This window comes from Streptomyces sp. NPDC046465 (assembly GCF_040646035.1).
In the GTDB taxonomy this organism is placed as follows: Bacteria; Actinomycetota; Actinomycetes; order Streptomycetales; family Streptomycetaceae; genus Streptomyces.
On sequence record NZ_JBEYZK010000002.1, the window covers coordinates 167,652 to 278,725 of the forward strand.

Below are 111,074 nucleotides of genomic sequence, written 5' to 3' on the forward strand. Positions count from 1 at the left end.
CGCGGTCGCCCGTGGTGTCGTGGTCCGGCGCGTGCGCATCGTCTCCGAGCCGATCAGCGACTACGTGCGGTACGAGTACGACGGCACCTTCGCCAACATCGCGGTGGGTGAGGCGGTCCGCTGGCTGCCGAGGCGGAGGGCGACCGATCTCGCCCTGCCCGGTACGGACTTCTGGCTGTTCGACGACGCGCTGGCCCTCTTCCACCATTTCACCGGGGACGGACAGTTGGACGAGGACGGACGGGAGTACGCGGGCGACGCGGTGCGCGTGAAGCTCTGCGCCGACGCGTTCGCGGCTGCGTGGCGCCGCGCGGTCCCCCACGAGGACTACCGACCACGCGTTACCCTGGACCCGATGCCGACATAACCCCGTGACCAGCGGCTTTTCAGGATGAAACGGTCGGGCTCAGATACAGGTCCCCAGATACAGATACAGAAAGTGCGAGTCGTGGACTACCAGGCCGTTCTCGAAGAAGTCGCCGCCTTCGCCCGGCCGCTCGTGGGGCGCGGTCAGGTCGCCGGGTACATTCCGGCGCTCGCGGACGTCGACGCCGAGCGGTTCGGCATCGCTGTCGCCGACGTCAGTGGTGAGGTGCACGGCATCGGGGACTGGGAGATGCCGTTCTCCGTGCAGTCCATCTCCAAAGCCTTCAGTCTCGCGCTCGTCCTCGCCGAGGGCGGGGAGCGGATCTGGGACCGGGTGGGGACGGAGCCGTCCGGCAATCCCTTCAACTCGCTGGTCCAGCTCGAGTACGAGAACGGGATTCCGCGTAATCCGTTCATCAATGCCGGTGCCCTCGTCGTCACCGACCGGCTCCAGAGTCTCACCGGTGACGCGGGCACGACGATGCTGGAGTTCCTGCGCGCGGAGAGCGGCAATCCTGATGTCGCCTTCGACCCCGTCGTGGCCGCCTCCGAGGCCGAGAACGGTGACCGCAACGCCGCCCTCGCGCACTTCATGGCCAGCTACGGCAACCTCGACAACCCCGTCGCCACCGTCCTGGAGCACTATTTCCGGCAGTGCGCGGTCAGCATGAGCTGCCGCGATCTCGCCCTCGCGGGGGCCTTCCTGGCCCGGCACGGGCTGCGGAACGACGGGACGCGTCTGCTGCCTCAGCGGGCCGCCAAGCAGGTCAACGCGATCATGCTCACCTGCGGGACGTACGACGCGGCGGGCAGCTTCGCCTACCGCGTCGGGCTGCCGGGCAAGAGCGGCGTCGGCGGCGGCATCGTCGCGGTGATCCCGGGGCGCTGCACCCTGTGCGTCTGGAGCCCGGGTCTGGACTCGTACGGCAACTCCGTGGCGGGTGTCGCGGCGCTCGACCACTTCACCAGCGTGACGGGCTGGTCGGTGTTCTAGGGTCTGGCATGAGCCAAGACAGCAGCTCGTTCAGCAACTCATCGACCTGGCAGCCCGACGACCCCGGCGTGCTCCGGCTGCCCTCCGGGCGGCTCGTGCGGGGTCGAGGGCTCCGGCGGCCTCTCCCCGAGGGGGGTACCACCCCCCATCTCGGCCTCTACCTCCTTGGCAAGCCGCCGCCCGAAGTCCCGTGGGACGCCCGATGGTTGCGCTGGCCCGACTTCCGTTTGCCCAGCGACCGGGACGCGGCACGGACGCTGCTGCGCGAGGCGTGGCAGCGGGCCGCCGACGAGCGCGTCGAGGTCGCCTGTGGGGGCGGGCGCGGCAGGACCGGGACCGCCCTCGCCTGCGTCGCCGTACTGGATGGAGTGCCTGCGGCGGAGGCCGTCGCCTTTGTGCGGGCGCATTACGACCGGCATGCGGTGGAGACTCCGTGGCAGCGACGTTACGTCCAGCGCTTCACTCCGTAACAGCCCTGTTCTGCTTCGGGGTACGCCTCGCGTGTGGCGTACCCGGCCAGCGCCCGGTAGCTGCTGGGCTCCGACAGTCGATTGTTGATCTTGCTCGCGCAAAGGACCGTTTATGCGAGATCAGACTGTCCGCGAACGGCCTGGAACGTCCCCGCCGCAGTGAACGCGTTGGTGATCGGCGCGATGAGCGAGGTGAAGCGGCGGGCACCCGCGGTGCCGATCGGCGCCCATAGCGCGGCGCAGTGCTCGTCCGTTTCCACTTCGATCCGCTCGCGTGCCGCGCTGCCGACGTCGGTGACAACGCCGTGGGAGTCGAGCCAGCCGCGCGCGACGAGGCGTGCCGTCGCCGCTCTCCACTCCTCGTCGTCCCACTGACGGGTCGCTCGCGCGAGAGCTGTCGGGAGGCGGCCGGTCGCGGTGTGCAGAACGAGGCAGTCGCATGGCCCGAGGCCGTTGTCGGCGAGTACGACGAGATGGGCGTCGCCGCGCCACTCGCGCGCCACCGTGATCTGCTGCCACAGTGCGACAAGAGGATCGGATGGAAGCGCGACCGAGGCGTTCGCGGCGGCGAGCACCTTGCCGGCGTAGTCGGCACCGGCGATGACCGGATCGATCAGCGAGCGCGCCTCGGCGAGGTGGCCGTCCGTGAGATGTACGTTGACACGCCGCATCGCCCGTCCGGCGGCCAGAAAGCGGGCGGCCTGCCACCGCTCTGGCGGCGCGGCGTCCCACACGCCCGCCATGGCCCGCACCGCCCGCGGGTTGAAGTTGTAGAAGGCCGCGAGCGTGACGTGCCACGGGACCGCGCCCATCGCGGCCGACCGGAAGGCCAGGTATGCCGGCCCGCGGTCGGTCACGCCGAGCCCGGCCGCCTCCTCGTCGGTCTCGGGGACGAGATGTATGAACAGGTGAGCGGCGCTGATGGCGCGGCTGACGTCACGGACGGCGTTCAGGTCCATCGGTCCTTCGCCGGTGCGGGCGGAGTCGGGAAGGGCGTCGAGGTGCATGACGGTGGTGCCTTTCGGGAGTCGGGCGGCGCTGTCAGGCGGGTGTTTCGGCGGTGGCGATCAACACGGCGCGTCCGAGGGTGTGACCGGCCATGGTGAAGCCGAGGACGGCCGGTGTGGCGTCGGCCGGAACGCCTGTGGCGGGGATGTCGAGGGCGTGCACGACGATGAAGTAACGGTGCGGGCCGTGTCCGGCCGGCGGGCAGGCACAGCGGTAGTCCTTTCCGGACGAGAAGGTCTTCATCGGCTACTGAATCGACCGTAACACGGATAATCGATTATCTCGGGGATCATCTAGGATGAGCGCATGACTCAGATGGCGCACTCCTCGACCCCGCCGGGGAAGCAGATGCTTTCCGAGCAGGTCTACGCACATTTGCGGGACGCGATCATGCGCGGGGACCACCCCCCTGGTGCCCCTCTCAAGCCGCAGGATCTCGCCAAGGAGCAGGGTGTGAGCCTGGCCGTGGTGCGCGAGGCGCTCGTGCGGGTGGTCGGCGAGGGGCTCGCCGACCGGCTGCCCAACCGCGGTTTCGCGGTCCCGTCCTTCTCCGACCGCCGCTGGCAGGAGGTCGCGGAGGCCCGCCGGACCGTCGAACCGGTCGTACTGCGCATGTCCATCGAGCGCGGCGACGTCGACTGGGAGGCCCGTGTGCGAGCCGCCCACCACCGTCTGGTGCGCACTCCGGCGTATGTGCCGGAGGCGGGCGAGTACTACACGGCCGCCTGGGCCGAGGCGCACCGGGTCTTCCACCGGACGCTGCTGGAGGGCTGCGGCAACCCCGTGCTGCTGGACACCTTCGACCGGATGTGGACCGCGAGCGAACTGGCGCGCCGCTGGTCGGCGCACCGTAATCCGGGCCGGGACGGCGTCGAGGAGCACCGCCGGCTGGAGGAGGCGGTGCTGGCCCGCGACGCCGACACCGCAGCCGCGGTCCTGGTCCAGCACCTCACCTTGACCGCGGCTGCTCTGACCGGCGATTCAGGTCAGGCCACCTAGGCTGTCGATCTCACGCCGCAGCTCCGCGTCGGCGAGATAGTCGCAGATGAACGCCGTACGCACCGCACGCACCGCGCGGCCCAGTTCCTCGATCGCCCGGTACGCCGGATGCTTGGGCCCGCCGCGGGTGAAGCGCCGCAGGACCTGCTCTGCTGGGCCTCGAAGAACTCCAGCAGCAGCGCGACCCACAAACGTAACCGCTCCCCCGCTACGCCGGCGCCACGTGCCGTACCGACGTCAACCGGTGGACGTCCCGCGCCGTGCCCGTCACGCCCGACAGGAAGCCCTGGGCGCGCGGGGACGCCGTCTCCGTGAGCCAGGACGGGTCGATGTCGCAGACCGCCACCTTCACGTCCGTGCCCGCCAGGGCGAGCGGCAGGGTGTGGACGACGGTCGAGGGGAAGCTGAGGATCGTGCGGCCGATGGGGCCTCGGCGGGCGATGAGTTCCAGGGGGAGGTCCGGGCGGACCACCTGGAGGCCCGTCTCGACCGCGAGGCGGTGCAGTTTCTCGGAGCTCTCGCGGCGGTGGGCGAAGTAGCGGGTGGCGCCGTGCGCGCGGGAGAGGGCGCGGACCGCCTCGACGTAGCGGTCCGGGTCGACCACGCCCGTCTCCACCAGCGACGTGCCGACCAGGTCGGAGCCGCGCGTGATCTTGGGCGGGCCGAAGCGTTCCCTGGTCCAGGCGAAGGCGTTGGGTGTCACCCTTACGCCGTCCGGGGCGCTGTCGATCGGCATGGAGGAGAAGACCTCCACGGTGCGCGTCCCACCGGGGGTCAGGCGGCGCCGCGCCGAGGCCGAGACGGGGGCGAAGAGGAGGTCGCGGGGGCCCGGTCTGCCGCCCTTGCGGTGCCAGCGTTGCAGGCGTTCGCCGCGGGCCAGTTGGGAGATGAACTCCATCGTGGCCGTGCCGTCGTCGACCACGACCAGGGAGCGGGCCCGGGTGATGGTGAGCAGGAGCTGTACGTAGCGGGAGAACGGGTCTCCTATGACGACCCGGTCGGCCCTGCGCAGGGCGCCCGAGAGGCCCCCGACGGTGTGGAACGGTGCTGTCGCGCCGCCGCGCGCCTCCTCCCAGCGGACCTCGAAGCCCTCGTCGCGGGCCAGCTGCGCCATACGGCGCAGCTGGCCGCGCGTCATGGGGTCGTTCGGGGAGAGGACGACGACGGTGAGGCCCCCGGCCTGGCCTGCCGCGGCCGCGGCGTGCGCCCACTCCAGGACGTTGAGGAGCTGGACCGGGCTCTCCACGAAGGCGAGCGTGGAGTCCGCACCGGCCGGGGCGGCTGTGGTGTCGGCGGCTCGGCCGACTCGGGGGCTCATCGTTGTGTGTCCGTCTCCCGTGGGTGTCCGTCTCCCGTTAACGCGGTCCGCGCGTTCAGACCGCGACCGGCTCGGCCTCGGCGGACTCCGCCTCGGCGACGACACCGGCCACGCGGCGCAGCTTCTTCATCGGGCCGAGCTCCGACTCGTAGACCTTCTTGACGCCGTCACCGAGGGAGGCCTCGATGGTGCGGATGTCCCGCACCAACCTCGTCAGACCCTGGGGCTCCACCGACGCGGCCTGGTCCGAGCCCCACATGGCGCGGTCGAGGGTGATGTGGCGCTCGACGAAGGTGGCGCCGAGGGCGACGGCGGCGAGCGTGGTCTGCAGGCCGGTCTCGTGGCCGGAGTAGCCGATCGGCACGTTCGGGTACTCGGCCTGGAGGGTGTTGATCACGCGGAGGTTGAGCTCCTCGGCCTGCGCCGGGTACGTCGACGTGGCGTGGCACATCAGGATGTTGTCGGAGCCGAGGACCTCCACCGCGTGGCGGATCTGCTTCGGGGTCGACATGCCCGTGGACAGGATGACCGTGCGGCCGGTGGCGCGCAGGGCGCGGAGCAGCTCGTCGTCCGTGAGCGAGGCGGAGGCGACCTTGTGGGCGGGCAGGTCGAACTTCTCCAGGAAGGCGACGGCCTCGGTGTCCCACGGGGAGGCGAACCAGTCGATGCCGCGCTTGGCGCAGTGCTCGCTGATGGCCTGGTACTCGGACTCGCCGAACTCCACGCGGTGGCGGTAGTCGATGTACGTCATACGGCCCCAGGGGGTGTCGCGCTCGATGTCCCACTGGTCGCGCGGGGTGCAGATCTCCGGGGTGCGCTTCTGGAACTTGACCGCGTCGCAGCCGGCGTCGGCGGCCACGTCGATGAGCGCGAACGCGTTCTCCAGGTCGCCGTTGTGGTTGATGCCGATCTCGCCGGTGATGTACACGGGCTGGCCGGGACCGGCCGTCTTCGAACCGAACTGGCGGAGGCGGGAGTTGGCGCCGGTGGAGGTGATGGGGGTGACAGAGCTCATGGCAGAACTTTCCTTAGCTGTGGAGGGAGTCGAGAGACGGGCCGAGGATCCAGGTGGCGATCTCTCGGATCGCGCCCTCACCACCGGGGACGGTGGTGACCGCGCGTGCGGCGCCGCGTACGACGTCGTGGGCGCTCGCGACCGCCACGGGCCAGCCCACGAGGGCGAAGCACGGGAGGTCATTGACGTCGTTGCCGACGTAGAGCACGCGCTCGGGCGCGATGCCCTGTTCCTCGCACCACTGCTTCAGTGCGAGGTCTTTCCGGTCGATGCCGTGCAGGACGGGAAGCTTGAGCTTGCCCGCGCGCGCGGCGACGACCGGGTTCTGTTCCGTGGACAGGATCAGCATGTTCAGGCCGCTCCTGCGGAGGGCCGCGATGCCGAGTCCGTCGCCGCGGTGCACGGAGACGAACTCCCGTCCCTCGGAGTCGACCAGCACCCTGTCGTCGGTCTGGGTGCCGTCGAAGTCGAGGACGACCGCGTCGATGTCTGCTGCGGTCGGGAGAGCGGTGGCGCCGTCCGCGCGGTCCGCGTCGAAGAGCGGGGCGAGCGCGCGGGCGCGGGCGAGATCGTGCGGGTCGTCGATCTCCAGGACGCGGGCGGGGTCGGTGCGGACCGGCTCGGTGCGGCCGAAGAAGCGGTGCTTCTCGGTGCGGAAGCCGACCGCGTCCATCGCGTAGGCGGCGCCGGTCTCCAGGAGGTCCTGGGGGCGGTCCTGGCGGCGCGGGCGGAACGACTTGTCGTGGTTGACGCCGTACCCGCCGTGCGTACGGGTGGAGTTGGCGAGCGTCGCCGTGCCGCCCAGCGCGTCGGTGCGCTGCGCGGGGACCCCGGCGGAGCCGTCCACGGCTTCGTCCGCCGCGTCGCGCCAGACGAAGCCGTGGAAGGGCGCCACCGTGACGGCCGTGTCCGCGCCGTGCTCGGCGACGGCCGAGGCCACCTTGTCGACGTCATCGCAGGTGAGGAAGGGGCTGGTGCACTGCACGAGCAGGACGACGTCGACGGTCCTGCCGTGCAGGGTCTCGTGGGCGTCCATGGCGTGCAGGACGGCGGCCTCGCTGGTCGCGGTGTCACCGGCGATGGCGGCGGGGCGCAGGACCACCTCGGCGCCCGCGGCGCGGGCGGCCTCGGCGATCACGTGGTCGTCCGTGGAGACGGCGACGTCCGTGACGAGCCGGGCGGCCAGGCACGCGCGGATGGCGCGGACCACGAGCGGCACGCCGCCGACCGGGGCGAGGTTCTTGGCGGGCACGCCCTTGGAGCCGCCGCGGGCGGGGATGACGGCGAGCACGCGGCGGGCCGGGGTGCTCGCGGGGGCGGGGTGGGGCATGGGGGCTCCTTGGAAGGGACGGGGGTCTCCTTGGCGGGGACGGGGGTCTCCTTGGCAGGGACGGGGGCTCACAGCTCGCCCATCCGCCGGATGACGGGGGCCACGCGCTGCACTCCGTGGCGGTAGGCGCCGCGGGCCGCGCGGCGCACGATCTGCCGTACGGGTCCGGGGTCCCTGTCGGCGGCGGGGGCGCCCGGCAGCGGTGCGCCGTCGGGGCCGAGGTGGTGGCGGGCGAGGATGCCGGGCAGATAGCCGCGGGCGGTGCCAAGGCTGTAGTAGGGCGCGAGGGGCGCGAGGCCGCCCGCGGCCGCCAGGCCGAGCAGGTCCTCGACGCGTTCGCGTGCCGCGTCGAAGGCCTTCTCGTACGCTCCGTCGGCGGCGACGCCCTGCCGTGCCAGCCACCGCTCGTCGGGCTCGGGCAGGTGGCCCGCGTCCAGCTGGTCCCAGGAGGCGAGGCATCCGGAGCCGGTGAAGTGGTGGTTTCCGAGCGCCTCGCGCACCCCGAGGTCGGTGAGGACGGCGGTGGGGATGCGGCGGTGCAGGGATTCGAGCGCGGCCGTGGAGCTGACGGTGACCAGGAGGTCGGTGCGGTCGAGGACCTCGCCCATGTGCCCGTATACGAGGCGGCAGTTGTCGGGCAGTCCGCCGTCGACGCGCTGCGCCAGCTTCTGGTAGGGCAGTTCCTCGATGTGCGTGGTGTGCTCGCCGGGCTTGCTGCGCAGCTTGAGCAGGACCTCGCGGTCGGGGTGGCGGCGGGCGTGCTCGGCGAGCCTGCGCAGCAGGTAGGTGCGGTGTGCGGCGGTCTCGGGCACGGAGGGCTGGGCGGCGAAGACGACGGTGTAGGGGTGGCTCCCCGCGTCCTTCTCGTACGGTGCGCCGCCCAGGAACGGCAGCGCGGCCTCGGTCACCGCCGACGCGTCGGCGCCCACCCCCTCGTACACCGCGCGGAATCGCTCGGCGTCCTGCCGGGAGTTGGCGAGGACGACGTCCGCGCCGTGGCGCAGGAGGAGGCCGTCGGCGAGCTTCTCGTAGACGACGCCGACGTAGCCGGTGACGACGATCGGGCGGCGTGCCCGGCCGCCGGTGAGGCGGGCGTCCGTGAGGCGGGCGTCCTGGGTGATGCGGGCGAGTCCGTGCAGCACCGCCTGGACCGCCCCGCCCACCAGGGCGAGGACGATCACGTCAGGCGCTTCCCGCTCCGTCTCGCGCAGGAACTCGACGGCGGTGACCTCGCGCAGGGAGTCCGCGCGCACGCCCACTTCGTCGAGCTGCCGGGGCGTGGGGGTGGCCCGGCCGCGGAGCAGGTACCCACTGAGCCGGTGACCTCCGGGGTCACGGTCGTCGGTCCGAGCGCCCGATACGATGCGGTTCGCGGTGAGAGCGCCCCATTTCCATCGCGTATCGGAGTCGGCGAGTACGGCGACCCGCAGCGGGTTCTGGTTGCTTGCTGGCACGTCCCAGACGCTAGGAATACATTTCGATTCGCGGCCCAACTCAGGTGCAACAAAGGGTTAACAGCATGCCGACGAATGGCGAATCAGCCCGGGAACGGCTTTTCCGGCGGCCCGGTTAACCATTCCGCCATGCGTCGTTCACCTGCCATCCCACTGCGGGTCGACCCGAATGACGGGCTGACACCTAACGTCACCCACGTGGTTAAGCTCTCCGTCATCGTGCCGTTCTACAACGTGCAGCAATACGCTCCCGACACCCTGCGGAGTCTGCGTGCGAACGCACGTGACGACTTCGAATTCATTCTCGTCGACGACTGCTCGCGCGACGAGACTCCGGACATCCTGGAGCGCGCGGCGCGCGAGCTTCCCGGCGCCGTCCACCTCCGACACGAGACCAACGGCGGCCTCGCGACCGCCCGCAACACGGGCCTCGACGCGGCGCGCGGCGAGTACCTCACCTTCCTGGACGGTGACGACTGGCTCGCGCCCGGCTACTTCTCCCAACTGCTCGCTTCCATTGAGGAGTTGGGCTGCGATTTCGTACGTACCGATCATGTGCAGTGCACCGCGCGGGCCCGTTCCGTGCACCGCGTCCCGCACGGCAGGCGCGGCGTCGTGATGAACCCGCGCGACGTGATCCTGCCCGCCGACCGCTCGACCTCCGTCGACTACGCGTACGCCTGGGCGGGCATCTACCACCGTCGCCTCGCCGACCGGGGCCTGCTGCACTTCACCGACGGTCTGCGCACCGCGGAGGACCGGCCCTGGATCTGGCGGCTGCACCGCGAGGCCGAATCGTTCGCCGCGGTGAGCCTCCTCGGGGTGTTCTACCGGCGCGGTGTCGCCTCGTCATTGACGCAGATCGGCGACGTGCGCCAGCTCGATTTCATCAAAGCATTCGACCAGGTGGTACGAGAAACGGCGGCGGACCGCGACGCGGACGAACTCCTGCCGAAGGCCGTACGCACTTACTGCGCGATCATCTCCCACCATTTGGGATCCATCGAAAGGTTCGAGCCATCCGTGGCGCGGAAATTGAAGTCAATGAGTGCGGCCGCGCTGAAGCGGATGCCGCAGGGCGTGCTCGACGACGCGCTCGACTCCATGGACGTCCAGCGGGCGACCCGGCTGCGCAGGCTGCGGCGGCGCCCGGTGCCGTCGGAGGTGGCCGCGTGATGCCGCCCTCCTCTGCGACGGCCCGTACGGAGACGACGTCCCGTACGACGTCCCGTACGACGCCCCGCACTACACCTCGTACGACGCAGATCTTCCTGGCGTCCACGCTGTACGGCGTCGCGACGCTGGCCGCCGCCCTGGACGCGGGCCGGTTCGACCCCGCCGACCGGCGCATCCTCCTGGTCAGCAACAACGCGGCGACGCCCGAGACGACGCCGCCCCTGGACGAGATGCCGGGGTTCGCGCGGCTGCGCGGGCGGTTCGACGAGGTGCGGTCCTGGAACGAGACCATCGCCCCCTTCCATCCCGGCGGCTGGGCCCCGCGCGGCGACGATGTCGTGCTGTGGGAGCGCTACATCCGGCTGCTCTGGGACCTCGGTGACGACGACGTCGAACTGGCCGTCGAGTCCATCCAGGTCAACCCCGCCCTCGCCCTCGCGCAGATCTTCACCGGCGTCCCCGTGGACGTCTACGCCGACGGCCTGATGAGCTACGGCCCCACCCGCAACAAGATCGACCCGCTGGTCGGCACCCGCGTGCGGCGCCTGCTCCACCTGGACCTCGTGCCGGGCCTCACCCCGCTGCTCCTCACCGAGTTCGGGGTCGCCCCGGAGATCGTGCCGACCGACGCGTTCGTACGGGTTCTTGCCGAACTCGCGGACGACGAGGCGGAGTCGGCGGACCTGCTCCCCGGCTCCGAAGGCCCCGACTTCAAAGGCCCCGGCCTCGAAGGCCCCGCGCTCGTCCTCGGCCAGTACCTCTCCGCGCTCTCCATCCTCACCGCCGAGGAAGAGGAGGAGCTGCACATCCGCATGGTGCGCGGCGCCGCCGAACTCGGCCACACCCAGGTGGTGTTCAAGCCCCATCCCACGGCGCCGGCCCGCTGGTCGCGCGCCCTGGAGAAGGAGGCGCAGAAGATCGGCGTCGAGCTGACGGTGCTCGAAACCCCCGTACTCGCCGAGGTCCTCTACCAGCGGATGCGGCCCGCGCTCGTCGTCGGCTGCTTCTCCACGGCGCTACTCACGGCGACCGCGCTGTACGACCTGCCGGCCGCCCGCACCGGCACGGACCTCCTCCTTGAGCGCCTCGCGCCCTACCAGAACAGCAACCGCGTCCCGGTCACCATCGTCGACGCGCTGCTGCCCGAGCTCACCGACCGCGCGGCGGTCCGGGCGCGGGAAGCGGGCCTGGGCACCGGCGAGTTGACGCACCTCCTCAAGGCCGTCGGCTTCGCGATGCAGCCGCAGATATACCCCCGGCTCCGCCCCGAGGCCGAGCGCTACCTCGCGCGGAACCTCACCACCGCGACCTGGCGCTACTTCAAGCGGCGCCGCCTCACCGCGCTCGCGCTGCCCGGCGCCGTCCCCTCGCAGCTCGCCTTCATCCCGCGCAACGCGGCCGTCCGCCGCGTGGCCCGCCGCGCGCGCTCGGTGCAGCGCTCGCTCAAGCGGACCGCGCTCGGATGACGCCGCCCGCCACCACAGGCACGGCCGAGCCCCCGATATCCGCCGCGGTGTCCGCTCCCGCCGCCGGTCCCGCCGGTCCTACCGGCCTCGCCGCCCAACCCGCCCAACCCACCCGGCCCGCCCGCGGGAAGCCGCGGCTGCGCGCCCTCGACGGGCTGCGCCTGGTCGCCGCGCTCATGGTCGCCGCCTACCACTACGGCGGCCGTGACGGCGAGATCGCCCAGGCCTGGGGCAGCTCGCCGAGGGAGCAGTTCCCGACGGCCAGTGAATGGCTGGCGTACGGCTGCCTCGGCGTGCAGATCTTCTTCGTGATCAGCGGCTTCGTGATCTGCATGAGCGGCTGGGGCAGGCCCCTGCGCTCGTTCTTCGCGTCCCGGGCGTCCCGGCTGCTGCCCGCCTACTGGGTGGCGATCGTCCTGGTGACGGCCGTGTTCGCGCTGCCCGCCGTCGCGTACAAGGCGGTCTCGCCCAGTGACACGCTGGTCAACCTCACCATGCTGCAGCAGCCGCTCGGCGCGGACCGGGTGCTCGGCGTGTGCTGGACGCTCTGGGCGGAGCTGCGCTTCTACGCGCTGTTCGCGCTGTGCGTGGTCCTGCCGGGCGCGACCCGTGCCCGGGTGCTGCTGTTCTGCGCGGTGTGGACGCTGGCGGCGGCCGTCACCGAGGCCGCCGACGAGCCGCTGCTCGAAGTGATCCTGATGCCGGAGTACGCGCCGTTCTTCATCGGCGGCATCGGCATCTACCTGATCCACCGGGACCGCCGCGACCTCACGGCGTGGGGCATCACGGGCGTGAGCTGGCTGATCGGCCAGCACTACGCGGTCGAGCAGCTGTGGCACGCGCCGAACCCGGACTTCTTCTCCTACCGCTCCGCGTCCGTGATCGTCGCGGTGGTGACGGCCGGTTTCGCGGCGGTCCTCGTGATCGCGCTCGGTTATCTGGACCGGGTGAACTGGCGCTGGCTGACCGTGGCCGGGGCGCTGACGTACCCGTTCTACCTGGTGCACGAGCACCTGGGCTGGGTGACGGTGGAGGTGCTGCACCGGCGCCTGGGCCTGCCGTCGTACGCGACGTTCGGTCTGACGATCGCCGCGATGCTGGTCCTCGCGTGGCTCCTGAACCGGTACGTGGAGGAGCGGCTGACCCCGCTGATCCGCTCGGGCCTCACCCGGGACCCCGCTCCTCAGGAGCTCGCTACCCGGGAACTCACTCCCCGGCGGTGACCAGAGTCGCCCCGATCCCCGCCACGACCGCGGCGAGCCCCGCCTCGAAGCCGCGGCCGTGCGCGCCGAATATCTCCTCGCCCGCCGCCGCGATCAGCGGGTACGCGGCGAGGCGCTCGGCACGCTCGGCCAGGTCGTAGCCGCCCTCGCCGCGGGCCGGGTCGGGGGACGTGAACTGCTCCTCGATGACGTAGCCGATCGTGTAGTTGTACATGGTGAACCAGGCGCGTGCGGCCGGGCCCGGCGCGAACCCCGCCTCGACGAGCACCCGCAGCATGGCCTCCATGGGTGCCGCGTACGACAGGTCCGTGAAGCGCGTGCCGCTGAACACCTTGGCGCCGTCGCGGTAGCGCAGCAGATGCTCCCGCAGGCCCCGCATCGCTTCGGTGAGCGCCACGCGCCAGTCGGGGTCGTGCGCGCTCAGGAACTCCTCGCCCATCCGCCGCATCATCTCGGTGGCCATCTCGTCGAGCAGCGCCTGCTTGTCCTTGAAGTGCCAGTACAGGGCGGGTGCCTTGACGTCGAGGCGCTGCGCGATGGCGCGCAGGGTGAGGCCTTCGAGTCCGGTCTCGTTCAGCAGGTCGAGCGCGGTGCGCGCCACGCGGGTGCGGTCCAGCTTCGTCGTAGCCACCTTGACAACTTAACACCGTTAAGCGCATCCTCCCGGACATGGAACTTAACAACGTTAAGGAAACGGCCGAGGTCACGGGATCCGGCTCGGTCACGAGCACCGACGTGCTCGTCGTGGGCGCCGGTCCCACCGGTCTCGCCCTCGCCTGCGACCTCGCCCGGCGCGGCGTGCGCACCCTCGTCGCCGAGCAGACACCGGCCCTCTTCCGCGGCTCGCGCGGCAAGGGTCTCCAGCCCCGCACCATGGAGGTCCTCGACGACCTCGGCGTGGTCGGCGCGGTCCTCGCGGCGGGCAGTCCGCCGCCGGTCGGGATGGTGTGGCGGGACGGCGCGCGGCAGGGCGAGCACCGGATGTTCGACCCGCAGGAGCCGACGGAGTCCGCCCCGTACAGCGAACTGTGCCTGCTCCCCCAGTGGCGCACCCAGGAGATCCTGCTCGCACGCCTGCGGGAGCTCGGCGGTGACGTCGTGTTCGACGCGGCGGTGACGGAGCTGACGCAGGGGCCGGACGAGGTCGTCGCGCACCTCTCGACGGGCGTGGCGGTGCGCGCGGCGTACGCGGTGGCGGCGGACGGCGGCCGTTCGACCCTGCGCCGGGCCCTCGGCATCACGATGGCGGGCGAGACCGTCGACCCGAACCCGATCCTGGTGGCCGACGTCCGCGTCCCCGCGCTCGACCGCGACAACTGGCACATGTTCCCGGCCGCCGACGACAGCGGCCTGTACACGGCGATCTGCCCGCTGCCCGGGACCGCGGACTTCCAGCTGACCGCCCAGTTCCCCGCCGGGACCGCCCCCGACCTCTCCCTCCAGGGCGTACGGGAACTCGTCGCCGCCCGCACGCACCTGGGCGCCGACGACGTGACCGAGCTCCGCTGGGCCTCCGACTTCCGGCCGCGCGCGGCACTGGCGGACCGCTTCCGCGAGGGCCGCGTCTTCCTGGCCGGAGACGCGGCGCACGTCCACTCGCCCGCGGGCGGCCAGGGTCTGAACACCAGCGTCCAGGACGCGTACAACCTGGGCTGGAAGCTGGGCGCGGTGCTGCGGCACGGGGCGCCCGAGGCGCTGCTCGACACGTACGAGGAGGAGCGGCTGCCCAACGCCGCGCACATGCTGGGCCTCTCCACCCGCATCCACCGCGGTGAGGCGCGGCGCGGGGCGGCCACCCGGCAGCTCGGCATCGGCTACCGCGAGTCGTCACTGGCGGTGGAGACCCGCGCGGCGGTGGGCGAGGAGGAGCTGCGGGCGGGCGACCGGGCGCCGGACGGGCCGTACGGCACCGGCACGCTGTTCGACGTGTTCCGGGGCCCGCACTTCACGCTTCTCGCGGTCGGTACGGACGGTGAGCTGCCGCCGCTGGACGAGGGGTCGGTGCACGTGCACCGCGTCCCCGCGTACGAGCCTTACGGGAAAGGTCTGTTCCTCGTCCGACCGGACGGCTATGTGGGGTGGGCCGGGACGGACGCGCGGGACGGGCTCGTGGAGTACCTGGCGCGGTGCGGGGCTGCGGGGGCGCTGCGGGGGTTGACCTCAAGCGTGCTTGAGCTTCTAGATTCCGGTGCATGACCAGTTTCACGTACTCGCACAGCGACACGGACCTCGCGGGCCAGCCCGTCGGCTACTGGAGTTCGGCGGCGGGCGCCGCCGTCGTCCACCACATCCGCACCAACCTCGCAGAGCTGGGCCTCACCCAGCCGCAGTGGTGGGCCCTCAACCAGTTCCCGCAGGCCCCGGACGGCCGCCACCGCGACGAGGTCGTGGCGGTCCTGAAGGGCTACCTCGAAGTCGGCGAGGGCGCCCTGCACCACGACATCGGGGCCCTGCACGACCGCGGCCTGATCACTGAGGACGCCGTGGGCCGCATCGCCCTCACCGACGAGGGCCGCACGCTCCGGGACCGCGTGGCCGAGCGCCAGAAGGAGTTGCGCGCGCAGATCCACGAGGGCATCACGGACGAGGACTACGTCCGTACGCTGAAGGTCCTCCAGCGCATGATCCACAACGTCGGCGGTACGGCCTGGCACCACTGAGCGGCGCGGCTCGCACCGTCTGGAGCCGGATCAGACGCTGCTGATCGACAGCTTCACCGCGAACCCGAGGAACAGCGCACCCGCCGCCGAAGACGCGCCCGCGGAGAGGCGCTTGCGGCGGCGGAAGGCGTCCGCGAGGCGGGTGCCGCTGAAGATCAGGGCCGTCAGATAGAGGACGCTCGCGACCTGCGCGAAGGCGCCGAGGACGACGAAGGAGAGCGCCGGGTAGGCGTATCCGGGGTCGACGAACTGGACGAAGAACGCGATGAAGAACAGGATCGCCTTCGGGTTGAGCAGGCTGATCACCAGAGCCCTGCGGAACGGCCGCTCGGCGGCACCTCCGGCCGCCCCGCCGCCCTCGCCCGCCGCGTCGGCAGCCTTCTCGTGCCGCGAGCGCCACAGAGCGACGGCGCCCCGCAGCATCCCGACCGCGAGCCACGCCAGATACCCGGCGCCCGCGTACTTCACGATCCCGAAGAGCACCGCGTTGGCCTGCAACAACGAGGCCACCCCGGCCGCGGACAGCGTCATCAGGACGGTATCCCCGCACCAGACGCCCGCGGCCGCGGTATAGCCGGTGCGTACGCCCCGGCGGGCCGCCACGGAGAGCACGTACAGCGAGTTCGGCCCCGGCAACAGAATGATCAGCGCGAGGCCCGCGAGATAGGTCGGAAGATCGGTGACACCCAGCATGGCCGGAGTCTCGCACGCACGTACGGAATGACTCGAACGGTGTCCGGACTACGGACAGACAACAGACACCGAAAAAATCCCCTGCGGCGGCCGTCAGTCGCCGTCCAGGAGGGTGTCGACAGGGAGGTCGAGGCTGATGCCGACATGGGGAGGCAGCGAGAAGGTCTGGCCGCGCTGGTAGCAGGAGCGGACTCCGTATCCGTCCCCCACAGGCCCCGAGTGCACCAGCACCTCGCCGTGTTTGCGATCCACGATGACGTAGACGGGGACGCCTGCCCTGGCGTACGTCTCGACCTTCGTCACCAGGTCGTTGCCCCAGTTGGACGACGTCACTTCAAGGACCAGTTGGAACACGTGGGGGGCGTAGCAGTTCTTCTCGACGACCGCGTTCTTGTAGTCGTCGTCGACGACTGACAGATCAGGCACCGCGTAGTCGTCGGGGCCCGTAGGCAGCCAGAGGCCGATGCCCTGCAGGTAGCGGAGACCCGCCTTCCGCGCTCCCGCGTCATGGAGTGCGTCGGTGAGCCAGGACAAGGTCTCCTGATGCGAGCCATCCGGCGGCGGTGTCACAACAATGCTCCCGTTGAGGATCTCCACCCGGTGTCCGGGCAGCTCTTCCCAGAGGCGGTCGGCAGCATCGGCGAGCGACGACTCATGCACTATCACGGCCACGGCAGCCTCCTTTCGGGAGCACTCTTCATGAGCGTAACCACCCCTGCGGTCATTCCGCTCCGGATCACCCGTTCGAGGGCCCTCTCCGAAGCCATCGTCAGAAGACATCGGACGGCACATACGCCCCCCACACCTCCCGCAACGCATCGCACACCTCGCCCACCGTGGCGCGGGCGCGGAGGGCGTCCTTCATGGGGTAGAGGACATTGGCGTCGCCCCTCGCCGCCTGCTGGAGCGCGGCGAGCGCGGTGCGCACCGCCGGGGTGTCGCGGTCCGCGCGGAGGCGGGTGAGGCGGGCGGCCTGCTGGGCCTCGATGGCGGGGTCGACGCGCAGGGGCTCGTACGGCTCCTCCTCGTCGAGCCGGAAGCGGTTGACGCCGACCACCACGCGCTCGCCGCTGTCCGTCTCCTGCGCGATGCGGTAGGCGTTGCGCTCGATCTCGCCCTTCTGGAAGCCCTGTTCGATGGCGTGCACCGCGCCGCCCATGTCCTCGACCCTGCGCATCAGGTCGAGGGCCGCGCCCTCCGCGTCGTCCGTCATGCGCTCCACGGCGTACGACCCGGCGAAGGGGTCCACCGTCGACGTCACGTCCGTCTCGTACGCGAGGACCTGCTGGGTGCGCAGGGCGAGGCGGGCCGATGTGGCGGTGGGCAGCGCGATGGCCTCGTCGAAGGAGTTGGTGTGCAGCGACTGGGTGCCGCCGAGCACCGCGCCGAGGCCCTGGACGGCGACCCGGACGAGGTTCACCTCGGGCTGCTGCGCGGTGAGCTGGACACCCGCCGTCTGCGTGTGGAAGCGCAGCATCAGGGACTTCGGGTTCCGCGCGCCGAACTCCTCCCGCATCACACGGGCCCAGATCCGCCTGGCCGCACGGAACTTGGCGACCTCCTCCAGAATCGTCGTACGCGCCACGAAGAAGAAGGACAGGCGCGGCGCGAAGTCGTCCACGTCCATGCCCGCCGCGACGGCCGTACGCACGTACTCGATGCCGTCGGCCAGCGTGAAGGCGATCTCCTGCGCGGGCGAGGCACCCGCCTCCGCCATGTGGTAGCCGGAGATCGAGATGGTGTTCCACTTCGGGATCTCGGCCCCGCAGTACCGGAAGATGTCCGCGGTCAGACGCAGGGAGGGGCCCGGCGGGAAGATGTACGTGCCGCGCGCGATGTACTCCTTGAGCACGTCGTTCTGGATCGTGCCGGTGAGTCGGGCGGGGTCGACTCCCTGTTCCTCGGCGACCAGTTGGTAGAGGAGGAGCAGCAGCGCGGCGGGGGCGTTGATCGTCATCGACGTGGAGACCTTGTCCAGCGGGATGCCGTCGAACAGGACCCGCATGTCCTCCACGGAGTCGACCGCGACGCCCACCTTGCCGACCTCGCCGCTCGCGATCGGCGCGTCGGAGTCGTGGCCCATCTGGGTCGGCAGGTCGAAGGCGACGGACAGGCCGGTCGTGCCGTGCTCGATGAGCTGCCGGTAGCGGGCGTTGGACTCGGTGGCGGTGCCGAAACCGGCGTACTGCCGCATCGTCCAGGGGCGGCCGGTGTACATCGTCGGGTAGACGCCGCGCGTGAAGGGGTACGCGCCGGGGGCGCCGAGCCGCTCCGCCGGGTCCCAGCCCGCCAGATCCTCGGGGCCGTACACGGGTTCGATGGGCAGTCCTGATTCCGACTCGTGTGTCATGCGTCCAGCTTGCGCCCGCACCCGGGACGCGTCACTCGCGGCAAACCGGGAAACACTAGGGGAAGTGTTGTCCAGGAGCACCGATTCAGAAGCACCGATCCACGAACACCGATCCAGGAGCACCGGGGGCGTGATGGGCAGGGGCGCGATATCGGCAGGGGCCGTGGCGGTGCTGATCCTTGCTGCGGGGTGCAAAGCGGTCGCGGTCGACACGGACGGAGGGCCGTCCGGGGACGCCAAGCGGGGGACGACCGCCACCAGGCCACCGACGCGGACCCCGACACCGCCCCCGACCTCGCCCCCGACCCGCACCCCCACCTCGCCCACCTCGCCCGCCACTCCCCCGCCCGCCGCGACGGCCTCCCCGCCACAACCCCGCCCCATGACGCTCATGCGCGAGGGCGACCACGGCGGCCAGGTGCGGGAGCTACAGGCCAGGCTGCGCCAGGTCGCCTGGTTCTTCGGCAGCCCCACGGGGACGTACGGCGCCGTCACCGCCAGAGCCGTCGAGGGCTTTCAGGCCAAACGCGGCCTGCCCCGCACCGGCGACACGGACACCGTCACCCTGCGCAAGCTGGTCGACATGACGCGCGAGCCGACGCGGTACGAGCTGTACGCGGGCGGCGGCATGCCCGCCGCCGCGCCGGACAAGCGCTGCCTGACCGGCCGGGTCCTGTGCATCGCCAAGAGCAGCCGCACGCTGACCTGGATGGTCGACGGCAGGGCGGTCTCGACGATGGACGTGCGGTTCGGCTCGCAGTACACCCCGACCCGCGAGGGCACCTTCACCGTCTACTGGAAGTCCCGGCACCACGTCTCGACGCTCTACGACACCGCCATGCCGTACGCCATGTTCTTCAGCGGCGGCCAGGCCGTGCACTACTCGTCGGACTTCGCGGCGCGCGGCTACTCCGGCGCGTCGCACGGCTGCGTGAACGTGCGGGACGAGAAGAAGATCGCGAGCCTGTTCGCCCAGGTGCGTGGCGGCGACCGCGTCGTCATCTACAAGTGACCCGGGACGGGCCCGGTCAGTGACCCGGAGAAAAGCGGCGTGGGCGGGATCGGGGGAACGTATCCCGCCCACGCCGAGGGCACGGAGCCGAAGGTACGGGGGGAACCCCCGGCTCGTGCGCGGGCCGATGACCAGTCGGCTCACTTCTTACTGCGCCACCGCCGCTGAAAACGTCACACCCCGGCCGGAGGCCCGTTACGGCAGGTGCGGCAGTGGGCTGTACGAGCCCGTGGGAGTCGTCTGCGGCACGGAAGGGGAGGAGATGGGAGGGCCGGGGTCGCCGCCGCCGTCACCGCCCGAGCTGCCGCCGTCGTCGCCGGAGCCGTTCTCCCCGTCGCCGCTCTCTCCGTGGTCACCGTCGCCGTGGTCACCGCCGCCGTGACCGCCGCCGTGGCCGCCGCCGCCCTGGTGACCGCCGCCGCCCTGGTGACCGCCGCCCGGACGGCCGCCGAGGACCCGGCCGCAGAACTCCTCCACGCGGGCCGGGCCCTTGGCCGCCTCCTCCAGACGGCGTCGCTTGTTGCCCTGCAGCTCACCGCTGCGATAGGCGCGGCAGGCGTTCACCACCTTGCGGTACCAGCCCCCGGCCTCGTCCCGGTGGGCCGGGCCGCCGCTGTCCTGCTGCCGCGGGGTGCCGGTGGGGTCGTCGTCCGCCTCGGCCTCCGGCGGCGTACTGTCCTCCGGCTTCCGCGTCGGCTCGTCGTCGGGCGCCGTGGTCTCGTCCGGGGACAGGTCATCGGACGGCTCGCGCGCGTCGTCCGACGGGGTGGCCGACGGCTCCTCCTCCGCGGTGGCGGCGGCCGAGGCGGAGACGGCGGGACCGGGGTCGGCGTGCGTGCCGAACGGCGAGGGCAGCACGCCCGTCCCCGCGGCCACGGCGACCCCGCCGATCATGCAGGCGGCGAGGGCGGCGGCGATCCCGAAGCGGACCGGGCGGCCCCAGCGGCTGAGCCCGGGGCGGGTCCCGGAGCGCCCGAGCCGTACGGTCTCGCCCGCCGCCTCGCGGTGGGCGGCCGTCGCGTACGGAGCGGTCCTCGCACGGCTTCCGACGTCCTGCGGGGGCTCCGCGCGGGCGGCCCGGAAGGCGGCCAACGCGGCGGCCTCGCCCGGGAGTTCACCGGGAAGCCGGTCGGGCCGGTCGAGCCTGTCGGGCCGGTCGGGTCTCTGACCGATGACTGCGGGGCCGCTCTCGACTACGACCTCGGTGTCTGCGTCCGTGTCCGGGTCCGTCGCTGCGTCCGCGGCTGCGTCTGCGGCTGCCTCAGTGGAGGGCGCGGCCAGCGCGGCCAGTGCCTGGGCGAGCCGGTCGGCCTGCGCGCGTGCGGAGGCGTCGATGCCTTCGAGGGGCTCGCCGCGCAGCAAACGTTCCGCCGCGTCGCGGTCCAGCCACCTGTGCTGCTCGTCGGCCATCACATGTCCTTCTGCGTCGGCGTACGCGTTTGCGTCACACCGCCGGACGTCACCGCGCACCCACGCGGCTCTCTCTGCGGGGGTACGGCGCCGAGCGCCTCCCTGGGGTCCGCGCCCTCCGAGCCGAGCAGTTCGGCGAGCCGTTTCAGGCCGCGGTGGGCCGCGGTGCGGACGGCTCCGGGGCGCTTGCCGAGGGTCTGAGCGGCGCTCTTCGCGTCGAGCCCGACGACGACGCGGAGCACGACGGCCTCCGCCTGGTCCTGCGGCAGTCTGGCTATCAGGGCGAGGGCCTCACCGGTGGCGAGGGACTCCATCGCCTCTCCCGCGGTGTCGGCGTCGCCCGGCTTCCCGGTCAGCTCCGTCTCATCGCCGCCCACGGCGGGGCGCCGGCCGCGCATGCGCAGGTGGTCGAGGGCGCGGTTGCGCGCGACGCGCGCCGCCCAGCCCCTGAACCGGTCCGCGTCGCCGCTGAACCGCTCCAGATCGCGCGCTATCTGCAGCCACGCCTCGGAGGCCACGTCCTCGGCATCCGGATCGCCGACGAGCGTGCGTACGTATCCCAGCAGCCGTGGGTGCACAGAGCGGTACACAGTCCGGAAAGCAGCTTCGTCCCCGTCCTGCGCCGCAAGCACCGCGGCGGTCAGCTCCGCGTCGTCCCCCAGCACTCTCTCAATCCTGCCACTCGGAGATCTGCGCCCGGCCCCGGCGCGAAGCAGCACGCTACGGCCTTGCGCGGGCCTACGTCCATGTTTGTACAACGTGCAACTAGCGGGTGACGGAACGCGGTGTGACACAAAACGCACGCGCGGCGCTGAAGGGAGTACGGACCGCACGCGGTTCGTACCGTGTGCCGGCCGGGGCCTCTCCTGTGGGGGGTGGCGGCCCCGGCCGCGCACACCACCCGCTCACCACCCGCTCACGCGCCGTCGCGCCCCATCCGTTCGCCCAGTCTCCTCAGGCCCCGGTGCGCGGCCGTCCGTACCGCGCCCGGACGTTTGCCCAGGACGCGGGCCGCGGAGGGGCCGTCCAGGCCGACGATCACTCTCAGCAGGACCGCCTCCGCCTGGTCGCGGGGCAGGGTGGCGACCAGGCGGAGGATCCGTTCGGTCGAGAGGGTCTCCAGGGCCGACGCCGATGTGCTGTGCGGGCCCGGGAGTTCGAGGAGGTCCTGGTCGAGCGGGCTGGTCCGGGGGCGGGACTTCTGGCGGCGCAGGTGGTCCAGGGCGCGGTGCCGGGCGATCGTCGCGGTCCAGGCGCGGAAGCCCGCCCCGTCGCCGCGGAACCTGCCGAGGTCCCTGGCGATCTCCAGCCAGGCCTCGGCGGCGACGTCCTCGGCCACCTCGCCGTCCGTGCCGACGAGGCCGCGCAGATAGCCGACGAGCCCCGGCTGGACCAGGCGGTACGCGACCGCGAAGGCGGCCTCGTCCCCCTCCTGGGCCGCCGCGACGGCCCTGCCGAGCTCCTCGTCGTACGACGGCGTGCGACGGGGTCCCCCTCCCTGGCCCAACCTGCTCCCATCCGGCCGATCCGGCCGACCCGGGCGCAGTCCACGGCGGCTGCGCCTCCACGGTCGACTGCGCCGAAGGGAGCGGAAATGTCACGCTCACACTTCGAAGAGCGAGCCGCCGCCTCCGCCTTCGGGGGCGAACCGCGTGAGGTCGAGGGTGCGTTCCGCGGGCGGGGCCACCGCGCCGACCGGCTCGTCGTAGGCGGAGAGCCGCATCGTCATGGTCTCGCCGTGCTCCACCTGGCGGACGGCGACGACGTACGGCTTGCCGGTCGTGGCCACGTACATCGTCATCCTCTGGCCGTCCTGCTCCCCGACCACCGGGACGACGTCCTGGCCATAACGCCTGGTCTCGGCAAGGGCCTTGAAGGTCTCGTCCGCCTTCGGCTCGGTCGGCATCGAGCTGGTGAGCGTCTCGAGGTCGCAGCTCTTCATCGGGTTGGCGGCGCCGGAGGTGCCCGCGGCGGCCGGGAGCTTCAGGTACTTGCCGCGCGCGAGGTCCGTCCGCTGCTTGATGCCCGCCGCGGCGGCGGGGCCCCGGCGCGCGCCCATCGCGGCCAGCGCGTCGAGCGACTCGTCCGTGTACCGGGCGTAGGCCGCGCCGTCGGCGACGACGATGAGGTCGCCGCGCTCCGCCGGGCCCAAGTCGTAGGTGCCCTTGCAGTTGCCGTCGCGGTCCATGTGCACGACGGCGTTCCGCGCCTTCGCCCCGTCGCCCGCGTGGACGGCGAGGCGCACCGAGTCCGCGCCCTTGAGCAGCCGCATGCCCTCGACGGCGAGATCGTGGCCGCGCTTCTCGTCCTCGGGCGTGAGCTCTTCGAGGGTGCCGCCGGAGTACGTGACCCGGCCGCCCGTGGCGCAGGAGGCGAGCGCGCCCACCGCGAGACAGAGCGCGGCGGCCCGTATCCAGCCTCTGTACGTACCCATCCGCGTCCCCACCCGAATCCCCACCGGTAGCCCGGCTCTCGCTACAACCGCACAACTGTCACATGACTCAGCGCACCGGCCCGCCCGTACGTCACGCCGGATGGGTGCGGGATACATCACTCGACAAATCGCCCGTCCCGCTACAACCGTTTGCCACTTCGGTCAGTCGTACGAACTCGCTGAGTTCACCTGAAATTCGCTGAGGGGTGGGGTAATTGAGGCCGCGCAAACCGCGTGAAAAGGCGCGTACCACGCATGCGTATCGACCGCTGAGTCTGCGGCGCAGGGCGTGGCTGACGATCGGGGCCGTCGTCCTTGGCGGCGCGGGGGCGGTGACGTATGCCATGGCCGACCCCGCCGACGGGGAGGGACCCGGCGTCGACCCGCGCGCGAAGCGGCCCGCGAGCGTGCACGATCTGGCGCTGGAGAGCCTGGAGGGCGACGGCGCGACGAAGCGCGGGCTCTCGCGCACGTCGACCGAGCAGTTCTCGCTCCTCGGCGTCTCCTGGCGCGGCGCCACCGCCGAGCTCGACGGCACCGCGCAGGTCCGCACGCGCGCCCTCGGCTCCGGCACCTGGACCGGCTGGCGCTCCCTGGACCTGGAGACGCGCCCCGCGAAGAAGGCGGAGGCGGGCCCGCGGGCCGCCTCCGATCCGCTCTGGGTCGGCCCGTCGGACGGCGTGGAGGTCCGGGTCGCCGCAGCGGACGGTACGGGCGGTACGTCAAGTGCCGCGCTGCCCGGCGGACTTGAGGTCAACCTCGTGGACCCGGGCGTGACGTCCGCGGAGGCGGGGAACCCGGCGCTCGACCGACGCACCGGCATGTCTCCCGCAGCCTTCGCCGCCGACAAAGCCCCGGCCCCCAGCCCCACCAGGCCGACGCCACCGACCTCCACCGTCACCCAGCCACCCGTGATCGACCGCGCGGCCTGGGGCGCCGACGAGTCCCTCGTCAAGGACCCGCCGGAGTACATCGACAAGGTCAAGGCGGTCTTCGTCCACCACACGGCCGGCACGAACGACTACAGCTGCGCCCAGTCGGCGGCGCTGGTCCGCGGCCTCCTGACGTACCACGTGCGGACGGAGGGCTGGAACGACCTCGGCTACAACTTCCTCGTCGACAAGTGCGGCCAGATATTCGAGGGCCGCGGCGGCGGCACCGACCTGCCCGTGCGCGGCGCGCACACCTTCGGCTTCGACGAGGACTCGACGGGCATCGCCGTCCTCGGCGACTTCGAGGGCGACCCGGCGACCGACACGCCCGCGGGCAAGCCCACCCGTGCCGCCCTGGAGTCGGTGGCGCGCGTGGCGGCCTGGAAGCTCGGCCAGTACGGCGGTGACCCGACCGGCAAGGTCACGCTGACCGCCACCGACGACACGGGCGTGTGGAAGAAGGGCGAGCAGGCCTCCCTGCGGACCGTCTCAGGGCACCGCGACGGCTTCGCCACCCCCTGCCCCGGCAAGAACCTCTACGCCAAGCTCGGCGAGATCCGCCGCTACGCGGGCACCGTCGGCAAGAACTCCGCGATCCCGACGGCGGACTACAACCGCGACGGCATCACGGACCTGATCGCGGGCACCCCGAAGGCGTCGTCGAGCCGCGGCCGTGTCACGGTCGTGCCCGGCGGCCTCGACGGGCCGGTCGGCGCGTCCCGCATCTCCCTCACCCAGGCCAGCACCGGCGTCCCCGGCAACTCGGAGACGGGCGACAACTGGGGCGCGGCCACGGCGTGGGGCGACCTGAACGCCGACGGTCACGCCGACCTCGTCATCGGCGCGCCCGGCGAGGACGACACCTCGGGCCACGCCGACCGCGGCGCGGTCACGATGCTGTACGGCCCGAAGTTCACGTCCGGCACGGACATGCAGCTCTCGCCCGACTTCCACTACCCCGGCGCCAAGTTCGGCTCCGCGGTCGCCTCCGGTGACTTCAACGCCGACGGCAAGGCGGACGTCTTCGCCGTGGCGACGGGCACGGGTGGCTCGTGGGCCGCGCGGCTCGACGCGGAGCACGAGTCGGGCGGCAGCCTCACCTCTGGCGACACCGCCATCGCGTATCCCGACGCCGCCTCCGGCGACTTCAACCGGGACGGCTACGCGGACGTGGCGCTGACCTACCGCGACCAGGCGGGCAAGGGCAAGGTCGCCTGGTTCCGCGGCGGCCGCTCCGGGCTCAGCCGGGTCGGCGTCCTGTCCGTCCCCGGCGGCCGGTCCGTGGCCGTGGGCGACGTCAACGGCAACGGCTACGACGACCTGGTCATCGGCCAGCCGTACACCGCCGAGTCGGGCGCCCACGCGGGCGGCCAGGTCACGGTGGTCCCGGGCACGTCGACGGGGTTCACGACGACCGGCATGAAGACGGTCCACCAGGCGACGTCGGGTGTTCCCGGTGCCGCCGAGGCGGGCGACGCCATGGGCTGGTCGGTCGCGGCGGGCGACTACGACCTCGACGGCTACGCGGACGTTCTGACGGGCGCCCCGGCCGAGGACATCACCCGCGCCGACAAGAACCGCGAGGACGCGGGCACCTCGCTGCTCCTGAAGGGCTCTTCGGCCGGTCTCACCGGCTCGGGCGCGAAGGCCTTCTCGCAGGACGAGCCCGACGTCCCCGGCTCCACGGAGTCCGGCGACCGCCTCGGCTCGTCGGTGACCCTGGCCGATCTGTCCGGCTCCGGCCGCGCGGACCTGGCCATCGGTGTCGAGGGCGAGGACGCGGGCGACGGCACGATCCTCCAGCTGGACAGCGGAAGTTCGGGCGTGCCGGGGGCGAGCGGCGTCTACTACGGGCGCACGCTCCTGGGCACTCCGGCGGGCGCCCACCTGGGTCAGGCCCTGACGCCGTAACGTCGTACGCGCCGCCTCCCCCCCCCTGCTTTGGGGGAGGCGGCGCGTCCTGCGTCCGGTTCATCCGGTGTCGCTGGGCACCCTGCATTCGCCGGGCTGCGGCTTGCCCTCGGGCCAGCCGATGCCGACGAACTCCAACTTCTCGCCGCGCGGGTCCAGTTCGACGACGGCGACCGGTTTGTCGTAGGCGTTGCCCGCGTTGGTCAGACAGATCCAGCCGCTGGTCCCGCGCACGCGGTTGACCGCTTCGATGCGCTGCCACATGTCGCAGACCCGCACCATGCTCCTGTACGACGGCACGCGGACCACAGCCAAGGCGGGAGTCGTCCAGGCCGGTCGGGCCGATGTCCCCGGCGCGCAGCCGGTGCAGACGGCGCGTCAGCAGGCGGCGCAGGCCGAGGTCGCCGATGAAGTGCCGGGGGCAGCGGGGCCAGCCGGTGTCCTCCAGGAGTTCGGCGACGCGGTAGGCGTTCAGCTGCTCGGTGCGGCCTTCCTGCACCGCGCGCATCAGGGTCTGGGCGCACTCGACGTCGTGCGCGGCCGAGAGGTGCGTGAGCAGGTCGAGCCAGTGGCCGCGGTGTTCGGGCGGGAGCTCTTCGGGGCGCTGGCGGACGGCGAGTTCGTCGACGAGTACGTCGGCCACCGGGCGGTCGGCGACGGGGCGGCCCAGGTCGTCCTCGCCCGCGGGCACCCGGGCGTCCAGGATCGCCCAGTCGGTGCACTCCTCGGGGCTCGGGAACACGGCGGTGGCGGTCGCCTGCCCGAGCCGGGTCACGAACAGCGGGCGGGCCGTCGGCCCAGGGTGTTGTCCGCGTGGTCGAGGAGCAGGGCGGGCCTGCCCACCCGTGACATGCGCCCGCGTACGGACTGGTAGGCGGCGTCGACGTCCTGCCGCGGCGCCCGGAAGAGGAAGCCCTCGGCGATCCGCCGCACCTCCCCGCCCTGCTGGAAGTCCTCGCCGAGCGCGCGCAGTCCGGACAGGGGGTGGCCGCCGGCGCCGGGGTACTCGCCGTAGCAGTCGGTGAGGGCGGCGCACCTCGTCGACGAGGGGTGCGGGCCCGGCAAGGCGGTCGCTCGCCGCCACGGCCGCGGGCCCGGCGTACAGCCGCGGCACGGCGATCCCGCCGCCGTCGCCGCCCCAGTCGCCGTACTGCGCCGCGACCTTGCGGAGCACCTCGGTCACTTCCGAGCGGCTGCCCGGGACGCGCGGCCCGAACTGCCGCCGTACGCACCGCAGGAGGCGTCCTTTGCCGGTGCCGGGTCCGCCGACGAGCAGCACCACGGGGAGGTCGGGCCCGTAGAGCAGGTCCCGTCTGCGCCCGGCCGCGGCCCTGCCGAGCAGCCGGGCGATCAAACCGCCGTCGTCCAGCAGCTCGTCGAATCCGAGTTCATCTGGCACGGGCCCTCCGGGGGCGTGGCGGCAGGGGTGGCCGGATGACGGCTCGTCAGGTTAACGAGGGGGCGCCCGTTTGGCGAGAGTGCGCCCCGCGGCGTCGGGGCAGGGGCAGGCGGGGGCGGCGGGCGGGGGCGGAGGAGGCGGCCAATACCGTGGCTCCGCGCGGCAGTTGCCGGGCGAGGCGGCGCAGTCCGCGGTACGTGGCCGACCGCACCGCCGCGGGCCGCTTGCCGAGGACCCGCGCGACGGCGTGGGCGTCGAGGCCGAGGATCACCCGCAGCAGCACCGCCTCGCCCTGGTCGGGCGGCAGCGCGGCGACCATGGTCAGCACGTGCTCCGTCGAGAGTGCCTCCAGGGCGCGGACCGCCGTGTCGTCGACGGCCGGGATGTCGAGCACGTCCTGGTCGGTCAGCGTGGCCCGGGGCCTGCTCCCCAGGCGCCGCAGGTGGTCGATGGCGCGGTGGCGCGCGACGGTCGCGGCCCAGCGGCGGAAGTCGGCGCCGTTCCCACGGAAGCGGTCCAGGTCCCTGACGATCTGCAGCCAGGCCTCGGAGGCGACGTCTTCCGCGTCGTCGCGGACGAGTCCGCGCAGGAATCGGAGAATGCCGGGGTGCACGCACCGGTAGACGGCGGCGAAAGCTCCCTCGTCCCCCTCCCGCGCGTCTTTCAGAGCCCGCGCCAGCTCGTCGTCACACGCTGCCGTACGGCGATGTTCCCCACCTTGCGCCACGCTCTCCTCTTTACCCCCGCTGACACTGCCCACCGTGCCCGTGCCCGCTCAACAACCGGCCGAAGCCCGATTCACGCCGCGTGCCGTACCCGGCCGGGCAGTGTGAGGTAAAAGGTCTGAAGTGAGGCTTCGGAGCCGTTCATTCCGCCTCGCTCCAGGCAATTGACGACTTTGCCGAGGGGATTCCACACCCGGCCGTCCGGCATTCGGACACCGACGGTCTGCCCGAAGAATTCCCGCTGTTCGGCGTCGAAATCGATCCAGACGGCACCGGCGCGGCGCACGAGGACTTCCCCGACGTAGGCCCCGAGGCCGGACAGCGTTCCCGCGATGTCACCGCGTGCACGGCCTCCCTTGCGGAGGCCGTCGATGAGGAAGTCGACGACGCGCAGACTGGCGACGGAGAAATCGAGAGGGAGACGGTTCCGGGCGGTCGCCTGCGCGACGAATCCCCGCGCCTGCTCCCGCATCTCCCCCGCACTCGCCGCCTGTCTGCCCTCACCGTCCATGACTTCCACCCCTTCGCCTCGGCAGTAGGGAGGGAGCAGACCGCTCCCTCCCTCTACCAAGCGGAAGGCACAGCCCTCCTGTGACGGGGTCCCGTCATGCTGCTTCTCACACGACCTGTTCCCCTGGCACGTACAACCATGGGACGCGGTCATGCGTCAGGGGCGGCAGCCTCAGTCCTCCCACGGGTCGATGTCCTGCGCCCACAGCCGGTCCTCTTCCGCCTTGGAAAGGAACCGTGCGGTCTGGGCGCCGGAGAGCGTTTCGGCCCCCGGGGGGCACGGCTCGGCGAGCCCTTCGATCAGGTCGCCCAGGAACCGGACCATGCCGCATTCGAACCTGGTCCAGCGTCCGTCGTCGTTGTTCCAGACGACGACCGGCCATTCCTCCGGGGCCCCCGACGCCGCGTCCCAGCACAGGACGTCCGCGCTGTCGGTGACTCCCCAGGCGACGAGCCGGGGAGCGGCCGACGGGGTGAAAAGCCGTTTCGGCTCCCTTTCCCAGGTGAGACGGGCCGTTCTCGATTCCGAGGACATGCCGTCACCCGGCTTGTCGTTGCGGACCTCGGGGCCCAGAACGACGAGGCAGTCCTCGATCGCGCCGGGTCCGTAGAGGTCCATGAAGGCGACGTAGTCGGCGGGAAAGCGGCTGCCCCAGGACTCCTCGGTCCCCGCCCACGACACGTTCGTCGGCTCACCGGGCGGCGGCAGCAGGGAGGTGAGCCTTTTCAGCTCCGTCAGCATCCGTTCTCCTCAAGTCGGCAGCGTGCGTCTGCGCCGAGGAACTTATGGGGCGGTATCCGGCGCGTCAACGCATGCCCCCCGTCGGGACGGGGCCACCGGTTTCCGGAGACCGGAATCCCCCCAGATTTCTGCCGTTCGTCAGGTCGTTGTCGATGAAGACGCTGAACCGAATTCCCCCGCTTCCGTCGGCGTACGTTCCGACAGCGGTCATGCGGAATCCCGTGGCCACCGTGCGGTTCCCCTTGTAGCGCGGAGTGACCCGGTAGTACACCGACTGCCCTCCGCTCACGGCGTTGCTGACCTTCGCCTCGTACTTCCGCATGTTCTTGTCGCCCTGGGTGGAGCCGTCCTGATAGGTGTTCGCGCCCCGGGAACACGTGGAGATGTTCCTCTGGTCGAGGCCGTCTCCGCCCAGTTCCTTCGCGAGCAGGTGGCAGGCGTTGATGTTCGACCTCGAATCCAATCCGAAGTAGCGCGCCGCCCGGCCTGCCCACCGGTAACCCGGCGGGGCCACCTTCTTGGTCTGCGTCGACGTTCCCTCGTGACTGCCCACGTACTCCTGTGTCAGGCACGCTTCCATGCCCACGGCCCGGCCACCGTTCGCGGAGTCGGTGTCGTCGAAGTTGTCCCAGCCCGCGCCCGCTCCGCAGCCGCCGGAGCCTCTGCGGGTCTTCGAGGACCCCTTCTTCCCGCCTCCCGTGGCCGCTTCGATGGCCTTGTCGATCGCCTTGTCGATGGGGTTGTCGAATCCGAAGAGCCAGCTGGCTCCCTGGATGGCGCTGCCCACCGGATTCCGCTTCGAGACGGTCTTCGCGCCGCCCGTCAGCACGCCCTTCATGTGCTTCTGGATGCCGCCGAGGAAATTGTCGACGCCGGGAATCGCGATGTGGCCGTCCAACTCGACGTTCCCGATGGGGTTTCCGCCGCCGAACGCGTACCGGTTCCCCGTCATCGGGTCGCTGCCGAGCCCCATGTCCGCGAGAGCCCCGTTGTACATGTCCCGCGTGGTGAACCGGTTGAGCCCGGGGCTGTAGTCACGGAATCCCATGTCGTACGTTCCCGAAGCCGCGTCCCAGCGCTTGGAGTTGTAGCGGTACGGGTTGTACGCGTCCTTCGCGGGGTCGCCCGCGTCCGGCTTGTCGATGCCCGTGAAGTCGGACTTGTCGTCGGAGCCGTACGCCGAATACCCGTACGTCGCCTTCGCGTTGCCGTCCTTGTCCGTGAGGGTCTCGACGTCCGTGTGGCCGTTGTAGCCGTAGTACGTCGACTCACCGGCCGCGCCGTCGGCCCCGTGCTTCACCTGGGAGAGGCGCTCACCCCACGGGCCGTACTGGTACGACTTCGCGAGCTTGCCCGCGACCTCCTCGCCGAGGACCTCGCCGGACATGCCGAGGTAGGTGTAGTCCGTGGACTTGCCCCCGGCGTCCGTGCGCGTGGACGTGCGGTCCAGCGGGTCGTACGCGTACTTCGTCGCCTTCAGGGCGCCCGTCGACGTGTCCGCCCGCTCGTGCTGCCTGACCCGGTCGAAGCCGTCGTAGGCGTTGCGCTCGACGACCTTGCCGCCCGCCGTCACCGTGTCCTGGCGGCCGAAGGCGTCGTACGTGTGCGTCGCCGAGGCGCCGTCCACCGTCGTCTTCAGGAGTCGGTTGCGGTCGTAGCCGAACGTCGTCGTCTTGCCCTTGACCGTCTGCGACACGACGTTCGCGTTGTCGTCGTGGACATAGGTCTCCGTGCCCGCTCCGGAGCCGGTGCGCACCGACTTCGCGAGGCGGTCCGCCGGGTCGTAGGTGTAGTCCGTCGTCGACGACAGGTACTTCGCGTGGTCGTCGGCGTTCATCTTCTTCGCCGTGTCCTGCGCCTTGTTGCCGTTGGCGTCGTAGGTGTAGGCGTGGGAGGCGACCAGCGTGGTGCCGTCCGGCTTCTTCTCCGTCTGCGACTTGAGGGCGCCGTCCAGGAAGTAGTCGTAGGCGACCGTGTTCTTGTTGGCCTTGGTCTCGGTCTTGCGCTCGCCGCGCCAGGTGTAGTCGTAGGACGTGACCTTCGGTGAGGCGTCGGTGGCCGACTTGCCCACGGAGACCGTCTTGACCAGCTCGCGCAGGTCGTACGTGTACTTCGCGTACTGGTCGGGGTGCTTGAGCGTCTCGGGCTGGCCGTTCGCGTCGTAGGTGTACGACGTGGCCTTCTTCTCCTGGCCCGCGAGGGCCTCCACGACCTTGTCGACCTGGTTCAGGCCGGTGTACGTCATCGTGTACGCGTCGACCTTCGTGCCGGTCGACGTGTCGTCGATGGACGTCAGGTTGCCGTTGACGTCGTAGGCGTACGCGAAGCGCTTGCGTTCGGTGTCCGCGTCCGCCGAGTGGTCGCGGACCAGCTTCACCGTGTCGGCGGCCGCCTTCAGGTCGGCGTTCTCCCCCTTCTTGTAGGTGTCGGTGCCGAGTTTGGTCCACCGGGCGTCCGCGCCGTCCTTCGCGTACGCCGTGTACGTGCCCGCCTTCGACACGTTCAGCGTCCAGGCGTGCGGCGACGCCTTCGTGCCCTTGCCCGTCCGGGCCTGCGCCTCGGAAGCGACCAGTTCGTTGGCGCCGACCGGAATGCCGTCGTCGTCACGGGACTTGAGCTTGCCGTCGGGGTAGTGGCCCCAGCGCATGGTCCGGCTCGTCGAGCCGCCCGCCGACGTGAGCTGGCGCGCGTTCTGCTGGCCGAGGTCGTTGTAGTCGTAGGTGGTGCGGATGTCCCACACGTCCTGCGTCGACTTCACCCAGCCGTTGTCGTAGTAGGCGTACGTCGTGTCGTTGCGGGTCGTCTCGCCCGACGACGGGGGCATCGACACCTTCTCGACCCGCCCGACGGCGTCGTACGACGTCTCCGTCCAGACCTTCCTGTTGTAGCGCGGGTCCTTCGGGTCGTACGGCTGGATCTGCCGCGAGGGCCGGTTCAGGGCGTCGTACGTCGTCTCCGCCACGAAGTCGTCAGGCTCGGACCCGGTGGCCACACCGCGCGGCGTGAACACCTTGATCTGGTTGCCCGCCTCGTCGTAGCCGAACTTCGCCGTGCGGAGCGTGCCGGCCGCGTGCGGGGACTCCACCACCGCGAGCTTGCCGCGCTCGTCGTAGTGGTTGAGGGTGGTGTTGTCCTCCTGGTCCGTCGTCGAGACGACGAGGGAGTCCTTGTCGTAGGACTGCTTGACGGTCCGCCCGGTCGCGTCCGCGACCGCCACGACCCGGTGGTTCATGTCGTAGTCGGTCTTGGTCGTGTAGTCGTCCGGGTCGGAGGTCGCGCTCTTCTTGGGGTCGATGACGCGGACCGTGTTGCCGGCCCCGTCGTAGACGTAACCGACCTTCTCCTTCTTGGCGTTGACGACCGAGGTGAGCTGGTAGACCTCGTCGTAGTTGTTGGTCGTGACGTAGTCGTCGGGGTCCGCCGGGGTCGCCGTGCCCTTCGGTTCCGTCGTCGTCTTGAGGTTGCCGACCGCGTCGTACGTGTAGGCCGTCTTCCGCTCGCCGGAGGTCGCCGTGTCCTTCGGCTCGGTGGCCGATATGACCTGGTCCGCGTCGTCGTACGTCGCCTTGGAGACCGCGCCGTTCGGCGCCGTCGCGACGGTGACGTTGTCGTTGGTGTCGTATTCGGGCGCGGGCACCGTGATGAAGACGCCCGCCGCCTGGTCCTTCGGCTCCTTCGACACCAGCGGGCGGCCGAACGCGTCGTACGTCTGGGTCGTCTTCTTGCCCAGCGCGTCGGTGACCTCGGTCACCTGGCCGCGGACGTCGTACTCCGTGGTCGTGACCTTCGCCAGGGCGTCCGTCGTGGTGCGCGGGTAGCCCGTCGCGACGAAGTCCTTGTAGGCGGTCGCGTTGCCGTTGGCGTCCGTCGCCCGGGTCAGCTGGCCGTAGGCGTCGTACTCGTATGCCGTCGTGTAGTCGCCGTCCTCGGCGGACGCGACGCCCTTCGGGTCCGTGACCGTCTTCAGGTTGCCCTTGGCGTCATGGCCGAAGCGCCAGACGCGGTCCTCCGCCGAGGTCTTGCCGACCAGATCGACCGCGTAGCCGTCCGCACGGGTCTTGTACTCGTAGCGGACCGAGTGGGGCGGAAACTTCCCCGGTGCGCAGTCCGCCGCGGCGGGGATGCCCTCCTTGTTCTCCTCCGCCGAGCGCTCCCAGAGCGGATAGCCGGTCTTCTCGTCGTAGCAGAACGCCGTCTTCGCCGTCTTCGGGCCGTTGTCCTCCTCCAGGAGCGTGACGTTGTGGTCGCCGTCCCACGTCATGCGCGTCTGCTCGGACTTGGCATTGGTGATCTTGACAGGCCGGTCCTGGCTGTCCGTCTCGTACGTCGCCGTGTTCTTCTCGGCGTCGGTGACCTTGGCCACCGTGCCGCCGCCCGTCGCCGACGCGTAGGTGAAGCCCGTCGCGGCGCGCTTCCTGTCCGTGATCGTCTTGGTCGACCAGCTCGACTCGGGACCGTCGCCGTACTCGATGTCGGTGGCGTGCCCGCGCGGGTCGGTGACCTTGGTGAGCTTGGTGTTCTTGTTGCCCTGCGCCGTGTCGTACGAGAAGGAGAAGACCTTCGGCTGCGCCGCGCCCTCCCCGTCCGTGAGGCGGCCGAGCAGCCCCTTGGCCGTGTAGTGGAAGGAGACCTTGCGCCCCGAGACGTCCGTCATGGACTTCACGTGGTCGTAGATCTTCGGGTTCCACAGGTCCTTGCCCGCGACCTTGTCGCCCTTGTCGTCGATGTAGTCGTACGTCGCGTCGCCCGCCCGGTAATAGGCGACCTTCAGCGAGGTGCGGGCGGCCGGGTCCTTGATCTCCGTGAGGAACTTGACGCGCCGGTTGCCCGCGTCGCGCAGCTCGTACACGTACGTCTGGGTGTTGCCGTTCTTGTCGACGACCGACGTGAGGTAGCCGTCGCAGCCGATGACGAACCGGGTGCCGTCGGGCCGGGTCAGCGTCCAGGCGTCCGGGACCTCGGGGCTGCTCCCCGTCCGGCACACCGACGTGACGCCCGGCTTGGCGGTGAGCCGGTAGTGGTAACCCGCCGAGGGCTTCCAGCTGCCGTCGCCCTGCTTGCGGAAGAGGTGCTGCGTGCCGTCACCGTCGATGACGTACGCCTCGCCGGGGTCCGCGTCCGGGTGGAAGTCGAGCATGGCGCCGAGCCGCAGCGGCCCCGCCGCCTGCCCCGACCAGCCGTGCCCGAGCAGGCTGTCCGACGTGTCCTGCGCGTTGTAGGTGAGCCGCGTGAAGGTGTTGATGCCGCGGCCCGGGTTGCTGAAGGCGTTGTACGACCAGACCGCGTTGCCGGAGCCGACGTTGTTCATCAGGGTCGAGCCCGCGCCGGTGTTCTTGCCGGTGTACGCCTGCTGCTTCTCCAGGCCGACGCGGTCCGCGGTCGGGTCCTCGACGGCGGTGGTCTGCGCCAGGCCGCCGATGCCGGGCTTCTGCGAAAGCCAGCTGTTGTCCGTCTTGTTGAGGACGTCCCAGGTGAGCGTGTAGCCGGAACGCCGGTTGCCGTCGGCCGTGTAGGGCGACTTGACCGTGGCCCGCACGGCCGCTGACACGCCGGGGGCGAGCGCCGGGATGTCGGCCTTCAGCTGGTTGTCGGCGGTCGTGGCGTCGGTGCCGTCCGGCAGGGACCACTTGTAGGACAGCGCGCGCTCGCCCGCGGGCCAGGCCTCGGTCGTGGTGTTGGTGACCGTGACGTCCACCGGATAGGTGTTGTTCTCGGACATGCGTGCGGGCGTGTCCGGCGCGTAGTACGTGTCCCAGGGGGTGGGCTCGGCGGTGATGACGCGGAGTCGGGGGCGCCGCGTCTCGTCGGCCGCCTCGCTCGACGCGAAGCGGACGGTTCCGGTCCCCTTGGCGGCTGAGAGCAGAACGCCGTTGTTGGCGCTCGGGTGCTTCAGCCAGGTGCGGGTGAGCGAAGTGACGTCCCAGGCGTACGTGCCGTTCCGCCCAGTGGTGTCGGAGACGGCCGCCGCCGCGTCGCCGCCGCCCGAGCGCCACGGGGTCCCGGCGCCGGAACGCCGCCAGCTCGCGGACTTCTCGGTGAACCCCCGTTTCAGCGGGCTCAGTTCCACGAGACGGCTGTCACCCTTGGCGGCGGTCCGCAGATTCAGGTCGGCCTGGAGGACGGTCGCCTTCTTCGGGATGCCGCGCACCGGGAACTTCAGGGCCGCGCGGGTGGTGCCGTAGGCGCGGTCGCCCGCGCCGACGCTCAGCCACTTCCCGTCCAGGTTCGCACCCGGTTCGGCGGAGGAGAGCGTGGTGTCGGAGCTCTTGCCCCGCAGGATCCGTACCGTGTGCCCGGCCTTCGGTACGCCCACGCGGCGCACCGGAGAAGCGAGCAGACGGCCGTCCCTGGTCTCGGCCAGGACGCGGTAGGAGTAGCGGCGGGCCGTCTCCTGCGCGCTGCCCTGCCGGGTCGGCTCCGCGGTGGTGTCCGTGTAGGACGTCACGCCCTTGCCGAGGGGGGCCACGAGGGTGGCGCGGGTCGCCTTGAAGTCGGGGCGTGTGGAGCGGTGCAACTGGTATCCGACCAGGTCGTCGCCCTTGCCGGGGCCGGAGGTGAACGTCCGCCAGGACAGCTCGGCGCCGGTGCCGTGGACCACGGTGGGGGCGTCGATCACCGTGCCGCCCGCGCCGTAGGTGACCTTGGGTTCGGCGGAGTTGGCGGGGTATTTCCTGGGTGGGGTTCTCGGGATCTTCGGGCGGTCCGGCGGTCTCCCGGCCTCGCCCGCCTCCGCCCGCGTCTGCGCGGAGGGTCTCTTTTCCGCCGTGCTCGCGACGGCGGCCTGGGGCAGGACGGCACCCACCACCGCCGACGCCACCAGGCCGGCACACAGCCGTCTATATCCTGTTCTCACCGTGCGAACCACCCTTTCGAAACCCTCTTCCATTTGTTCGCGCAGCCTGTGGCGCCGAACTGGAAAAGGGCAGGACCGAGCACTGCTCAAGGAATTCAGGAGCAGTGCGGAAAACGCGGATCAATCAGCAGGCGTGAGTTCTACGCAGCCGGTGCGTGTCATGTCAACCACATTGGCATTACGGACAATCGGTGAACCATCACCAGACAACAGCGCAACCCGGCGGGCGTTTTGATCCGGTTTCTTCTCGCCCTGGTGAACGGAGTCCGAGGTGTTGTATAACCGGCCGGATTTGAAGATCGCCTGATGCGCTGAACTGCGCACATGGGGTGGGGGAGATGAAGAACGAAAGAACGAAGGACGACGGGGAGAACGCGGGCTCGGGGGAAGGCTCGGGGGAAGCGGAGAACGCGGGCCTGGGGGAAGCCGTCGTTCCCGAGGACCCCGACGATCCGGCGGTGGTCGGCGAGATCCCGGACCGGCGCGTGGTGGCCATCGGCACGGCGCTGCTCGGCATCTGCGCCGCCTTCGCCGCGTACGGCTTCCTCGGCGACGACGACCCGGAGCGGCGCTCCGTGCCCACCGCCTCCGTGACGTACCGCGTCACCGGCACGGGCACCGCGGCCGTCTCGTATCTGGCGAGGAGCGAGGCAGGCGGCGCCACCGTCGAGAAGGGCGTCGACCTTCCGTGGCACAGGACGGTGCGCGTGCCGCTCGGCAAGGACCCGGCCGTCAGCATCCAGCTCGGCAAGCGGGGCGGCGAGGCGAGCTGCACGCTCTCGATCCGCGGCGAGCACCAGCGCCGCGCCACCGCGTCGGGCTCCTACGGACGGGCCACATGTACGGCAGAACTACCGGCGGAACGACCGAACGAACGACCGGCCGAACGGGGCTGATTTTCTCCACCAGAATTCAAGGGATCGTATGTCGGCGCGACGCTACCGTTCACTTCTCGCCACGCCGCTCTCGGCATTGGCGGAAATCCTGCCCCGCAGAGAACCAGCAGAGAACCGCAGAGAACCCGCAGAGAAATGGAAAACCCATGCTCAGATCCACGTTCAGCCGCATAGCCGTCGTCGGTGCCGCCGCCGCCACCCTGTTCGCCGTCTCGTCGGGCCCGGCCCTGGCCGACGCCCAGACCAGCGACAAGACCATCACGCTTCCCAATGGCCGCGGCTACATGAAGTTCCACGACGACGGGGACGTCTTCGAGATCTGTGACACGAAGGCCGACGGAAACGGCGTCACCGGCACGCTCAAGAAGCAGTACGTGGCCGGAAACATCGCCACGATGTGGACCGACGGTGACGGCGGCGACAACGGCTGCGACAAGCACCCCTACAACGTCGGCAACGACGGCTGGTACCAGATGACGCTGAAGTGGAACGGCGGCGGCGCCACCGTCACCTCCGAGTGGTTCAACGAGTAGGACCGACCGGCCACCGTCAGCCGCGCCCGCTCCGTCAGCCCCGCCCCCGCGCCCGGCGCGACACCACAGCCCGCAGCACCCGCCGCCCCTCCATGGAGACGTCGAGGGCCTGCCGCAGGCCGCCCGCCGGGCCCGCGCCCTTGTTGGAGAGGAGCTCCAGGATCCGTACCTGGCGGCGGAGTTCGGCGGCGACCAGCGGCGTCATGCCGTCCGTGCGGCCCTCGCGGCGCGCCGCCACCGAGCGGCCGCCGCCGACGGGCGCGGTGTCCAGGAGCCGGTGCACCTGGAGCGCGGCGACGGAGCAGCCGTCCGCCCACTCCCGCACCTCGGCGCCCCCGTACGCGCCCGGGACCGCGTCGAGCATCCGCCGGGCGAGCGCCGCCGCCTCGCCGGACACCGCACCGCCCCGGCCGGGCTTCCCCGCGGCGCCGTCGAGCGCCGAGCGCGCGTCGGCCAGCGGCCCGCCCCAGTCGCCGCCCTCCGCCAGCCTCGCCCAGAGCGGGCGCAGCAGGTCGTCGTCGCCGCCGAGTACCGGGACGCACCGGTCGAGGCAGGCGAGCCCGCTCGCCGCCAGGCCTCTCTCGTCGGCCTGCGCGATCAGCTCCACCAGGCTCATGCTCTATGTCTCCCGTCCCGGACCCTGCACTGCCCCTTACTGCGTGCACCGACCCGGGAACGTCACTGCGGGACCACTCCGAGGCGGTCGAGGAGCCGGAAGAAGAGCTCTTCCGCGGACGGCTGCGCGTCCGCGTTCAACACGTCGAGCAGCGGCTTCGCGGACACCGTACGGCCCGACTCGGCCGCCCAGGCCACCGCGCGCTGCGCGGCGTCGCGCGGCTCCAGGAAGTAGTCCTCGACGGTCAGTTCGGTGTCGCCGAGGTACTCGGCCATCGCGGCGCGCGCCAGGCAGGTGGTCCATGCCCCGCTCCTGGGGGCCGCCGCCTCGACGACCACGCAGTCGCTGTCCATCACATAGCCGAAGAGTGCGGGCGCGCCCGTCTCGCGGGCGAGCGTGTTCATGTTCCCGACGTCGCGCGTGCCGTCACCGCCGGGCACCTCCCACACCTGCCAGCCGTCGGGCCGCCGGTCCAGGAGGCTCAGTTCGTCCCGTACGGCCGCCACCGCCGCGAGCTCGGCGAGCGGCTGCTCGCTCCTGCCGACGACGTAGTACCCCCAGTAGCCCATGCCCCGCTCCCCGTTGTGCTCCTGCCGCGCTCCCAGGCCGAATACACCACATACATCGGTGGGTTCGCCACCAAGAGGCCGAATTCACGGGGCCGCGAGCGGCCCCGACCTGGCCTTGTGGTCCTGAAGGCGCGTGAGGCGGTGCACGAAGACGAGGGCGAGGACGGCCGAGGCGATGTCGAGCACGTCGGAGAACATGAGGTTCCCGACGGCCGCCTTGATCTCGTCGGGCTCCTCCGCCCGCCAGTACGACTGCGTGGACCAGCGCCCGGCGAGGAGGTTCGCCACCCACAGCGTCCACCAGGTGTTGAGGAGCCGGTGCGAGGTGCTCCCCGCCGACGCCGGGTCGCCGCTCGCGTCCCGGATGCTCGCGTCCCGGATGCTCGCGTCCCAGATGTCGAGGGCGATCCGCCGCGGGAACCAGAGGTTCACGACGGGCACGAACCAGGCCCCCACGGTCCAGCCGCGCGCCTTGCGGTGCTGGTGCGGCGCGAACACCTCGGCGTTGACCCGCACCCGGTGGAACCAGACGAGGAAGCCGACGCAGGTCGCGATCAGCGCCCCTGTCTGCAGGAAGCCGGATGCCGCGTACAGCGAGTCGGCCCGCTCGGCGTCCTGCTGGACACCGGCCCCGTAGCTTCCCGCGAGCAGGTCCGCCATCACCTCCCGCATGACGGTGCCCACCCACAGCGAGTACAGGTCGGCGGCGATGACGACACCGAGCAGTGCCATGACCGCCCGGCTGAGACCGACGGGTGAGCGCAGCCAGGCGGGCGGCCCGGCCGGGACGAGGTGATGCGGTGGCAGTTCCTGGGACAGCATGGTCGGGCGACCCCCCACGGGCGATTCACGAGCGTATGGAGCCGCCCGCGTCCCTCCCCCAGGGCGGCGTCGGCGGCTACCGGAAGGTATCAGCGAGTTTCACGAAGTCGTGCCAGGCCAGGGAGGGCTTCCTGGGGTCCCAGAGCTTCTGGGCGGTGGCCCGCAGCGGCAGCCGGATGCCCGCGGCCACCTGCTGCTGGCTCTGCGCCCCCGCGAGATCGCCCCAGACCGCGAACGTGCCGCCGAGGATCTGGTCGTCGTACCGCTCGCTCACCGGCTCGGTGCCGCGGACGACCAGCGGGGTCCAGCTCTCGTAGATCCGCCGGCCGGTCGGATAGCGGAAGTCGTTGGGCTGGCCGAGGACGTAGTAGAGGTACTCGTCGTTGTAGTTGGTGAGCTTGCGGCCGGCCTTCAGATATTCGACGGGGTCGCGGGCGCCGATCTCCTTGCCCGTCCAGTAGGCGACCTCCAGATCGTCGGCCGCATCGGCGCTGCCGCCCCGGAAGAACCCGTCGTTCCAGGCCTTCAGCTTCTTGTCGGCACGGCGCACGGTGGCGGCCCGGTCGTTGAGCCAGCCCGTCGCCAGGTCCTGGACGCGGGCGTCGGCGCCGTAGCGCTCGCGGGCGGCGGCGGCCAGCTGCGGGAAGGAGGACTCGGGGTCCTTGACGGTGAGGGCCTGGTATTCGTCGGCGCCGAGGTGCCAGAAGCCGCCGGGGAACAGCTCGGCGTACTCCTTGAGCAGGTCGTCGACGATCCGGGCCGCCTCGGGCTTCGCTATGTCGACGGCGCCCTGCGTGGCGACGCCGCGCGTGTCGCGGAGCTGGAGGGCGGGGTGCTGCTTGATGACCGCGCCGAGGTGCCCCGGCGAGTCGATCTCGGGCACGACGGTGATGTGCCTGCTCTCCGCCAGCTTCAGGAGGGAGCGGACCTGGTCCTTGGTGAGGTGGTCGGAGGAGACGATCTCGGGGTGCGAGTCCGACGCGATGCGGAAGGCCTGGTCGTCGGAGAAGTGCAAGCCGAGCTGGTTGTACTTGAGGTCGCCGAGGTCGCGTATGCGGTCCTCGATCCATTGCGCGTCGAAGTGCTTGCGGGCTATGTCGATCATGAATCCGCGCTGCGGCTTCGCCGGGCGGTCCCGCACCTCGCCCTCGGGAGCGGTCCTGCCGCCGCTCACCTCCTGCTTGAGGGTGCGGGTCCCGTAGAAGACGCCCGCCTGGGCGGGTGCGGCTATGCGGACCTGCTCGCCCTTCACCCTCAGGCTGTACGACTCCGCGCCGCCGTCCTTCTCGTCCTTCTCGTCCTTCTCGTCCTTCTCGTCCTTCTCGTCCTTCTCGTCCGTGAGCGCCAGCTCCACGTCGCCCTTGCGGGGACGCGCGTCTCCCCCGTACTTCAGCTTCAGCTCACCGGCGAGCAGCCGCGCCTCGTCCGCCAGGCCGTCGTCGCGGACGACGACACGCCCCTTTCCCTCGGCGGGGCGCCATCCCGGGCCGCGGGCGGCGGTGTGCTCGCGCACGGCGGGGATGGTGGCGGGGGCCTTGGAGAGCGCGTAGCTCTTGGTGGGGCTCGCCGTGGGCGGTGCGGATCGCGCGGACGGGGGCGTCGCCTTCGCGGAGCCGTCGCCGTCGCCGCCGGGCCAGAGCCCCACGGCAAGGACCGCGGCCCCCACGACGGCGACGCCGCCCGCGGCGGCCACGGGGCCGCGCTTCACCGCTCGTCCCGTATCGCGGGGCGAGCCGCGTCTGACATCGAATCCGGAGCCAGAATCAGAGCCATGCCGCCACGCTACGACGCGTTCTCGCGGGCGGCTCGTCCACAGAACGCGGCCAAACTCTCCCATTCGAGTGAAATTCGCTCAGCCGTCGCCCGGCTTCCGGCCCGCTCTCGATAGCGTTGCGCCACCCCCACACCGCTGTGCCCCGCCCTTACCGCCCCCTGCCAGGAGCGCACGCTGTCCCCGCACCGTTCCCCTCGTCCCGCCGGTCGCGCCACGCCCGTGCCGCACCGGCTGAACGCCGCCACGCCGGACGCGGCCGAAGCCGCCCTGCTCACCTGCTGCGGCAGCCGACGCTGGGCCCGCCGCGTCGCCGCCCACCGGCCCTATCCCGACCTCGACGCGCTGCTCGCGGCGTCCGACGAGGCGGCGTACGACCTGTCGCCCGGCGATCTGATCGAGGCGCTGGCCTGCGAACCCCTTGATCCCTTCGTGCCGCGGCAGAGCGCCTCGCACGCCACCCGCACCGCCGCCCAGACGGCCCTGCGCGCCGCCCACGCCGCGTACGAGAGCCGCTTCGGCCACACCTTCGTGATCTGCCTCGACGACGTCGCGCCGGACGAGGCCCTCGACCAGCTGCTCTCCGGCATCCGGTCACGCCTCGGCAACGATCCCGAGGACGAGCGCGCCCTCTCGGCCGAGGAACTGCGCCGACTCGCCCGGGGCCGCCTCGCCAGGCTCACCCTGTGTCAGGCCGCGGAAGACGCCGGAGACGCGGCGGGACACGCCGCAGGGGAGAGTCGACCGCAATCGCGCCCCGATAGCCCGTACGTGCCTGTTTGATTGCCTGTTTGATCACACCTGCGGACCCGGGGCAGGGACACCGACAACTCGTCGATACGATGACGAGCGGCCGGTGGACCGTACCCGGCCGGGCCCGTCCGACCACCCAAGCCGGCTGGCCCCAATCCCCGCTCCCGGAGGGTTCTGCCGTGCCGGCTGGAACGCTGTACCGCGGCCGGGAAGGAATGTGGTCCTGGGTGGCTCACCGAGTCACCGGCGTCCTCATCTTCTTCTTCCTGTTCGTGCATGTGCTGGACACCGCTCTCGTCCGCGTCTCCCCGGAGGCGTACGACGATGTCGTCAGCACCTACAAGACACCCCTCGTCGGACTCCTCGAGTACGGCCTGGTCGCCGCCATCCTCTTCCACGCGCTGAACGGCCTGCGCGTCATCGCCGTCGACTTCTGGTCGAAGGGTCCCCGCTACCAGAAGCAGATGCTCTGGACCGTCGTCGGCATCTGGGTCGTCCTGATGGTCGGGGCGCTCTACCCCGTTCTCGGCCACGCCGTCCGCGAAGTCTTCGGGAGCTGACGCCAGACATGACTGCTGACACCACGCTTGAGAAGTCCGGTACGCCGGGAGTCGGTCCCGTCGAGGGCGCGTCCCTCTACGACTCCGACAACCCGGCCCCGGTCATCGAGGCGCCGCGCAAGCGCACCTCCAAGACCCCGCGCTCGACCCGCGGCAACTTCGAGATGGCCGCATGGCTCTTCATGCGCCTGTCCGGTGTCGTCCTCGTCGTCCTCGTCCTCGGCCACCTGCTGATCCAGCTGGTGCTCGACGGCGGTGTCTCGAAGATCGGCTTCGCGTTCGTCGCCGGTCGCTGGGCCTCGCCGTTCTGGCAGGTCTGGGACCTGCTGATGCTGTGGCTCGCGATGCTGCACGGCGCCAACGGCCTGCGCACGGTCATCAACGACTACGCGGAGCGCCCCAACACGCGTCTGTGGCTCAAGGGCCTGCTGTACACCGCCACGGTGTTCACCATCCTTCTGGGCACGCTGGTGATCTTCACCTTCGACCCGAACATCCGCTAAAGCCGAGGCGACTTCCGTGAAGATTCACAAGTACGACACCGTCATCGTCGGTGCGGGCGGCGCCGGCATGCGCGCCGCCATCGAGGCGACGAAGCGCAGCCGCACCGCCGTGCTCACCAAGCTCTACCCCACGCGTTCCCACACGGGCGCCGCGCAGGGCGGCATGGCCGCCGCGCTCGCCAACGTGGAGGAGGACAACTGGGAGTGGCACACCTTCGACACGATCAAGGGCGGTGACTACCTGGTCGACCAGGATGCCGCCGAGATCCTCGCGAAGGAGGCCATCGACGCGGTCCTCGACCTGGAGAAGATGGGCCTGCCGTTCAACCGCACCCCGGACGGCACCATCGACCAGCGTCGCTTCGGCGGCCACACCCGTAACCACGGCGAGGCCGCCGTGCGCCGGTCCTGCTACGCCGCGGACCGCACCGGCCACATGATCCTCCAGACCCTCTACCAGAACTGCGTCAAGGAGGGTGTGGAGTTCTTCAACGAGTTCTACGTCCTCGACCAGCTCATCGTCGAGGTGGACGGGGTCAAGCGGAGCGCGGGCGTCGTCGCGTACGAGCTGGCGACCGGCGAGATCCACATCTTCCAGGCGAAGTCCGTGATCTACGCGTCCGGCGGCACCGGCAAGTTCTTCAAGGTGACCTCGAACGCACACACGCTCACCGGTGACGGCCAGGCGGCCTGCTACCGGCGCGGCCTGCCGCTGGAGGACATGGAGTTCTTCCAGTTCCACCCGACCGGCATCTGGCGCATGGGCATCCTTCTCACGGAGGGCGCCCGCGGTGAGGGCGGCATCCTCCGCAACAAGGACGGCGAGCGCTTCATGGAGAAGTACGCGCCGGTCATGAAGGACCTCGCGTCCCGTGACGTCGTCTCGCGCTCCATCTACACGGAGATCCGTGAGGGCCGCGGCTGCGGTCCCGAGGGCGACCACGTCTACCTCGACCTCACGCACCTCCCGCCGGAGCAGCTGGACGCCAAGCTGCCCGACATCACCGAGTTCGCGCGTACGTACCTCGGCATCGAGCCCTACACGGACCCGATCCCGATCCAGCCGACCGCGCACTACGCCATGGGCGGCATCCCGACGAACGTCGAGGGCGAGGTCCTCGCGGACAACTCGACCGTCGTCCCGGGCCTGTACGCAGCCGGCGAGGTCGCCTGCGTCTCCGTGCACGGCGCCAACCGCCTCGGCACCAACTCGCTCCTGGACATCAACGTCTTCGGGCGCCGCGCGGGCATCGCCGCCGCCGAGTACGCCGAGAAGAACGACTTCGTCGAGCTTCCGGAGAACCCGGAGGAGCTGGTCGTCTCCCTCGTGGAGCAGCTGCGCGACGCCAAGGGCAACGAGCGGGTCGCCGTGCTCCGCAACGAGCTGCAGGAGACCATGGACGCCAACGTCATGGTGTTCCGCACGGAGCAGACGATCAAGACGGCCGTGGAGAAGATCGCCGAACTCCGCGTCCGCTACAAGAACGTCTCGATCCAGGACAAGGGCAGGCGCTTCAACACCGACCTCCTGGAGGCCATCGAGCTGGGCAACCTGCTCGACCTGGCCGAGGTCATGGCGCAGTCCGCGCTCGCCCGCAAGGAGTCCCGCGGCGGTCACTACCGCGAGGACTTCCCCACCCGCGACGACGTCAACTTCATGCGCCACACCATGGCGTACCGCGAGGTCGGCGACGACGGCACGGAGACGATCCGTCTCGACTACAAGCCGGTCGTCCAGACCCGCTACCAGCCGATGGAGCGTAAGTACTGATGGCTACCCCGACCCTCGACAAGGAAGACGCCAAGCCCGAGGCGGGCTTCGCCGACTCCCCTTACATCACGATCACCCTGCGGATCCGCCGCTTCAACCCCGAGGTCTCCGCGGACGCCACGTGGGAAGACTTCGAGCTGGAGATCGACCCGAAGGAGCGTGTCCTCGACGCCCTCCACAAGGTCAAGTGGGAGCTCGACGGCACGCTGACGTTCCGTCGCTCCTGCGCGCACGGCATCTGCGGCTCGGACGCCATGCGGATCAACGGCAAGAACCGTCTCGCCTGCAAGACCCTGATCAAGGACATCAACCCGGCCAAGCCGATCTCGGTCGAGCCGATCAAGGGTCTGACGGTCCTGAAGGACCTGGTCGTCGACATGGACCCGTTCTTCCAGGCGTACCGCGACGTCATGCCGTTCCTGGTCACCAAGGGCAATGAGCCGACGCGCGAGCGTCTGCAGAGCGCCGAGGACCGCGAGCGCTTCGACGACACGACCAAGTGCATCCTGTGCGCCGCGTGCACGTCGTCGTGCCCGGTGTTCTGGAACGACGGCCAGTACTTCGGCCCGGCCGCGATCGTGAACGCGCACCGCTTCATCTTCGACAGCCGTGACGAGGCGGGCGAGCAGCGCCTGGAGATCCTCAACGACAAGGACGGCGTGTGGCGTTGCCGCACGACGTTCAACTGCACGGACGCGTGCCCGCGTGGCATCGAGGTCACGAAGGCGATCCAGGAGGTCAAGCGCGCGCTGATCACGCGTCGCTTCTGATCCCGCGTCGCTTCTGATCACGCCGTACGTACGAGTCCACGGGCCCCGCTCCTTTCGAGGAGCGGGGCCCGTCGGCGTCAGGGGAGGTATGCGGCCCGGCGCGCCTGCGCCCGCGCCGCGGCCACCGGCCTACCCTGACGGAATGTCAGACAACCAGTCGGTCGGCCTGTCCGCTGACCAGTCCACCGCACTGCTCGACGACCCGTCCGAGGCGCTGCTCGGCTTCGACAACGTGCTGTTCCCCGTCGGCGACCTCGGCGAGGCCGTCGGGTTCTACGAACGGGCGGGCTTCCCGGTCGCGTTCCGGCTCGACGAGATCGGCCTCGCCATCCTGAAGGTGGGCGAGGAGACGCCGGGCCTGCTCCTTCGCGTGGAGGACGGCATCGTGCCGCGTACGCCGCCGTGGCCATCGCCGCGCATCTGGCTGGAGGTCCGCGACGCCCGCGCGAAGGGGCGGGCCCTGGCTGCCGCGGGGGTCCCGCTCCTCGCCGAGCCGTTCTCCGTGGCCACCGGGTGGACCGTGGAGATCGCCGACGCCTGGGGGAACGTCGTCGGTTTCACGGACTACCTCAAGCGGCCGGAGCTGGCGCGGAAGTCCTGAGAGAAGGGCCCCGGGCCCGGTCGGTACGGCGGCTCCGCGCGTTCATCCCCGTACCAGCGCCCACACCGTCTTGCCGTACCGGCCGCGGCGCCATACACCCCACGCCTCCGCGACGGTGTCGAGGAGCCGCAGGCCGCGGCCGCTCTCGTCGTCCCAGGTGCCGGACGTGCGCGGTACGGGCTCCGCCGGGCTGTCGTCGGAGACCTCGATGAAGCAGGAGCCGTCGGCGAGCACCGTCACCGCGACCTCGAACTCCCGCTCGACGACGACTCCGTGCAGGACCGCGTTGGTCGCAAGCTCCGACACGAGCAGCACGGTGTCGTCGAACGCGCCCCGGTCCGCCGTGTGCCCCCAGGCGGCCAGATGTTCCCGCACTCGCGTCCTGGCAAGCGACACCGACGCGGGGTGCGGCGGCAGCCTGAAGGCATCGCGTCTCGACAACCCTGCTCCCCCTCCGGTTCGTGACGCGTGACACTCCATGCTGCACAGAGGAATTACACGGTGTCACTGCGGCACCTCGGAGCCCGCCCTTATCTGGCGATATCTGGCTGGTTCCCTCCGGCTCAGCGGCGGATGAGGCCGAGTCCGGTGGCGGCGGCCACGGCGGCGGTGCGGGAGTCGACGTCGAGCTTGGCGTAGATGCGGGCCAGATGGGACTTGACGGTGCCCTCGGTGAGGTGGAGCCGGTGGCCGACGGTCTGGTTCGAAAGGCCCTCGGCGACCAGGGCGAGGACTTCGGTCTCGCGCCGGGTCAGGGCGGTGGCAGGGGTGCGGAGCCGGTGCATGAGGCGGTCCGCGACGGTGGGCGCCAGAGTGGTGCGGCCTGCCGCGGCGGTACGTACGGCGGCGGCCAGGTCCTCGGGCGGGGCGTCCTTGAGGAGGTAGCCGGTGGCGCCCGCCTCGATGGCGGGCAGGGTGTCGGCGTCGGAGTCGTACGTGGTGACGATCAGTACGCGCGGCGCGCCCGGCCGGGCCGTGATCCGCGCGGTGGCCTCGGCGCCGCCCATCCCCTTGCCGAACCGCAGGTCCATCAGGACGACGTCGATGTCCCCCAGGGCGGCCCGGGTGATCGCCTCCTCGGCGGTGGCGGCCTCGGCCACCACCGTGAGGCCGGGCTCGGTCTCCAGCACCGCCCGCAGCCCGGCCCGCACCACCGGATGGTCGTCGGCCAGGAGCAGTCGGACAGGGCTTTCGCTCACCGGTGGGCCTCGGATTCGCTGTCGGCGGGCGGGGGCGGGGGCAGGAGCGGGGGCAGGGGGAGTCGGGCGGTCAGGGTGGTGCCCTTGCCGGGCGCGGATTCGACGGTGAGGGTGCCGCCGAGCGCGTGGGTGCGGGCGCGCATCGCGGCCAGGCCGAAGCCGCCGCTCCCGGGGTCGGGCGCGGGCAGCCGGTCGGGGTCGAAGCCGGTGCCGTCGTCGACGACGTCGAGGGTGACGTGGCCGCCGAGGTGGCTGAGGCTGATCTCGACGGTCCCGGCGTCGGCGTGCCGGACGGTGTTGGCGACCGCGGACTGGGCGATGCGCAGCAGGGCGACCTCGTACGCGGTGGGCAGCGGTGCCGGGTCGCCGGTGGCGTGGAAGCGGGCGGTGATCCTGTGCCGGGCCGACGTGGTGGCGCAGAGCCGCTCAAGGGCTCCGGCCAGGGTGGCGCCCTCCAGGTCGGGCGGGGTGAGGGCCGCGACGAACCGGCGGGCCTCGGCCAGGTTGTCCACGGCCGCCTGACGGGCCTGGCCGACGTGGTGGGCCGCGGTCTCCGGCGCGTTGGGCAGGGCCCGTTCGGCGGCGCGCAGCAGCAACTGGATGCTGGAGAGCCCCTGCGCGAGGGTGTCGTGGATCTCGTGGGCCAGCCGCTCGCGCTCGGCGAGCACCCCGGCGGTGTGCTCGGCGCGGGCCAGGTCGGCGCGGGTGGCGGTGAGTTCGTCGATGAGTCTGCGGCGCTGTTCGCTCTCCCGGTACAGGGCCTGGTAGCCCCACACCACCGCGACGGCCACCGCGGCGCCAAGGGCAGGGCCGATGGCCATGGCGACGCTGAAGGAGCCCGCGTGGGCGGCGTACGCGGTGATCGCGGCGAGGGCGGTCGCGGCCACGGCGGCGAGGCCCGCGCGGCGCGTCAGGAGGTGGAGCTGGAGGAAGTACAGCGGGAAGGCGACCCAGACCCCGTCACCGGTCAGGACCAGCAGTCCCAGCCAGCAGACGCCGAGAGCGGCCAGCCACCAAGCGGCGGCGGGTCGGGAGCTGCGGACGCGCGGCAGGAGCGGCCCCGCCGCGTACACCGCGGCGCACACCGCCGCCGCGGCGGCGGTCAGCGGGGCGTGCGGCCTTCCGTCGAGCACGGCACGGACCGCGGCAAGGGCGAGCAGGCCGCCGGTCAGCAGGTGCAGGCACCAGGCCAGGGGCCGGGTGGTCGGGGTCAGGGCGGGAGCGGGGGAGTTCACAGTCCTCCCAGCCTAGGGACCGAGAACCCCGTCGGCCTCCATCGAAAGTTACAACCCGCGCGCCGCCTTTCGACCCGCGAAGTGCCGTCCCAGGCCAGATGCCGGGAGAGGGGGACGGCGGCGACGGTGGGGACGTACTGCTTCCCCTACGGGAAATCCCCCTACGGGAAAGGGGAGTACCGCTTCCCTACCGGAAAGGCCTGACTCAGCCGTGTTCATCGCCTGGAGAGATCTGAAGTTCGCCAAGGGCCGCTTCGCCCTGATGGGCGCCGTCATCGTGCTGATCACCCTGCTGGTCGGCCTCCTGTCCGGCCTGACCGCGGGCCTCGGCCGGCAGAACGTCTCCGCCGTCACCGGCCTGCCCGCGGACAGGATCGCCTTCCGTGCGCCCGGCGACGGACAGGACCTGTCGTACGCCGACTCCACCGTCACCCGGCAGCAGTGGCAGCGATGGGCCGCGGCTCCCGGCGTCACCCGCGCCGAGCCCCTGGGGATCACGACCACCAAGGCCACCGCGGACGGCAGGAGCGCCGGAGTCTCCGCCTTCGGGGTGGCGCCCGGCTCCCGCCTCGCCCCGGAGAGCGGGAAGATCGACGACCGGTCGGCGGTGCTTTCCGCCCCGGCCGCCGAAGCGCTCGGCCTCGCCCCCGGCGACCGCTTCGCCCTGGCGGGACGGCAGCTGACGGTGGCCGCCGTCCGGGGCGACGCCTCGTACAGCCACACCCCGGTGATCTGGACCTCGCTGGCCACCTGGCAGAAGGCCGCGCCTCCGGCGACCGCCAGTGACGGACCGACCGCGACGGTGATCGCCCTGACCACCACAGCGGACGCCGACGTGGCGGCCACCGACCGGGCCGCGGGCACCAGGACCGTCGCCAAGGACGACTCCCTGTCCGCGATCGGCTCCTATGCCTCCGAGAACGGCTCCCTGCAACTGATGCGCGGCTTCCTGTTCGCCATCTCCGCCCTGGTCATCGGCGCCTTCTTCACCGTGTGGACCATTCAGCGCAGCGCGGACGTCGCCGTCCTCAAGGCCCTCGGCGCCTCCACCGCGGGCCTCCTCAAGGACGCCCTCGGCCAGGCGGTCGTCCTCCTCGTCGGCGGCACGCTGACCGGCACCGGCATCGCCGCCGCCGTCGGCGCCCTGGTCACCGGCTCCGACGTCCCCTTCCTCCTCACCCCCGCCACCGTCCTGACCCCGGCCGCCGTGCTGGTCGTCCTCGGTGCGCTCGGGGCCGCCCTGTCCATCCGCCGGATCACTTCCGTCGAGCCGCTGACTGCCCTGGGGAGCGCCCGATGAGCCTCAACCTGACCGACGTCACCCTCACTTACCCCGACGGCGACGACGCCCGCCTGACCGCACTGGACCGGGTCACCCTGGACGTGCCCCGGGGCAGCGTCACCGCCGTGGTCGGCCCCTCCGGCTCGGGCAAGTCCAGCCTCCTGGCGGTCGCCGCCACCCTCATCGCCCCGGATTCCGGCACGGTCACCGTCGACGGCACCGACACCACCGGCATGAGCCGCGGCGACCGCACCGAACTGCGCCGTCACAGGATCGGCATCGTCTTCCAGCAGCCCAACCTGCTGCCCTCCCTCACCGCCGCCGAACAGCTCCAGGTCATGGCCCACATCGACGGCCGCAGCCCCGCGCGGGCCCGCACCCGCGCCCTCGAACTCCTCGACGCGGTCGGCCTGGCCGACGTGGCCCGCCGCCGCCCCCACCAGCTCTCCGGCGGCCAGCGCCAGCGCGTCAACATCGCGCGCGCCCTGATGAACGACCCCACCGTCCTCCTGGTCGACGAGCCCACCAGCGCCCTGGACCACGAACGCGGCGCCGCCGTCATCGACCTGCTCACCCGCCTCACCCACCAGCGGTCCACCGCCACCGTCCTGGTCACGCACGACCGCGCCCATCTCACCGCCGTGGACCGGACGGCCGAGGTCCACGACGGGCGGCTCCGGCTGCCCGACGTCAGTCGTTGTTGACGCCGTTGACGCCGTTGACGCCGTTGACGTTCCCCTTGGCCTGGGGGGCGAGCAGCGCGCACGGCTGGGGCTGCGGCGCGGACGGGACGTCCTGGGGGCCGATCTTCACGATGCTGGTGACGTTCGCGACACCTTGGACGTTCGACATGGCGGTCAGGCCGAGGCAGAGCTTGTTCAGCGAGTCCATGAGGAGCGAGAGCTGCGGCGCAAGGCCCCCTTCCGCCTTCGTGGTCCCGAAGACGTCACTCGACACGGGCGGTACGGGATCGATGCCGTCGTCCGCCGTCGCGGGCGCGATGGCCCCCAGGATTCCGGCGGCGGTCAGGCCGAGGACGGTGAGGGTGGTACGGACGCGCATGGGTCTCCTTGGGTCGGTCCTGTTCCCCCCTGCGCCTTCATTCACCCGGCTCGCCTCCGTGACCGCACGCGCTCGACGGCATTTGGCGGTGCGGTGGGCCCAGAGCCGGTCCAGGGCGTGGCGGTGCGGGCTCAGGCCTGCCGCGACGCCAGCTCCACGACCGTGATGTCCGACGGCGCCCCGACCCGTACCGGCGGCCCCCACGCGCCCGCGCCCCGCGTCACGTAGAGCTGCGTGTCGCCGTACCGCTCCAGGCCCGCGAGGGTCGGGTTGGCGAGGTCCGCGACGAGGTTGCCGGGCCAGAGCTGGCCGCCGTGCGTGTGGCCGGACAGCTGCAGGTCCACGCCGTGCTCGACGGCGTCGTGGATGACGACCGGCTGGTGCGCGAGGAGCACGGAGGCCCGCGCGCGGTCCCGGTCGCCCAGCGCCTTGGCGAAGTCGGGTCCCTTTCCCTCGCTCTCGCCCGCCACGTCGTCGACGCCCGCCAGGTCGAACGCGGGGAGTTCGGTGCGCGCGTTCCGCAGCGGGTGCAGCCCGAGTTCGCGTACGTGGTCGACCCACTGCTCGGCCCCGGAGAAGTACTCGTGGTTGCCGGTGACGAAGTACGCGCCGTGCCGCGCCCGCAGTCCGGCGAGCGGCGCGGCGGCCGGACCGAGGTGCTCGACGGTGCCGTCCACCAGGTCGCCCACCACGGCGATCAGGTCGGGCTGCGTGGAGTTGACGGTATCGACCACGCGCCGCGTGAAACCGCGCCCGAGGATCGGACCGAGGTGGATGTCGCTGACCACCGTGATCCGGAACCCGTGTGCCGCGCGCGGCAGTTTGGCCAGCGGCACGGTGACCCGCTTCACCTTGGGGCCGCGCAGCACGCCGTACGTGCCGTACCCGACCGTTCCTGCGGCGACGGCCGCGGCGGTCCCGCCGACGACGCGGGAGACGAAGAGGCGGCGGGAGGGAACAGGAGAAAGGGCAGTCGTGGGCGCAAGAGCGGGGGCGGGGGAAAGGGCAGTCGTGGGGGACGGGGCGGCGGTCGCGGGGGCAGACTCTGTGGTCTCTCCGGCCCCGGTGAAGGAGGGCTCGGCGATGCCTTCCGCCTCCGCGGGCGCGGTCCCGCGGTCGGCCCACCGCCGCACCGACTTCCGCACCAACGGCCGTACCAACTCCCCCGCGAGCAGCGCGAGCAGCAGGTAGAGCGAGACCGCCATCCACATGAACCCCGGCCAGGCCAGCACCCGCTGGAGCAGGAAGGGAGCCCCGGTGCGCTCGGCGGCGAGGGCCGCGAACATCAGCAGGGGCCCCGCGACGAAGACCGCCGTCCCGGCGCGCCGGGCGGGACCGGGCCCTGCCGTGGTGTCCCGGACCAGCCGGCGCCAGGCGTACCAGTGGAGGCCCGCGAAGGCCGCGAGGACGGCGAGGCCCGCCAGGACCACGAGGACGATCACGGCGTCGGCGTTCTGCGCAGAGCGCGGACTCCACGGAACCCGATGGTCCCTACCACCGTCCCCAAGACAAAGGAGACAACGGCAAGCGTCAGGTGCACCCAGAAGTACCCGGTCGGGTTGTCCGCGTCGTCGAAGGCCAGCCCACTGCCGTCCTTCCACAGGTTCTTGACGAAAGTGATCCAGATGAACCAGCTCCACACCCCGAAGGCGAGCAGGAACCAGGAGACAGGGCGGCTGAGCTTCATACGTTCAGTATCGCGAGCTCCCGTCCCGGGCCGCCGCCGGGGTGGGGACGACGGGACACAGCCCACCTCGGCGACGACCCGCACAGCCCGGCCCTGTACGTTCTCGTCCGTGCCTGCCGTAAAAAAGACCGCCATGTTGGTCGCTTCCGCCGCATTGCTGACCATGTCGACCGCAGCGCCCGCACTGGCGGACGGGAAGCCGGGAGACGACAACGACCAGCCGAAACCGCCCTCCCAGATGTCCACCGTCGGTGGCGCCCAGCTCGGCGTGGCGGGCACCCAGGTGAAGCTCAAGCCGGGTGCCCCGGTGCTGCCGAAGGAGCTGACGGGGCGTTCCTGGATCGTCTCGGACGCCGAGTCCGGTGAGGTCCTGGCCTCGCACAACGCGCACTGGCGGCTGCCCCCGGCGAGCACCCTGAAGATGCTCTTCGCGGACACGGTCCTGCCGAAGTTCCCCAAGACGCAGCAGCGCAAGGTCGCGCTCTCCGACCTGGCGGGCATCGGCGCGGGCAGCAGCCTGGTCGGCATCAAGGAGAACGAGTCGTACAGCGTCCACGACCTGTGGCTCGGCGTCTTCCTGAAGTCGGGCAACGACGCGGTGCACGTCCTGTCCGCGATGAACGGCGGCGTCCCGCAGACCGTCAAGGACATGCAGAAGCACGCCGAGGATTTGCAGGCCCTCGACACGAGCGTGGTCTCCCCGGACGGCTACGACGCCAAGGGGCAGGTCTCCTCCGCGTACGACCTCTCGCTGTTCGCCCGCTCCGGGCTGCAGAAGAAGGACTTCCGCGAGTACTGCTCGACGGCGACGGCCAAGTTCCCCGGTGAGACCAAGGAGATCAAGAAGGGCAAGGACAAGGGCGAGACGAAGCGCGAGTCCTTCGAGATCCAGAACACCAACAAGCTGCTCACCGGCGCCGAGGGCGTCACGCCCTACAAGGGCATCGCGGGCGTCAAGAACGGCTACACCTCGAACGCGGGAAACACGTTCACCGGTGTTGCCGAGCGCGACGGCAAGGTCCTCCTCGTCACCGTCATGAACCCCTCCTCCGCCGAGAGCCACGCGGTCTACAAGGAGACGGCGCGCCTCTTCGACTGGGGCTTCGCGGCCGCGGGCAAGGTCGACCCGGTGGGTGAGCTGGTCGCCCCGAAGGGCGCTGCCACGGGCGGCGCGGGCAAGGGCGCGCCGGGCAGCGGCGGCGGGGGCACGGACGCGGAGAACGCGGCGCACTCCTCCGACGGCGGGGGCAACGGCATGGGCATCGCGCTCGGGATCACGGGCGGCGTGCTCGCGCTGCTCGCCGCGGGTGCCTTCGTGATCCGGCGCAAGCTGCCGCTGCCGGGCCAGGCGGGCCGACGGGACCGCCAGAGCTGACGCGGACGACGTCAGGCAGACGATGTGTGGGCAGAGGCAGTCTCTCCGGAGGCTGCCTCTTCGCCGTCCGGGGCCTCTGGGTCCGGGGCCTCTGGGTCCGCGCCCTCCGCATCCGGGACCTCCGCATCCAGGACCTCCGCGTCCGACGCCTTGCGCGTCGCGGTCCAGGCCGCGCAGAACAGCATCAGCTTTGCCGTGAAACTGATCCACAGGAGCAGCGCGACGGGCACTCCGAAGGCGCCGTACATGCTCTTCGACGCGACGCCCTTCATATAGCCGCCGAGCAGCAGCTTGAGCAGCTCGAACCCGGCCGCGCCGATCAGCCCGGCGGTGATGAGGTCGCGTCGGCGCGGCTGGACCCCGGGCAACAGCGTCAGTACGTAGAGCAGCAGTACGAAGTCCGCGGCGACCGCGATGGCGAAGGCGATGATCTGGAGCAGGACGGTGCCCCAGCCCTTCTCGTCGATGCCGATGAGATCGGCGGCCCAGCCGACGGCGGTCGAGGCGAGCGCGGACGCGGCGAACGACGCGAGACCCACACCGCCGAGCCCGATGAGCACCCCGGCGTCCTTGACCTTGCGCAGGACGGGGTTCTCCTCCTCGTCCTCCAGTTCCCAGACGGCCCGCAGGCATTCCCTTATCGAGCCGACCCAGCCGATGCCGGTGAAGAGCAGCAGGGCGCCCGCGACGAGGCCGACGGTGCCCGCGTTGGCGACCAGCGCGTCCAGGTTCAGCTGGTCGGAGATGCCGGGCACCTGCTCGGAGATCTTGCCTTCAAGCGTGCTCTGCTGCTTCTTCGAGAGCGTCGCGGCGGCGATCGCGGCCGCGACGGTGAGCAGCGGGAAGAGCGCCAGGAAGCTGATGAACGTCATGGCGGCCGCGAGGCGCGACCAGTGCACCTGGTCGAGCCGTTCATAGGCCTGCCACGCGTGCGTGCGCATGCCTTTCTCGACGAGCGGCCCGATGCCGGGCAGTTTCTTCAGCCAGTCCATGACGCCTCCGTACCTGCTGTCCTGCCCGATGTCCTGTCTGCTGTCCTGTCTGCTGTCCTGCCCGCTGTGCGGAAGACCAAGGTCCGAGTACCCCAGAACCGCAGGACAGTGGCGAGTGCCATACCGATTCCGGCGCCCGATACGGTGTCCGCGCGCTGCGAGGTGTAGCCGAGCCCGTAGTGCGACACGGCGATGCACAGCAGTTGGACGAGGGCGCCCGCGATGTTGACGGCGAAGAACACCGCGTACTGGCGAAGGCGCGAGACCCCGGCGCTCCTGCTCCGGTAGGTGCCGAGCGCGTTGCCCGCGTACGCGACCGAGCAGCCCGCCACGAAGGAGAGCGCTTTGGCGGTCAGCGGGTCGAGGCCCACGGGGCCGCGCAGCCAGATGAAGAGGCCGAGGTCGGCGGCGTACGCGCAGATTCCGGCGACGGCGAAGCCGAGCAGTTCGCGCGGGGAAGGCCGACTCACCAGTCCACGACCGCGAGCCCGTACATCGCGAGCCACACCAGGCCGATCACGGCGAGTGCCCGGTCCCGCAGGACGACGTCCTCGGGTTCACCCGCGGTGCCCCGGTCGGCGAAGACGGCGTAGCGCAGGATCGCGAGGATGAAGGCCGTCATGGACAGCTGGCGCCAGGGCAGCAGGCCGCTGGCCGTGCCGCCCTCCTCCATGGCCCACAGGCAGTACGCGAGAACGGCGACGCCCGCGGCCAGTTGCCACACGAAGCGCAGATAGCCGGTGGTGTACTCGGTGAGCAACGCGCGCGTGGCGCCCAGCGTCTCCGTGCTCCCGGACATCTGGACGGCCTCCGAGTAGCGCTTGGCGGAGACCATGAAGAGCGCGCCGAAGCCCGTGGTGATCAGGAACCAGCGGGAGAGCGGGATGTCGAGGGCGAGGCCGCCGATCATGGCGCGCATCAGGAAGCCGGTCGTGACGATGGTGAGGTCGACGACGAGGACGTGCTTGAGGCTGATGCAGTAGGCGAGTTGCATGCCGACGTACGCGGCCAGGAGCGCGGCGGTGAGCGGCGTGCACAGGACGGCGGCGGTCGCGGGCGCGAGGACGGCGAGGAGCCCTCCGACGGCGTACGCGACGGGCACGGGCACCTGTCCTGCGGCGACCGGCCTGCGGCACTTGGTGGGGTGCGCGCGGTCGGCGTCCGCGTCACGGGCGTCGTTGATCAGGTAGACGGCGGACGCGGCGGCCGTGAACAGCGCGAAGACGATGGCGACTTGCACGAGGGCGTGCCGCGAGAAGAGCTCGCCCGCGGCCGCGGGGGCGGCGACGACCAGGACGTTCTTCACCCACTGGCGGGGGCGTGCGGTCTTCAGCAGGCCCAGCGGCAGGCTGACGGGTCCCGGCCGTGAACTCTCGGGCGGGCGGGGTCGCTCCAGGACGGTGGCGACGGGTGTGGCGACGGGTGTGGCGACGGGTTCAGTCATCAGCTGTGGCCTCCGTTCATCCAGGCGGCGCCCACGCGCGCGGTGAGCGCGCCGAGCGCCGCGCCCGCGGCGATGTCCGAGGGGTAGTGGACGCCGACGACCATCCGGGAGACGCACATCGCGGCGGCCAGCGGCGGGACGAGGTGGGCGCCCACGGGGCGCAGCGCGCCGTACGCGACGGTGGCGGCCGCGGCCGACGTGGCGTGCGAGCTGGGGAAGGAGTGGCGGCCCACGGTGCGCACGAGGGGTTCGATGCCCTCGGGGCTGCCGGGGCGGGGGCGGCGGACGATCCGCTTGACGCCCATGCTGGCCAGGTGCGCGGCGGCGGTGAGCGCCGTCCCTCGCAGCCAGGCGCTCCGGCGCTCGCGGTCGACGGCGGCGCCCGCCAGGCCCGCGGCGATCCACAGAAGGCCGTGCTCACCGGTCCGGGAGAGGGCGCGGGCGGCGGACGCCACGCGCGGGTCGGTGCCGCAGTCGCGCAGGGCCGACAGCAACCTGTGGTCCATGTCGTGCATGTCGCCTCTTTTTCGAAGACATCCGAGGGCTGGGCATCTCGACTCTTCTAGGCAATCTCGTAATAATTACGTCAATCTAGGGTGACACTCGCTTAATCACCCATTTCGGTGAGAGCAAGGACGTTTTATAGCGAACCGCCCACTTGTGGGCGATACCGTCGCCTTCATGCCTGCCGACTCCCCTGCCGACGCCCTCGCCCCCGCCCCGGTCCCGGTCCCGACCTCGCACTCCGTCTCCGTGTCCGGCTGGGGCCGCACCGCACCGACCACCGCCCGGCTGGTGAGACCCCGTACGCAGGAGGAGGCCGCGGCCGCGGTGCGCGACTGCGGGGAGCGCGGCGGCATCGCCCGCGGTCTGGGCCGGGCCTACGGAGACGCCGCGCAGAACGCGGGCGGCGACGTCTTCGACATGACGGGCCTCGACCGGATCCGCGTCATCGACGCCACGCGCACGTCGGCCACCGGCGAACCCGCGGCCACGGTCGTCTGCGACGCGGGCGTATCGCTGCACCACCTGATGGAAGTCCTGCTGCCGCTCGGCTGGTTCGTGCCGGTGACGCCCGGGACGCGGTACGTGACGGTCGGCGGGGCGATCGGCGCCGACATCCACGGCAAGAACCACCACGTGTCCGGCTCCTTCGCCCGCCACGTCCTCTCGATGGACCTCCTGACCGCCGACGGCACGGTCCGCACCGTCGAGCCCGGCACCGCCCTCTTCGACGCGACAGCGGGCGGCATGGGCCTGACCGGCGTGATCCTGGCGGCCACCGTGCAACTCCTGCCGGTCGAGACATCACTGATGGCCGTCGACACGGAACGGGCCACCGACCTCGACGACTTGATGGCCCGCCTCACCGCCACCGACCACCGCTACCGCTACTCGGTCGCCTGGATCGACCTCCTCGCCCGCGGCGCCACCATGGGCCGCTCGGTCCTGACCCGCGGCGACCACGCCCCCCTCGACGCCCTGCCGGAGCGGGCACGCGCGCGTAGAGCCCCTCTGGCGTTCCGTCCCGGACAGTTCCCCGCGGCCCCCTCCTTCGTACCGGAGGGCCTGCTCGGCAAGGCCTCGGTGGGCCTCTTCAACGAGCTCTGGTACCGCAAAGCGCCCCGCTCCCGCACCGGTGAGCTCCAGAAGATCTCCACCTTCTTCCACCCCCTGGACGGCGTCCCGCACTGGAACCGCATCTACGGACGCGGCGGTTTCGTGCAGTACCAATTCGTCGTCGGGTACGGGAAGGAGGAGGCCCTGCGCCGCATCGTGCAGCGCATCTCGGAGCGCGGCTGCCCCTCCTTCCTCGCCGTACTGAAGCGCTTCGGAGAGGGCGATCCCGGCTGGCTCTCCTTCCCGATGCCCGGCTGGACGCTCGCCCTCGACATCCCCGCGAACCTCCCCGGACTCGGCACCTTCCTCGACGACCTCGACGAGGAGGTGGCCGCCGCCGACGGGCGCGTCTACCTGGCCAAGGACGCACGCCTGCGACCCGAGATGCTCACCGCGATGTACCCACGGCTCGCCGACTTCCGCGCCCTGCGGGCCGATCTGGACCCGCGCGGCGTGTTCCGCTCGGACCTCTCCCGCCGCCTCGCCCTCTGAGCCCTCTGAGCCCTCTGAGCCCCCTAGGAGACCGGTACTCATGAAAGACGCCTTCGGCACCCCTCAGTCCCTGCTCGTCCTCGGCGGCACCTCGGAGATCGGCCTCGCCACCGCGCGGCGCCTCGTCGCCCGCCGCACCCGCACGGTGTGGCTGGCCGGGCGGCCCTCACCGGATCTGGAGAAGGCCGCGGCCGGCCTGCGCGACATGGGCGCGGAGGTGCACACCGTCGCCTTCGACGCCCTCGACTCCGAGTGTCACGAGGAGTCCCTCGGCAAGATCTTCACCGAGGGCGACATCGACATGGTGCTTCTCGCCTTCGGCATCCTCGGCGACCAGGCACGCGACGAGGACGAGCCGCTCGCCGCGGTGCGCGTCGCCCAGACCAACTACACGGGCGCGGTCTCGGCGGGCCTCGTCTGCGCGCGGGCGCTGCAGTCCCAGGGGCACGGCTCCCTGGTGGTGCTCTCCTCGGTGGCGGGCGAGCGCGCGCGCCGCTCGAACTTCATCTACGGCTCCAGCAAGGCGGGCCTCGACGCGTTCGCGCAGGGCCTCGGCGACGCGCTGCACGGGACCGGAGTGCACGTGATGGTCGTGCGCCCCGGCTTCGTGCGCTCGAAGATGACGGCGGGCCTTGAGGAGGCCCCCATGGCGACCACTCCGGAAGCGGTGGCGGAGGCCATCGAGACCGGCCTGCGGCGGCGGTCGGAGACGGTGTGGGTGCCGGGGGCGCTGCGCCTGGTCATGTCGGCGCTGCGGCACGTGCCGAGGCCGGTGTTCCGGCGCCTGCCCGTCTGAGACCGGTCAGCGGGCGGGCTGAGGCCGGTCAGCGGGCGGGCTGCGTGCCCCGGGCCGACGGGGCCGAGGCCTGCGGGGGCACCACGGAGCCGCCGAAGGCGAAGTTCCGCAGCTTGCGCCAGACGCCGTCGGCGCCCTGCTCGTAGAGGGCGAAGCCGGTGCAGGGCCACTCGGCCTCGTACTCCGAGAGCTCCTCGTACGCCCGGTCCATGGCCTCTTCGGCGATGCCGTGCGCCACCGTCACGTGCGGGTGGTACGGGAACTGCAGTTCCCGCGCCATCGGCCCCGACGCGTCCCGCACCCGCTCCTGCAGCCAGGAGCAGGCCGATCCGCCCTCCACGACCTGCACGAAGACCACAGGAGACAGCGGGCGGAAGGTGCCCGTCCCGGAGAGGCGCATCGGGAAGGGCCGCCCCGCCGCCGCGACCGAGACGAGATGCGACTCAACCGCGGGCAGCGCCGACGCGTCCACCTCGGTGGGCGGCAACAGGGTCACATGGGTGGGGATGCCGTGCGCCGCGGGGTCCCCGAAGCCCGCGCGCCGCTCCTGGAGCAGGCTGCCGTGTGGCTCCGGGACCGCGATCGAGACGCCGATCGTTACGGTCCCCACGTCGTACTCCTGTCGTCGCGTCAATGGGCGGGGGACGCTGCCGTCGGGCAGCGCGGTGCTGTTGTGGCGGTGCTGCTGTGGCGGTGCTGTTCTGTCCGGTTCGCGGGCTCAGTGCTTGGCGGGCAGGAAGCCCACCTTGTCGTATGCCTGCGCGAGGGTCTCGGCGGCAACGGCACGAGCCTTCTCCGCGCCCTTGGCCAGGATCGAGTCGAGCGTCTCCGGGTCGTCCAGGTACTGCTGGGTGCGGTCCCGGAAGGGAGTCACGAACTCGACCATGACCTCGGCGAGGTCGGTCTTCAGCGCACCGTAGCCCTTGCCGGTGTACTTCTGCTCCAGTTCGGCGATACCGGTACCGGTGAGCGTGGAGTAGATGCTGAGGAGGTTGCTGACGCCCGGCTTCTCCGCCACGTCGTAGCGGATCACCGTGTCGGTGTCGGTGACGGCGCTCTTGACCTTCTTGGCGGTCGCCTTGGGCTCGTCGAGAAGGTTGATCAGGCCCTTCGGCGTCGACGCCGACTTGCTCATCTTGATCGACGGGTCCTGAAGGTCGTAGATCTTCGCCGTCTCCTTGAGGATGTACGCCGACGGCACGGTGAACGTCTCCCCGAAGCGGCCGTTGAAACGCTCGGCGAGGTCACGGGTGAGCTCGATGTGCTGACGCTGGTCCTCGCCGACCGGGACCTCGTTGGCCTGGTACAGCAGGATGTCGGCGACCTGAAGGACCGGGTACGTGAAGAGGCCGACGGACGCGCGGTCGGCGCCCTGCTTGGCGGACTTGTCCTTGAACTGCGTCATGCGGGACGCCTCGCCGAAGCCGGTGAGGCAGTTCATGACCCAGGCGAGTTGGGCGTGCTCGGGGACATGGCTCTGGACGAAGAGCGTGCAGCGCTCCGGGTCGAGGCCCGCGGCGAGCAGCTGGGCGGCGGCGAGCCGGGTGTTGGCGCGCAGCTCGGCGGGGTCCTGCGGGATCGTGATCGCGTGCAGGTCCACCACCATGTAGAAGGCGTCGTGGGACTCCTGCAGCGCCACCCACTGGCGGACCGCGCCGAGGTAATTGCCGAGGTGGAACGAGCCGGCGGTGGGCTGGATCCCGGAGAGCACACGAGGTCGTTCAGAGGCCATGTCGCCCATTCTCTCAGGTGACTCTCATAGCTCGGAAACAGGTGTGTGACGGGCGGGCACCGATCGGCGTCGAACGTGCCGGGTCATGGCGGGTCGGGGTCAGGCGGTCGGCAGGCCCGGGGCCGGATGGGCGGCCATGAGGTCGGCGACCTCCGACCTGATCTTGGCCAGGGCGTCCTCGTCCCCGGCGCGCGCGGCGATGACTCCGCGGTCGATCCATTCGGCGACGGCCGCCATGTGCTCCGTACCGAGGCCGCGGGAGGTCAGGGAGGGCGTCCCGATGCGGATGCCAGAGGGGTCGAAGGGCTTCCTCGGGTCGAAGGGGACGGTGTTGTGGTTGACGACGATCCCGGCCCGGTCGAGGGCCTTCGCGGCGATCTTGCCCGGGACGTCCTTGGGGGTGAGGTCCATCAGGATCAGGTGGTTGTCGGTGCCGCCGGAGACCAGGTCGAAGCCGCGGGCGAGCAGGGCTTCGGCGAGGGCCTTGGCGTTGGCGACGACCGCGTGGGCGTAGTCCCGGAAGGAGGACCTGGACGCCTCGTGGAGGGCGACGGCGATGGCCGCGGTGGTCTGGTTGTGGGGGCCGCCCTGCAGGCCGGGGAAGACCGCCTTGTCGATGGCCTTGGCGTGCTCCTCGCGGGACATGAGCATCGCGCCGCGCGGGCCGCGCAGGGTCTTGTGCGTGGTCGTGGAGATCACGTCGGCGTGCGGCACCGGTGAGGGGTGGGCGCCGCCCGCGATCAGCCCGGCGATGTGCGCGATGTCGGCCACCAGGACGGCACCGGCCTCGCGGGCGATCTCGGCGAAGGCGGCGAAGTCGATGGTGCGAGGGAGAGCGGTACCGCCGCAGAAGATCAGCTTGGGGCGCTCCTTCAGGGCGAGGTCGCGCACCTCGTCGAGGTCGATGCGGCCGTTCGTCTCCGGGTCGGCGGTCCGGCGCACTCCGTACTGCACGCCGCGGAACCACTTGCCGGTGGCGGAGACGCCCCAGCCGTGGGTGAGGTGGCCGCCCATCGGCAGGGCCATGCCCATCACGGTGTCGCCGGGCTCGGCGAAGGCGAGGTAGACGGCGAGGTTGGCCGGGGAACCGGAGTAGGGCTGGACGTTGGCGTGCTCGACGCCGAAGACGGCCTTGGCGCGGGCGATGGCCAGGCGCTCGACGGGGTCGATGTTCTGCTGGCCCTCGTAGTAGCGGCGGCCGGGATAGCCCTCGCTGTACTTGTTCTGCAGAACGGTGCCGGAGGCTTCGAGGACCGCGGTGGAGACGTAGTTCTCGCTGGGGATCAGCCGCAGGGTCTCGGCCTGGAGCTGCTCCTCGGCGCCGACGAGGGCGGCGAGCTCGGGGTCCTCGGCGGCGAGGGCGGGGTGGTTCGAAGAGGATGAGGAAGAAGAAGGGAGAGTCATGGCGTCCTCCGGGGCGAGCGGTCAGTTCCGGTCGTGGTCCCGGGGTGCCCAGGCGGGCGGCACCTCGTAGGTTGTGCCTCGCACGGCTTCATCGGGGTCTCTTCCCCGTGCGCCAGTCACCGTGCTGTCGGAGCCAGCCTAGCCCGCACACCGGTTCGGCAGGTTTCTTCGTCCGCGATGCGAGCGACGATAGAAAATGGGCGCCACACCCGCCCCACGCCGCAGGACGAACGGAGACCCCGTGTCGACTACGTCATCTCCCTCCACCGGAACGACGAGCGAGCAGTTCATCGCCTCGGCCGAGGCACACAGCGCGCACAACTACCATCCGCTGCCCATCGTGGTCACCTCGGCCGAAGGTGCCTGGATGACGGATGTCGAGGGGCGCCGCTATCTCGACATGCTCGCCGGGTACTCCGCGCTCAACTTCGGGCACGGCAACCGCCGTCTGATCGATGCCGCCAAGGCCCAGTTGGACCGGGTGACGCTGACCTCGCGGGCCTTTCACCACGACCGGTTCGCCGAGTTCTGTACGCGCCTGGCCGCGCTCTGCGGCAAGGAGATGGTGCTGCCGATGAACACCGGCGCGGAGGCCGTCGAGACAGCCGTAAAGACCGCGCGGAAGTGGGGCTACCAGGTCAAGGGCGTGCCGGACGGGCGGGCGAAGATCGTCGTCGCGGCGGACAACTTCCACGGCCGGACCACGACCATCATCAGCTTCTCCACGGACGACGAGGCGCGGGCGGACTTCGGGCCGTACACGCCGGGCTTCGAGATCGTTCCGTACGGCGATCTGGAGGCGCTGCGGGCCGCGGTCACCGACGACACCGTGGCCGTGCTCATCGAACCGATCCAGGGCGAGGCCGGGGTCCTGGTGCCGCCGCCCGGCTATCTGCCGGGGGTCAGGGAGCTGACGCGGGAGCGCCGGGTCCTCTTCATCGCGGACGAGATCCAGTCGGGGCTCGGCAGGACGGGACGCACGTTCGCGTGTGAGCACGAGGGCGTGGTCCCGGACGTGTACCTGCTGGGCAAGGCGCTCGGCGGAGGCGTCGTGCCGGTGTCGGCGGTGGTCGCCGACGCCGATGTGCTCGGGGTGTTCAAGCCGGGTGAGCACGGGTCGACGTTCGGCGGCAACCCGCTCGCCTGCGCGGTGGGCCTTGAGGTGGTCGACATGCTGTCGACGGGCGAGTTCCAGCAGCGGGCCACGGAGCTGGGCGAGCATCTGCACGCGGAACTGGGCCTGTTGACCGGTACGGGCAAGGTGACGCAGGTGCGGGGGCGCGGGCTGTGGGCGGGCGTCGACATCGCGCCGTCGTACGGCACGGGCCGGGAGATCTCCGAGAAGTTGATGGAGAAGGGGGTCCTGGTCAAGGACACGCACGGGGCGACGATCCGCATCGCTCCCCCGCTGGTGATCAGCAAGGAGGATCTGGACTGGGGGCTCGGGCAGTTGAGGGCGGTGCTGAGCTAGGGGCGGGCTTCCTCGTCGGCTTCGGCTTCGGCGTCGGCGTCGGCTTTTGCGTCGGCTTCGGCTCCCTGGGCGTAGGCCGCTTCGAAGGCGGGCGCGCCCAGGGCCATGCGGCTGCGGTCCGTGGCGCGCGCGACGTCGGTGCGTTCCGCGGGCGGCAGGGGCGCGTGCTCCGCCTCGCGGATACGGGCGGCCGTACCGAGGAGACCGGCTGCGTGAAGGTGGTCGCCGGCCAGGGAACGGGCGCCCGCGAGGCCTTCCAGGGCCAGGGCCACGGCGCGCTCGTCCCCCGTCGAGCGGGCCACGGCCAGCCCCTCCCGGTGGAGTTCCTCGGCGCGTACGGCGTCACCGCGCTGTTCGGCGACGTACCCGAGGTGGGCCAGGATCAGGGCCGCACCGGAGTCGACGCCGAAGCGGCGGTTGAAGTCCAGCCACGGCAGCAGGAGATGCTCGGCGGCGTCGAGGTCGCCGCGGTGGCGGGCGCCGATGGCGAGGCCCGTTTCGGCGAACTGCTGGGCGGGGCGGTGGGACTGCTCGGCGGCGAGGCGGGCGGCGCGTTCGTGGAAGGCGGTGGCGGCCGGGTCGTCGCCGGTCAGGAGGGCGATGCGGCCGAGACGAGAGAGGCGGAAGGAGAGGTCGGTCCAGAGTTGGAGTTCCTCGGCGCTCCGTGCGCCGTCGCGCTGGAGCCGGGCGGCCTCGTCGTAGTCGGCGGCTATCTCGGCGAGCACGCCGAGCTGCTCGGACGCCTGCAACTGGCCCCAGCGGTCGCCGAGTTCGGCGAAGAGGGCGGCGCTGCGGGTGGCGTCGCGGCGCAGGGCGGGGAGGTCGCCCCGGTAGAGGGCGCGGGTGGCCCGGGTGGAGAGCGTGGCGGCCTCGCCCCAGCGGTCGCCGGTCGCCCGGAACTCCGCGAGCAGCGCGTCGACGCGAGCGGCCTCGCGGGGCGTGTGGTCGAACCCACAGCGGGCGAAGGCGAGCAGCCAGCGGGAGTGGGCGTCGGCCGGGGTGGTGGTCTCACGCTCGCACGTACTGCCGTGGGCGCAGGCGGGCTCGCCGGTAAGGAGGGCGAAGGCGGCGTGGGCCGTGGCGGCGGCGGTTCGGGCGGGGTCCGTCGAGGGCAGGTTCAGGGCGCGGTCCAGGGAGCGCATGGCTTCGCGGAGGCGGCCGCGCAGGAACCAGTACCAGGTCAGGGCGTTGACCAGGCGTAGGGCCGTAGAGGCGTCGGAGTCGGTGAGCGACCAGTCCAGGGCGGCGCGGAGGTTCGCCGTGTCGCGGTCCAGGCGACGCAGCCAGGTCTGTTGTTCGGGGCCGCGCAGAGCGGTGGCCGCGCGTTCGGCGAAGGCGGCGAAGTGGTGGGCGTGACGGCGGCGGGTGGCGGTGGTCTCGGCCGCGTCGTCGAGGCGTTCGAGGCTGTAGGCGGTGACGGATTCGAGCATGCGGTAGCGCGGCGGCTCGGGGGTATCGGTCATGCCGGTCATGCCGGTCGCGTTCGGTACGAGGAGGGAACGGTCCACGAGGCGTGTCACCAGGTCGAGCGTGTCGAAGATGCCGAGAGTGCCGAGAGTGCCGAGGGCGTCGTCCTCGGGAGCGGAGAGCACCGCCTCCGCGCTCTCCAGCGTGAAGCCGCCGCCGAAGACCGCGAGGCGGCGCAGGGCCCGCTGCTCCGGTGCCGTCAGGAGTTCCCAGCTCCAGTCGATCATCGCGCGCAGGGTGCGTTGGCGTGCCGGGGCGTCGCGGCGGACCTGGTTCAGGAGGCGGAAGCGGTCGTGCAGGCGGTCGGCGAGGGCGTGTACGCCGAGGACGCGTACGCGGGTGGCAGCGAGCTCGACGGCCAGCGGTATGCCGTCCAGGCGGCGGCAGATGAGGGCGACGGCCTCGCGGTTCGCGTCGTCCAGGGCGAAGCCGGGCGCGGCGGCTGCGGCGCGGGCGGCGAAGAGTCGTAGCGCGTCCTCCTCGCCGAGCGGGGCGACGGCCTCCAGCGTCTCGCCGGTCAGGGCGAGGGGTTCCTGGCTGGTGGCGAGGATGTGCAGGTGCGGGGCGGTGCGGAGGAGGTGGGCGGTCAGGTCGGCGGCGGGGCCGAGGACGTGTTCGCAGTTGTCGAGGACGAGGAGGAGGCGGCGCCCGGCGAGGGCCCGGCCGAGCCGGTCGGCTGCCGCCTGGTCCGAAGGGTTGCCGTCGTCGCCGCCGCCATTGCCGCCGCCCTCCGCCGGTTCCGGCTCCCCCGGCTCCCCCGGCGCGTCGTCGCGGATGCCGAGCGCCGCCGCCACCGTGGCCGCCACCTCGCCCCGGCTTCCGGCGAGTTCGGCCAGTCGTACGCCGTCGGGGAAGTCCGCTGTCAGGCCCGCCGCCGCTGCCAGGGCGAGGCGCGTCTTGCCCACGCCGCCGGGGCCCGTGAGGGTGACCAGGCGTCCGGCGCCGACGAGGTCGCGTACGCGGGTGACTGCTTGGTCGCGGCCGATGAGGTCGGTGAGCTGGGCGGGGAGGTTGGTGAGAGGGTGAGGCCGGATCGCCGGGTCGGGCGCTGCCACCGCATTCCCGTTCACTCCCAGGTCCACCTCCTGGCGCAGCATCGCCTCGTGCAGCGAGGTCAGTTCGGGGCTCGGGTCGATGCCCAGTTCTTCGGCGAGGTGCAGACGCAGCTCGCGGTACGAGTCCAGGGCCTCGGCCACCCGGCCGGAGCCGTAGAGGGCGCGGAGGTGGGCGGCCCGGAGGCGTTCACGGAGGGGTTCGCGTGCGATCAGGGGCCCCAACTCATCTGCTAGCGCCGCGTGTTCGCCGCGCGCGAGGCGGAGCTCGGTCAGTGCCTCCTGGGCGGTGAGGCGTTGCTCCTCCAAATGTGAGACCGCCGCGCGCGTGAAGTCGACGTCGCGGAAGTCTGCGTACGCGGGCCCGCGCCAGAGGTCCAGCGCCTCGGTCAGGAGGGACGCCTTCGTCTGCGGGTCCTTGTCGGTCGCGTACGCGCGGGTGGTCAGCGTCTCGAAGTGGGTGGCGTCCACGTGCTCGGGCGGTGTGCGGAGCTCGTACCCGGCGGGGCCGTATGCCACGAGGGCGCGTCCGCCGGGTTCGGCCGCCTCCAGGGCGCGGCGCAGCTGGGAGACCTTCGTCTGGAGGGAGTTGAGAGGTGAGGACGGCGGGCGCCCGCCCCACAGGTCGTCGACCAGGGTGTCCGCCGGGACGGGGCGGCCCGCCCGTACGAGGAGCGCGGCGAGCAGAGCCCGCACCTTCGGCTCCGGGGCAGGCACGGCCGCCCCGTCCTGCGCGCGCACGGTGATCGGGCCCAGCACCTCGAATCGCATCTGGTCACAGTAATTCGCGGCCTCACCAGCACCGACGGCGGTCCGTGCGTGGACCGTCGGCGTTCCGTGCGCGCCCCCCTGCACGGTGTACTCGTGATCGCGACCCGGCCGGTCACGGGAACCAGCAGCACCGCCCCCGACAAGGAGTCACCATGACCCTCTCCCGCGAAATCCATCTCGCCGCCCGCCCCGAGGGCGAGCCCACCACCACGCATTTCGAGCTGGCGACCGTCGAGATCCCCGAGCGGCTCGGCGAGGGGCAGATAGTCGTCCGCAACACCTGGATGTCGGTCGACCCGTACATGCGCGGTCGCATGGACGACGCGCCGTCCTACATCCCCCCGTTCCAGCTCGGCGCCCCGCTGGAGGGCAGCGCGGTCGGCGAGGTCGTCGCGTCGAACGCCCCCGAGGTGCCGGTCGGCGCCACCGTCACGCACTTCCTGGGGTGGCGGGAGTACGCGGTCCTGGACGCGGCGGCCGCGACCGTCGTCGACACGACGCTCGCCCCGGCCGCCGCCTATCTCGGGCCGCTCGGCGCGACGGGCCTGACGGCGTACGCCGCGCTGACCCGTACCGCCCCGGTCCGCGAGGGCGACGTCGTCTTCGTGTCGGCGGCGGCCGGGGCGGTCGGCAGCGTCGCCGGACAGATCGCGCGTGAGCTCGGCGCCTCGCGGGTGATCGGGTCGGCGGGCGGCCCGACGAAGACCAAGAAGCTGCTCGACACGTTCGGATACGACGCCGCCATCGACTACCGCGAGGGGGGCCTGTCCGAGCAGCTCGCGCTGGCCGCGCCCGACGGCGTGGACGTCTACCTCGACTCGGTCGGCGGCGACCACCTCCAGGCCGCCATCGGCGCCATCCGTCCGGGCGGGCGCATCGCCCTTGTCGGCGCCATCAGCACGTACAACTCGACCACGCCGCCGCCCGGCCCCGACAACCTCTTCCAGGCCGCCAAGCAGGAGGCGACCCTGCGCGGCATGCTCGTCACCAGCCACCTCGACCTGTTCCCGGAGTGGATCGGCCGGGCGGCCCCGCTGCTCGCCGACGGCACCCTGCGCACCGAGCAGACCGTGGTCGAGGGCATCGAGAAGGCTCCGGAGGCGTTCCTCGGAGTCCTGCGCGGCAGCAACATCGGCAAGATGCTGGTCAGGATCACGGACGAGGGCGCGTGACAGGGCGGCGGGCCGCCGCCGCGTGACGGGGCGGCGGCCCGCCGTCAGCCGGGAGGTCCATCTCCTCCTCCTTGGGGTTCGCAGGTCTCGCTGATGTGGGCCTTGTAACCGGTCGGGGCCGCGCGTACTGCATCTTGATCCGGTCCGTGTGTACGTACGCGTGCGCAGCCGACACGTCTGAACGGCTGGATGCCTCATGCGAGTGCTGTGCGCCCGTCAGGCCTCGAAGCGACGGCGGGCGGCCTCGATGTGACCGAGGTACTGGTGGGTCCAGCCGCACATTCCATCGACCGTGGCTCGCAGGGCCAGGCCCGGCTCGGTGAGGGTGTACTCCACCCGCGGCGGCACGGTGGGGTGCACCTTCCGCTCGACCAGGCCGTAGCGCTCCAGCATGCGCAGGTTCTGGGTGAGCATCTTGTGGCTGACGCCCTCGACCTCGTCGCGCAACTCGCTGAAGCGCAGGGTGCGCTCTCCGAGAGCCTCGATGATCAGGAAGGCCCACTTGTTGGCGACGTCCGAGAAGATCTCTCGCGCCAGAGAGTCCGCGCGCCTCAGGTCCGCGTCTTCGGGCGAGCCCGTGAACTGCTTGGTCACCATGAGGTTCCCCAGTCACTGAAAAGTGCGTTCTTCCAGGTCAACGGCCACTCTCTTACAGTTTCCGAGTAACCACAAGAGAGCACGCGCGTCTTGGTTCCGCGGAAGCGAACCCGCGGGCTCTATGGCAAGGAGGCAGGCAGCATGACCACCATCGACCTCTTCAACCACAACGTGCCGGCCGAGAGCGACTTCGGATACTCGCAGGCGATCAAGTCCGACGACCTGGTCCACGTCTCCGGACAGCTCTCGCTCGACGAGGCGGGCGACTTCCTCCATGCGGACGACTTCGCCGCCCAGCTCAAGCAGACTTACGCCAACTTCGACAAGGTCCTGAACCACTACGGCGCCACCCGCAACCAAATCATCTCGCAGACCCTGTATGTGGTGAACCTGCGCCGGAACGCCCGGGCGACGTCGGAAGGCAACCTCACGTACTTCGGCGACCACCGCCCGGTCAGCACAGTCCTCGGCGTCACTGAACTGACCTTCCCCGGCCAGGTCATCGAGATCAGCTTCATCATCGACACCAAGCTGACCGCCTGAGCCCGATCAGGTCCGGCAGGCGGTGATCATCGGGCGCCTGCCCCCTCTGGCCATTCGGACTCCCCCAGACGAGCGCCCAGCCCCATATGGCCCAAGCCGTAACGATCCTTCACCCGCCGCACAGGTGAACCGGACAAGCCCTCCAGTCGTACCGGCGCGAGGTCGCGTCATGCTCCGAGAGCCCTAGTCCTCGGCAGCAATTGGAGCCTCCCCCATGCGTCTTCGACACACCGTCGGCGCCGCCCTCTGCGCACTCGCCCTCGCCGTGGCCATCCCTACCTCGGCCGGCGCGACCCCCGGCAACTTCTTCTACAAGTACGGCGACCCGAACCACCCGAGCCTCGGCAGCATCGAAGAGCCGAAGACCAATCAGTGCATCAACATCCCCGAGATCAAGGGCAAGCCCGAGACCGCCTTCGCGCCCGACAACGCGACCCCGGAGGCTTACGCCATCGTCTACACCAAGGAGTTCTGCGGAGGCACGAAGACCAAGGTCCCCGCCAGTACGAAGCTCGGGCCCGAGGTCAAGTTCAGGTCGGTGCAGCTGGAATCGGACTTCTCCACGGGCTGAGCCCTACCGGAGATAGGTCTGCTGCCACTCCAGCGAAGGCATGTTCAAGGCCGCCTCGGCCAGTTCCTTGGCCGAGGCGGTCTTGAGGCTGGCCAGGCTGGTGTCGATCCAGTTCTGCACGTTCCGGTGGCCCTGTTCCCGGTACTCCACGGCCTGGATGAGACATTCGAGCTTGTCGGCGTCGTGGGCCACGACGACTTCGGGGCTGTCGCCGGTCTCGTACTCCTCGACGATGCGCTGCACGCCGGCGGTGACAGCCGGGTGGGCGCCCGAGACCTGGTCGGCGGTGACGGCCTCGTTGGTGGCGGCCTTAAGGTAGCGGCGGCCGATGCGGGGGATGTCGCTTACGCGGGTCTCCTGGGTGTCGTGGAAGACGCACATCAGGGCGACCTTTGCGGGGTCGGCGCCCTCCATCATGGCCAGCACGCTTCCGATGATCGCCGTACGGAAGCTGTGCTCAGCGATGGTCTCGGGGTCCTTGACGCCCACGATCCACCAGCCGGACCGCTTGGCCCTCTTGAGCATCCCCATCTCGAACAGGAACCCTGCGGTGCCGCGGCTCTGGTCGTCTGCCATGTGTGGCCCTCCATTGCTCATGTGCGATTGCTCAGCTGGTGCTGCACGGCGCAGAGGTCGCGCCGGGACCTGGGGGGAGATCACGCCGGTGTCGAGGATCTTCCCGACTCTCTCACCGAGTGCGTCGGCCACGGAAGGGGCGGCCCGCGGAAGCCACGGGTGCGCGTGCACCAGCGCCCAGATCGAGTGGGCGTACAACTCCACGTAAGTCGGGGCCTCCTGGAGACCTCGGGTCAGGAGGCGCAGGAGCGTTATGGGGTCCCAGTCGGTGAGTTCGCGATCTCGCATGAACAGGTCGCTGGGCTGTGGCCGGGAGGCGGCGCCGAGCCAGTACGCCCAGTAGTTCAGGTTCGCTGCCTCGCCTGCGTCGTCGTCGACCAGGGCGCGCTCGATGAAGTCGCGCAACGGCTGTGGATCTCCCTGGCGGGCCAGGGCCGTCGCGGTCGAGCGGGCTTCGGGCCAGAGGGACGACCAGCCGTGAATGGACAGGGCGCCCCGGCCCTTGTGCAGCACGTGAGCCGTCCATGCGGAGGTATCGGGGCTGTCGTCGTACGAGGTGAGGTACGCCGCCTGGCGGCGCAGCAGGACCCCGGCCCCGCTCATGCTGGACGCACCTTCCGCGATGTCCCTGAGATGAGTGAAGAGTTCAAGTCGCTGTGGGGCGGGGATGATCGGGGCCGCCGGTACGGCTCCACGACGACGCGGAGCAGGCCGGTTCGCCAGCATCGGAGGCGGCGTCCCGTTGACCGCCCAGGCGAACATGTGGGCAGTCGCACGAGTGTGGACCCACTCTGCCAGCGGGTGTTGCTCCAGCCGGAGCGGAGGGCTGAGCGCGCCGCTGAGGATGCGGTCCGCGTCCATCGCCGCGTCCAGGAGTTGCACGAGTTCGGCATCTGCGCCGAGCGCGGGTAATCGGCGGCGCAGATCGAGCAGAGCACCGGCCTTCACGTTGGCGAGCGGGCGACGGCCCGACTCCCAGCCCTGGAGGGTCGCGAGGTCGACCTGCAGATCCTCGGACAGGCCGGCCTGGGTGCGGGGGATGCTCTCGCGGGCAAGGCGCAGCACGTAGCCGGACACGATCCCGCTGACGTCGATCTTGCGCGGCTGCGGTGTGTGGCCCATGACGCCCTCCCGTCCTGGCGTGGTGCTCCGCATAACACGTACCCGGGGTCAGTCCTATCGCATACCCCACGCTCATACGGTCGTAGTGACCGATCGGGTGGCCCGTCGAGGGCCGCTTCCTGATCCTCGTCGTACTGATCATCGCCTTCACGGTCGTCATCGCCGCGGAGAACGGGCTGGCCGTGGTCTGCACTTCACCGATGCGTACGCATCGACCCACCCCGCCGCCCCTGCACATGCCATCCGCCCACTCGTCCGGAGGACGCCGTGAGCACTACCGAAGCCCTGGCCGCCCCCGAGGTGGTCGACTGGACCGCCCTGCGGAACTTCGCTGCCCTGCGCGGCCAGTTCCGGATCTCCCTGACACCCCGGTGCAACCTCGGCTGCTTCTTCTGCCACAACGAGGACGACGTTCCACCACCCCTGACGCTGCGCGACCGCACCAAACAGCCACGCCCCCGCGCTGTGACCGCTGAGGACTTCCTCACCTTCATCCGGGCGATGATCAAAGCGGGGTTGCGGCGCGGCTACTTCAGCGGCGGGGAGCCGCTGGTGTCGCCGTTGGCCCGTGAGGTGCTGGCGAACCTGCCGGAGATCGGCGTGCACGGCTCGTACACGCTGATCACGAACGGCACCCGCATCCGCCAAAACCAGCGATGGCTGGCCCAGACCCGGCTCGACAAGGTCAAGGTCTCACTCCACTACTTCTCCGACGCCTCGCTCCTCGACATCGCCGGGGTCCGTACGGGCATCGCGCCGATCCTCGACGGGATCGAGGCCGCCTGCGAGACCTTCGAACGGGTTGAGCTGAACTGCCTTTTGCTGCGCCAGAACCAGCACGAAGTCCGGGCCATCCTCGACCACGCCCTCGCGCGCAGGCTGCCGGTGCAGTTCATCGAGCTGGTGCCGACCGACTTCAACGAAGGCGACGCCGACAACGCCATCCCGGCCGAGCAGATCGTCCAGCACCTCCGGACCCTCACGGCCAAGGAGCACGTTGAGGTCACCGGGGTCGGTCAGGGCCGACGGGTCTTCCGCGTCGACGGGGTGGAGATCGACGTCATCGAACGCGGTCTCGGCCGCCACCACGTCGGCCAGTGCGGCACCTGTCCCGTGCGCGCAAACTGCGTCGAAGGCTTCTGGGCCCTGCGCGCCGACCACGCCGCCGGCCTCCAGCCCTGCCTGTTGCGCGGGGACCTGCGCCTGGACATCAAAGACGCGCTGAGCGACCCGGGCCGGCTCGCCGAGGCCGTCGCCCGCCACGTCACCGCCTTTACCGAGGGGACCCTGTGAACCTTCCATCCGCGTACGCGCCGATCCCGTACGACGACCTTCCCCGCGGCTTCTTCGGCGTACTGGAAGGGGTCTCCGGCGTCGGCAAGTCCACCCTCGCCCGGCTCCTGGCCAAGCGGCTCGGCGCGACCGCTCTGCACACGCTGACGCTGCCGCACGAGGAATGGGCAGAGGCAGCACGGTTACGGCTACAAGCCCTCCCGCAGTTCGGCTTCTACCTTTCCGGCCTACTCCACACCTCGGACCGGACACGAGAGGCACTCACAGCCGGACCGGTCATCGCCGACCGGTACAGATCGTCCGTCATCGCCTGCCACGCAGCAGCCCACGGCATCCCAGCGGAGGACGTAACTCGTCTGCTCGACCCGTTCCACGACTACCTGGCCACCCCGGACCGCACCTTCTATCTCCGCTGTTCCGAGCAGGCATTGCGGGAGCGGATGCGCAGCAAGCCGGACCTGAAGCAGGACGACGCAGACCTCTTCGAGGTCCCTCACCGGCTCAAGCAGCTGCTCGCGAACTTCGAGACGGTCGCCGTCGGCGACCCGACCGCCGTGGTCCTGGACACCGACGGCCGAACCCCCGACCAGCTCGCCGACGAGATCCTCACGTACGTGGAGAGCGGCCGTGCTTAATCCCGTCAACGCCGAGGCGGTGATCCGGGACGGTGGCGCCCACGGCTGCTTCCCTGACGAGATCCATGAGGCGGTGGGCTGGTGGCTCGGCGCCTGCCTCGTCACCACCCTCAAGGCCCACCGCATCGCCGTCGCTCACGACGGCCGTGGCGTCAGCCTCCTAATCCACCAGCGACTGTGCCGGGGCGCGATCAATGCCCAGCACTACGCCTGCACGGTGCTCACCCTCCGTGTCGCGGATGAGGAGACATTGCTGCGGGCGATGTCCGAGCTGGGCGGCGTACCGGGCGCCCGCGTCTCCTCTACTAAGGCGGGAGGCGAGGAGACCGTCTCCATCGTCCTGTACGGAACTGACGGCAAGCCGCTCGACGAGGACACCGGCCTGGCGAGCATCCGGCACCTGATCGCCACCGACCGTGTCCCCATCCCCGTCAACGTGACGGCGAAGGGCCGCATCGAGCACTACCCGCACCCTGCCGAGCAAGAGGGAGGAGGAGCCGAGCGATGATCAACGCGGCCGACATCATCGGCAATCGGGACCCGATCCTGTTCATCACCCTGGACTCGTTGCGCTACGACACCGCCCGCACCGCGCTGGACGAGGGTATGACCCCACACCTCGCCGGGCTGCTGCCCGATGGAGGCTGGGAGCGGCGGCAGACCCCCGGCACCTTCACCCTCCCCGCCCACATCGCCTTCTTCTCCGGCTTCCTGCCCAAACTCCCGCAACCCGAGCAACCAACCCGGCTGTGGGAATGTCGGCCACCCGCGTTCAAGGCGGTCCCGCCCGAGACGTTCGTCTTCGACGCCCCGAACCTGCTCGCCGGGCTGGGTCAACACGGCTACCGCACCGTCTGCGTCGGCGGCGTCACCTACTTCTCGCGGGAGACCCCTCTCGGCTCCGTGCTGCCGGACATGTTCGACGAAGACCACTGGCGCCCCGACTTCTGCTCCCCGGACCCCGACTCGACCCGCCATCAGGTCGACCGAGCCCTGGAGATCGCAGACCGCTTCGACAAGCGCGCTCTTTTCCTGTTCGTGAACGTCTCCGCCACTCACGTCCCCCACGGCCACTACCTCGGCGACAGCCAAGACACCGCAGCCTCCCAGCGCGCCGCCCTGGCCTACGCATCCCAGCACCTGAGCCACCTCATCACCACGCTCACGACCCGCCGCCGCTGGCTGATCATCCTGTGCGCGGATCACGGCGACGCCTTTGGCGAGGACGGCTTCCACGGCCGGGGCATCGCCCACCCCGTCGTAATGAACGTGCCCTACGCAGCCATGGTGCGTGGATGAACTCCACTACGCTCGCGGGGCATGAGTGACGAACGCACAGGCCCAGCCCGCGACGCCTCCGTGGTCGTGGCCCGGGACGAGGAAGGTCAAGTGGCCATCCTGACGGCGGACTTCCCGCGTCACGGCGGCGAGTACCTGTTCCTGCCAGGCGGGCGCCGGGAAGAAGGCGAGAGCCCCGAGGAGTGCGCCCGACGCGAACTGCGCGAGGAGGCCGGAATCACCGCTGACCGCTGGCGCCCTCTCGGGTCGTACGCAATCACCCTGGACTCGGCAGCCCGCGTCCATCTCTACGCAGCCCACGGGTTGACTCTGGGCCCTCAGCAGCTCACGCCGACAGAAGAAGACTTCAAGCTGTCGTGGTGGCCCATGCCCGATGCCATCCGAGCTGCTGGGGAGAGCCGCTTCCTTCTCCCCGCCGGTCCGCTCGCCCTCCTCTTGGCGGAGCGGGCTATCTATTGATCAGTGCCAGTTCCGCCCACACCGTCTTCAGCGGCTCCGGCCCCCTCTCCACGCCCCACCGGTCCGCCAGCGCCGCGACGATCACGAGCCCCCGGCCCGACTCGTCCTCGCCGTCCGGCTCCCGTACGACGGGCAGCCGGTCACCGCGCGTATCCGCGACCTCGATCCGCAGCGTGCCGTCCGCCTGCTCGGCGAGAGTGAGCCGGAAGTTCCTAGCGGGTACGCGCCCGTGCTCGACGGCGTTGGCCGCCAACTCGGCGACGACCTGGGCAGCGTCCCCGGATTCGCGGCCCCATGTGCGGAGTTGCTGCGTCACCAGCAGACGCGCTCTGTGCGCTCCCTGCCAGGTGGCGGGCAACTGGACGCGGAAGCGCCGCTTGGACTGAGCGGAACGCACGGTTCGGGTGATTTCTGAGTTCACGTGACTCAGCGTGGTCGCTGGCGCTTAGCCTGAACAGTGATGGCGCCTGTACGTACGGTGACTGTACTGGGCTGTCCCGACGAGTACCGGTCGTACCCGTGACCTGGGGAGGTTCGCTGTGAGCGAGGACGATGTCGGCTGGGAGGTGGACTCGGATGACGAGGCCACCGCGATTGCCGAACTCATCGGACGACAGATCAAGTTCTGGCGGGAGGGGGCGGGGCTGCGGGCCGTGGAGTTCGGGGAACGGATGGGGTACGGGGATAACCTGATCCACAAAGTGGAGCGGGGGGCGCGGATTCCCCGGCCGGAGTTCTTGGACCGGGCCGATGAGGTGCTGGGCGCAAAGGGGCACCTGCGGGCCCTGAAGCCCGACGTCGAGAAGCTCCGGTATCCGAAGCGGGTACGGGACCTGGCGAAACTGGAGGCCCAGTCGGTCGAAGTGTGCGCCTACAACAACTCCGTCGTCGAAGGTCTCCTGCAGACCCCCGACTACGCGGCTGCGGTGTTCGGCTGCCGACGTCCGCCCTTCCGACGGGATCAGTTGGACCAGCGCCTGGGTGCCCGCATGGCCCGTAGAGCGATCATCGACGCTTCAACACCGACGCCGGTATTCAGCTTTGTTCAGTGTGAGTCGACACTGTGCCGCCCGCTCGGGGGCACACTGGTCATGCGGGAGCAGCTCGAACACTTGCTGGAGGTAGGGCGGTTGCCCAACGTAGACCTGCAAGTCCTGCCCCTCGACGCCGAGGAGAACGCCGGGATCGGCGGACCATTCAGGCTGCTGAAGCTCAAGGACGGCAGCACGATCGCACACAACGAAGTCCAGCTCACCAGCCGGGTGATCACCAATCGGCAGGAGATCCAGACCCTCGACATGCGCTATGGAAGCATCCGGGCACAGGCGCTCACGCCACGTGAGACATTGGCCTTCATCGAGAAAGCGCGGAGAACGGCATGACGCTGGAGTGGTTCAAAAGCAGCTACAGCACGGATGACGGCCCGGCCTGCGTCGAGGTCGCCTGGCGGAAGAGCAGTCACAGCACCGCCGACGGACCCGAGTGCATTGAGGTTGCCTGGCGCAAGAGCAGTCACAGCACCGCCGACGAGCCGTCGTGCGTCGAAGTGGCCCCGGCCCCTCCCACCGTCCACGTCCGTGACTCGAAGAACCCCGACGGCCCCCAGCTCGCCGTCACCCCCGCCGCCTGGGTGGAGTTCATAGGCCGTCACGTGAAGTGATCGTACGAACACGCGAGTTGATGTACGGTGGCCGCAACTAAGCGGCCCCCGCGCTGGTTGCAGCCAGCAGCGAGGGCCTTCACGCCGAGTGCCATAGGAGGGCACCCGAAATGCTGCGTCATGTTATCGCGCCTGCCCGTTTCTTCTCTCAGGTGCCTCACGAAATTCTCCGCCATCCCAGACTCTGTTCGGACTCCGTCCGGCTTCTGACCTGGCAGCTCTCCCTCCCCGAGGGAGTCGAGGAATCCCTCTCCGCCACCGCGAGCAGCGCGGGTATCGGGCGTGCCGGATTCAACCGTGCCAAGCGGGAGTTGAAGGCCGAGGGCTACTTCCACGAGTGGCGTGAGCAGCGTGCACGGGGCCGGTGGTCCACCCGCCAGCTCGTCTCCAGCGTGCCGCTCACGCCCGAGCAGGCCGTCGCCCTGCGAGACAGCGCCCCGCGCAACAGCGGCAGCGGCAGCGGGTCCGCACCGTATGACGGGACGCCGACCGTCGGAGAACCGGCGGGCCAGCCCATCGGCGGTCATCCAGATGCAACACCCCCGGAGAACACCTTCCAACCATCCCCGCCGGATGGCGACTCGGCCGACTCGTCGGACTCCGCCGACCCGGCCGAACCGACCGAACCGACCGCTCGGCGCCTCATCGAGGACCTGCCCCTCCTCGACCCCCGGCTACGCGTCCCTCGCGGGATACTGCAACAGCTGGCCGCCCTCGTCGATGAATGGCTGAACCTCGGCCACAGCACCGGAGACGTACTCGCCGAGATCCGCCGGGGTCTGCCCGAGGTGATCCACCGGCCGGGCGGCCTGGTCCGGTACCTGCTCCGGGACCCCGTACCGCCCCGCCCGAGTCGCCCGTCCCCCTCCGCATCGCCGCAGGCCGCCGCGTTGCGGGAGTGCGCGGGCTCGCACTCACGGCCGACGGTGTTCCGGCCCGTGGCCGGGGAGGACCGGTGCGGGCCCTGCCGCCAGGCACGTGCGGAAGCGCAGGTGGCACGGGTCCCCGCACCCGGGTGGGTCGGGGCGGGTGCGGCGGCCCGTGGCGCCCCGGCTGTGCGGGCGGCGCTGCTGACCGGCCGTGTCAGAGAATCACGTGCGGGATGAACCGTGCGTACTCGTCCGTGATCAGGCCCGCCGACTCCCTGATGCCGAGCCCCGCCGCCTCGTCCTCCACGACCCACGCGCCGAGCACGACCCGGTTGCCGTCGAAGTCCGGCAGGGGCGCCAACTCCTGGTAGCAGCACGGCTCGTCGGGCGTCGCGGGGGCAGAGCCAGGATCGTGCACCGTCACTCCGGCGCCCTCGCGCCCGAGCAGCGGCTTGGCCACGTAACCGGTGGTCGTCGCCAGTTCGCGGGGTCCGTCGAGGTAGGCGGGGAGGAGGTTCGGGTGGCCGGGATACAGCTCCCACAACACGGCGAGAAGGGCCTTGTTGGAGAGGAGCATCTTCCAGGCGGGCTCGATCCAGAGCGTCGAACCCGTGCCGCCACCGTTGTCGAGGGTCTCCAGGACGTGCGGGGCGAAGCGGTCCGTGGTCAGCCACTCCCACGGGTAGAGCTTGAAGCAGCTCCGCATGAAACGGAGCTTCTTGTCGACGAACCGGCGCGAGAGGCGGTCCCAGCCGATGTCCTCCATGGAGATGGACTCCGTGGCCAGGCCCGCCTGCTCCGCCGTCTCGCGCAGGTACGCGACCGTCATCAGGTCCTCGCCGAGCTCGTCGGCGGCGGAGTGCGCGAAGTACAGGGGGCCGCCGGGCGGGAGGAGTGCAGCCTGTTTCTTCCATGCGTCGACCAGGCGCTCGTGGAGGGAGTTCCACTGGTCGGCGCCGGGGAAGCGTTCCTCCATCCAGAACCACTGGGGGCTCGCCGCCTCGACCAGGGACGTGGGGGTGTCGGCGTTGTACTCCAGCATCTTGGGCGGGGCGCCGCCCGTACCGTCGTATCGCAGGTCGAAACGTCCGTAGAGGGAGGGGAGTTCGGCGCGACGGCGCCAGGCCTCGGTGACGATCTCGATCACCCTCGGGTCCGTGAACCCGAGGTCGCCGAAGCGGTCGTGCTCGACGATGTGTGCGGCGGCGGCCAGGCACATCGTGTGCAGTTCCTCGACGACCTCCTCCAGCGCCTCGACCTCGGGGAGCGAGAAGACGTAGTACGCGCTCTCGTCCCAGTAGGGGCGCAGGGTGTCGTCGGGGTAGCGCGTGAGGGGGTAGATGAGCCCCTGGTCCTCGACGGTCTGCTGCCAGCCGGGGCGCGGGTCGATGGTGCGGCGTTCCACGTCTCAGCCGCCGCCGCTGCCCGAGCAGCCGAAGCCGTCCCGGTCCACTGCCTCGCTGCGGCTGAACGTGCCGTCGTCGGCATAGCGGCCGTCGACGTCGGCGTCGTAGTACCAGGCGGGCTCGGCACGGTCCGACGTCTTGCCGGTGCCGGTGCCGTAGGGGCTCTTGCGGGACTTCCCTGAGGAACCTGACGTGCCTGTCTTGCACTTGCTGTCGCTGACTACGCGGTAGCCGTTGACGTAGTCGTAGCTGTCCCGGTCCACGCAGCGGCGGTCCGGGTCGGAGCCGCAGGAGGTGAGCGCCGCCGCGAGGACGCCCATTCCGCCGAGAGCGACCGTGCTCGACCTCAGTCGCCGTCGTTGCTTTTCCGCCATGTGGCACTCCCCCGTTGTCTTACGTGATCAGCCCTCAGCGTAGGTAAGGGTCGGCCCCCCGTGCCAGCGTCCCCTTGGATCTTTACCGTCTCACCCTTCCTCTACAGTCACTCCGTGTCTCTTGGGATGATTTGCGCACTCGGCTCAGCGGTCTGCTTCGGCACGGCCTCGGTTCTCCAGGCGGTCGCCGCGCGCGCGACCGCGCCCGGCACCGGCTCCGGCGTCGACCCGGCGCTGTTGCTGCGCGCCCTGCGCCAGTGGCGCTACCTCGCGGGGCTCGGCTTCGACGGGCTCGGATTCCTGCTCCAGATCGTGGCGTTGCGCTCCATCCCGATCTACGCGGTGGGGGCGGCGCTCGCCGCGAGCCTCGCCGTCACGGCGGTGGTCGCGGCCCGGCTGCTTCGAGTGCGGCTCAGCGGCGTCGAATGGGGCGCGGTGGGTGTCGTCTGCGCGGGGCTCGCGATGCTGGGCCTGGCCTCCGGGGAGGAGGGCGACCGTGCGGGGACGACGACCTTGCGGTACGTGATGCTCGCGGTCGCGGTCGGTGTGCTGCTCGTCGGGGCGGTCGCCGGGCGCCTGCCCGGACGGGGGCGGGCGCTCGCGCTCGGGTTGGGGGCGGGGTGCGGGTTCGGGGTGGTCGAGGTGACCGTACGCCTCATCGATGACATGTCGCCGGGCGCGCTGCTCGCCAACCCGGCGACGTACGCGCTGCTCGTGGGCGGTGGGGCGGCCTTCCTGCTGCTTACTTCGGCGCTGCAGCGGGGGTCGGTGACGACGGCCACGGCGGGGCTCGTGATCGGCGAGACGATCGGTCCCGCGTTGGTGGGTGTGGTGTGGCTGGGGGATCGCACGCGCGGGGGGATGGAGTGGCTGGCGATTCTTGGTTTTGCGGTGGCGGTGGCGGGGGCGTTGGCTCTTGCGCGGTTCGGCGAGGCGCCGGAGGTTGCGGGGGACGGGGCGCGGTGACTTCCCCGTGGCGGGGGCGTGGTCCTGTGCGGGGTGCCTTCGCTGGGCGTCTCGGGGCTCTGCCCCGGGCCCCGCTCCTCAATCGCCGGAGGGGCTGAAATTCACGGCCCACCCCGGGCTGGAATTCACGGGCTGCCTTCGGTAGCCGCCTCGGGGCTCCGCCCCGGACCCCGCTCCTCAATCGCCGGAGGGGCTGAAATTCGCTCGCCGGAGGGGTTGAATGATCACCCCCGCTGGAAGGTTTGTTACCCCACCACCCTGCACAACGCCTCCAACGCCCCCGCCCACGCATGCTCCGCAGGAGTCCCGTAGCCCACCACCAGCGCGTCCCGCTGCTGTACCGCCGCGTCGGCGTGGCGGAAGCCGGACAGGCCCTGGACCGCAAGGTGTTCCCAGTTGGCTGCCTGGACTATCGACTGTTCGGTGCCCGGGGGGAGTTCCAGGACCGCGTGCAGGCCCGCCGCGATGCCGGTGGCGCGGACCTCGGGGGCCCTCGCCGCCAGCGCCGACACCAGTTGGTCGCGGCGGCGGCGGTAACGGAGGCGGGCGGCGCGTACGTGGCGGTCGTACGCGCCCGACTCGATGAACTCCGCGAGGGTCAGCTCGTCGAGGGCGTTGCCGTACGCCCCCGCCGCGTGTCGCTCGTCGAGGATCTCGTCCTGGAGGCCCGACGGCAGGACCAGCCAGCCCATGCGCAGGCCGGGCGCGAGGGACTTGCTTGCCGTGCCGAGGTAGACGACGTGCTCGGGGTCGAGGCCCTGGAGCGCGCCGACGGGCTGGCGGTCGTAGCGGAACTCGCCGTCGTAGTCGTCCTCCAGGATCACCCCGCCCTCGCGCCGCGCCCAGTCGACGACAGCCGCGCGCCGGTCGGGGTGCAGCGGCACGCCCATGGGGAACTGGTGCGCGGGCGTGAGCAACACCGCCTTGGGTGAGTCGGGTCCGAGCCCCGAGACGTCCGTGCCCAGTGCGTCGAAGCCCAGGGGCACCGTGCTCAGGCCCGCGCGGTGCAGCAGGTTCCAGTGGATGTTCAGGCCGTACGACTCCACGGCCGCCTCCGGCAGCCCGCGCGCCCGCAGCACGCGGCCAAGGAGCGCGAGGCCGTGCAGGAACCCGGCGGTGATGACGATGCGGCCGGGGTCGGCGTGCACACCCCGGGCACGGGCGAGGTAGCCGGACAGGGCGGTGCGCAGTTCGATGCGGCCGCGCGGGTCCGAGTAGCCGAAGGCGTCGTTCGGTGCCGTGGCCATCGCGCGGCGGGCCGCTTTCAGCCACTCCGCGCGCGGGAAGGACGTCAGGTCGGGGGCGCCGGGGCCGAGGTCGTACGTCGGGGCCCCACCCCGCCGTCGGGGCGTCGTGGGCCGTACGGGTGGCGTGACGACGCGTTCGGCGACGCGCGTGCCCGAGCCCTGGCGTGCGGTGAGCCACCCCTCGGCGACCAGGTCGGCGTACGCGTCGGCGACCGTGTTCCTCGCGACGCCGAGGTCGACGGCGAGGGAGCGGGAGGACGGCAGGCGGGTGCCGGGGGTGAGTCGGCCGCCGCGTACGGCATCCCGCAGTGCGTCAGTCAGGCCCTCGCGGACGCCGTGGCGGGACGCGTCGCCGCCGGTCTCCAGGTGCAGGTCGACGCCCAGAGATGTACCTGGGGTGGTACCCGGGGTGGTACTCGAAGACGTACCCGAAGTGGCCCACGTTTCTTCCATGGAAATGGACCATACCCGTGGGCTACCAGGTCCGTAATGTCGAAGCATGACGACGAACCCGACCAGCCCCGACAGCACGGCCACCACCCCCGAGGGGTACGTCCACGAGCACACCCCCCGCCTCGCCTGGGCCCAGCACGCGCCCGAGGTCTTCAAGGCCATGATCAAGCTCGACGCCGCCGCCCGTAAGGGCATCGACCCGGTGATCGGCGAGCTCGTCAAGATCCGCGCCTCGCAGCTCAACCAGTGCGCGTACTGCCTCGACATGCACACCAAGGACGCCCTCGCGGCGGGCGAGAGCGTCGAGCGGATCATCCAGCTCAGCGCCTGGGAGGAGTCGCAGCACTTCTACACGGCCAAGGAGGTCGCCGCGCTCGAACTGACCGAGGCCATTACGGTGCTCACCGACGGGTTCGTGCCCGACGACGTGTACGCGAAGGCTGCCGCCCTCTTCGACGAGGCGGAGCTGACCCAGCTCATCGCCGCGATCACCGTCATCAACGCGTGGAACCGCTTCGGCGTCAGCACCCGCCAGGTGCCGGGGCACTACAAGGCGGCGGGCGCCAAGTGAGCGTACGCACCACGCACTTGGACCAGGGCGTCGCGGGTGCCATGGGCGCCCTCAGTGCCGCCGCCAAGAAGGGGCTCGGCGACGCCGCCCTCGCCGAACTCGTGATGATGCGGGCCTCGCAGATCAACGCGTGCGCCTTCTGCCTCGACATGCATGTGGATGTGGCCCTGAAGGACGGCGAGAGTCCCCAGCGCATCGCTCTCCTCAACGCCTGGGAGGAGGCGGGCGAGCTCTTCAGTGGGCGGGAACGAGCCGCTCTGGCGCTGACCGAGGCGGTCACCGTTCTCACCGAGGGCTTTGTGCCCGACGATGTCTACGAGAAGGCGGCGGAACACTTCGATGAGGGCCAACTCGCCCATCTCCTCGGCGTGATCACCGTCATCAACAGCTGGAACCGGCTGATGGTCAGCCGCCGTATCGCACCCGGAGGACCGGCATGGTGAACCCCGTCGAGACCCTGCGCAGCCTGCACCACGGGCGGGCGCCGGGCGAACCGCTCGTCCTGCCGGGGCCGTGGGACGCCGCGAGCGCCCGGGTGTTCGAGGAGGCCGGGTACGAGGCCCTTGCCACGCCCAGCGCCGGTGTCGCGCTCTCCCTCGGGTACGAGGACGGGCAGGTGCCGCCCGAGGAGATGTTCGAGGCGATCACGCGGATCGTACGGTCGGTCTCCGTGCCCGTGAGCGCGGACATCGAGGCGGGCTACGGCATCGCCCCGAAGGAGCTGGTGGAGCGGCTCCTCCAGACGGGCGCGGTGGGCTGCAACCTGGAGGACTCCTTCGGCGGCCACGGCCCGGACGGGGCCCTCAAGGACCCCGCCGAGCAGGCCGCCTTCCTCGCGGAGGTGCGCGAGGCGGCGGGCGACCGGCTCTTCATCAACGCCCGGGTGGACACGTTCGTCAGGGGTGTCGCGGACCCGGAGGCGGCGATCGAGCGGGCCCGCCTGTACGTGGCTGCGGGCGCGGACTGCGTGTACCCGATCCTGGCCCCGGCCGAGGCGATCCCGGCGCTGCGGGCGGGGATCGAGGGGCCGCTCAACGTGGTGGCGAGGCCGGACGGGCCCTCGCTGAGGGAGCTCGGGGAGCTCGGCGCCACGCGGATCACGTTCGGCCCAGGGCTGCTGCACCGGGCCATGGCCGCCCTGCGGGACATCACCGACCAGCTGAGGTAGGCGTGGACGTGCCGGGCGCCCGTTCGTACGGGCACCCGGCACCGGGTCGGCACAGCCGCCTACATGGGCAGCCGCCTACTTGGGCAGCCAGCCCTTCCACTTCGACTTGTTGTCGTCGATCCACTTCTTCGCCGCGTCGTCCGGCGACATCTTCTTGTCGGCGATCATCAGGGAGACCTCGTTCTGGTCCTCCTCCGACCAGTTGAACTTCTTCAGGAACTTCGCGGCGTCGCCGCCGTTCTTCGCGAAGTCCGCGTTGAAGTACTTCTGCAGCGGCGTGTGCGGGTAGGCGCACTTGATCTTCGCCGGGTCGGCGTCGCAGCCCTCCTTGTACTCGGGCAGCTTCACCTCCGTCATCGGCACCTTCTCGAACAGCCACTGCGGCTTGTACCAGTAGGTGAGGAACGGCTTCCGCTGCTTGGCGAACTGCTCGATCTGGGTGATCTGCGCCGCCTCGGAACCCGCGAAGACGACCTGGTAGTCCAGGTCCAGGTTCTGCACCAGGGCCTTGTCGTTCGTCACGTACGACGGGGAGCCGTCCATGAGCTGGCCCTTGCTGCCGCTCTCGGACGTCTTGAACTGGTCCGCGTACTTGTTGAGGTTCTTCCAGTCGGTGACGTCCGGGTGCTTCTTGGCGAAGTACGTCGGGACGTACCAGCCGATGTGACCGGTCACGCCGACGTCGCCGCCGGGCACGATGGTCTTCTTGTCCTTGACGTACCGCTGTTCCTGGTCCGGGTGGCCCCAGTCCTCCATGATCGCGTCGACGCGGCCCTGGCTGAGGGCGTCCCAGGCGGGCACCTCGTCGATCTGGACCTTGTCGACGCGGTAGCCCAGCTCGTTCTTGAGCAGGTACTCGGCGACGGCGACGTCCGCCTGCGCGCCGACCCAGGACTGGACCGAGAGGGTCACGGTCTTGGCGCCCTCGGCGTTCGCGTACGGAGACGCCTGCTTGCTCATGTCGGCGGCACCGCAGCCGGAGAGCGCGAGGAGCGCACCGGCGGCCGTGACGGCGCTCATGACACGCGTACGAACGCGCATGTCACGCTCCCTTCTTGGCGCGCCGAGCCGTGGGCTGTGTGACGCGGTCGAGCATCAGGCCGAGGCAGACGATCGCGGTACCGGCCACCAGGCCGGTCGCCAGGTCGCCCTGCGCGATGCCGAACACGACGTCGTAGCCGAGCGCGCCACCGCCGACCAGGCCGCCGATGACGACGACGGCGAGGACCAGGACGACGCCTTGGTTGAGGGCGAGCATCAAAGCCGGGCGGGCCAGCGGCAGCTGGACCTTGCGCAGCTGCTGCCAGCTGGAGGCGCCGAGCGAGCGCGAGGACTCCATCGCGGCGGCGTCGACCTGGCTCAGGCCCACCGTGGTGATGCGGACGACGGCGGGCAGCGCGTAGACGACGGCGGCGGCGACCGCGGGGGCGCGGCCGATGCCGAAGAGGGCGACGACCGGGATCAGGTAGACGAACTGCGGCATCGTCTGGAAGACGTCGAGCACCGGCCTCAGCAGCCGTGCGAACCGGTCGCTGCGGGCGGCCGCGATGCCGATCGCGAAGCCGATGACCAGCGTCACGGCGACACCGGCGAGTACCTGCGCGAGCGTGTCGAGGGACTTGTCCCAGACGCCGAGCACGCCGATCGCGGCCATCGCGGCGACGGCGGTGAGCGCCGTCTGCCAGGTGCCGATCAGCCAGGCGAGGGCGGCGACGACGAGCAGCACCGACCACCAGGGCAGGCCTTGCAAGCCGTCCCTTGCCGGGTTGAGGATCCAGGTGGTGAAGTGCGCCGCCCAGTCGGCGGTGCCGCCGACGACGGGCACGCCGGTGTAGATGTGGTCGACCATCCACTCCTTGGCGGTGTTGACCGTCGGGGCGATGTTGACGACCCAGCCGGTCGGCCAGTCCACGCGGTCCGCGAAGCGGGCGGCGACGGCGGCGACGACCGTGACGGCGGCGGCGACGGACCAGCCGCGCCAGCCGCGCAGCGGCGAGTTGTCCTCGGCGTGCGCACCGGCGCGTTCACCGGCCGCGCCGGTGACGCGGTCGAGGACCACGGCGAGCAGCACGATCGGGATGCCGCCGGCGAGCGCCTGGCCGACGTCGACGGTGGAAAGGGCCTGGTAGACGCGGTCACCGAGACCGCCGGCGCCGATGACGGAGGCGATGACGGCCATGGAGAGCGCCATCATGATCGTCTGGTTGAGGCCGAGCAGGAGCTGCCTGCTGGCCAGCGGCAGGCGGGCGGAGAACAGGCGCTGGCGCCCGGTCGCGCCGAGCGAGGTCACCGCCTCCATCACACCGGCGTCGGCCTGGCGCAGGCCGAGCGCGGTGAGCCGGGCCATGGGCGGGGCCGCGTACACGACCGTCGCGATGATGGCGGCCGGGACGCCCATGCCGAAGACGAGGGCGAACGGCAGCAGGTACGCGTACGCGGGCAGCACCTGCATGGTGTCGAGGACCGGCCGCAGGATGCGGAAGGTCCGCTCGCTGAGGCCGCCCGCGAGGCCGAGCAGGAGGCCGATCAGGACCGAGGCGAGGACCGCCACGATCATCAGGGCCAGCGTCTGCATGGTCGGCACCCACATGCCGAGCAGTCCGCACACGGCGAACGCGCCGGACGCCATGACCGCGATCTTCACGCCCGCCGCGCGCCAGGCGATGAGCCCGGCGCCGACGGTCACGCCGGCCCAGCCCGCGGCGAGCAGCACGAGGTAGACGCCGCGCACGGAGAGCACGATGGCGTTGCTGACGTGCCCGAGGAAGTAGATGAACAGCGGGTGGCTGTCGCGGTTGTCGATGATCCAGTCGGTGGTCTTGCCGAGCGGCTCGGTCAGATCGACCGTGAGGGCGTCCGGCCAGGCCCCGGAGGCCCATTTGGCGTTGACGATCGGCACCAGGACGGCCGCGGCGACGGCGAGCAGTAGGAGCTTGCCGACGGCACGGTGGCGCAGGAGCGCTCCGATGCCCGTGTCGCGCACGGGCCCCGTAGCGGTGGCGGTGGCCATCAGGCGACCACCTCGCCCTTGCCGGGGGCGGTGTCAGCGGTGGTGTCCGCGGCGGGGGCCGAGGTCCCCGCGACCACGGCGAGCAGCCCGGCGTGGTCCACCACGCCGAGGCAGCGCTTGCCGTCCATCACGCGTACCGGGAAGCCGGTGCGGGCGACGGCCTCGATGGCCTCGGTGACCTTGGCGTCGGGCGGCAGGGCCGCGCCGCGCGTCTCCTCGTCGCCGTCGGCAGGGCGCATGGCGTTGCGCACGCTCATGACGTCGGCGCGCACCACGTCGCGGACGAAGTCGCGGACGTAGTCGTCGGCCGGGGAGCCGACGATCTCCTCGGGTGTGCCGAGCTGGACGACCTGGCCGTCGCGCATGAGCGCGATGCGGTCGCCGAGCTTGAGGGCCTCGCTGAGGTCGTGGGTGATGAAGACCATCGTGCGGCCCTCTTCGCGGTGCAGGCGGACGACTTCTTCCTGCATGTCGCGGCGGATCAGCGGGTCGAGGGCGCTGAACGGCTCGTCGAAGAGGAGGACCTCGGGGTCGACGGTGAGGGCGCGGGCCAGGCCCACGCGCTGCTGCTGGCCGCCGGAGAGCTGGCCGGGCTTGCGCTGTTCGAGCCCTTCGAGGCCGACCTTCTTGACGACTTCGAGGGCCTTGGCGCGGCGCTCCGCCTTGGCGACGCCCTGGATCTCCAGGCCGTACGCGACGTTGTCGAGGACCGAGCGGTGCGGCAGCAGGCCGAAGTGCTGGAAGACCATGGCGGCGCGGTGGCGGCGCAGTTCGCGCAGGCGGGCCTTGTCCATGGCGAGGACGTCCTCGCCGTCGATGGCGAGGGAGCCGGATGTGGGCTCGATGAGTCGGGTCAGGCAGCGTACGAGGGTGGACTTGCCGGAGCCCGACAGGCCCATGACGACGAAGACTTCACCCTTGTTGACCTCGAAGGAGACGTCGCGCACGGCGGCGGTGCAGCCGGTCTGCTCGCGCAGTTCGGCGGGGCTGAGGCCGTGCACCTCCTCGTTGCCGGGTATTCGCTCCGCGCCGGGTCCGAAGACCTTCCAGAGGTTCTTGACGGCGAAGACGGGGCCGCCCTCGCCGGTCGTCTTCCCGGTGTCCGTGGACTGCGTCACGGTGGCCTCGCTCATCGGCCGTCACCACCAAGGATCTCGGCACATTTCTCCCCGACCATGAGTACTCCGATCATCGGGTTCACGGCGGGCATCGTCGGGAAGACGGATGCGTCCGCGATACGGATTCCTGCCAGGCCCCGGATCTTCAACTCCGGGTCGACCACAGCGAGTTCATCAGTGGAAGCACCCATTCGGCAGGTGCCTGCCGGGTGGTAGACGGTGTGCGCGGCCTTGCGCACGAGCTCGCTGATCTCGGCGTCCTCGGTGACCTCGGGGCCGGGGAACACCTCGCGCTTGAGCCACTTCTTGAACGGCTCGGCCTGCGCGACCTTGCGGGCCAGCTTGATGCCGTCGACGAGCGTCTGCCCGTCGTAGTCGACCCCGTTCTCGTCGTACTCGAAGTACTTGAAGTCGAGGGCGGGCTTGACCTCGGGGTCCGCGGAGGTGAGGTAAAGGCGGCCGCGGGCGCGGGACTTGGGGATGTTCGGCGTCATCGAGACGCCGTGCTCGGGGCGTTCGTAGCCGAGCCGCTCCGGGTTGTCCGTGAAAGGGATTTGGTAGAAGTGGAACATCAGGTCCGGGCCCTTGTGGTCCGGGTCCCGCTTCACGAACAGGCCCGCGTCGGAGTCCATCGCGGAGTTGCCGGGGATCGGCCCGTTGGTCTCCCAGACGATGACCGACTCGGGGTGGTCGATGAGGTTCTCGCCGACGCCCGGCAGGTCGTGCACGACCGGGATGCCGAGGGCTTCGAGATCGTTCTTCGGGCCGATGCCGGAGTGCATGAGCAGCCGCGGCGTGTCGACGGCTCCGGCGCAGACGAGCACCTCACGGCGGGCGGTGAACAGCTTCTCCACACCGTCCTTGGTGCGGATGTGGACGCCGCGCGCGGTCTTGCCCTCAAGCTCCAGCTTGGTGGCCCACGTCTCCAGGAAGAGGTGGAGGTTCGGGCGGTCACCGGCCTCCATGTGGGGGTGCAGGTAGGCGACCGACGCGGAGGAGCGCTTGTTGTTCTCCGGGTGGTACGAGAGGTCGAAGAAGCCGACGCCCTCGTCGAAGGGCTTGTCATTGAAGCCGACGACCTCGGGGACGCCGAGCGCGGTCTTCGTCGCCTCGACCCAGTCGGTGGCTATCTGGTTCTGGTCCTTCTTGGCGACGCGCACGACGTTGTTGCGCAGCTTGCCGAAGTAGGGGTCCATGGCCTTGGCGTTCCAGCCGGTGGCCCCGGCCGCCTCCCACTCGTCCCAGTCGGACGGCAGCGGCTTGAAGGAGATCAGGGTGTTGTGCGACGAGCAGCCGCCGAGCACCTTGGCGCGGCTGTGCAGGATGTGCGAGTTGCCGCGCGGCTGCTCGGTGGTCGTGTACTCGTAGTCCAGCTCGCCGCCGAGCAGGCCGAGCCACTTGCGCAGCGTGAGGACGTCCTCCCGGTCGATGTCGCTGGGGCCGCCCTCGATGACGGCGACGGTGACGTCCGGGTCCTCGGTGAGGCGGGACGCGATCACCGATCCCGCGGTGCCGCCACCGACGATGACGTAGTCGAACTCGGTCTGGTCAGACATGCGTACGTGCTCCTCTTCCTGCGAGGTCGTGCCAAGGTGCTTGCGCGTAATGAGCGAGGGGTGCTTGAACGTGTTTCGCGCGGGGCGGACCGGCCGCCCCGCGCTTACCTCTGTACGGCCTGTGTCAGCCCGCGAACCAGCGGACCGGCTGCGGCGCCAGGTTCTGGTAGATGTGCTTGGACTCGCGGTACTCGGCGAGGCCCGCGGGGCCGAGCTCGCGCCCGACGCCGCTCTTGCCGAAGCCGCCCCACTCCGCCTGCGGCAGGTAGGGGTGGAAGTCGTTGATCCAGATGGTGCCGTGGCGCATCCGGCGGGCCATGCGGGCGGCGCGGCCCTGGTCCCTTGTCCACACGGCGCCCGCGAGGCCGTACTCGGTGTCGTTGGCGAGCGCGACGGCCTCGTCCTCGGTACGGAAGGTCTCGACGGAGAGCACAGGACCGAAGACCTCTTCCCGTACGACCTTCATCTCGCGGTGGCACTGGTCGAGCACGGTCGGCTCGTAGAAGTAGCCCTCGTCCGGCCGCACATCGCTCGGCTCCGGGCGCTTGCCGCCGGAGCGGAGCACCGCGCCCTCCTCCAGGGCCGAGGCCACGTACATCTCGGTCTTCTCGCGCTGCTGCTGCGAGACGAGGGGGCCGCACTCGACGCCGTCCTCGGTGCCGCGGCCGAGCTTGATCTTCTGGGCCCTGCGGGCGAGTTCGGCCACGAAGCGCTCGCGGACGGACTCCTCGATGATGAGGCGGCCACCGGCGGAGCAGACCTGCCCGCTGTGGATGAAGGCGGCGTTCAGCGCCTGGTCGACGGCGGTGTCGAAACCCTCTTCCGTGGCGCAGGCGTCGGCGAAGACGACGTTGGGGTTCTTGCCGCCGAGCTCCAGGGCGACCTTCTTGACGCCGACGGCGGCGGCCTGGGCGACCTTGGTGCCGGAGACGAGGCCGCCGGTGAAGGAGACCAGGTCGACGTCGGGGTGGTCGGCGAGCCGGGCGCCGACGGTGTGGCCGGGGCCGGTCACGATGTTCGCGACACCGGCCGGGAGCCCCGCCTCGACGAGCAGCTCGATGAGCGCGACCGTGGTCAGCGGCGTGATCTCGCTGGGCTTGATGATGAAGGTGTTGCCCGCGGCGAGCGCGGGCGCGACCTTCCAGCTGGCCTGGAGCAGCGGATAGTTCCAGGGCGTGATCATCGAGCAGACGCCGATGGGCTCGTGCACGACGACGCTGTGGATGTCCTCGGAGCCCGCGTCGACGACGCGGCCCGCGCCCTCCCCGATCACCAGGTCGGCGAAGTAACGGAAGGCGTCGGCCACGCAGTCGACGTCGACACGGCCCTCTTCGAGGGTCTTGCCCGCGTCACGGCTCTCCAGGAGACCGATCTCCTCACGGTCGCGCACGAGGAGGTCGGCGACCCGGCGGAGCAGGGCGGCGCGCTCGGCGACGGGCGTGCTCGGCCAGGGGCCCTCGTCGAAGGCCTTGCGGGCGGCGGCGATGGCGGCGTCCGCATCGTCCACTCCGCCCTCGGCGATCACGGCGAACGGCTTGGCATCCGCCGGGTCGAGGATCTCGCGGGTGGCGCCGGAGGTGGCGGCACGCCACTCTCCGCCCACATGGATGGTCTGTTGTGCGGACACGTCCCGTTTGCCTTCCGTTCCTGTCATATGCCCCGCCTGTCACTCGCGGTAGCCGGGTGCACCTGCCCTCCGGCGGAGAAAGCATGCGCAACCTATGGCCGAAAGTGCGCTGTGTCACTGTGCGTGGGGGCACTCGGGGCAAACGTACGCTCGACACAGGGTTTGTCCCCGTAGGCGAGGTAAAGAACGGAATGTCGCGCGGGGCGCGTCAGTCGTCGGCGGGCTCGTAGGCAGGCTCGTCGGCGAGCTCATCGGCGGACTCGTCAGCGGGCTCGTCGGCGACGGTCAGCCCCGCCGTCCACAGCGGCATCAGCCAGTGCACGACGAACACGCTGAACAGCACGGGGAAGATGAGTCCCTCGACCTCCGCCCCGCCCAGGCCCGCGGCGCCTACACCGACGGTGGCGGCAAGCAGGATCCACAGCATCACGTAGTGCGCTCGGGCCGCCACGCGGTTCCGCTCGGCACGCTGACGCTCGTCGAGGGCGCGGGCCCGCAGTTCGAGCAGCCCCCGGGTCGCGCTGTTGATGACGCCGGTCGCCACGCCCCACGGCAGCAGAATGCCGAGCAGGGCGAACGGCGCCCAGCGCTCGTCACCGAGCACGGAGGAGAGCCCGCACGCGACACCGGCCGCGGTCAGCGCGATGTGCGCGAGGACCACGGTCCTGCGCCGCGCCGCCGTGGCATGCAGCGGGGCAGCCTCCTGGCGGTTCATCAACGCGTGCATGCGCCGGTCGTAGCCGGTCATGGGGCGCCGGTCGTAGCCGGTCGTGGGGCGCCGGTCATTCCCGGTCGTGGGGCGCTGCTCGTCGGTCCTCATCACTGATTCCTCCCGTAGACCTCATCCGTGAGCGGGCGAAACGGCTCGAGGGAGAACACGGCCTCGACCGGCAGCGCGAAGAACTTCGCGATCTTCAGCGCGAGGTCGAGGCTCGGGTTGTACTGCCCCCGCTCGATGTAGCCGATGGTCTGGTAGTGGACGCCCACTGCCTCGGCCAGGCTCTGTCGCGACACCTTCCGTTCGGCGCGCACCATCGCCAGCCTGTTGTGCACTTGCTCGCTCATGTATAAGAAGTACTACATCAGAGAGCAACTGCACAACAGAGCAACTGCACAACCGAGCAACGGCACAACACTCCCGAAACGCCGACCGCCCCCGGCAGCCGCTGCGAGGAGCGGCCGCCGGGGGCGGTGGGTGAAGGGTGCTGCTGCGGCTCAGATGAGGCCGAGACCGCGGACGGCCTCGCGCTCCTCGGTGAGCTCCTGCACGGACGCGTCGATCCGCGTGCGCGAGAACTCGTTGATGTCCAGGCCCTGGACGATCTCGTACTTGCCGTCCTTGGTGGTGACGGGGAAGGAGGAGATGAGGCCCTCCGGAACGCCGTACGAACCGTCCGACGGGATGCCCATGGAGGTCCAGTCGCCCGCGGCGGTGCCGTTGACCCACGTGTGGACGTGGTCGATGGCGGCGTTGGCGGCGGAGGCGGCCGACGAGGCGCCACGGGCCTCGATGATCGCGGCACCGCGCTTGGCGACGGTCGGGATGAACTCGTCGGCGAGCCAGGACTGGTCGCCCACGACGTCCGCGGCGTTCTTACCGGCGATCTCCGCGTGGAAGATGTCCGGGTACTGGGTGGCCGAGTGGTTGCCCCAGATGGTCAGACGCTTGATGTCGGAGACCGACGAGCCCGTCTTCTTCGCCAGCTGCGACAGGGCGCGGTTGTGGTCCAGGCGCGTCATGGCGGTGAAGCGCTCGGCCGGTACGTCCGGGGCGGCGGCCTGCGCGATGAGCGCGTTGGTGTTGGCCGGGTTGCCGACGACGAGGACCTTGATGTCGTCCGCGGCGTTGTCGTTGATGGCCTTGCCCTGCGGCTTGAAGATGCCGCCGTTGGCCTCCAGGAGGTCACCGCGCTCCATGCCCTTGGTGCGGGGGCGGGCGCCGACGAGGAGGGCGACGTTGGCGCCGGAGAAGGCGACGTTCGGGTCGTCGCTGATCTCGATCGAGTTCAGCAGCGGGAAGGCGCAGTCGTCGAGCTCCATGGCGGTGCCCTCGGCGGCCTTCAGCGCCGGCGTGATCTCAAGAAGGCGCAGGTTGACCGGCACGTCCGCGCCGAGCAGGTGGCCCGAGGCGATGCGGAAGAGCAGCGCGTAGCCGATCTGGCCGGCCGCGCCGGTGACGGTGACATTCACGGGAGTGCGGGTCATGGCGATCTCCGTAAGACAGCTGGCGGTGGGGTCCCTGGTCTCGTACGTGGATCCCCTTGTTCCTGGATCCCGCCGACGCCTCGTCGAGTCCTCGATCGCCTCACGATGATCGATCTCTTGGCATCAAGAGAGATCCGCCGTCAGGCTATCGCGCCCCGCCCACCCCTGGCCGCCGGGTCGGTGTGGCCCGGCCCACAGCATGGACGGCACCCCGGAAAACTTTCGCGGCCGCCCCAAAAAAAGGGGGCGGCCGCCACGAGGGGGGGGAGCGTGGCGGCCGCCGTGGGGGTGTGAACACTCCCGTGGGGGTAACGTCCGCCTGCCCCCGGTCGACGCGTGCATGCACGCGCCTATCGACTTTTTTTGGAGGCGGATCGGAGGGGCAGATCGGAGGGGAAGATCGGAGGGGCAGAGGCGGCTACGCCGTGCACCCCGTCTGCCCGGACTTCAGCGTCGCGCAAGCCTTCGCCGCCGTACCCGAGTCGGCCGCCACCATCGGCGTGTACGCGTCGAAGTCCTCGTTCACCGTGCTGTTCTGCTTGGCCCCGGCACCGCTGCCCGACCCCGTGATCGTCAGCTCGTCCCCCGGCGTCGCCTGGGTGATCCGCGCCCACGCGGCCCCGCACGTCTTGCTGTACCGCACCTCGACCAGCGTCCTGCCTATCGTGGCCCGCGAGGTGGTCGTCGCCAACTCGCCGCCGCAGCCCATGTTCTCGGGGTCCTTGCCCGCGCAGTCCTTGCCGTTGCACTCGACGCCCGCGGGCAGCTTCGTATCGCTCTTGCTCGGCGTCGCGGACGGCTTCGCGTCGTTCTGGCCCTTGCCGTCGTCGCCGAAGCCGGTCATGAACACCGCGGCGGCAATGACGACGAGGGCGCCGACCACACCGGCGAGGAACATCGTCAGCTTCCTGCGGCGCCGCTGGCCGTCGGGCGAACTCCCCGGCGCGGGCGCGGGCGCGGGCGTGGGCACGGGCGCACCCGGGCCGCCTTCGCCGAAGGCGGGCACGGAGACGTCACCGGAGGCACCGACCGGCCCGAACGAACCCTGGGGGCCGTACGAGTCATGCGGTCCGGCATCCCCGGCCCTCACCGGCGGCATCGTGGGAGACACTCCGGCAGGCCCGGCCACCCCCATCGTCCCGGCCCGCCCGACAGCCCCCTCGGAACCGCCCCACGCGGCACCGGCGCCGCGGGCAGGCTTCGGCGACTTCGCAGGCTTGGCGGGCTTTGCGGGCTTGGCGGGCTTTGCGGGGGGCGGGACGGACGAGGAGGAAGGGGAAGGAGGGGAAGGAGGGGACGCTTTCCCGCCGGGCCCCGACGCGTCGGACCCCAACTCCCCCAGTGCCGCCCGCGCCTGCGAGATCCGGATCGCCTGCATCGTCATGTCGTGCCGCATCTCGGAGCGGCTCCACGCACGCTCCGCGAGCTCCCACATGGTGATGAGATGGACGGGCGGCGTGCCCGTCACCTCGGCCAGCGCGACGATCGCACCCTTCGGCGCGAGCAGGCGCCCGTTCAGATAGCGCTCCCACGACGTCTTGCTGTAGCCGGTGCGGTCCGACAGCGCCGCGATGCTCAGGCCACTGCGGTCGACGAGCCTGCGCAGCTGACTGGCGAACTCCCTGACCTCCGGGTCGAGCTCATCCGGTAGCGCCTTCCAACGAGGCATTGCTCCCCCTATTCCCCCCGTACGTTCTGTTTCTGCCCCCGCGCCGACCTCGCGCCGACCCTGCGCCACCCCGTTCTGACTACCCAGAGTTCTGGACTACCCAAAGGGATGCGCCGGGCCAGGATGTCAGTTCCCTGATCAGGGGCGCACGGGAGCATTCGGGCCACGGCGTGCACTGCCGCGCTCCCCTGGTCGTCGGCCCAGTCTCCCACCGCCGCCCGGCAGCACGATGCGGAACCCCGAGTACCGTCCTATTTGTGCTGGCTGCCACCCCTCCGGACCAGGGCCGTTGCACACCGCGCACACCGTTGCGGAATGGTCACCTCCGTGCCACAGGCACCAGGCATCCCTTGTACGCCGTTGGCGCGTCCATGACCCTGGATCACGAGCGGAACGCACCGCTTATATCGGGAGGTTCCAAGAGGAAGCACCCATCCCTGAACGGTGGTGCCCGTCCCCTCACGGGGGTGAGGACGGGCACCGCCTTCTTTTACGAAGTGCGGGTCACGGAGTGCGGGTCACGGAGTGCGGGGCGTCCCCGAAAGGGCGACTTCGGCCATGTCTTACGGCCCGGCGGCCGAAGTGCTCGGCAGAGTCGGTCCGGTAAGCAACGGCACATATCCGGATATCCGGACAACGGCACGAACCACGTGCCCTGCCCTCCCGAAGGGAACCGCGCATGAAGTACGGCAAGCGTCTCGCAGGCGGCATCATCGCCGCATCCGCCCTCCTCGGCACCGGCCTCGCGACGGCCCCCACGGTCTCGGCGGCCCCCGCAGCATCGGCGGCCTCGGCAGCCTCCGCGGCGGAGTTCCGGGGCACGGCCCCGTCCTGCGTGAAGCGGGACGTCATCAAGCACAAGAAGTACGTGAAGGTCACCAACCGCTGCGGCCAGGCCATGCACCTGAAGGTCGTCATCGACTGGGGCAACGACTCGCCGTGCCTCACGTACCAGAACAACGAGCAGTGGGAGTGGAACTGGGGCCGCGGCTCCTACGGCAAGGTCGTCACCTGCTGAGGCACTCCTGAGCGGCTGCTGAGCCACTCCTGAGCCACCCCGGCTCCGGCGCCCTCAGCCCCGCGAGCCCCCCGCCGTCCCCGGTGTGACGAGACCCGTCTCGTACGCCACCACCACCGCCTGCGCCCTGCTGTCCAGGTCGAGTTTGCTCATCGTGCGGTTGAGGTGGGTCTTGACGGTGGCCTCGCTGATGTAGAGCCGTTCGGCGATGTCGGCGTTGGTCAGCCCGCGCGCGATCAGCTTCAGGACCTCGACCTCGCGCAGGGTCAACGCCGCGAGGTCGGGCGGGGGTCCGCTCGCCTCCTCGTCGGGGGCCGCCGCCTGCCGGGCGAACGCCTCGACGAGGCGCCGCGTCACACTGGGCGCGAAGAGCGCGTCACCGCTGCCGACCGCCGCCACCGCGGCGAGCAGCCGCTCGGGCCCCGAGTCCTTGAGCAGGAAGCCGGAGGCCCCGGCGCGCAACGCCCCGTACACGTACTCGTCGAGATCGAACGTGGTCAGCACCAGGACGCGCGGCGCCGGTTCGGCGGCCTGCCGCAGGATCTGCGCGGTCGCGGTGATGCCGTTCATGCCCGGCATCCGGATGTCCATCAGGACGACGTCGGGGCGGGTCCGCGCGGCGAGCGCCACGGCCTCCTCGCCGTCGCCCGCCTCGCCCACGACCTCGACGCCCGGCGCGGCGCGCAGCAGCCCCACCAATCCCGCCCGGATGAGGAACTGGTCGTCGACGACGAGCACTTTGATGCATGCGGTCATGCGGCTACCCGGTCATTCCGTCGCGTCGTCCCCCCGCGCAGCGGCCTGTGCCGAGGTCGGCAGGGTGAGACGCACGGCGAATCCCCCCTCGCTCAGCGGGCCGATACTGATCGCCCCGCCGTAGAGCTTGGCCCGCTCCCGCATCCCAATCAAGCCGTGCCCGCTGCCCGTCCGCACTCTGTCCTGAATCACCCCCTCTCCATCATTTCCATCATTTCCTTCATGTTCATCATGTCCGTCATTGATCACCGTGACCTCGATGTGCCACCGCTGATAGGCGAGTTCGACGGTCGCCGCGGCTCCGCGGGCGTGCTTCAGTACGTTCGTCAGCGCCTCCTGCACCACGCGATACGCGCAGAGTTCCACGCCGGGCGCCAGCGGGCGCGGCGTGCCGGTGACGCGCAGTTCGACGGGGACTCCCCCGCCGCGCACCCGCTCGACCATCTCGTCGAGTCGGCCGAGGCCCGGCATCGGCGCCGCCGGGGTGCCGTCGCCGTCCTCGGTGTCCTCGGCGTTCTCGGCGTTCTCGGCGCGCAGCACCCGCAGCATGCGCCGCAGCTCTTCGAGCGCCTCGCTGCTGGTCCCCGAGATGGTGCCGAGCGCCGCGCGCGCCGTGGCCGGGTCGGAGCCGAAGACGAACGTCGCGAGGCCTGCCTGCACGGATATCACCGACATGTGGTGAGCGACCACGTCATGCAGTTCGCGGGCGATCCGGCCACGTTCCTCGGCGACCTCGCGCCGGGCCCGCTGGTCCTGCTCCCGCTTCAGCTGCCGGGCCAGCTCCGCCGACCGGCGCGCGACGTGCCCGAAGCGCCACAGGACGAGGGAGAAACCGACGGCCTGCCCGACGACGGACGGCATCGAGGAGTCCTCGCTGATCGCACCGGCGTAGATCCACAGGGCGGCCATCAGGGCGGTGCAGGCGAGCGAGGTGCGCGGGGGACGCAGGGAGGCGACCGTGTAGACGCAGAGCATCGGGCCGAAGGTGCCGACGACGGGCCAGTAGCCGAGGGTGACGTATACGAACCACGCCACATCGACGACGAGCAGCACGGCGAGCGGCGCCTTGCTCCGGACCGCGACCGGGAGGCTGACCAGGGCCACCAACACGTGACCCACGGCGTCGAGTTCGACCCAGCCCTGCTTGGCGGACTCCTGTCCGAGAAGCACGGCCACCGTGGTCAGGGCGCCCGCGATGAGTGCGTCTACGGCGAGGGGGCGGATCCGCATCGCCGCAGCGTAACGCCCACATGGGCGGCGGTACGTCAACCCGCGGCGGTACAGCGGAAGTTGCAGGAACCGGTCGCGTACCGCACGGGGAGCAGGGGGAGTTACACCCAGGGCGTGACGACACGGTCGGCGTGCCGCCCATAGGTTCTGGGGCAGCACCACGGCACCGGCCGCACGGGGGACGCCCGGTCCGCATGGCGGTGGCCCGTCCCCTCGGGGGAGGACGGGCCACCGTCGAGCGCGTAACGCCTATACCGCTTACGTCAGTCCGCGTGCGGAGTTCAGATCGTGCTCAGATCGTGTAGTGCAGCGTGTCGTCCAGGAACGGGATCTCAAGGACCGGTTTGGGTTGCGCCATCAGCGCGAGAAGCACGATGGCGACGCCGAGCACCCCGTACGTGACCATGTCCGTGAAGCGCGAGCGGACCGCCAGCATGCCCACGTCGGGCAGCGCCCAGCGCAGCACGGCGCCGCCGATGAGCGCGACGCCGATCACGATCGTGCCGACGCGGAACACGTCGAACGCGGTGAGCAGCAGCCCGAGCCCGACCGTCGAGGTGACGCTCAGGAGCGGCCACTGCCGGGCCGGTGCGGGGGCGTCCCCGGCCGCGGCACGGCCGCCGCCCTCGGGCCGCGCAGTGTCCCGTGTGAACAGCGGGAAGCGGCGTGACACCTTCCGCGGCCGCCCGTCCGGCCCCGGCGCGCTGACCGCGCCCTTGGCCAGGGGAACGTCCTCGGACCCGGGAGTGTCCCCGGCGCCGGGGGCCTCGTCGGCCCCGGGAGCGTCCTGGGTGCCGTCCGTGTCAGGTACTGCGCTCATGGCCTCGCCTCTTTCCCGTTCGGCTTTCCCGTTCGGCTTTCCCGTCGGCTTTCCCGTTCAGCGCGTGGCGCGTTCCGCGGCCTCGACGACGTTCACCAGGAGCTGGGCGCGGGTCATCGGGCCGACGCCGCCCGGGTTCGGGGAGATCCAGCCCGCCACCTCGGCGACGCCCGGGTGGACGTCTCCGACGATCTTGCCGTTCTCGTCCCGCGAGACGCCGACGTCCAGGACGGCGACTCCCGGCTTCACGTCCTCGGGCTTGATCAGGTGCGGCACGCCCGCGGCGGCCACGATGATGTCCGCCCGCTTCAGGTGGGCGGCGAGGTCACGGGTGCCGGTGTGGCACTGGGTGACCGTGGCGTTCTCGGACTTGCGAGTGAGAAGGAGCGGCATGGGCCGCCCGATGGTGACACCGCGGCCGACGACGACGACCTCGGCGCCCTTGATCTCCACGTCGTGCTCCCGGAGCAGCCGGATGATGCCGTACGGGGTGCAGGGCAGCGGCGCCGGCTCGTTCAGGACGAGGCGGCCGAGGTTCATCGGGTGCAGGCCGTCGGCGTCCTTGTCCGGGTCCATGAGTTCGAGGACGCGGTTCTCGTCGATGCCCTTGGGGAGCGGGAGCTGGACGATGTAGCCGGTGCAGGCGGGGTCGTCGTTGAGCTCGCGGACGACTGCCTCGATCTCCTCCTGCGAAGCGGTGGCGGGCAGTTCACGCTGAATGGAGGCGATCCCCACCTGCGCGCAGTCGCGGTGCTTGCCCGCGACGTACTTCTGGCTGCCCGGGTCGTCGCCGACCAGGACGGTACCGAGTCCGGGCGTGACGCCCTTCTCCTTCAGGGCCGCCACGCGGGCGGTCAGTTCGGACTTGATCGCGGCTGCGGTGGCCTTGCCATCGAGAATCTGGGCGGTCATGACTCCATCTTCCCGGATGAGACCCGCCCGGTACCAATCAGGGCGCTCCCCCGGCGCAACAGCCGCCCCACCGCTGATCAGCGAGGTTGCACTTGCACAACGCATACGGAATGCGGCTGGACAAATAAGCCATGGCTAAAGAACGATATGCGGCACAGTGCCGCGGGCAGTGTCGGGGGGACGGACCGCATCTGTAGATCATTCCTCCGTGGTGTGCCGCGTCGTCCCCGCACCACCCGACGGAGGAAGACCGCCATGAGTTACGGCGACCCGAACAACCCATACGGGCAGCCGCCCCAGCAGCCCCCGGCCGCCCCCGGCTACGGCTACCCCCAGCAGGGCCCGCCCGGCATGCCGCCCCAGCAGCCGTACGGCTACCCGCAGCAGGCCGCTTATCCCGGGTACCCCGGGTACCCGGGCGGCAACATGATGCAGCAGTCGATGCCGGGTCTCCTGGTCACCGCGCGCGTCTTCCTGTTCCTGATCTCGGCGGTGCAGATCCTGGGCACGATCGGCTTCCTCTACGGTGCCGCGGTCGCCAACGACGTCTCCGACAGCGCGGACGACTTCGGGTTCAACGACGCGGGGGACTTCGGCGACGCGGCGGCCGGGATATTCGTGATCCTCGCGCTCGTCGTCGCGGCCCTCGCCGCCCTGTCGATCACGCTCGGCGTGAAGTTCAGCCGTGGCGGCCAAGGCGTGCGGATCACCACCGTGGTGTACGGGGCGCTCGGCGGCGTCGTCGGCCTGGTCTACCTCTTCATCGGTCTGGACACGGGCCTGGCCACCGCGATCATCGGCCCGCTCATCTGGGTCGTCTTCGCGGTCATCATCACGCTCGCGCCCGTCGTCCCCAGCGGCACCGCGTGGTTCAACCGCCCGCGCTACTGAGCGAGTCGGGTTCGTACGACAGCGGCCGCGCCCCTCCCCGGGACGCGGCCACTCTCATCCGTACGTCAGGTCCCGCTCATCAGGTCCCGCTCATCAGGTCCCGCTCATCAGGTCCCGCTCAGTGGCAGATCAGTGGAAGAAGTGCCGCGTCCCCGTGAAGTACATCGTCACGCCCGCCTTCTTCGCGGCCTCGACGACCAGCTCGTCACGGACCGAACCGCCCGGCTGCACCACGGCCTTGACGCCCGCGGCGGTCAGGATCTCCAGGCCGTCGGAGAACGGGAAGAACGCGTCGGACGCGGCGTAGGAACCGCGCGCCCGCTCCTCGCCCGCCCGCTCGACCGCGAGCTTCGCGGAGTCGACGCGGTTGACCTGGCCCATGCCGACGCCGACCGAGGCGCCGTCCTTGGCGAGCAGGATCGCGTTGGACTTGACCGCGCGTGACGCCTTCCAGGCGAACGCCAGCTCGGCGAGTTCGCCCGCGTTCAGGGCGTCGCCCGTGGCGAGCGTCCAGTTGGCGGGGTTGTCGCCCTCGGCCTGCAACCGGTCGGTGACCTGGAGCAGCGCGCCGCCGTCGATCTGCTTGACCTCGACCGCGTTGGACGGTGCCTGGTGGGCCCGCAGGACGCGGATGTTCTTCTTCTTGGTGAGGACTTCGAGGGCGCCGTCCTCGTACTCCGGCGCGACGATGACCTCGGTGAAGATGTCGGCGACCTGCTCCGCCATCTCCTTGCTCACCGGGCGGTTGACCGCGATGACGCCGCCGAACGCGGAGAGCGGGTCGCAGGCGTGCGCCTTGCGGTGCGCCTCGGCGACGTTCGCGCCGATCGCGATGCCGCACGGGTTGGCGTGCTTGATGATCGCGACGCAGGGGTCGTCGTGGTCGTACGCGGCACGGCGCGCGGCGTCCGTGTCCGTGAAGTTGTTGTACGACATCTCCTTGCCGTGCAGCTGCTCGGCCTCGGCGAGGCCGCCCGTGCCGTCGACGTAGAGAGCGGCGCCCTGGTGGGGGTTCTCGCCGTAGCGGAGCACGTTCTTGCGCTCGTACGTGGCGCCGAGGAAGCCGGGGTGGCCGGACTCGTCGTCGGCGGCATAGGAGTCCGCGAACCAGCTCGCCACCGCCACGTCGTACGCCGCCGTGTGCTGGAACGCTTCTCCCGCGAGCCGCTTGCGCGCCGTCAGGTCGAAGCCGCCCGCGTTGACCGCCGCGAGGACGTCGGCGTACCGCTTCGGGTCGGTGACGACCGCGACCGAGGGGTGGTTCTTGGCGGCGGCGCGGACCATGGAGGGCCCGCCGATGTCGATCTGCTCGACGCACTCGTCGGGCGTGGCACCCGAGGCGACGGTCTCCTTGAAGGGGTACAGGTTCACGACGACGAGCTGGAAGGGCTCGACGCCGAGGTCCGCGAGCTGGCGCCGGTGGTCTTCAAGGCGCAGGTCGGCGAGGATGCCCGCGTGGACCTTCGGGTGCAGCGTCTTGACGCGGCCGTCCAGGCACTCGGGGAAGCCGGTGAGCTCCTCGACCTTGGTGACGGGCACCCCGGCGGCGGCGATCTTCGAGGCGGTGGAGCCGGTCGAGACCAGCTCGACGCCCGCCTCGTGCAGCCCGCGCGCGAGGTCCTCCAGACCGGTCTTGTCGTAGACGCTGACGAGCGCGCGCTTGATGGCGCGCTGCGTACCGTCCGCGTTCGCGGCGTTCTTCGCTTCGGCGGTCACGGGATAAGAACCTTTCGTCCCTCAATGCGGTAGCCGTGCCGGGCCAGACGCCCCACGACATCGACGAGCAGCGTGCGCTCGACTTCCTTGATGCGCTCGTGCAGAGCGCTCTCGTCGTCCTCGTCCCGGACCTCGACCACGCCCTGGGCGATGATCGGGCCGGTGTCGACGCCGTCGTCGACGAAGTGGACGGTGCAGCCGGTGACCTTCACGCCGTACGCGAGCGCGTCGCGCGCGCCGTGGGCCCCCGGAAAACTGGGCAGCAACGCGGGGTGCGTGTTCACGAACCGCCCGCCGAAGCGCGCGAGGAACTCCTTCCCCACGATCTTCATGAAACCGGCCGAGACGACCAGGTCGGGCTCGTACGCGGAGGTCGCCTCGGCCAGGGCCGCGTCCCACTCGTCACGGGTCGCATGGTCCTTCACCCGGCAGACGAAAGTGGGGAGCCCGGCGCGCTCGGCGCGCTCCAGGCCCGCGATGCCGTCGCGGTCGGCGCCCACCGCGACGATCTCGGCCCCGTAGGCCTCGGCGCCCCCGGCGCCCCCGGCGCCCCCGGCGTCGATGGTGTCGATGGTGTCGATCAGGGCCTGCAGATTCGTGCCCGACCCGGAGACCAGGACGACGAGTCGCTTGGGGCGCGCGACCACAGCGCTCTTGGCCACAGCGGGGCCCTTTCTCGGAGGGTGCGTCTCGGAACTTTCGGAGGGTGCGTTTTCGAACGTGCGTCTTTGTATGGTCGTACGAAGGCTTCGAGCCCCGAGATACGGGGAACTCTACGAAGCGGCCGACCGCCAGCAACGATACCGGCACACGGAACCGCCCCTCACGGGACGGGGGCGCGGGCGGAGGGTAGCGTCTGTGGGAAAGGCGCCTGAATAGCGACGAACGCCGCGTTGCCGAGCCGCACACCGGCTCCACCACGGCCCTACCAAGGGGAAGACGCACACCTGATGCCGGACCGTAGCCGCCCTTCGTCTCCACCGCAGGACTCCGACTCCCAGGGGCCGGAGCCCCGGGACACGGACTCCCAGGGAACGGGCAAGGACGACGACAACCCCTTCGCGCCGCCGCCGGAGGGGACACCGGACCGGCCGTGGCAGCCGCGCCGCCCCTCGGGCGACTCCGCGGACGGCTCGTCGGGCAGTTCCCCGGACGGATCTCCGGACGGCCGTCCGGGCCACGACTCCCCCTGGGGCAGCCAGTGGAGCGACCGCCAGCCCGGCCGCTCCCAGGGCGGCTTCGGCGACCGGCCCGGCCAGCAGAACACCCCCGACCGTGACCGGGAGGCCCCTAAGGGGCCCGGTTCGGGGTCGGGCGGCACCGGCATGCGCTGGGACCCGACGGACCCCTCCCAGCGCCGCGCGCGCTACGCCCTGCTCTCCGGCATGTGGGGCTTCTTCTTCGCGCTGTTCGGCTGGCGTTACCTCGCGCTGCTGCTCGGCGCGCTCGCGCTGATGTGGGCCATCCAGTCGCTGCGCGCGAAGGCGCGCACGCCGGACCCGACGGCTCCGGCACCGGCCGCGACCGCCATGGGTGCGGCGGCCCCGACCGCTCCGGCAGCCCCGGCAACCCCGGCAGCCCCGGGTGAGCGGCCCCGGACCGACCCGTCGAGCACCCGCCCGCAGACGACGGCCGCGATCAGCGGTCTGGTGACGGGCGGGCTCGCGCTGCTCATGGTGGCGGCGACGTTCACGGCTCAGCTCGTGTACCGCGACTACTACACGTGCGTGGACGACGCGCTCACCAACGTGTCGCAGCAGTCCTGCGAAGACCTGCTGCCGAAGCCGCTGCGGCCGCTTCTGGGGGAGCAGGACTAGGGGCAGAACCAGGGAGGGGGAGCAAAGCAGGGCTAGGACTGGTCCGGGCGCTGTTCCCCTGCTTCCTTCAGCGCTTTCCAGCGGGCCTCCCTGGCGGAATCCTCGTGCCAAGGGGCTTGCTGTTCTTGCTGTTCTTGCTGTTCTTGCTGTTCTTGCTGTTCTTGCTGTTGGGTCTGTGGCGGGGCCTCTGCGTCCTCCGGGCCGTTCGGTTCAGCCGGTCCATCCGGTACGGGCGGGGCGTCCGCGGGCGGAACGTCCGCAGGCTCGGCATCCCCAGGTACGGAACGCTCAGGTACGGAATCCACCGCGACGACACCCGCAGCCGCCCGCCCGGACCACGGAAGCCACCCGCGCCCGGACCCCGCCCCCGGCATCCGGGGACGCGGCAGCCGAGGCCGCGGCACCCGCAGCGAGGGCAACGAAGGCAACGAGGGCAACGCGAAGCGCGGCAGCCACGCCCACCGCTCCCTGCCGGACGGCACACGCACCCGTACCCGTACCCGTACCCGCCATGCCCGCAGACCCAGCGCCACGGGCACCCCGACCGCCGCCGCCCAGCCCACCGCCGCCGCCCCCGCCTGCCACCACACCGGCCCGAACTCGGCGAGCACCGCCACCCCCATCGGCCCGCCCGCCACCGCCGCGAGCCCGGCCGTCAGCGCCCCGCACACCACCGCGGCCATGGCGGCCCCCGCGGCCGTCCGCCTCGGCGACCACGCCTCGGCCCGCTCCCCGAAGGCGGGCGCCGCCGCCTGGGCCGTGCACCACGCCACCGCGAGCCCCGCAGCGACGGGCACCGCCGCGGCCGACCAGGTCAGCGGTGTGCCAGGACCCGCCGACGGCAGCGCCGCAAGGAGGGGGAAGGACGGCAGCAGGGACGGCGCGGCCCCGGCGGCGAGCGGACCCGCGACCGTTCCCGTACCGAGCGCGAAACCGGGGCCGAGACCATAGGAAGCGCCCCACACCGCGGCGTTCGGCACCAGCGCGAGGGCGAGGAGCAGCACCGCGAGCCGCCCCGACCACACGTCCGTGAGCTGGCCGAAGGACGACTGCACGGGGCCTGCGTGCAGCACGAGTGACACCGCGACGAGCAGCGCCCCGCCGCCGACGAGCACCGCCGCGCCCGCACCGCCCGCGCGTGCGACGGCCACTGCCCGGCGACGTACGACGAAGCCGCCCACGAACGCGCCGGACGTACCGTGCGCACCGCGCGCGCCGTCGGAAAGCGCGGTCTGCGCGCGTCCCAGGGACGGCCCCAGGGACAGCCCCAGGGGTGGCCCCAGGGACGCGGGCAGCGGCCCGTGCGGTCGGCCGTGCGCGGTCCACACCCCGAACGCGGCGGCGCCCGCCGCGAGCAGCGGTACGCGCACGGCCACGCTGATCCAGTCGGGCCGCAGCGCACCGCCGCTCGCGTACAACGCGGCGGCCGCGGCGACCAGCAGATACCCGCCCACCACCCCGCTCCACGCGGTCCGCACCGCGTGCCCGGACCCCTTGAGGTCCGCCGCGTCCCGCGCCGCGCGGTGCAGCAGCCAGCCGGGCAGGACGACGAGGAGCAGCGGTGCCACACCGATCGGGGCGGCCGCTCCGGTGAGCGTGTCCGTTCTGATCAGCTCCGTGCCGTGGGCAAGGAGCCAGAGTCCGGCCGCGACGTGCAGGGCGCCCGAGGGGCCGCTGTCCGGGTACGGCGAAGTGATCCACAGCATCATCACGAGTACGGCGAACGAGCCGAGCCCCAGGCCTGCGGCGACGGCTCCGCCCAGCATGCAGGTGGCCAGGCCGGGCGGACGATCGTGGGCCGGTTCGCGCTGCGGCTCCACGGGGGGCAACGAGGCGTGCGGGTCGGTCGTCTGCATCACGCGGCCATGGTCCCAACGACACGCGCTTTCTTCTCGTAACAGGCGAATACCGGATGTGTCGCCCAATATACGTTTATGTACTTTTTTCGTACAGCGGGTCGGCCGTGCCCGGTCTCCCGCCGTACGTCGGCCCACGGTGCGGAGATTCCGACATGCCCCAGAGCCCTGCCACGCCTCTGCCGTCCCCCAAGGAACGCCGCAGGCTGCGCGAGGCGAAGTCGCTGAGCCAGGCCGACCTCGCGGCGAGGATCGGCGTCACACGCGAAACCGTGCGCTCCTGGGAGACGGGCCGCACGACCCCACGGGGCCGCAAGCGTGAGGCGTACGGGAAGTTCCTGAACGCGGCGGCCGAGGAACAAAAGAAGGTGACGGAGGGGTCACCGGAGAAGGTCACAACCACGGCCACCGCCGCCGCCACCGCCGCCGCCACCGCCTCCGCCTCCCCCTCCATCGCTGCCGCTCCCGAGCGGGGCCGCGTACCGGGATGGGCGCGGCCCGCCGACGGCGGGAAGTCGCGGCCGAGGCCGCAACCGGCCGCCACGCGCGCGGCGAAGCCCAGGACCCCGACGCCGGTGGCGGCCGCAGCCCCCGCGGTGACCGGCCACGCCCTCCCGCGGCCGGACCCGGGGACGACCGCGCCCGTGCCCGAGCCCTCCGGGCCCCACGACTCGCCCCACGACACGCCCCACGCCCCCTCCCCCGCCGCGGCGTTCGACGCGCTCTGCGCCCAATGCGCCCCCGGCCTCGTACGCCAGGCGTATCTGCTCACCGGTCGGCGGGACCTCGCCCAGGAGTCGGTGGAGCGCGCCTTCCAACTGGCGTGGCAGCGTTGGCCCGAGGTGGCCGTCGACCGGGATCCGGCGGGCTGGGTGCGCGCGGCGGCGTACGAGTACGCGATGGCTCCCTGGCAGCGCTTCCGCCCCGGCCGGCGCCACCCGGACGCGCCGCCCTCGACGGAGGCCGACCGCGCCTTCCTCGACGTACTCCTGAGCCTGCCGCCCGCGCAGCGCCGCGCCCTGATGCTCTACGACGGCGTCGGCCTCGACCTGCCCGAGACCGCGGCCGAGACGGAGGCGAGCACGCCCGCCACCGCGAACCGCCTGCTGAACGCGCGCGAGACCATCTCCGAGCGGCTGCCCGACCTGGCCGACCCCGAGAAGCTGCACCGGCGTCTCGGCGAGACCGGCAGGGCGGAGCGGCTGCGGCTCCCCAAGGCCGAGCGCATCCGCACGGGCAGCGAGTGCCGCGCCCGGTTCTGGACGCGCGCGGCGATCGCCTTCACGGCCCTGATCGTCGGCGCGACGGCCCTGACCCTGCGGCACGCCCCCACGCAGTACGAGCCCCCGCAGGCCCCGGGCAGAGCCATCAGCGGAGTCCCCCCGCGGATGGGCCCGGGCCCGTTCTCCCAGGAGGACCAGACCCTCCGCGACAAACTCCGCGCAGAACTGATCACGGGCCCCGGCAGACTGACCCCGCTTCCGGACTGAGCCCAGCGTCCCTTCACCGGGCCAGGGCCTCGGCGAGCTCCTGCGGCCGGGCGGCGAACGGGCTGTGGCTGCCCGGCAGGGTGTGGACGGTGAAGGGCTCGTCCGGCATGGCCCGGTCGGCCTCCGCGATCATCAGGTCCTGCGTGGCCGTCGGCAGCGCCCGGTCCTCCGCGCAGCGCAGGAAGGTACGCGGGATACGGCCCCACCGAGCCGCGGTCAGGATGACCGGGGTAGCCGGGACGGCGAGCGGCAGATCGGGACTGAGGGCCGTGCGCCAGCGGTCGAAGCGGTGGGCGGGCGTGTCGTGGTAGTGGGTCTGCCGCAGTTCCTCGACGTAGGCGGGGTCCGGCGAGAGCGGGTCGATCCGTACGGCGCCCAGCTCCTCGGGGTCACCGAGATTGAGGCCCTGTCCCCGCGCGGCGGCGTTCTCGGGGGCGCCGATGTAATCGAAGAAGCGGGGGCGGCCGCCGGGGACGAAGGCGGAGAGGTAGACGATGCGGTCGACCAGCTCGGGCGCGCGCTCCGCGGCCAGCGACGCTGGGCCGCCGCCCGCGCTGTGGGCGACGAGCACGACACGGCCGTAACGGCGGACCCGGCGCAGCGTGTCCAGGACGGCGGCGGCACAGTCGTCCATCGTCACGTCGGCGAGCCGCGACTTCTCGGTCAGCAGACCGGGGCGGCCGGGCAACAGGTACCCGGTGGGCAGGGGAGCGTCGAAGCCGTGCCCCGGCAGGTCGACGGCCACGCTCGCGGAGCCGAGACCAGTGAGGGCGCGTTGCGTCGCGGCCCACTGCCACGAGCCGTGCCAAGCGCCGTGGACAAGGACGAAAACGGTGTTCGATGGTGTCATGGCTCCACCTCAGTGGGGATCAGCGACATCATCCAGCGATAGATATGACAAGCTGGCCTGCAATACCTCGTGTGTATGGAGAGCTGTCCATGGAGGCACGGCACCTGCGGTACGCGCTCGCCCTCGCTGAACACCGACACTTCGGCCGGGCGGCCCAGGCCCTTGGCATCGCGCAGCCCCCGCTGTCCAAGCAGATCGCCGACCTGGAGCGCGAGACCGGGGCCCGGTTGTTCGACCGCACGCGCCAGGGCGTGTTCCCCACCGCCGCGGGCGAGGCCTTCCTCGCCCGGGCGCGGCGGGCGCTTCAGGAGATGACGGCGGCCACGGTGGACGCCGGCCGCGCGGCGCGCGGCGAGACGGGCCGACTGCGCCTGGGGTTCGTCGCCTCCGCACTGCTGGCCCCGCTGCCCGACGTTCTGGGCCGGTTCGGCCGGGAGCGACCCGACGTACGCCTTGAACTGCACGAGATGGCATCGAGCCGCAGCGCCGCCACCCTCATCGCCGGAGAACTGGACGTGGCCGTCACCCTCGGACCGCCGACGGGCGCCGGAGCCGAGCACCTGGCGTCCGTCCCGATCGGGCACGACCATCTGATCGCCGCCGTCAGCAGCGCGCACCCCTACGCGGGCCAGGCGTCGGTGAGCCTCGACCAGCTACGGCATCAGCCGTTGATCGTGGCCGCCGGGGAGGACGAGCCCGCGATCAGCGCCGCGTTGCACGCCTTGCTGGGCGAGGACGCCGCCGCGCTGGACGGTGCGACCGTCGCCAGGGACGTGCACACGATCATCGGCCTGGCCGCCTGCGGAGTCGGCGTGGGCCTCGGGCCCTCCCGCATGCTGGCGGCCCCGCGCCCGGACATCCGCTTCTGCGAAGTAACCCCGCGCACGCCGCTCCCCGACCTCATCCTGTCCTTCACGCCCCGGGACCGCTCTCCGGCCCTGACCGCCTTCCTGGACACCATCCGCCAAACCTGCCCCGCCGCCCGCGCCGCACTCGACCGCAGGTTGAACCTCTAGGGGCGCGAGGAACTGCGCAAAAAGACCCCCGATCGCCGCTGCGAGTGCGAGGATCCGGGACAAGACCCGGGCTGAGACCCCTGCAGGGCTCTTGCCACCGTGTCGTTCCAGGTTGAGCTGCCCCTTGAGGGTCTGGATTGACGGCGCCAGCCACGGTGAAGCCTTCAACTCGTCGTCGGTCCGGGCATAGAGTGCCGTTGCCGGGGTATCCAGGTCGTTAGTCACACATCAGTCACACATCGACGTTGGACGCCCTCGTCTCATGTCCGCAGGCGATCCGCTGGACTCATTCAGGGATCCGGGGCGTGCCCACTGCGGTGACTATGCGTCACGGATATTTCGCAGGGCCTGGGTGAGCCAGGGGTACACCGGGATCAGGTTCGGTACTACCTGCCAGCCGTTGACGATCCACACCAGCCGCCAGTATCGGTCCACCCTGGGATCGTGCGCCTCCTCGAACTGCTGGGCCATCCAGTCCCGGAATTCCGTGTCAGGGGTGCGCGCGAACACCTCGGCGAAGCGGTGCACGAGGTCGTCGATGATGGGTGCGGCCCTGTCGCTGAGCGGGTCGATGTCCGCCTTCCTGGCCTCGGCCACCTTCTGGCGGGTGAACTCCATCAGTTCCTCGCCGGCATCGCGCTCGATGCCGAGCGGGCGCCCGGCGGCCTGACGTCCGGCCGTCCGGCGCATCCGGGCACGGAAATCCTCGTCGCCGACCAGCTCGGCGAGCTCCACCCACGCGGTGACCTGCTCGCCAGTCGGATCATCGGGGAGGTCGGGAGTGGCGGCGCGAACCATGGCCACTGCGGCCGGGTCGGCATCCACCGTGCCGAAGGTGCC

Annotated in this window: 109 protein-coding genes and 1 riboswitch (2 of these 110 cut by a window edge); of the genes, 47 read left to right on the forward strand and 62 right to left on the reverse strand. The window is 71.0% G+C overall.

Translation table 11 applies throughout. The annotated features are described in order from the left end of the window. The 3 genes from ABZ953_RS03725 to ABZ953_RS03735 all read left to right on the forward strand — a co-directional run. A protein-coding gene (locus tag ABZ953_RS03725; protein WP_361716131.1) for a DUF6879 family protein crosses the window boundary here: on the forward strand, positions 1 to 367 show its 3' portion. The gene continues 176 nt to the left of window position 1, outside the view; the window shows 367 of its 543 coding nt (coding positions 177-543); its start codon lies off the left edge, out of view; its stop codon occupies positions 365 to 367. An 81-nt stretch (positions 368 to 448) separates the two neighbouring features. After that, a complete protein-coding gene (locus ABZ953_RS03730) occupies positions 449 to 1,360 on the forward strand; it encodes a glutaminase (RefSeq protein WP_361716134.1) in 912 nt (303 codons plus the stop codon). 8 nt (positions 1,361 to 1,368) lie between these two features. Beyond that, a complete protein-coding gene (locus tag ABZ953_RS03735) occupies positions 1,369 to 1,830 on the forward strand; it encodes a protein-tyrosine phosphatase family protein (protein ID WP_361716137.1) in 462 nt (153 codons plus the stop codon). A 110-nt stretch (positions 1,831 to 1,940) separates the two neighbouring features. Here the strand turns inward: ABZ953_RS03735 and ABZ953_RS03740 are convergent, their stop codons facing one another. Together ABZ953_RS03740 and ABZ953_RS03745 are read right to left on the reverse strand one after the other, a co-directional pair. Further along, a complete protein-coding gene (locus ABZ953_RS03740) occupies positions 1,941 to 2,837 on the reverse strand; it encodes a hypothetical protein (RefSeq protein WP_361716140.1) in 897 nt (298 codons plus the stop codon). A gap of 34 nt (positions 2,838 to 2,871) precedes the next feature. After that, the gene (locus ABZ953_RS03745) at positions 2,872 to 3,081 is read right to left on the reverse strand and encodes a YbhB/YbcL family Raf kinase inhibitor-like protein (RefSeq protein WP_361716143.1); all 210 of its coding nucleotides are present in this window, start codon (positions 3,079 to 3,081) and stop codon (positions 2,872 to 2,874) included. A gap of 63 nt (positions 3,082 to 3,144) precedes the next feature. On the opposite strand from ABZ953_RS03745, the gene ABZ953_RS03750 reads away from it, so the two are divergent. Further along, positions 3,145 to 3,837 (forward strand): GntR family transcriptional regulator, encoded by a 693-nt coding sequence (locus ABZ953_RS03750; RefSeq protein ID WP_361716146.1) that lies wholly within the window; start codon positions 3,145 to 3,147, stop codon positions 3,835 to 3,837. Here ABZ953_RS03750 and ABZ953_RS03755 read toward each other — a convergent pair. The 5 genes from ABZ953_RS03755 to ABZ953_RS03775 form a co-directional block, all read right to left on the reverse strand. Further along, the gene (locus ABZ953_RS03755) at positions 3,820 to 4,026 is read right to left on the reverse strand and encodes a Tn3 family transposase (protein ID WP_361716149.1); all 207 of its coding nucleotides are present in this window, start codon (positions 4,024 to 4,026) and stop codon (positions 3,820 to 3,822) included. The two genes, ABZ953_RS03750 and ABZ953_RS03755, sit on opposite strands and share 18 nt — an antisense overlap. Before the next feature lie 19 nt (positions 4,027 to 4,045). Continuing rightward, positions 4,046 to 5,155, reverse strand: a complete 1,110-nt coding sequence (locus ABZ953_RS03760; RefSeq protein WP_361716152.1) for a hypothetical protein — start codon at positions 5,153 to 5,155, stop codon at positions 4,046 to 4,048. Positions 5,156 to 5,210: 55 nt separating this feature from the next. Further along, positions 5,211 to 6,170, reverse strand: coding sequence for an N-acetylneuraminate synthase family protein (locus tag ABZ953_RS03765; protein ID WP_361716155.1), 960 nt, complete (start codon positions 6,168 to 6,170; stop codon positions 5,211 to 5,213). Between the two features lie 13 nt (positions 6,171 to 6,183). Continuing rightward, positions 6,184 to 7,500 (reverse strand): N-acylneuraminate cytidylyltransferase, encoded by a 1,317-nt coding sequence (locus tag ABZ953_RS03770; protein ID WP_361716158.1) that lies wholly within the window; start codon positions 7,498 to 7,500, stop codon positions 6,184 to 6,186. A 68-nt stretch (positions 7,501 to 7,568) separates the two neighbouring features. Further along, positions 7,569 to 8,954, reverse strand: a complete 1,386-nt coding sequence (locus ABZ953_RS03775; protein ID WP_361716161.1) for a DUF6716 putative glycosyltransferase — start codon at positions 8,952 to 8,954, stop codon at positions 7,569 to 7,571. Between the two features lie 198 nt (positions 8,955 to 9,152). Between ABZ953_RS03775 and ABZ953_RS03780 the strand changes: the two genes are divergently transcribed. From ABZ953_RS03780 to ABZ953_RS03790, 3 genes are read left to right on the forward strand one after another with little or no spacing between them, the layout of a single operon-like run. Further along, the gene (locus tag ABZ953_RS03780; protein ID WP_361716164.1) at positions 9,153 to 10,130 is read left to right on the forward strand and encodes a glycosyltransferase family 2 protein; all 978 of its coding nucleotides are present in this window, start codon (positions 9,153 to 9,155) and stop codon (positions 10,128 to 10,130) included. Beyond that, the gene (locus ABZ953_RS03785; protein ID WP_361716167.1) at positions 10,130 to 11,596 is read left to right on the forward strand and encodes a polysialyltransferase family glycosyltransferase; all 1,467 of its coding nucleotides are present in this window, start codon (positions 10,130 to 10,132) and stop codon (positions 11,594 to 11,596) included. Before ABZ953_RS03780 ends, ABZ953_RS03785 begins: the two co-directional genes overlap by 1 nt. Continuing rightward, entirely contained in the window at positions 11,593 to 12,819 is a 1,227-nt protein-coding gene (locus tag ABZ953_RS03790; RefSeq protein WP_361716170.1) for an acyltransferase, read from the forward strand. The genes ABZ953_RS03785 and ABZ953_RS03790 overlap by 4 nt, the downstream gene beginning before the upstream one ends. Here ABZ953_RS03790 and ABZ953_RS03795 read toward each other — a convergent pair. Continuing rightward, entirely contained in the window at positions 12,803 to 13,450 is a 648-nt protein-coding gene (locus tag ABZ953_RS03795) for a TetR/AcrR family transcriptional regulator C-terminal domain-containing protein (RefSeq protein WP_361716173.1), read from the reverse strand. The two genes, ABZ953_RS03790 and ABZ953_RS03795, sit on opposite strands and share 17 nt — an antisense overlap. Before the next feature lie 38 nt (positions 13,451 to 13,488). On the opposite strand from ABZ953_RS03795, the gene ABZ953_RS03800 reads away from it, so the two are divergent. Beyond that, positions 13,489 to 15,015 (forward strand): FAD-dependent monooxygenase, encoded by a 1,527-nt coding sequence (locus ABZ953_RS03800; protein ID WP_361716176.1) that lies wholly within the window; start codon positions 13,489 to 13,491, stop codon positions 15,013 to 15,015. Further along, positions 15,012 to 15,479 (forward strand): MarR family winged helix-turn-helix transcriptional regulator, encoded by a 468-nt coding sequence (locus ABZ953_RS03805; protein WP_361716179.1) that lies wholly within the window; start codon positions 15,012 to 15,014, stop codon positions 15,477 to 15,479. The genes ABZ953_RS03800 and ABZ953_RS03805 overlap by 4 nt, the downstream gene beginning before the upstream one ends. A gap of 30 nt (positions 15,480 to 15,509) precedes the next feature. Here the strand turns inward: ABZ953_RS03805 and leuE are convergent, their stop codons facing one another. From leuE to ABZ953_RS03820, 3 genes are all read right to left on the reverse strand, one after another. Beyond that, complete coding sequence (leuE, locus tag ABZ953_RS03810; protein ID WP_361716182.1) at positions 15,510 to 16,172, reverse strand: leucine efflux protein LeuE; 663 nt, start codon at positions 16,170 to 16,172, stop codon at positions 15,510 to 15,512. Between the two features lie 93 nt (positions 16,173 to 16,265). Next, positions 16,266 to 16,844, reverse strand: coding sequence for a Uma2 family endonuclease (locus ABZ953_RS03815; RefSeq protein ID WP_361716185.1), 579 nt, complete (start codon positions 16,842 to 16,844; stop codon positions 16,266 to 16,268). A 97-nt stretch (positions 16,845 to 16,941) separates the two neighbouring features. Further along, the gene (locus ABZ953_RS03820) at positions 16,942 to 18,522 is read right to left on the reverse strand and encodes a methylmalonyl-CoA mutase family protein (RefSeq protein ID WP_361716188.1); all 1,581 of its coding nucleotides are present in this window, start codon (positions 18,520 to 18,522) and stop codon (positions 16,942 to 16,944) included. Positions 18,523 to 18,655: 133 nt separating this feature from the next. On the opposite strand from ABZ953_RS03820, the gene ABZ953_RS03825 reads away from it, so the two are divergent. Beyond that, complete coding sequence (locus tag ABZ953_RS03825; protein ID WP_361717047.1) at positions 18,656 to 19,534, forward strand: L,D-transpeptidase family protein; 879 nt, start codon at positions 18,656 to 18,658, stop codon at positions 19,532 to 19,534. Between the two features lie 195 nt (positions 19,535 to 19,729). On the opposite strand, the gene ABZ953_RS03830 is transcribed toward ABZ953_RS03825, so the two are convergent. The 4 genes from ABZ953_RS03830 to ABZ953_RS03845 form a co-directional block, all read right to left on the reverse strand. Then, complete coding sequence (locus ABZ953_RS03830) at positions 19,730 to 20,944, reverse strand: hypothetical protein (protein ID WP_361716191.1); 1,215 nt, start codon at positions 20,942 to 20,944, stop codon at positions 19,730 to 19,732. Then, positions 20,944 to 21,609 carry an RNA polymerase sigma factor gene (locus ABZ953_RS03835; RefSeq protein WP_361716194.1) on the reverse strand — a complete coding sequence of 222 codons (666 nt, stop codon included), beginning with the start codon at positions 21,607 to 21,609 and terminating at the stop codon, positions 20,944 to 20,946. Before ABZ953_RS03835 ends, ABZ953_RS03830 begins: the two co-directional genes overlap by 1 nt. 251 nt (positions 21,610 to 21,860) lie before the next feature. Further along, the gene (locus ABZ953_RS03840) at positions 21,861 to 22,451 is read right to left on the reverse strand and encodes an RNA polymerase sigma factor (protein WP_361716197.1); all 591 of its coding nucleotides are present in this window, start codon (positions 22,449 to 22,451) and stop codon (positions 21,861 to 21,863) included. A 96-nt stretch (positions 22,452 to 22,547) separates the two neighbouring features. Then, positions 22,548 to 23,378: a hypothetical protein gene (locus ABZ953_RS03845; RefSeq protein WP_361716200.1), complete on the reverse strand. Its 831-nt coding sequence runs from the start codon at positions 23,376 to 23,378 to the stop codon at positions 22,548 to 22,550. 344 nt (positions 23,379 to 23,722) lie between these two features. Between ABZ953_RS03845 and ABZ953_RS03850 the strand changes: the two genes are divergently transcribed. Further along, the gene (locus ABZ953_RS03850; protein WP_361716203.1) at positions 23,723 to 26,221 is read left to right on the forward strand and encodes an FG-GAP-like repeat-containing protein; all 2,499 of its coding nucleotides are present in this window, start codon (positions 23,723 to 23,725) and stop codon (positions 26,219 to 26,221) included. A 60-nt stretch (positions 26,222 to 26,281) separates the two neighbouring features. Here the strand turns inward: ABZ953_RS03850 and ABZ953_RS03855 are convergent, their stop codons facing one another. Next, positions 26,282 to 26,485 carry a hypothetical protein gene (locus tag ABZ953_RS03855; RefSeq protein WP_361716206.1) on the reverse strand — a complete coding sequence of 68 codons (204 nt, stop codon included), beginning with the start codon at positions 26,483 to 26,485 and terminating at the stop codon, positions 26,282 to 26,284. On the opposite strand from ABZ953_RS03855, the gene ABZ953_RS03860 reads away from it, so the two are divergent. Continuing rightward, positions 26,484 to 27,095 (forward strand): hypothetical protein, encoded by a 612-nt coding sequence (locus ABZ953_RS03860; protein ID WP_361716209.1) that lies wholly within the window; start codon positions 26,484 to 26,486, stop codon positions 27,093 to 27,095. The two genes, ABZ953_RS03855 and ABZ953_RS03860, sit on opposite strands and share 2 nt — an antisense overlap. 147 nt (positions 27,096 to 27,242) lie before the next feature. After that, a complete protein-coding gene (locus tag ABZ953_RS03865) occupies positions 27,243 to 27,659 on the forward strand; it encodes a hypothetical protein (RefSeq protein ID WP_361716212.1) in 417 nt (138 codons plus the stop codon). A 7-nt stretch (positions 27,660 to 27,666) separates the two neighbouring features. Here ABZ953_RS03865 and ABZ953_RS03870 read toward each other — a convergent pair whose 3' ends face one another. From ABZ953_RS03870 to ABZ953_RS03885, 4 genes are all read right to left on the reverse strand, one after another. Next, entirely contained in the window at positions 27,667 to 28,347 is a 681-nt protein-coding gene (locus tag ABZ953_RS03870; protein ID WP_361716215.1) for an RNA polymerase sigma factor, read from the reverse strand. Between the two features lie 71 nt (positions 28,348 to 28,418). Next, complete coding sequence (locus tag ABZ953_RS03875; protein ID WP_361716218.1) at positions 28,419 to 28,856, reverse strand: hypothetical protein; 438 nt, start codon at positions 28,854 to 28,856, stop codon at positions 28,419 to 28,421. 171 nt (positions 28,857 to 29,027) lie between these two features. Next, on the reverse strand, positions 29,028 to 29,597 hold the full coding sequence (locus ABZ953_RS03880) for an SMI1/KNR4 family protein (protein WP_361716221.1): 570 nt from the start codon (positions 29,595 to 29,597) through the stop codon (positions 29,028 to 29,030). A gap of 64 nt (positions 29,598 to 29,661) precedes the next feature. Continuing rightward, on the reverse strand, positions 29,662 to 36,450 hold the full coding sequence (locus ABZ953_RS03885) for a DNRLRE domain-containing protein (protein ID WP_361716224.1): 6,789 nt from the start codon (positions 36,448 to 36,450) through the stop codon (positions 29,662 to 29,664). A 338-nt stretch (positions 36,451 to 36,788) separates the two neighbouring features. Here ABZ953_RS03885 and ABZ953_RS03890 point away from each other — a divergent pair, with 338 nt between their 5' ends. Continuing rightward, positions 36,789 to 37,346: a hypothetical protein gene (locus ABZ953_RS03890; protein WP_361716227.1), complete on the forward strand. Its 558-nt coding sequence runs from the start codon at positions 36,789 to 36,791 to the stop codon at positions 37,344 to 37,346. Between the two features lie 146 nt (positions 37,347 to 37,492). Further along, a complete protein-coding gene (locus ABZ953_RS03895) occupies positions 37,493 to 37,879 on the forward strand; it encodes a hypothetical protein (protein WP_361716230.1) in 387 nt (128 codons plus the stop codon). Positions 37,880 to 37,913: 34 nt separating this feature from the next. Here ABZ953_RS03895 and ABZ953_RS03900 read toward each other — a convergent pair whose 3' ends face one another. From ABZ953_RS03900 to ABZ953_RS03915, 4 genes are all read right to left on the reverse strand, one after another. After that, positions 37,914 to 38,495, reverse strand: a complete 582-nt coding sequence (locus ABZ953_RS03900) for a hypothetical protein (RefSeq protein WP_361716233.1) — start codon at positions 38,493 to 38,495, stop codon at positions 37,914 to 37,916. Positions 38,496 to 38,557: 62 nt separating this feature from the next. Beyond that, a complete protein-coding gene (locus ABZ953_RS03905) occupies positions 38,558 to 39,064 on the reverse strand; it encodes a hypothetical protein (RefSeq protein WP_361716236.1) in 507 nt (168 codons plus the stop codon). 84 nt (positions 39,065 to 39,148) lie between these two features. Beyond that, complete coding sequence (locus ABZ953_RS03910; protein WP_361716239.1) at positions 39,149 to 39,886, reverse strand: DUF4328 domain-containing protein; 738 nt, start codon at positions 39,884 to 39,886, stop codon at positions 39,149 to 39,151. 76 nt (positions 39,887 to 39,962) lie between these two features. Continuing rightward, positions 39,963 to 41,594: a glycoside hydrolase family 20 protein gene (locus tag ABZ953_RS03915; RefSeq protein ID WP_361716242.1), complete on the reverse strand. Its 1,632-nt coding sequence runs from the start codon at positions 41,592 to 41,594 to the stop codon at positions 39,963 to 39,965. Between the two features lie 285 nt (positions 41,595 to 41,879). On the opposite strand from ABZ953_RS03915, the gene ABZ953_RS03920 reads away from it, so the two are divergent. The 6 genes from ABZ953_RS03920 (at position 41,880) to ABZ953_RS03945 (ending at position 46,615) form a co-directional block, all read left to right on the forward strand. Next, complete coding sequence (locus ABZ953_RS03920) at positions 41,880 to 42,440, forward strand: 2-oxo-4-hydroxy-4-carboxy-5-ureidoimidazoline decarboxylase (protein ID WP_361716245.1); 561 nt, start codon at positions 41,880 to 41,882, stop codon at positions 42,438 to 42,440. A gap of 149 nt (positions 42,441 to 42,589) precedes the next feature. Continuing rightward, positions 42,590 to 42,970: a succinate dehydrogenase, cytochrome b556 subunit gene (gene sdhC, locus ABZ953_RS03925; protein WP_361716248.1), complete on the forward strand. Its 381-nt coding sequence runs from the start codon at positions 42,590 to 42,592 to the stop codon at positions 42,968 to 42,970. A gap of 8 nt (positions 42,971 to 42,978) precedes the next feature. Further along, positions 42,979 to 43,473 carry a succinate dehydrogenase hydrophobic membrane anchor subunit gene (locus ABZ953_RS03930; RefSeq protein ID WP_361716250.1) on the forward strand — a complete coding sequence of 165 codons (495 nt, stop codon included), beginning with the start codon at positions 42,979 to 42,981 and terminating at the stop codon, positions 43,471 to 43,473. Between the two features lie 16 nt (positions 43,474 to 43,489). After that, a complete protein-coding gene (gene sdhA / locus ABZ953_RS03935; protein WP_361716253.1) occupies positions 43,490 to 45,244 on the forward strand; it encodes a succinate dehydrogenase flavoprotein subunit in 1,755 nt (584 codons plus the stop codon). Then, the gene (locus tag ABZ953_RS03940) at positions 45,244 to 46,014 is read left to right on the forward strand and encodes a succinate dehydrogenase iron-sulfur subunit (RefSeq protein WP_361716256.1); all 771 of its coding nucleotides are present in this window, start codon (positions 45,244 to 45,246) and stop codon (positions 46,012 to 46,014) included. Before sdhA ends, ABZ953_RS03940 begins: the two co-directional genes overlap by 1 nt. Positions 46,015 to 46,204: 190 nt before the next feature. Beyond that, on the forward strand, positions 46,205 to 46,615 hold the full coding sequence (locus ABZ953_RS03945) for a VOC family protein (RefSeq protein WP_361717050.1): 411 nt from the start codon (positions 46,205 to 46,207) through the stop codon (positions 46,613 to 46,615). Between the two features lie 42 nt (positions 46,616 to 46,657). Here the strand turns inward: ABZ953_RS03945 and ABZ953_RS03950 are convergent, their stop codons facing one another. The 3 genes from ABZ953_RS03950 to ABZ953_RS03960 all read right to left on the reverse strand — a co-directional run bounded on the left by ABZ953_RS03950 (position 46,658) and on the right by ABZ953_RS03960 (position 49,049). Then, positions 46,658 to 47,056: an ATP-binding protein gene (locus ABZ953_RS03950; protein WP_361716259.1), complete on the reverse strand. Its 399-nt coding sequence runs from the start codon at positions 47,054 to 47,056 to the stop codon at positions 46,658 to 46,660. Between the two features lie 122 nt (positions 47,057 to 47,178). Then, the gene (locus ABZ953_RS03955; RefSeq protein ID WP_361716262.1) at positions 47,179 to 47,814 is read right to left on the reverse strand and encodes a response regulator transcription factor; all 636 of its coding nucleotides are present in this window, start codon (positions 47,812 to 47,814) and stop codon (positions 47,179 to 47,181) included. Beyond that, the gene (locus tag ABZ953_RS03960) at positions 47,811 to 49,049 is read right to left on the reverse strand and encodes a sensor histidine kinase (protein WP_361716265.1); all 1,239 of its coding nucleotides are present in this window, start codon (positions 49,047 to 49,049) and stop codon (positions 47,811 to 47,813) included. The genes ABZ953_RS03955 and ABZ953_RS03960 overlap by 4 nt, the downstream gene beginning before the upstream one ends. Positions 49,050 to 49,260: 211 nt before the next feature. Between ABZ953_RS03960 and ABZ953_RS03965 the strand changes: the two genes are divergently transcribed. Beyond that, entirely contained in the window at positions 49,261 to 50,349 is a 1,089-nt protein-coding gene (locus tag ABZ953_RS03965; RefSeq protein WP_361716268.1) for an ABC transporter permease, read from the forward strand. Further along, the gene (locus ABZ953_RS03970; RefSeq protein WP_361716271.1) at positions 50,346 to 51,035 is read left to right on the forward strand and encodes an ABC transporter ATP-binding protein; all 690 of its coding nucleotides are present in this window, start codon (positions 50,346 to 50,348) and stop codon (positions 51,033 to 51,035) included. The genes ABZ953_RS03965 and ABZ953_RS03970 overlap by 4 nt, the downstream gene beginning before the upstream one ends. On the opposite strand, the gene ABZ953_RS03975 is transcribed toward ABZ953_RS03970, so the two are convergent. The 3 genes from ABZ953_RS03975 to ABZ953_RS03985 form a co-directional block, all read right to left on the reverse strand. Next, positions 51,022 to 51,393: an RdlA protein gene (locus ABZ953_RS03975; protein WP_361716274.1), complete on the reverse strand. Its 372-nt coding sequence runs from the start codon at positions 51,391 to 51,393 to the stop codon at positions 51,022 to 51,024. The two genes, ABZ953_RS03970 and ABZ953_RS03975, sit on opposite strands and share 14 nt — an antisense overlap. 131 nt (positions 51,394 to 51,524) lie before the next feature. Continuing rightward, positions 51,525 to 52,835: a metallophosphoesterase gene (locus ABZ953_RS03980; protein WP_361716277.1), complete on the reverse strand. Its 1,311-nt coding sequence runs from the start codon at positions 52,833 to 52,835 to the stop codon at positions 51,525 to 51,527. Next, positions 52,832 to 53,080: a hypothetical protein gene (locus ABZ953_RS03985; protein ID WP_361716280.1), complete on the reverse strand. Its 249-nt coding sequence runs from the start codon at positions 53,078 to 53,080 to the stop codon at positions 52,832 to 52,834. The genes ABZ953_RS03980 and ABZ953_RS03985 overlap by 4 nt, the downstream gene beginning before the upstream one ends. A 109-nt stretch (positions 53,081 to 53,189) precedes the next feature. On the opposite strand from ABZ953_RS03985, the gene ABZ953_RS03990 reads away from it, so the two are divergent. Continuing rightward, on the forward strand, positions 53,190 to 54,455 hold the full coding sequence (locus tag ABZ953_RS03990; protein WP_361716282.1) for a D-alanyl-D-alanine carboxypeptidase: 1,266 nt from the start codon (positions 53,190 to 53,192) through the stop codon (positions 54,453 to 54,455). Positions 54,456 to 54,466: 11 nt separating this feature from the next. Here the strand turns inward: ABZ953_RS03990 and ABZ953_RS03995 are convergent, their stop codons facing one another. Genes ABZ953_RS03995 through ABZ953_RS04010 form a run of 4 tightly spaced genes read right to left on the reverse strand, consistent with a single transcriptional unit; the run spans position 54,467 to position 57,406 of the window. Next, a complete protein-coding gene (locus ABZ953_RS03995; protein WP_361716284.1) occupies positions 54,467 to 55,447 on the reverse strand; it encodes a YihY/virulence factor BrkB family protein in 981 nt (326 codons plus the stop codon). Next, positions 55,435 to 55,917, reverse strand: coding sequence for a GtrA family protein (locus tag ABZ953_RS04000; RefSeq protein WP_361716287.1), 483 nt, complete (start codon positions 55,915 to 55,917; stop codon positions 55,435 to 55,437). Before ABZ953_RS04000 ends, ABZ953_RS03995 begins: the two co-directional genes overlap by 13 nt. Further along, positions 55,914 to 56,891 (reverse strand): decaprenyl-phosphate phosphoribosyltransferase, encoded by a 978-nt coding sequence (locus tag ABZ953_RS04005; protein WP_361716290.1) that lies wholly within the window; start codon positions 56,889 to 56,891, stop codon positions 55,914 to 55,916. Before ABZ953_RS04005 ends, ABZ953_RS04000 begins: the two co-directional genes overlap by 4 nt. Beyond that, positions 56,891 to 57,406 carry a phosphatase PAP2 family protein gene (locus tag ABZ953_RS04010; protein WP_361716293.1) on the reverse strand — a complete coding sequence of 172 codons (516 nt, stop codon included), beginning with the start codon at positions 57,404 to 57,406 and terminating at the stop codon, positions 56,891 to 56,893. Before ABZ953_RS04010 ends, ABZ953_RS04005 begins: the two co-directional genes overlap by 1 nt. Positions 57,407 to 57,572: 166 nt before the next feature. Between ABZ953_RS04010 and ABZ953_RS04015 the strand changes: the two genes are divergently transcribed. Then, positions 57,573 to 59,003: an FAD-binding oxidoreductase gene (locus tag ABZ953_RS04015; RefSeq protein WP_361716296.1), complete on the forward strand. Its 1,431-nt coding sequence runs from the start codon at positions 57,573 to 57,575 to the stop codon at positions 59,001 to 59,003. A gap of 40 nt (positions 59,004 to 59,043) precedes the next feature. Continuing rightward, positions 59,044 to 59,799, forward strand: coding sequence for a decaprenylphospho-beta-D-erythro-pentofuranosid-2-ulose 2-reductase (locus ABZ953_RS04020; RefSeq protein ID WP_361716299.1), 756 nt, complete (start codon positions 59,044 to 59,046; stop codon positions 59,797 to 59,799). Positions 59,800 to 59,827: 28 nt separating this feature from the next. Here ABZ953_RS04020 and ABZ953_RS04025 read toward each other — a convergent pair whose 3' ends face one another. The 3 genes from ABZ953_RS04025 to glyA all read right to left on the reverse strand — a co-directional run bounded on the left by ABZ953_RS04025 (position 59,828) and on the right by glyA (position 62,935). Then, positions 59,828 to 60,409, reverse strand: a complete 582-nt coding sequence (locus tag ABZ953_RS04025) for a 2'-5' RNA ligase family protein (RefSeq protein WP_361716302.1) — start codon at positions 60,407 to 60,409, stop codon at positions 59,828 to 59,830. Between the two features lie 108 nt (positions 60,410 to 60,517). Continuing rightward, positions 60,518 to 61,531 carry a tryptophan--tRNA ligase gene (gene trpS, locus ABZ953_RS04030; RefSeq protein WP_361716305.1) on the reverse strand — a complete coding sequence of 338 codons (1,014 nt, stop codon included), beginning with the start codon at positions 61,529 to 61,531 and terminating at the stop codon, positions 60,518 to 60,520. A 99-nt stretch (positions 61,532 to 61,630) separates the two neighbouring features. Next, a complete protein-coding gene (gene glyA, locus ABZ953_RS04035) occupies positions 61,631 to 62,935 on the reverse strand; it encodes a serine hydroxymethyltransferase (protein WP_361716308.1) in 1,305 nt (434 codons plus the stop codon). 39 nt (positions 62,936 to 62,974) lie between these two features. After that, positions 62,975 to 63,065: riboswitch (ZMP/ZTP riboswitch) on the reverse strand. A gap of 66 nt (positions 63,066 to 63,131) precedes the next feature. On the opposite strand from glyA, the gene rocD reads away from it, so the two are divergent. Then, complete coding sequence (gene rocD / locus ABZ953_RS04040; protein WP_361716311.1) at positions 63,132 to 64,406, forward strand: ornithine--oxo-acid transaminase; 1,275 nt, start codon at positions 63,132 to 63,134, stop codon at positions 64,404 to 64,406. Here rocD and ABZ953_RS04045 read toward each other — a convergent pair. Further along, on the reverse strand, positions 64,403 to 67,696 hold the full coding sequence (locus ABZ953_RS04045) for a BTAD domain-containing putative transcriptional regulator (protein ID WP_361716314.1): 3,294 nt from the start codon (positions 67,694 to 67,696) through the stop codon (positions 64,403 to 64,405). The two genes, rocD and ABZ953_RS04045, sit on opposite strands and share 4 nt — an antisense overlap. A 152-nt stretch (positions 67,697 to 67,848) precedes the next feature. Here ABZ953_RS04045 and ABZ953_RS04050 point away from each other — a divergent pair, with 152 nt between their 5' ends. After that, positions 67,849 to 68,868, forward strand: coding sequence for an NADP-dependent oxidoreductase (locus ABZ953_RS04050; RefSeq protein WP_361716317.1), 1,020 nt, complete (start codon positions 67,849 to 67,851; stop codon positions 68,866 to 68,868). A gap of 216 nt (positions 68,869 to 69,084) precedes the next feature. On the opposite strand, the gene ABZ953_RS04055 is transcribed toward ABZ953_RS04050, so the two are convergent. After that, the gene (locus ABZ953_RS04055; RefSeq protein ID WP_361716320.1) at positions 69,085 to 69,465 is read right to left on the reverse strand and encodes a helix-turn-helix domain-containing protein; all 381 of its coding nucleotides are present in this window, start codon (positions 69,463 to 69,465) and stop codon (positions 69,085 to 69,087) included. 141 nt (positions 69,466 to 69,606) lie between these two features. Here ABZ953_RS04055 and ABZ953_RS04060 point away from each other — a divergent pair, with 141 nt between their 5' ends. Both ABZ953_RS04060 and ABZ953_RS04065 read left to right on the forward strand, forming a co-directional pair. Further along, on the forward strand, positions 69,607 to 70,008 hold the full coding sequence (locus ABZ953_RS04060) for a RidA family protein (RefSeq protein ID WP_361716323.1): 402 nt from the start codon (positions 69,607 to 69,609) through the stop codon (positions 70,006 to 70,008). A gap of 214 nt (positions 70,009 to 70,222) precedes the next feature. Then, a complete protein-coding gene (locus ABZ953_RS04065; protein WP_361716326.1) occupies positions 70,223 to 70,579 on the forward strand; it encodes a hypothetical protein in 357 nt (118 codons plus the stop codon). A gap of 3 nt (positions 70,580 to 70,582) precedes the next feature. Here the strand turns inward: ABZ953_RS04065 and ABZ953_RS04070 are convergent, their stop codons facing one another. After that, positions 70,583 to 71,155 (reverse strand): HD domain-containing protein, encoded by a 573-nt coding sequence (locus ABZ953_RS04070; protein ID WP_361717053.1) that lies wholly within the window; start codon positions 71,153 to 71,155, stop codon positions 70,583 to 70,585. Positions 71,156 to 72,544: 1,389 nt separating this feature from the next. Between ABZ953_RS04070 and ABZ953_RS04075 the strand changes: the two genes are divergently transcribed. The 5 genes from ABZ953_RS04075 to ABZ953_RS04095 are packed head-to-tail and all read left to right on the forward strand — an operon-like array spanning position 72,545 to position 75,963. Next, on the forward strand, positions 72,545 to 73,570 hold the full coding sequence (locus ABZ953_RS04075) for a radical SAM protein (protein WP_361716329.1): 1,026 nt from the start codon (positions 72,545 to 72,547) through the stop codon (positions 73,568 to 73,570). Further along, positions 73,567 to 74,205, forward strand: a complete 639-nt coding sequence (locus ABZ953_RS04080; RefSeq protein WP_361716332.1) for a thymidylate kinase — start codon at positions 73,567 to 73,569, stop codon at positions 74,203 to 74,205. Before ABZ953_RS04075 ends, ABZ953_RS04080 begins: the two co-directional genes overlap by 4 nt. Continuing rightward, complete coding sequence (locus ABZ953_RS04085) at positions 74,198 to 74,713, forward strand: hypothetical protein (RefSeq protein ID WP_361716335.1); 516 nt, start codon at positions 74,198 to 74,200, stop codon at positions 74,711 to 74,713. The genes ABZ953_RS04080 and ABZ953_RS04085 overlap by 8 nt, the downstream gene beginning before the upstream one ends. Next, the gene (locus ABZ953_RS04090) at positions 74,710 to 75,504 is read left to right on the forward strand and encodes an STM4013/SEN3800 family hydrolase (protein ID WP_361716338.1); all 795 of its coding nucleotides are present in this window, start codon (positions 74,710 to 74,712) and stop codon (positions 75,502 to 75,504) included. The genes ABZ953_RS04085 and ABZ953_RS04090 overlap by 4 nt, the downstream gene beginning before the upstream one ends. A gap of 21 nt (positions 75,505 to 75,525) precedes the next feature. Next, positions 75,526 to 75,963 carry an NUDIX hydrolase gene (locus ABZ953_RS04095; protein WP_361716341.1) on the forward strand — a complete coding sequence of 146 codons (438 nt, stop codon included), beginning with the start codon at positions 75,526 to 75,528 and terminating at the stop codon, positions 75,961 to 75,963. Here ABZ953_RS04095 and ABZ953_RS04100 read toward each other — a convergent pair. After that, a complete protein-coding gene (locus tag ABZ953_RS04100; protein WP_361716344.1) occupies positions 75,953 to 76,384 on the reverse strand; it encodes an ATP-binding protein in 432 nt (143 codons plus the stop codon). The genes ABZ953_RS04095 and ABZ953_RS04100 overlap by 11 nt on opposite strands. A 118-nt stretch (positions 76,385 to 76,502) precedes the next feature. Between ABZ953_RS04100 and ABZ953_RS04105 the strand changes: the two genes are divergently transcribed. The 3 genes from ABZ953_RS04105 (at position 76,503) to ABZ953_RS04115 (ending at position 78,729) form a co-directional block, all read left to right on the forward strand. Beyond that, positions 76,503 to 77,345, forward strand: coding sequence for a helix-turn-helix transcriptional regulator (locus tag ABZ953_RS04105; RefSeq protein WP_361716346.1), 843 nt, complete (start codon positions 76,503 to 76,505; stop codon positions 77,343 to 77,345). Continuing rightward, complete coding sequence (locus tag ABZ953_RS04110; RefSeq protein WP_361716349.1) at positions 77,342 to 77,623, forward strand: DUF397 domain-containing protein; 282 nt, start codon at positions 77,342 to 77,344, stop codon at positions 77,621 to 77,623. Before ABZ953_RS04105 ends, ABZ953_RS04110 begins: the two co-directional genes overlap by 4 nt. Before the next feature lie 152 nt (positions 77,624 to 77,775). Continuing rightward, complete coding sequence (locus ABZ953_RS04115) at positions 77,776 to 78,729, forward strand: hypothetical protein (RefSeq protein ID WP_361716352.1); 954 nt, start codon at positions 77,776 to 77,778, stop codon at positions 78,727 to 78,729. On the opposite strand, the gene ABZ953_RS04120 is transcribed toward ABZ953_RS04115, so the two are convergent. Next, positions 78,707 to 79,897 carry a glutathionylspermidine synthase family protein gene (locus ABZ953_RS04120; protein WP_361716355.1) on the reverse strand — a complete coding sequence of 397 codons (1,191 nt, stop codon included), beginning with the start codon at positions 79,895 to 79,897 and terminating at the stop codon, positions 78,707 to 78,709. The genes ABZ953_RS04115 and ABZ953_RS04120 overlap by 23 nt on opposite strands. A 3-nt stretch (positions 79,898 to 79,900) precedes the next feature. Further along, positions 79,901 to 80,272, reverse strand: coding sequence for a hypothetical protein (locus ABZ953_RS04125; RefSeq protein WP_361716358.1), 372 nt, complete (start codon positions 80,270 to 80,272; stop codon positions 79,901 to 79,903). A 126-nt stretch (positions 80,273 to 80,398) separates the two neighbouring features. Between ABZ953_RS04125 and ABZ953_RS04130 the strand changes: the two genes are divergently transcribed. Further along, complete coding sequence (locus tag ABZ953_RS04130; RefSeq protein ID WP_361717056.1) at positions 80,399 to 81,238, forward strand: hypothetical protein; 840 nt, start codon at positions 80,399 to 80,401, stop codon at positions 81,236 to 81,238. 245 nt (positions 81,239 to 81,483) lie between these two features. On the opposite strand, the gene ABZ953_RS04135 is transcribed toward ABZ953_RS04130, so the two are convergent. Further along, positions 81,484 to 82,938: a PLP-dependent aminotransferase family protein gene (locus ABZ953_RS04135; RefSeq protein ID WP_361716361.1), complete on the reverse strand. Its 1,455-nt coding sequence runs from the start codon at positions 82,936 to 82,938 to the stop codon at positions 81,484 to 81,486. A 46-nt stretch (positions 82,939 to 82,984) separates the two neighbouring features. Between ABZ953_RS04135 and ABZ953_RS04140 the strand changes: the two genes are divergently transcribed. Genes ABZ953_RS04140 through ABZ953_RS04150 form a run of 3 tightly spaced genes read left to right on the forward strand, consistent with a single transcriptional unit; the run spans position 82,985 to position 84,677 of the window. Beyond that, positions 82,985 to 83,509 (forward strand): carboxymuconolactone decarboxylase family protein, encoded by a 525-nt coding sequence (locus ABZ953_RS04140; protein WP_361716364.1) that lies wholly within the window; start codon positions 82,985 to 82,987, stop codon positions 83,507 to 83,509. Next, on the forward strand, positions 83,506 to 83,952 hold the full coding sequence (locus tag ABZ953_RS04145) for a carboxymuconolactone decarboxylase family protein (RefSeq protein WP_361716367.1): 447 nt from the start codon (positions 83,506 to 83,508) through the stop codon (positions 83,950 to 83,952). Before ABZ953_RS04140 ends, ABZ953_RS04145 begins: the two co-directional genes overlap by 4 nt. Continuing rightward, a complete protein-coding gene (locus tag ABZ953_RS04150) occupies positions 83,946 to 84,677 on the forward strand; it encodes an isocitrate lyase/phosphoenolpyruvate mutase family protein (protein ID WP_361716370.1) in 732 nt (243 codons plus the stop codon). Before ABZ953_RS04145 ends, ABZ953_RS04150 begins: the two co-directional genes overlap by 7 nt. Positions 84,678 to 84,752: 75 nt before the next feature. On the opposite strand, the gene ABZ953_RS04155 is transcribed toward ABZ953_RS04150, so the two are convergent. From ABZ953_RS04155 to ABZ953_RS04195, 9 genes are all read right to left on the reverse strand, one after another. Beyond that, positions 84,753 to 85,718, reverse strand: a complete 966-nt coding sequence (locus ABZ953_RS04155) for a glycine betaine ABC transporter substrate-binding protein (RefSeq protein WP_361716373.1) — start codon at positions 85,716 to 85,718, stop codon at positions 84,753 to 84,755. Position 85,719: 1 nt separating this feature from the next. Further along, positions 85,720 to 87,687, reverse strand: a complete 1,968-nt coding sequence (locus tag ABZ953_RS04160; RefSeq protein ID WP_361716376.1) for an ABC transporter permease subunit — start codon at positions 87,685 to 87,687, stop codon at positions 85,720 to 85,722. Continuing rightward, the gene (locus ABZ953_RS04165; RefSeq protein WP_361716379.1) at positions 87,687 to 88,820 is read right to left on the reverse strand and encodes a glycine betaine/L-proline ABC transporter ATP-binding protein; all 1,134 of its coding nucleotides are present in this window, start codon (positions 88,818 to 88,820) and stop codon (positions 87,687 to 87,689) included. The genes ABZ953_RS04160 and ABZ953_RS04165 overlap by 1 nt, the downstream gene beginning before the upstream one ends. Beyond that, positions 88,817 to 90,361, reverse strand: a complete 1,545-nt coding sequence (locus ABZ953_RS04170) for a GMC oxidoreductase (protein WP_361716381.1) — start codon at positions 90,359 to 90,361, stop codon at positions 88,817 to 88,819. Before ABZ953_RS04170 ends, ABZ953_RS04165 begins: the two co-directional genes overlap by 4 nt. 124 nt (positions 90,362 to 90,485) lie before the next feature. Continuing rightward, the gene (locus ABZ953_RS04175) at positions 90,486 to 92,015 is read right to left on the reverse strand and encodes an aldehyde dehydrogenase family protein (protein WP_361716384.1); all 1,530 of its coding nucleotides are present in this window, start codon (positions 92,013 to 92,015) and stop codon (positions 90,486 to 90,488) included. A 181-nt stretch (positions 92,016 to 92,196) separates the two neighbouring features. Continuing rightward, the gene (locus ABZ953_RS04180) at positions 92,197 to 92,808 is read right to left on the reverse strand and encodes a hypothetical protein (RefSeq protein ID WP_361716387.1); all 612 of its coding nucleotides are present in this window, start codon (positions 92,806 to 92,808) and stop codon (positions 92,197 to 92,199) included. Further along, entirely contained in the window at positions 92,808 to 93,053 is a 246-nt protein-coding gene (locus ABZ953_RS04185) for a helix-turn-helix transcriptional regulator (protein ID WP_361716390.1), read from the reverse strand. Before ABZ953_RS04185 ends, ABZ953_RS04180 begins: the two co-directional genes overlap by 1 nt. Before the next feature lie 150 nt (positions 93,054 to 93,203). Beyond that, positions 93,204 to 94,193, reverse strand: coding sequence for a malate dehydrogenase (locus ABZ953_RS04190; protein ID WP_361716393.1), 990 nt, complete (start codon positions 94,191 to 94,193; stop codon positions 93,204 to 93,206). A gap of 418 nt (positions 94,194 to 94,611) precedes the next feature. Further along, positions 94,612 to 95,862, reverse strand: coding sequence for a DUF2690 domain-containing protein (locus ABZ953_RS04195; protein ID WP_361716396.1), 1,251 nt, complete (start codon positions 95,860 to 95,862; stop codon positions 94,612 to 94,614). Positions 95,863 to 96,541: 679 nt separating this feature from the next. Here ABZ953_RS04195 and ABZ953_RS04200 point away from each other — a divergent pair. Next, a complete protein-coding gene (locus ABZ953_RS04200) occupies positions 96,542 to 96,880 on the forward strand; it encodes a hypothetical protein (protein ID WP_361716399.1) in 339 nt (112 codons plus the stop codon). A gap of 54 nt (positions 96,881 to 96,934) precedes the next feature. Here the strand turns inward: ABZ953_RS04200 and ABZ953_RS04205 are convergent, their stop codons facing one another. The 4 genes from ABZ953_RS04205 to ABZ953_RS04220 all read right to left on the reverse strand — a co-directional run bounded on the left by ABZ953_RS04205 (position 96,935) and on the right by ABZ953_RS04220 (position 100,598). Continuing rightward, positions 96,935 to 97,636, reverse strand: coding sequence for a response regulator transcription factor (locus ABZ953_RS04205; protein ID WP_361716402.1), 702 nt, complete (start codon positions 97,634 to 97,636; stop codon positions 96,935 to 96,937). Between the two features lie 12 nt (positions 97,637 to 97,648). Further along, complete coding sequence (locus ABZ953_RS04210) at positions 97,649 to 98,866, reverse strand: sensor histidine kinase (protein WP_361716405.1); 1,218 nt, start codon at positions 98,864 to 98,866, stop codon at positions 97,649 to 97,651. Positions 98,867 to 99,158: 292 nt separating this feature from the next. Beyond that, positions 99,159 to 99,686 (reverse strand): DUF3017 domain-containing protein, encoded by a 528-nt coding sequence (locus tag ABZ953_RS04215; protein WP_361716408.1) that lies wholly within the window; start codon positions 99,684 to 99,686, stop codon positions 99,159 to 99,161. A gap of 57 nt (positions 99,687 to 99,743) precedes the next feature. Next, positions 99,744 to 100,598, reverse strand: a complete 855-nt coding sequence (locus ABZ953_RS04220) for a bifunctional methylenetetrahydrofolate dehydrogenase/methenyltetrahydrofolate cyclohydrolase (protein ID WP_361716411.1) — start codon at positions 100,596 to 100,598, stop codon at positions 99,744 to 99,746. Between the two features lie 255 nt (positions 100,599 to 100,853). Between ABZ953_RS04220 and ABZ953_RS04225 the strand changes: the two genes are divergently transcribed. Then, positions 100,854 to 101,489 (forward strand): hypothetical protein, encoded by a 636-nt coding sequence (locus ABZ953_RS04225; RefSeq protein ID WP_361716414.1) that lies wholly within the window; start codon positions 100,854 to 100,856, stop codon positions 101,487 to 101,489. Positions 101,490 to 101,618: 129 nt separating this feature from the next. On the opposite strand, the gene purH is transcribed toward ABZ953_RS04225, so the two are convergent. Both purH and purN read right to left on the reverse strand, forming a co-directional pair. Further along, complete coding sequence (purH, locus tag ABZ953_RS04230; protein ID WP_361716417.1) at positions 101,619 to 103,205, reverse strand: bifunctional phosphoribosylaminoimidazolecarboxamide formyltransferase/IMP cyclohydrolase; 1,587 nt, start codon at positions 103,203 to 103,205, stop codon at positions 101,619 to 101,621. Further along, positions 103,202 to 103,852, reverse strand: coding sequence for a phosphoribosylglycinamide formyltransferase (gene purN, locus ABZ953_RS04235; RefSeq protein ID WP_361717059.1), 651 nt, complete (start codon positions 103,850 to 103,852; stop codon positions 103,202 to 103,204). Before purN ends, purH begins: the two co-directional genes overlap by 4 nt. A 303-nt stretch (positions 103,853 to 104,155) precedes the next feature. Here purN and ABZ953_RS04240 point away from each other — a divergent pair, with 303 nt between their 5' ends. Then, on the forward strand, positions 104,156 to 105,022 hold the full coding sequence (locus ABZ953_RS04240; protein ID WP_361716420.1) for a hypothetical protein: 867 nt from the start codon (positions 104,156 to 104,158) through the stop codon (positions 105,020 to 105,022). A 32-nt stretch (positions 105,023 to 105,054) separates the two neighbouring features. On the opposite strand, the gene ABZ953_RS04245 is transcribed toward ABZ953_RS04240, so the two are convergent. Continuing rightward, the gene (locus ABZ953_RS04245) at positions 105,055 to 106,878 is read right to left on the reverse strand and encodes a DUF6350 family protein (protein ID WP_361717062.1); all 1,824 of its coding nucleotides are present in this window, start codon (positions 106,876 to 106,878) and stop codon (positions 105,055 to 105,057) included. Positions 106,879 to 107,033: 155 nt separating this feature from the next. Between ABZ953_RS04245 and ABZ953_RS04250 the strand changes: the two genes are divergently transcribed. Further along, positions 107,034 to 108,368: a helix-turn-helix domain-containing protein gene (locus tag ABZ953_RS04250; protein ID WP_361716423.1), complete on the forward strand. Its 1,335-nt coding sequence runs from the start codon at positions 107,034 to 107,036 to the stop codon at positions 108,366 to 108,368. A gap of 13 nt (positions 108,369 to 108,381) precedes the next feature. On the opposite strand, the gene ABZ953_RS04255 is transcribed toward ABZ953_RS04250, so the two are convergent. Further along, positions 108,382 to 109,218 (reverse strand): alpha/beta fold hydrolase, encoded by an 837-nt coding sequence (locus ABZ953_RS04255; RefSeq protein ID WP_361716426.1) that lies wholly within the window; start codon positions 109,216 to 109,218, stop codon positions 108,382 to 108,384. Positions 109,219 to 109,307: 89 nt separating this feature from the next. Here ABZ953_RS04255 and ABZ953_RS04260 point away from each other — a divergent pair, with 89 nt between their 5' ends. Further along, on the forward strand, positions 109,308 to 110,234 hold the full coding sequence (locus tag ABZ953_RS04260; protein ID WP_361716429.1) for a LysR substrate-binding domain-containing protein: 927 nt from the start codon (positions 109,308 to 109,310) through the stop codon (positions 110,232 to 110,234). A 321-nt stretch (positions 110,235 to 110,555) separates the two neighbouring features. On the opposite strand, the gene ABZ953_RS04265 is transcribed toward ABZ953_RS04260, so the two are convergent. Next, a protein-coding gene (locus ABZ953_RS04265) for a MerR family transcriptional regulator (protein ID WP_361716432.1) crosses the window boundary here: on the reverse strand, positions 110,556 to 111,074 show its 3' portion. Its footprint extends 420 nt past the window's final position; 519 of the gene's 939 nt are visible here — the last part of the coding sequence; its start codon lies off the right edge, out of view — the gene reads right to left on this strand; it ends in the stop codon at positions 110,556 to 110,558.

Coding starts and splice junctions, on each gene's coding strand:
- ABZ953_RS03800 (WP_361716176.1), top strand. CDS start 13,489: ATGGAACTTAACAACGTTAAGGAAACGGCCGAGGTCACGGGATCCGGC.
- ABZ953_RS04245 (WP_361717062.1), bottom strand. CDS start 106,878: ATGCAGACGACCGACCCGCACGCCTCGTTGCCCCCCGTGGAGCCGCAG.
- ABZ953_RS04160 (WP_361716376.1), bottom strand. CDS start 87,687: ATGGCCACCGCCACCGCTACGGGGCCCGTGCGCGACACGGGCATCGGA.
- ABZ953_RS03905 (WP_361716236.1), bottom strand. CDS start 39,064: ATGGGCTACTGGGGGTACTACGTCGTCGGCAGGAGCGAGCAGCCGCTC.
- ABZ953_RS03845 (WP_361716200.1), bottom strand. CDS start 23,378: ATGGGTACGTACAGAGGCTGGATACGGGCCGCCGCGCTCTGTCTCGCG.
- ABZ953_RS03850 (WP_361716203.1), top strand. CDS start 23,723: ATGGCCGACCCCGCCGACGGGGAGGGACCCGGCGTCGACCCGCGCGCG.
- ABZ953_RS04070 (WP_361717053.1), bottom strand. CDS start 71,155: ATGGCAGACGACCAGAGCCGCGGCACCGCAGGGTTCCTGTTCGAGATG.
- ABZ953_RS04215 (WP_361716408.1), bottom strand. CDS start 99,686: ATGAGCGCAGTACCTGACACGGACGGCACCCAGGACGCTCCCGGGGCC.
- ABZ953_RS04240 (WP_361716420.1), top strand. CDS start 104,156: ATGCCGGACCGTAGCCGCCCTTCGTCTCCACCGCAGGACTCCGACTCC.
- ABZ953_RS04125 (WP_361716358.1), bottom strand. CDS start 80,272: ATGGCGGAAAAGCAACGACGGCGACTGAGGTCGAGCACGGTCGCTCTC.
- ABZ953_RS04050 (WP_361716317.1), top strand. CDS start 67,849: ATGACCCTCTCCCGCGAAATCCATCTCGCCGCCCGCCCCGAGGGCGAG.
- ABZ953_RS04225 (WP_361716414.1), top strand. CDS start 100,854: ATGAGTTACGGCGACCCGAACAACCCATACGGGCAGCCGCCCCAGCAG.
- ABZ953_RS04005 (WP_361716290.1), bottom strand. CDS start 56,891: ATGACTGAACCCGTCGCCACACCCGTCGCCACACCCGTCGCCACCGTC.
- ABZ953_RS03745 (WP_361716143.1), bottom strand. CDS start 3,081: ATGAAGACCTTCTCGTCCGGAAAGGACTACCGCTGTGCCTGCCCGCCG.
- ABZ953_RS04255 (WP_361716426.1), bottom strand. CDS start 109,218: ATGACACCATCGAACACCGTTTTCGTCCTTGTCCACGGCGCTTGGCAC.
- ABZ953_RS03825 (WP_361717047.1), top strand. CDS start 18,656: ATGGGCAGGGGCGCGATATCGGCAGGGGCCGTGGCGGTGCTGATCCTT.
- ABZ953_RS04110 (WP_361716349.1), top strand. CDS start 77,342: ATGACGCTGGAGTGGTTCAAAAGCAGCTACAGCACGGATGACGGCCCG.
- ABZ953_RS04020 (WP_361716299.1), top strand. CDS start 59,044: ATGAAAGACGCCTTCGGCACCCCTCAGTCCCTGCTCGTCCTCGGCGGC.
- leuE (WP_361716182.1), bottom strand. CDS start 16,172: ATGCTGGGTGTCACCGATCTTCCGACCTATCTCGCGGGCCTCGCGCTG.
- ABZ953_RS03735 (WP_361716137.1), top strand. CDS start 1,369: ATGAGCCAAGACAGCAGCTCGTTCAGCAACTCATCGACCTGGCAGCCC.
- ABZ953_RS04220 (WP_361716411.1), bottom strand. CDS start 100,598: ATGACCGCCCAGATTCTCGATGGCAAGGCCACCGCAGCCGCGATCAAG.
- ABZ953_RS04090 (WP_361716338.1), top strand. CDS start 74,710: ATGATCAACGCGGCCGACATCATCGGCAATCGGGACCCGATCCTGTTC.
- ABZ953_RS03805 (WP_361716179.1), top strand. CDS start 15,012: ATGACCAGTTTCACGTACTCGCACAGCGACACGGACCTCGCGGGCCAG.
- ABZ953_RS04200 (WP_361716399.1), top strand. CDS start 96,542: ATGAAGTACGGCAAGCGTCTCGCAGGCGGCATCATCGCCGCATCCGCC.
- ABZ953_RS03750 (WP_361716146.1), top strand. CDS start 3,145: ATGACTCAGATGGCGCACTCCTCGACCCCGCCGGGGAAGCAGATGCTT.
- ABZ953_RS03785 (WP_361716167.1), top strand. CDS start 10,130: ATGCCGCCCTCCTCTGCGACGGCCCGTACGGAGACGACGTCCCGTACG.
- ABZ953_RS03820 (WP_361716188.1), bottom strand. CDS start 18,522: ATGACACACGAGTCGGAATCAGGACTGCCCATCGAACCCGTGTACGGC.
- ABZ953_RS03765 (WP_361716155.1), bottom strand. CDS start 6,170: ATGAGCTCTGTCACCCCCATCACCTCCACCGGCGCCAACTCCCGCCTC.
- ABZ953_RS03790 (WP_361716170.1), top strand. CDS start 11,593: ATGACGCCGCCCGCCACCACAGGCACGGCCGAGCCCCCGATATCCGCC.
- ABZ953_RS03940 (WP_361716256.1), top strand. CDS start 45,244: ATGGCTACCCCGACCCTCGACAAGGAAGACGCCAAGCCCGAGGCGGGC.
- ABZ953_RS03770 (WP_361716158.1), bottom strand. CDS start 7,500: ATGCCCCACCCCGCCCCCGCGAGCACCCCGGCCCGCCGCGTGCTCGCC.
- ABZ953_RS04130 (WP_361717056.1), top strand. CDS start 80,399: ATGATTTGCGCACTCGGCTCAGCGGTCTGCTTCGGCACGGCCTCGGTT.
- ABZ953_RS03930 (WP_361716250.1), top strand. CDS start 42,979: ATGACTGCTGACACCACGCTTGAGAAGTCCGGTACGCCGGGAGTCGGT.
- ABZ953_RS04165 (WP_361716379.1), bottom strand. CDS start 88,820: ATGAGCGAGGCCACCGTGACGCAGTCCACGGACACCGGGAAGACGACC.
- ABZ953_RS04195 (WP_361716396.1), bottom strand. CDS start 95,862: ATGCCTCGTTGGAAGGCGCTACCGGATGAGCTCGACCCGGAGGTCAGG.
- ABZ953_RS03740 (WP_361716140.1), bottom strand. CDS start 2,837: ATGCACCTCGACGCCCTTCCCGACTCCGCCCGCACCGGCGAAGGACCG.
- ABZ953_RS03860 (WP_361716209.1), top strand. CDS start 26,484: ATGTCGCAGACCCGCACCATGCTCCTGTACGACGGCACGCGGACCACA.
- ABZ953_RS03880 (WP_361716221.1), bottom strand. CDS start 29,597: ATGCTGACGGAGCTGAAAAGGCTCACCTCCCTGCTGCCGCCGCCCGGT.
- glyA (WP_361716308.1), bottom strand. CDS start 62,935: ATGACTCTCCCTTCTTCTTCCTCATCCTCTTCGAACCACCCCGCCCTC.
- ABZ953_RS03830 (WP_361716191.1), bottom strand. CDS start 20,944: ATGGCCGACGAGCAGCACAGGTGGCTGGACCGCGACGCGGCGGAACGT.
- ABZ953_RS03970 (WP_361716271.1), top strand. CDS start 50,346: ATGAGCCTCAACCTGACCGACGTCACCCTCACTTACCCCGACGGCGAC.
- ABZ953_RS04060 (WP_361716323.1), top strand. CDS start 69,607: ATGACCACCATCGACCTCTTCAACCACAACGTGCCGGCCGAGAGCGAC.
- ABZ953_RS04260 (WP_361716429.1), top strand. CDS start 109,308: ATGGAGGCACGGCACCTGCGGTACGCGCTCGCCCTCGCTGAACACCGA.
- ABZ953_RS04155 (WP_361716373.1), bottom strand. CDS start 85,718: ATGCGCGTTCGTACGCGTGTCATGAGCGCCGTCACGGCCGCCGGTGCG.
- ABZ953_RS04015 (WP_361716296.1), top strand. CDS start 57,573: ATGCCTGCCGACTCCCCTGCCGACGCCCTCGCCCCCGCCCCGGTCCCG.
- ABZ953_RS04170 (WP_361716381.1), bottom strand. CDS start 90,361: ATGTCTGACCAGACCGAGTTCGACTACGTCATCGTCGGTGGCGGCACC.
- ABZ953_RS04010 (WP_361716293.1), bottom strand. CDS start 57,406: ATGCACGACATGGACCACAGGTTGCTGTCGGCCCTGCGCGACTGCGGC.
- ABZ953_RS04055 (WP_361716320.1), bottom strand. CDS start 69,465: ATGGTGACCAAGCAGTTCACGGGCTCGCCCGAAGACGCGGACCTGAGG.
- ABZ953_RS03890 (WP_361716227.1), top strand. CDS start 36,789: ATGAAGAACGAAAGAACGAAGGACGACGGGGAGAACGCGGGCTCGGGG.
- ABZ953_RS03855 (WP_361716206.1), bottom strand. CDS start 26,485: ATGTGGCAGCGCATCGAAGCGGTCAACCGCGTGCGCGGGACCAGCGGC.
- ABZ953_RS04180 (WP_361716387.1), bottom strand. CDS start 92,808: ATGAGGACCGACGAGCAGCGCCCCACGACCGGGAATGACCGGCGCCCC.
- ABZ953_RS04210 (WP_361716405.1), bottom strand. CDS start 98,866: ATGCGGATCCGCCCCCTCGCCGTAGACGCACTCATCGCGGGCGCCCTG.
- ABZ953_RS04185 (WP_361716390.1), bottom strand. CDS start 93,053: ATGAGCGAGCAAGTGCACAACAGGCTGGCGATGGTGCGCGCCGAACGG.
- ABZ953_RS03975 (WP_361716274.1), bottom strand. CDS start 51,393: ATGCGCGTCCGTACCACCCTCACCGTCCTCGGCCTGACCGCCGCCGGA.
- ABZ953_RS04190 (WP_361716393.1), bottom strand. CDS start 94,193: ATGACCCGCACTCCCGTGAATGTCACCGTCACCGGCGCGGCCGGCCAG.
- trpS (WP_361716305.1), bottom strand. CDS start 61,531: ATGGCCTCTGAACGACCTCGTGTGCTCTCCGGGATCCAGCCCACCGCC.
- ABZ953_RS03895 (WP_361716230.1), top strand. CDS start 37,493: ATGCTCAGATCCACGTTCAGCCGCATAGCCGTCGTCGGTGCCGCCGCC.
- ABZ953_RS04045 (WP_361716314.1), bottom strand. CDS start 67,696: ATGCGATTCGAGGTGCTGGGCCCGATCACCGTGCGCGCGCAGGACGGG.
- ABZ953_RS04175 (WP_361716384.1), bottom strand. CDS start 92,015: ATGACAGGAACGGAAGGCAAACGGGACGTGTCCGCACAACAGACCATC.
- ABZ953_RS03900 (WP_361716233.1), bottom strand. CDS start 38,495: ATGAGCCTGGTGGAGCTGATCGCGCAGGCCGACGAGAGAGGCCTGGCG.
- ABZ953_RS04140 (WP_361716364.1), top strand. CDS start 82,985: ATGACGACGAACCCGACCAGCCCCGACAGCACGGCCACCACCCCCGAG.
- ABZ953_RS04150 (WP_361716370.1), top strand. CDS start 83,946: ATGGTGAACCCCGTCGAGACCCTGCGCAGCCTGCACCACGGGCGGGCG.
- ABZ953_RS03995 (WP_361716284.1), bottom strand. CDS start 55,447: ATGGACTGGCTGAAGAAACTGCCCGGCATCGGGCCGCTCGTCGAGAAA.
- ABZ953_RS04205 (WP_361716402.1), bottom strand. CDS start 97,636: ATGACCGCATGCATCAAAGTGCTCGTCGTCGACGACCAGTTCCTCATC.
- ABZ953_RS03875 (WP_361716218.1), bottom strand. CDS start 28,856: ATGGACGGTGAGGGCAGACAGGCGGCGAGTGCGGGGGAGATGCGGGAG.
- ABZ953_RS03985 (WP_361716280.1), bottom strand. CDS start 53,080: ATGAAGCTCAGCCGCCCTGTCTCCTGGTTCCTGCTCGCCTTCGGGGTG.
- ABZ953_RS03760 (WP_361716152.1), bottom strand. CDS start 5,155: ATGAGCCCCCGAGTCGGCCGAGCCGCCGACACCACAGCCGCCCCGGCC.
- ABZ953_RS04065 (WP_361716326.1), top strand. CDS start 70,223: ATGCGTCTTCGACACACCGTCGGCGCCGCCCTCTGCGCACTCGCCCTC.
- ABZ953_RS03910 (WP_361716239.1), bottom strand. CDS start 39,886: ATGCTGTCCCAGGAACTGCCACCGCATCACCTCGTCCCGGCCGGGCCG.
- ABZ953_RS04250 (WP_361716423.1), top strand. CDS start 107,034: ATGCCCCAGAGCCCTGCCACGCCTCTGCCGTCCCCCAAGGAACGCCGC.
- ABZ953_RS04135 (WP_361716361.1), bottom strand. CDS start 82,938: ATGGAAGAAACGTGGGCCACTTCGGGTACGTCTTCGAGTACCACCCCG.
- ABZ953_RS04095 (WP_361716341.1), top strand. CDS start 75,526: ATGAGTGACGAACGCACAGGCCCAGCCCGCGACGCCTCCGTGGTCGTG.
- rocD (WP_361716311.1), top strand. CDS start 63,132: ATGGGCGCCACACCCGCCCCACGCCGCAGGACGAACGGAGACCCCGTG.